Source organism: Streptomyces sp. NPDC001599, assembly GCF_042893535.1.
In the GTDB taxonomy this organism is placed as follows: Bacteria; Actinomycetota; Actinomycetes; order Streptomycetales; family Streptomycetaceae; genus Streptomyces.
In genome coordinates this window covers 1-111,764 of the sequence record NZ_JBIAVA010000008.1, presented here as the reverse complement: position 1 = coordinate 111,764, position 111,764 = coordinate 1, and the positions used below count along the sequence as shown (strand labels likewise).

General features: G+C 72.6%; 102 protein-coding genes and 1 pseudogene (1 of these 103 running past the window's edge). 52 read left to right on the top strand and 51 right to left on the bottom strand.

What is annotated here, in order from left to right; genetic code table 11:
- On the bottom strand, positions 1–41 hold the 5' end (the start) of the coding sequence (locus ACFYZ3_RS21290; protein ID WP_388519886.1) for an ABC transporter substrate-binding protein. Its footprint begins 1,270 nt before the window's first position; 41 of the gene's 1,311 nt are visible here — the first part of the coding sequence; its start codon is at positions 39–41; its stop codon lies off the left edge, out of view.
- 337 nt (positions 42–378) lie between these two features.
- Here ACFYZ3_RS21290 and ACFYZ3_RS21285 point away from each other — a divergent pair, with 337 nt between their 5' ends.
- The gene (locus ACFYZ3_RS21285) at positions 379–1,392 is read left to right on the top strand and encodes a LacI family DNA-binding transcriptional regulator (protein WP_115745854.1); all 1,014 of its coding nucleotides are present in this window, start codon (positions 379–381) and stop codon (positions 1,390–1,392) included.
- Between the two features lie 352 nt (positions 1,393–1,744).
- On the top strand, positions 1,745–2,593 hold the full coding sequence (locus tag ACFYZ3_RS21280; RefSeq protein WP_388519882.1) for a class I SAM-dependent methyltransferase: 849 nt from the start codon (positions 1,745–1,747) through the stop codon (positions 2,591–2,593).
- Positions 2,594–2,623: 30 nt separating this feature from the next.
- On the opposite strand, the gene ACFYZ3_RS21275 is transcribed toward ACFYZ3_RS21280, so the two are convergent.
- A complete protein-coding gene (locus ACFYZ3_RS21275) occupies positions 2,624–3,586 on the bottom strand; it encodes a zinc-binding dehydrogenase (RefSeq protein WP_388519879.1) in 963 nt (320 codons plus the stop codon).
- Positions 3,587–3,687: 101 nt separating this feature from the next.
- On the opposite strand from ACFYZ3_RS21275, the gene ACFYZ3_RS21270 reads away from it, so the two are divergent.
- From ACFYZ3_RS21270 to ACFYZ3_RS21255, 4 genes are all read left to right on the top strand, one after another.
- Entirely contained in the window at positions 3,688–4,305 is a 618-nt protein-coding gene (locus tag ACFYZ3_RS21270) for a TetR/AcrR family transcriptional regulator (RefSeq protein WP_388519876.1), read from the top strand.
- 65 nt (positions 4,306–4,370) lie between these two features.
- Positions 4,371–4,574, top strand: coding sequence for a hypothetical protein (locus tag ACFYZ3_RS21265; protein WP_115745852.1), 204 nt, complete (start codon positions 4,371–4,373; stop codon positions 4,572–4,574).
- 205 nt (positions 4,575–4,779) lie between these two features.
- Positions 4,780–5,598 carry a glycerophosphodiester phosphodiesterase gene (locus ACFYZ3_RS21260; RefSeq protein ID WP_388519873.1) on the top strand — a complete coding sequence of 273 codons (819 nt, stop codon included), beginning with the start codon at positions 4,780–4,782 and terminating at the stop codon, positions 5,596–5,598.
- A gap of 125 nt (positions 5,599–5,723) precedes the next feature.
- Positions 5,724–6,068, top strand: coding sequence for a hypothetical protein (locus ACFYZ3_RS21255; protein ID WP_388519870.1), 345 nt, complete (start codon positions 5,724–5,726; stop codon positions 6,066–6,068).
- Here ACFYZ3_RS21255 and ACFYZ3_RS21250 read toward each other — a convergent pair.
- From ACFYZ3_RS21250 to ACFYZ3_RS21225, 6 genes are all read right to left on the bottom strand, one after another.
- Positions 6,043–7,032 carry a formylglycine-generating enzyme family protein gene (locus ACFYZ3_RS21250; RefSeq protein ID WP_388519867.1) on the bottom strand — a complete coding sequence of 330 codons (990 nt, stop codon included), beginning with the start codon at positions 7,030–7,032 and terminating at the stop codon, positions 6,043–6,045. The genes ACFYZ3_RS21255 and ACFYZ3_RS21250 overlap by 26 nt on opposite strands.
- 32 nt (positions 7,033–7,064) lie before the next feature.
- Positions 7,065–8,543, bottom strand: coding sequence for a sulfatase-like hydrolase/transferase (locus ACFYZ3_RS21245; RefSeq protein WP_388520563.1), 1,479 nt, complete (start codon positions 8,541–8,543; stop codon positions 7,065–7,067).
- A 71-nt stretch (positions 8,544–8,614) separates the two neighbouring features.
- Positions 8,615–9,616: an aliphatic sulfonate ABC transporter substrate-binding protein gene (locus tag ACFYZ3_RS21240; protein WP_388519864.1), complete on the bottom strand. Its 1,002-nt coding sequence runs from the start codon at positions 9,614–9,616 to the stop codon at positions 8,615–8,617.
- A gap of 20 nt (positions 9,617–9,636) precedes the next feature.
- A complete protein-coding gene (locus ACFYZ3_RS21235) occupies positions 9,637–10,449 on the bottom strand; it encodes an ABC transporter ATP-binding protein (protein ID WP_388519861.1) in 813 nt (270 codons plus the stop codon).
- Positions 10,446–11,357 carry an ABC transporter permease gene (locus ACFYZ3_RS21230; protein ID WP_388519859.1) on the bottom strand — a complete coding sequence of 304 codons (912 nt, stop codon included), beginning with the start codon at positions 11,355–11,357 and terminating at the stop codon, positions 10,446–10,448. Before ACFYZ3_RS21230 ends, ACFYZ3_RS21235 begins: the two co-directional genes overlap by 4 nt.
- Positions 11,344–12,609 carry an ROK family transcriptional regulator gene (locus ACFYZ3_RS21225; RefSeq protein ID WP_388519857.1) on the bottom strand — a complete coding sequence of 422 codons (1,266 nt, stop codon included), beginning with the start codon at positions 12,607–12,609 and terminating at the stop codon, positions 11,344–11,346. Before ACFYZ3_RS21225 ends, ACFYZ3_RS21230 begins: the two co-directional genes overlap by 14 nt.
- Before the next feature lie 236 nt (positions 12,610–12,845).
- Between ACFYZ3_RS21225 and ACFYZ3_RS21220 the strand changes: the two genes are divergently transcribed.
- The 4 genes from ACFYZ3_RS21220 to ACFYZ3_RS21205 all read left to right on the top strand — a co-directional run bounded on the left by ACFYZ3_RS21220 (position 12,846) and on the right by ACFYZ3_RS21205 (position 18,048).
- Entirely contained in the window at positions 12,846–14,204 is a 1,359-nt protein-coding gene (locus tag ACFYZ3_RS21220; protein WP_388519855.1) for a family 43 glycosylhydrolase, read from the top strand.
- Positions 14,205–14,334: 130 nt separating this feature from the next.
- Positions 14,335–16,494, top strand: coding sequence for a SpoIIE family protein phosphatase (locus ACFYZ3_RS21215; RefSeq protein ID WP_388519853.1), 2,160 nt, complete (start codon positions 14,335–14,337; stop codon positions 16,492–16,494).
- Positions 16,494–17,165 (top strand): CBS domain-containing protein, encoded by a 672-nt coding sequence (locus ACFYZ3_RS21210; RefSeq protein WP_388519852.1) that lies wholly within the window; start codon positions 16,494–16,496, stop codon positions 17,163–17,165. Before ACFYZ3_RS21215 ends, ACFYZ3_RS21210 begins: the two co-directional genes overlap by 1 nt.
- Before the next feature lie 148 nt (positions 17,166–17,313).
- Positions 17,314–18,048: a TetR/AcrR family transcriptional regulator gene (locus tag ACFYZ3_RS21205; RefSeq protein WP_388519850.1), complete on the top strand. Its 735-nt coding sequence runs from the start codon at positions 17,314–17,316 to the stop codon at positions 18,046–18,048.
- Between the two features lie 13 nt (positions 18,049–18,061).
- On the opposite strand, the gene ACFYZ3_RS21200 is transcribed toward ACFYZ3_RS21205, so the two are convergent.
- Positions 18,062–19,009 (bottom strand): LysR family transcriptional regulator, encoded by a 948-nt coding sequence (locus tag ACFYZ3_RS21200; protein WP_388519848.1) that lies wholly within the window; start codon positions 19,007–19,009, stop codon positions 18,062–18,064.
- A gap of 108 nt (positions 19,010–19,117) precedes the next feature.
- Between ACFYZ3_RS21200 and ACFYZ3_RS21195 the strand changes: the two genes are divergently transcribed.
- The gene (locus tag ACFYZ3_RS21195) at positions 19,118–20,431 is read left to right on the top strand and encodes an aspartate aminotransferase family protein (protein ID WP_388519846.1); all 1,314 of its coding nucleotides are present in this window, start codon (positions 19,118–19,120) and stop codon (positions 20,429–20,431) included.
- Between the two features lie 56 nt (positions 20,432–20,487).
- On the opposite strand, the gene ACFYZ3_RS21190 is transcribed toward ACFYZ3_RS21195, so the two are convergent.
- The 4 genes from ACFYZ3_RS21190 to ACFYZ3_RS21175 form a co-directional block, all read right to left on the bottom strand.
- Entirely contained in the window at positions 20,488–22,707 is a 2,220-nt protein-coding gene (locus ACFYZ3_RS21190) for an MMPL family transporter (protein WP_388519844.1), read from the bottom strand.
- Between the two features lie 240 nt (positions 22,708–22,947).
- Positions 22,948–23,511, bottom strand: coding sequence for a hypothetical protein (locus ACFYZ3_RS21185; RefSeq protein WP_388519841.1), 564 nt, complete (start codon positions 23,509–23,511; stop codon positions 22,948–22,950).
- Positions 23,508–25,016 carry a sensor histidine kinase gene (locus ACFYZ3_RS21180; RefSeq protein ID WP_388519838.1) on the bottom strand — a complete coding sequence of 503 codons (1,509 nt, stop codon included), beginning with the start codon at positions 25,014–25,016 and terminating at the stop codon, positions 23,508–23,510. The genes ACFYZ3_RS21185 and ACFYZ3_RS21180 overlap by 4 nt, the downstream gene beginning before the upstream one ends.
- Entirely contained in the window at positions 25,013–25,714 is a 702-nt protein-coding gene (locus ACFYZ3_RS21175) for a response regulator (RefSeq protein ID WP_388519836.1), read from the bottom strand. Before ACFYZ3_RS21175 ends, ACFYZ3_RS21180 begins: the two co-directional genes overlap by 4 nt.
- 161 nt (positions 25,715–25,875) lie before the next feature.
- On the opposite strand from ACFYZ3_RS21175, the gene ACFYZ3_RS21170 reads away from it, so the two are divergent.
- The 3 genes from ACFYZ3_RS21170 (at position 25,876) to ACFYZ3_RS21160 (ending at position 29,224) form a co-directional block, all read left to right on the top strand.
- Positions 25,876–26,715, top strand: a complete 840-nt coding sequence (locus ACFYZ3_RS21170) for an SGNH/GDSL hydrolase family protein (protein WP_388519831.1) — start codon at positions 25,876–25,878, stop codon at positions 26,713–26,715.
- Between the two features lie 88 nt (positions 26,716–26,803).
- Positions 26,804–28,060, top strand: a complete 1,257-nt coding sequence (locus tag ACFYZ3_RS21165; RefSeq protein WP_388519828.1) for an acyltransferase family protein — start codon at positions 26,804–26,806, stop codon at positions 28,058–28,060.
- Between the two features lie 87 nt (positions 28,061–28,147).
- Positions 28,148–29,224, top strand: coding sequence for a MerR family transcriptional regulator (locus ACFYZ3_RS21160; protein WP_388520560.1), 1,077 nt, complete (start codon positions 28,148–28,150; stop codon positions 29,222–29,224).
- Positions 29,225–29,263: 39 nt separating this feature from the next.
- Here the strand turns inward: ACFYZ3_RS21160 and ACFYZ3_RS21155 are convergent.
- Both ACFYZ3_RS21155 and ACFYZ3_RS21150 read right to left on the bottom strand, forming a co-directional pair.
- Positions 29,264–30,364, bottom strand: a pseudogene (locus ACFYZ3_RS21155) (winged helix DNA-binding domain-containing protein).
- Positions 30,361–30,783 carry a VOC family protein gene (locus tag ACFYZ3_RS21150; protein WP_388519825.1) on the bottom strand — a complete coding sequence of 141 codons (423 nt, stop codon included), beginning with the start codon at positions 30,781–30,783 and terminating at the stop codon, positions 30,361–30,363. Before ACFYZ3_RS21150 ends, ACFYZ3_RS21155 begins: the two are co-directional and overlap by 4 nt.
- Before the next feature lie 110 nt (positions 30,784–30,893).
- On the opposite strand from ACFYZ3_RS21150, the gene ACFYZ3_RS21145 reads away from it, so the two are divergent.
- Positions 30,894–31,895 (top strand): helix-turn-helix transcriptional regulator, encoded by a 1,002-nt coding sequence (locus tag ACFYZ3_RS21145; RefSeq protein WP_388519822.1) that lies wholly within the window; start codon positions 30,894–30,896, stop codon positions 31,893–31,895.
- A gap of 16 nt (positions 31,896–31,911) precedes the next feature.
- On the opposite strand, the gene ACFYZ3_RS21140 is transcribed toward ACFYZ3_RS21145, so the two are convergent.
- The 4 genes from ACFYZ3_RS21140 to ACFYZ3_RS21125 form a co-directional block, all read right to left on the bottom strand.
- Positions 31,912–33,123 carry a Cmx/CmrA family chloramphenicol efflux MFS transporter gene (locus tag ACFYZ3_RS21140; protein ID WP_388520557.1) on the bottom strand — a complete coding sequence of 404 codons (1,212 nt, stop codon included), beginning with the start codon at positions 33,121–33,123 and terminating at the stop codon, positions 31,912–31,914.
- Positions 33,124–33,222: 99 nt separating this feature from the next.
- Positions 33,223–35,517, bottom strand: a complete 2,295-nt coding sequence (locus ACFYZ3_RS21135) for an FdhF/YdeP family oxidoreductase (RefSeq protein ID WP_388519819.1) — start codon at positions 35,515–35,517, stop codon at positions 33,223–33,225.
- A gap of 42 nt (positions 35,518–35,559) precedes the next feature.
- Positions 35,560–36,078, bottom strand: coding sequence for an SRPBCC family protein (locus ACFYZ3_RS21130; protein WP_388519817.1), 519 nt, complete (start codon positions 36,076–36,078; stop codon positions 35,560–35,562).
- Positions 36,075–38,588, bottom strand: coding sequence for an ATP-dependent Clp protease ATP-binding subunit (locus ACFYZ3_RS21125; RefSeq protein ID WP_388519814.1), 2,514 nt, complete (start codon positions 38,586–38,588; stop codon positions 36,075–36,077). Before ACFYZ3_RS21125 ends, ACFYZ3_RS21130 begins: the two co-directional genes overlap by 4 nt.
- Positions 38,589–38,712: 124 nt before the next feature.
- On the opposite strand from ACFYZ3_RS21125, the gene ligA reads away from it, so the two are divergent.
- From ligA to ACFYZ3_RS21100, 5 genes are all read left to right on the top strand, one after another.
- Positions 38,713–40,803: an NAD-dependent DNA ligase LigA gene (ligA, locus tag ACFYZ3_RS21120; protein ID WP_388519811.1), complete on the top strand. Its 2,091-nt coding sequence runs from the start codon at positions 38,713–38,715 to the stop codon at positions 40,801–40,803.
- A 164-nt stretch (positions 40,804–40,967) separates the two neighbouring features.
- The gene (locus ACFYZ3_RS21115; RefSeq protein WP_388519808.1) at positions 40,968–42,083 is read left to right on the top strand and encodes a serine hydrolase domain-containing protein; all 1,116 of its coding nucleotides are present in this window, start codon (positions 40,968–40,970) and stop codon (positions 42,081–42,083) included.
- A gap of 67 nt (positions 42,084–42,150) precedes the next feature.
- On the top strand, positions 42,151–43,365 hold the full coding sequence (locus tag ACFYZ3_RS21110; RefSeq protein WP_388519805.1) for an MFS transporter: 1,215 nt from the start codon (positions 42,151–42,153) through the stop codon (positions 43,363–43,365).
- Positions 43,366–43,446: 81 nt separating this feature from the next.
- The gene (locus ACFYZ3_RS21105) at positions 43,447–44,028 is read left to right on the top strand and encodes a sugar O-acetyltransferase (RefSeq protein ID WP_388519802.1); all 582 of its coding nucleotides are present in this window, start codon (positions 43,447–43,449) and stop codon (positions 44,026–44,028) included.
- 10 nt (positions 44,029–44,038) lie between these two features.
- A complete protein-coding gene (locus ACFYZ3_RS21100) occupies positions 44,039–44,614 on the top strand; it encodes a TetR/AcrR family transcriptional regulator (protein ID WP_388519799.1) in 576 nt (191 codons plus the stop codon).
- Between the two features lie 49 nt (positions 44,615–44,663).
- On the opposite strand, the gene ACFYZ3_RS21095 is transcribed toward ACFYZ3_RS21100, so the two are convergent.
- Positions 44,664–45,956 (bottom strand): YeeE/YedE family protein, encoded by a 1,293-nt coding sequence (locus tag ACFYZ3_RS21095; protein ID WP_388519796.1) that lies wholly within the window; start codon positions 45,954–45,956, stop codon positions 44,664–44,666.
- Positions 45,957–46,291: 335 nt separating this feature from the next.
- Positions 46,292–48,199 (bottom strand): molecular chaperone HtpG, encoded by a 1,908-nt coding sequence (gene htpG / locus ACFYZ3_RS21090; protein WP_388519793.1) that lies wholly within the window; start codon positions 48,197–48,199, stop codon positions 46,292–46,294.
- Positions 48,200–48,392: 193 nt separating this feature from the next.
- Between htpG and ACFYZ3_RS21085 the strand changes: the two genes are divergently transcribed.
- The 7 genes from ACFYZ3_RS21085 to ACFYZ3_RS21055 all read left to right on the top strand — a co-directional run bounded on the left by ACFYZ3_RS21085 (position 48,393) and on the right by ACFYZ3_RS21055 (position 55,673).
- Positions 48,393–49,268, top strand: a complete 876-nt coding sequence (locus tag ACFYZ3_RS21085; RefSeq protein ID WP_388519790.1) for an SGNH/GDSL hydrolase family protein — start codon at positions 48,393–48,395, stop codon at positions 49,266–49,268.
- 31 nt (positions 49,269–49,299) lie between these two features.
- Positions 49,300–50,256 carry a GlxA family transcriptional regulator gene (locus tag ACFYZ3_RS21080; protein ID WP_388519788.1) on the top strand — a complete coding sequence of 319 codons (957 nt, stop codon included), beginning with the start codon at positions 49,300–49,302 and terminating at the stop codon, positions 50,254–50,256.
- 134 nt (positions 50,257–50,390) lie between these two features.
- On the top strand, positions 50,391–51,389 hold the full coding sequence (gene gap, locus ACFYZ3_RS21075; RefSeq protein WP_388519785.1) for a type I glyceraldehyde-3-phosphate dehydrogenase: 999 nt from the start codon (positions 50,391–50,393) through the stop codon (positions 51,387–51,389).
- Positions 51,390–51,438: 49 nt separating this feature from the next.
- Complete coding sequence (locus ACFYZ3_RS21070) at positions 51,439–51,936, top strand: peptidylprolyl isomerase (RefSeq protein WP_123621002.1); 498 nt, start codon at positions 51,439–51,441, stop codon at positions 51,934–51,936.
- 149 nt (positions 51,937–52,085) lie between these two features.
- Positions 52,086–53,564, top strand: coding sequence for a glutamate-cysteine ligase family protein (locus ACFYZ3_RS21065; RefSeq protein WP_388519782.1), 1,479 nt, complete (start codon positions 52,086–52,088; stop codon positions 53,562–53,564).
- A gap of 40 nt (positions 53,565–53,604) precedes the next feature.
- Positions 53,605–54,438, top strand: a complete 834-nt coding sequence (locus tag ACFYZ3_RS21060) for a class II glutamine amidotransferase (RefSeq protein ID WP_388519779.1) — start codon at positions 53,605–53,607, stop codon at positions 54,436–54,438.
- A gap of 296 nt (positions 54,439–54,734) precedes the next feature.
- Entirely contained in the window at positions 54,735–55,673 is a 939-nt protein-coding gene (locus ACFYZ3_RS21055; protein WP_388519776.1) for a TauD/TfdA dioxygenase family protein, read from the top strand.
- 52 nt (positions 55,674–55,725) lie between these two features.
- Here ACFYZ3_RS21055 and ACFYZ3_RS21050 read toward each other — a convergent pair whose 3' ends face one another.
- From ACFYZ3_RS21050 to ACFYZ3_RS21035, 4 genes are all read right to left on the bottom strand, one after another.
- Positions 55,726–57,546 (bottom strand): glycoside hydrolase family 2 protein, encoded by a 1,821-nt coding sequence (locus ACFYZ3_RS21050; protein ID WP_388519773.1) that lies wholly within the window; start codon positions 57,544–57,546, stop codon positions 55,726–55,728.
- A gap of 66 nt (positions 57,547–57,612) precedes the next feature.
- Positions 57,613–58,512 carry a carbohydrate ABC transporter permease gene (locus tag ACFYZ3_RS21045; protein WP_388519770.1) on the bottom strand — a complete coding sequence of 300 codons (900 nt, stop codon included), beginning with the start codon at positions 58,510–58,512 and terminating at the stop codon, positions 57,613–57,615.
- A 2-nt stretch (positions 58,513–58,514) separates the two neighbouring features.
- Entirely contained in the window at positions 58,515–59,456 is a 942-nt protein-coding gene (locus tag ACFYZ3_RS21040; protein ID WP_162833472.1) for a carbohydrate ABC transporter permease, read from the bottom strand.
- A gap of 21 nt (positions 59,457–59,477) precedes the next feature.
- Positions 59,478–60,851, bottom strand: coding sequence for an extracellular solute-binding protein (locus tag ACFYZ3_RS21035; RefSeq protein ID WP_388519767.1), 1,374 nt, complete (start codon positions 60,849–60,851; stop codon positions 59,478–59,480).
- Positions 60,852–61,005: 154 nt separating this feature from the next.
- On the opposite strand from ACFYZ3_RS21035, the gene ACFYZ3_RS21030 reads away from it, so the two are divergent.
- Positions 61,006–62,046 carry a LacI family DNA-binding transcriptional regulator gene (locus ACFYZ3_RS21030; RefSeq protein WP_388519764.1) on the top strand — a complete coding sequence of 347 codons (1,041 nt, stop codon included), beginning with the start codon at positions 61,006–61,008 and terminating at the stop codon, positions 62,044–62,046.
- Positions 62,047–62,049: 3 nt separating this feature from the next.
- Here ACFYZ3_RS21030 and ACFYZ3_RS21025 read toward each other — a convergent pair whose 3' ends face one another.
- Entirely contained in the window at positions 62,050–63,528 is a 1,479-nt protein-coding gene (locus ACFYZ3_RS21025; protein WP_388519761.1) for a family 43 glycosylhydrolase, read from the bottom strand.
- 216 nt (positions 63,529–63,744) lie between these two features.
- Between ACFYZ3_RS21025 and ACFYZ3_RS21020 the strand changes: the two genes are divergently transcribed.
- The 3 genes from ACFYZ3_RS21020 to ACFYZ3_RS21010 all read left to right on the top strand — a co-directional run bounded on the left by ACFYZ3_RS21020 (position 63,745) and on the right by ACFYZ3_RS21010 (position 66,829).
- Entirely contained in the window at positions 63,745–65,232 is a 1,488-nt protein-coding gene (locus ACFYZ3_RS21020; protein WP_388519758.1) for an NCS1 family nucleobase:cation symporter-1, read from the top strand.
- Between the two features lie 60 nt (positions 65,233–65,292).
- Positions 65,293–66,018 carry an aspartate/glutamate racemase family protein gene (locus ACFYZ3_RS21015; RefSeq protein WP_388519755.1) on the top strand — a complete coding sequence of 242 codons (726 nt, stop codon included), beginning with the start codon at positions 65,293–65,295 and terminating at the stop codon, positions 66,016–66,018.
- A gap of 160 nt (positions 66,019–66,178) precedes the next feature.
- A complete protein-coding gene (locus ACFYZ3_RS21010) occupies positions 66,179–66,829 on the top strand; it encodes a GntR family transcriptional regulator (protein ID WP_361008922.1) in 651 nt (216 codons plus the stop codon).
- Here the strand turns inward: ACFYZ3_RS21010 and ACFYZ3_RS21005 are convergent.
- Positions 66,826–67,614: an AraC family transcriptional regulator gene (locus ACFYZ3_RS21005; protein WP_388519752.1), complete on the bottom strand. Its 789-nt coding sequence runs from the start codon at positions 67,612–67,614 to the stop codon at positions 66,826–66,828. The genes ACFYZ3_RS21010 and ACFYZ3_RS21005 overlap by 4 nt on opposite strands.
- Positions 67,615–67,707: 93 nt before the next feature.
- Here ACFYZ3_RS21005 and ACFYZ3_RS21000 point away from each other — a divergent pair, with 93 nt between their 5' ends.
- Both ACFYZ3_RS21000 and ACFYZ3_RS20995 read left to right on the top strand, forming a co-directional pair.
- On the top strand, positions 67,708–68,505 hold the full coding sequence (locus ACFYZ3_RS21000) for a sulfite exporter TauE/SafE family protein (protein WP_388519749.1): 798 nt from the start codon (positions 67,708–67,710) through the stop codon (positions 68,503–68,505).
- A 128-nt stretch (positions 68,506–68,633) separates the two neighbouring features.
- Positions 68,634–69,074 (top strand): hypothetical protein, encoded by a 441-nt coding sequence (locus tag ACFYZ3_RS20995; protein ID WP_388519746.1) that lies wholly within the window; start codon positions 68,634–68,636, stop codon positions 69,072–69,074.
- Between the two features lie 5 nt (positions 69,075–69,079).
- Here ACFYZ3_RS20995 and ACFYZ3_RS20990 read toward each other — a convergent pair whose 3' ends face one another.
- The 4 genes from ACFYZ3_RS20990 to ACFYZ3_RS20975 are packed head-to-tail and all read right to left on the bottom strand — an operon-like array spanning position 69,080 to position 74,254.
- The gene (locus ACFYZ3_RS20990; RefSeq protein ID WP_388519743.1) at positions 69,080–71,023 is read right to left on the bottom strand and encodes a glycogen debranching N-terminal domain-containing protein; all 1,944 of its coding nucleotides are present in this window, start codon (positions 71,021–71,023) and stop codon (positions 69,080–69,082) included.
- On the bottom strand, positions 71,020–72,384 hold the full coding sequence (locus ACFYZ3_RS20985) for a trehalase family glycosidase (RefSeq protein ID WP_388519740.1): 1,365 nt from the start codon (positions 72,382–72,384) through the stop codon (positions 71,020–71,022). The genes ACFYZ3_RS20990 and ACFYZ3_RS20985 overlap by 4 nt, the downstream gene beginning before the upstream one ends.
- On the bottom strand, positions 72,381–73,181 hold the full coding sequence (locus ACFYZ3_RS20980; RefSeq protein ID WP_388519737.1) for a sugar phosphate isomerase/epimerase family protein: 801 nt from the start codon (positions 73,179–73,181) through the stop codon (positions 72,381–72,383). The genes ACFYZ3_RS20985 and ACFYZ3_RS20980 overlap by 4 nt, the downstream gene beginning before the upstream one ends.
- A 26-nt stretch (positions 73,182–73,207) precedes the next feature.
- Positions 73,208–74,254, bottom strand: coding sequence for a zinc-binding alcohol dehydrogenase (locus ACFYZ3_RS20975; protein ID WP_388520554.1), 1,047 nt, complete (start codon positions 74,252–74,254; stop codon positions 73,208–73,210).
- Positions 74,255–74,451: 197 nt separating this feature from the next.
- On the opposite strand from ACFYZ3_RS20975, the gene ACFYZ3_RS20970 reads away from it, so the two are divergent.
- From ACFYZ3_RS20970 to ACFYZ3_RS20950, 5 genes are read left to right on the top strand one after another with little or no spacing between them, the layout of a single operon-like run.
- The gene (locus ACFYZ3_RS20970) at positions 74,452–75,855 is read left to right on the top strand and encodes an ABC transporter substrate-binding protein (protein WP_388519735.1); all 1,404 of its coding nucleotides are present in this window, start codon (positions 74,452–74,454) and stop codon (positions 75,853–75,855) included.
- A gap of 33 nt (positions 75,856–75,888) precedes the next feature.
- Positions 75,889–76,920 carry a carbohydrate ABC transporter permease gene (locus tag ACFYZ3_RS20965; RefSeq protein WP_388519732.1) on the top strand — a complete coding sequence of 344 codons (1,032 nt, stop codon included), beginning with the start codon at positions 75,889–75,891 and terminating at the stop codon, positions 76,918–76,920.
- Entirely contained in the window at positions 76,917–77,801 is an 885-nt protein-coding gene (locus ACFYZ3_RS20960) for a carbohydrate ABC transporter permease (RefSeq protein WP_388519729.1), read from the top strand. Before ACFYZ3_RS20965 ends, ACFYZ3_RS20960 begins: the two co-directional genes overlap by 4 nt.
- A gap of 18 nt (positions 77,802–77,819) precedes the next feature.
- Positions 77,820–79,022, top strand: coding sequence for an ROK family protein (locus tag ACFYZ3_RS20955; protein ID WP_388520551.1), 1,203 nt, complete (start codon positions 77,820–77,822; stop codon positions 79,020–79,022).
- Positions 79,023–79,077: 55 nt separating this feature from the next.
- Entirely contained in the window at positions 79,078–79,971 is an 894-nt protein-coding gene (locus ACFYZ3_RS20950; RefSeq protein WP_388519726.1) for a Gfo/Idh/MocA family protein, read from the top strand.
- Here ACFYZ3_RS20950 and ACFYZ3_RS20945 read toward each other — a convergent pair.
- Together ACFYZ3_RS20945 and ACFYZ3_RS20940 are read right to left on the bottom strand one after the other, a co-directional pair.
- A complete protein-coding gene (locus ACFYZ3_RS20945; RefSeq protein ID WP_388519723.1) occupies positions 79,968–80,384 on the bottom strand; it encodes a RidA family protein in 417 nt (138 codons plus the stop codon). The genes ACFYZ3_RS20950 and ACFYZ3_RS20945 overlap by 4 nt on opposite strands.
- Before the next feature lie 142 nt (positions 80,385–80,526).
- Positions 80,527–80,940 carry a GtrA family protein gene (locus ACFYZ3_RS20940; RefSeq protein ID WP_388519720.1) on the bottom strand — a complete coding sequence of 138 codons (414 nt, stop codon included), beginning with the start codon at positions 80,938–80,940 and terminating at the stop codon, positions 80,527–80,529.
- Positions 80,941–81,119: 179 nt separating this feature from the next.
- Here ACFYZ3_RS20940 and ACFYZ3_RS20935 point away from each other — a divergent pair, with 179 nt between their 5' ends.
- Entirely contained in the window at positions 81,120–81,695 is a 576-nt protein-coding gene (locus ACFYZ3_RS20935; protein WP_361008896.1) for a TerB family tellurite resistance protein, read from the top strand.
- On the opposite strand, the gene ACFYZ3_RS20930 is transcribed toward ACFYZ3_RS20935, so the two are convergent.
- Positions 81,696–82,307: a CGNR zinc finger domain-containing protein gene (locus tag ACFYZ3_RS20930; protein ID WP_388519717.1), complete on the bottom strand. Its 612-nt coding sequence runs from the start codon at positions 82,305–82,307 to the stop codon at positions 81,696–81,698.
- A gap of 38 nt (positions 82,308–82,345) precedes the next feature.
- Here ACFYZ3_RS20930 and ACFYZ3_RS20925 point away from each other — a divergent pair, with 38 nt between their 5' ends.
- Together ACFYZ3_RS20925 and ACFYZ3_RS20920 are read left to right on the top strand one after the other, a co-directional pair.
- Complete coding sequence (locus ACFYZ3_RS20925; protein ID WP_388519715.1) at positions 82,346–83,536, top strand: MFS transporter; 1,191 nt, start codon at positions 82,346–82,348, stop codon at positions 83,534–83,536.
- A gap of 5 nt (positions 83,537–83,541) precedes the next feature.
- The gene (locus ACFYZ3_RS20920) at positions 83,542–84,450 is read left to right on the top strand and encodes an aminoglycoside phosphotransferase family protein (protein ID WP_388519712.1); all 909 of its coding nucleotides are present in this window, start codon (positions 83,542–83,544) and stop codon (positions 84,448–84,450) included.
- A gap of 39 nt (positions 84,451–84,489) precedes the next feature.
- On the opposite strand, the gene ACFYZ3_RS20915 is transcribed toward ACFYZ3_RS20920, so the two are convergent.
- On the bottom strand, positions 84,490–85,983 hold the full coding sequence (locus ACFYZ3_RS20915) for a DUF6351 family protein (RefSeq protein ID WP_388519709.1): 1,494 nt from the start codon (positions 85,981–85,983) through the stop codon (positions 84,490–84,492).
- 253 nt (positions 85,984–86,236) lie between these two features.
- Between ACFYZ3_RS20915 and ACFYZ3_RS20910 the strand changes: the two genes are divergently transcribed.
- On the top strand, positions 86,237–87,451 hold the full coding sequence (locus ACFYZ3_RS20910) for an alginate lyase family protein (protein WP_388519707.1): 1,215 nt from the start codon (positions 86,237–86,239) through the stop codon (positions 87,449–87,451).
- Positions 87,452–87,473: 22 nt separating this feature from the next.
- On the opposite strand, the gene paaE is transcribed toward ACFYZ3_RS20910, so the two are convergent.
- The 5 genes from paaE to paaA are packed head-to-tail and all read right to left on the bottom strand — an operon-like array spanning position 87,474 to position 91,217.
- Positions 87,474–88,580, bottom strand: coding sequence for a 1,2-phenylacetyl-CoA epoxidase subunit PaaE (gene paaE, locus ACFYZ3_RS20905; RefSeq protein ID WP_388519704.1), 1,107 nt, complete (start codon positions 88,578–88,580; stop codon positions 87,474–87,476).
- Positions 88,580–89,095, bottom strand: coding sequence for a 1,2-phenylacetyl-CoA epoxidase subunit PaaD (gene paaD / locus ACFYZ3_RS20900; RefSeq protein WP_361008882.1), 516 nt, complete (start codon positions 89,093–89,095; stop codon positions 88,580–88,582). The genes paaE and paaD overlap by 1 nt, the downstream gene beginning before the upstream one ends.
- Complete coding sequence (gene paaC, locus ACFYZ3_RS20895) at positions 89,089–89,916, bottom strand: 1,2-phenylacetyl-CoA epoxidase subunit PaaC (RefSeq protein ID WP_388519700.1); 828 nt, start codon at positions 89,914–89,916, stop codon at positions 89,089–89,091. Before paaC ends, paaD begins: the two co-directional genes overlap by 7 nt.
- Before the next feature lie 9 nt (positions 89,917–89,925).
- Positions 89,926–90,237 (bottom strand): 1,2-phenylacetyl-CoA epoxidase subunit PaaB, encoded by a 312-nt coding sequence (paaB, locus tag ACFYZ3_RS20890; protein WP_164386002.1) that lies wholly within the window; start codon positions 90,235–90,237, stop codon positions 89,926–89,928.
- Positions 90,234–91,217, bottom strand: a complete 984-nt coding sequence (gene paaA / locus ACFYZ3_RS20885; RefSeq protein ID WP_388519697.1) for a 1,2-phenylacetyl-CoA epoxidase subunit PaaA — start codon at positions 91,215–91,217, stop codon at positions 90,234–90,236. The genes paaB and paaA overlap by 4 nt, the downstream gene beginning before the upstream one ends.
- Before the next feature lie 164 nt (positions 91,218–91,381).
- Between paaA and paaI the strand changes: the two genes are divergently transcribed.
- From paaI to ACFYZ3_RS20870, 3 genes are all read left to right on the top strand, one after another.
- The gene (gene paaI, locus ACFYZ3_RS20880; RefSeq protein ID WP_388519694.1) at positions 91,382–91,897 is read left to right on the top strand and encodes a hydroxyphenylacetyl-CoA thioesterase PaaI; all 516 of its coding nucleotides are present in this window, start codon (positions 91,382–91,384) and stop codon (positions 91,895–91,897) included.
- Positions 91,894–93,240 (top strand): phenylacetate--CoA ligase PaaK, encoded by a 1,347-nt coding sequence (gene paaK / locus ACFYZ3_RS20875; RefSeq protein WP_388519691.1) that lies wholly within the window; start codon positions 91,894–91,896, stop codon positions 93,238–93,240. Before paaI ends, paaK begins: the two co-directional genes overlap by 4 nt.
- Positions 93,241–93,351: 111 nt before the next feature.
- The gene (locus tag ACFYZ3_RS20870; RefSeq protein WP_388519688.1) at positions 93,352–94,650 is read left to right on the top strand and encodes a flavin-containing monooxygenase; all 1,299 of its coding nucleotides are present in this window, start codon (positions 93,352–93,354) and stop codon (positions 94,648–94,650) included.
- 123 nt (positions 94,651–94,773) lie between these two features.
- Here the strand turns inward: ACFYZ3_RS20870 and ACFYZ3_RS20865 are convergent, their stop codons facing one another.
- The 6 genes from ACFYZ3_RS20865 to ACFYZ3_RS20840 form a co-directional block, all read right to left on the bottom strand.
- A complete protein-coding gene (locus tag ACFYZ3_RS20865; RefSeq protein WP_388519685.1) occupies positions 94,774–95,901 on the bottom strand; it encodes a tryptophan dimethylallyltransferase family protein in 1,128 nt (375 codons plus the stop codon).
- Positions 95,902–96,108: 207 nt separating this feature from the next.
- On the bottom strand, positions 96,109–97,455 hold the full coding sequence (locus ACFYZ3_RS20860) for a cytochrome P450 (RefSeq protein ID WP_388519682.1): 1,347 nt from the start codon (positions 97,453–97,455) through the stop codon (positions 96,109–96,111).
- Positions 97,456–97,470: 15 nt separating this feature from the next.
- Positions 97,471–98,064, bottom strand: a complete 594-nt coding sequence (locus tag ACFYZ3_RS20855) for an ATP/GTP-binding protein (protein ID WP_115745775.1) — start codon at positions 98,062–98,064, stop codon at positions 97,471–97,473.
- On the bottom strand, positions 98,039–98,416 hold the full coding sequence (locus ACFYZ3_RS20850; RefSeq protein ID WP_388519678.1) for a DUF742 domain-containing protein: 378 nt from the start codon (positions 98,414–98,416) through the stop codon (positions 98,039–98,041). The genes ACFYZ3_RS20855 and ACFYZ3_RS20850 overlap by 26 nt, the downstream gene beginning before the upstream one ends.
- Positions 98,413–98,814, bottom strand: a complete 402-nt coding sequence (locus tag ACFYZ3_RS20845; RefSeq protein ID WP_003971678.1) for a roadblock/LC7 domain-containing protein — start codon at positions 98,812–98,814, stop codon at positions 98,413–98,415. The genes ACFYZ3_RS20850 and ACFYZ3_RS20845 overlap by 4 nt, the downstream gene beginning before the upstream one ends.
- Entirely contained in the window at positions 98,811–100,001 is a 1,191-nt protein-coding gene (locus ACFYZ3_RS20840) for a sensor histidine kinase (RefSeq protein ID WP_388519676.1), read from the bottom strand. The genes ACFYZ3_RS20845 and ACFYZ3_RS20840 overlap by 4 nt, the downstream gene beginning before the upstream one ends.
- Before the next feature lie 332 nt (positions 100,002–100,333).
- Here ACFYZ3_RS20840 and ACFYZ3_RS20835 point away from each other — a divergent pair, with 332 nt between their 5' ends.
- Both ACFYZ3_RS20835 and ACFYZ3_RS20830 read left to right on the top strand, forming a co-directional pair.
- Positions 100,334–101,086: a sulfite exporter TauE/SafE family protein gene (locus ACFYZ3_RS20835; protein WP_388519673.1), complete on the top strand. Its 753-nt coding sequence runs from the start codon at positions 100,334–100,336 to the stop codon at positions 101,084–101,086.
- Positions 101,087–101,222: 136 nt separating this feature from the next.
- A complete protein-coding gene (locus ACFYZ3_RS20830; protein ID WP_388519670.1) occupies positions 101,223–101,951 on the top strand; it encodes a S1 family peptidase in 729 nt (242 codons plus the stop codon).
- 40 nt (positions 101,952–101,991) lie between these two features.
- On the opposite strand, the gene ACFYZ3_RS20825 is transcribed toward ACFYZ3_RS20830, so the two are convergent.
- Positions 101,992–103,062, bottom strand: a complete 1,071-nt coding sequence (locus ACFYZ3_RS20825; RefSeq protein WP_388519667.1) for an SCO7460 family lipoprotein — start codon at positions 103,060–103,062, stop codon at positions 101,992–101,994.
- 208 nt (positions 103,063–103,270) lie between these two features.
- Between ACFYZ3_RS20825 and ACFYZ3_RS20820 the strand changes: the two genes are divergently transcribed.
- Positions 103,271–104,110 (top strand): ABC transporter ATP-binding protein, encoded by an 840-nt coding sequence (locus tag ACFYZ3_RS20820; RefSeq protein ID WP_388519664.1) that lies wholly within the window; start codon positions 103,271–103,273, stop codon positions 104,108–104,110.
- A 194-nt stretch (positions 104,111–104,304) separates the two neighbouring features.
- Here ACFYZ3_RS20820 and rpfE read toward each other — a convergent pair whose 3' ends face one another.
- From rpfE to ACFYZ3_RS20805, 3 genes are all read right to left on the bottom strand, one after another.
- The gene (gene rpfE, locus ACFYZ3_RS20815; protein WP_388519661.1) at positions 104,305–104,670 is read right to left on the bottom strand and encodes a resuscitation-promoting factor protein RpfE; all 366 of its coding nucleotides are present in this window, start codon (positions 104,668–104,670) and stop codon (positions 104,305–104,307) included.
- 95 nt (positions 104,671–104,765) lie between these two features.
- A complete protein-coding gene (locus tag ACFYZ3_RS20810) occupies positions 104,766–106,238 on the bottom strand; it encodes a sialate:H+ symport family MFS transporter (RefSeq protein WP_388519658.1) in 1,473 nt (490 codons plus the stop codon).
- Positions 106,239–106,363: 125 nt separating this feature from the next.
- Complete coding sequence (locus tag ACFYZ3_RS20805) at positions 106,364–107,293, bottom strand: dihydrodipicolinate synthase family protein (protein WP_388519656.1); 930 nt, start codon at positions 107,291–107,293, stop codon at positions 106,364–106,366.
- 153 nt (positions 107,294–107,446) lie between these two features.
- Here ACFYZ3_RS20805 and ACFYZ3_RS20800 point away from each other — a divergent pair, with 153 nt between their 5' ends.
- The gene (locus tag ACFYZ3_RS20800) at positions 107,447–108,136 is read left to right on the top strand and encodes a FadR/GntR family transcriptional regulator (protein WP_388519654.1); all 690 of its coding nucleotides are present in this window, start codon (positions 107,447–107,449) and stop codon (positions 108,134–108,136) included.
- A 119-nt stretch (positions 108,137–108,255) separates the two neighbouring features.
- The gene (locus tag ACFYZ3_RS20795; RefSeq protein WP_388519652.1) at positions 108,256–108,747 is read left to right on the top strand and encodes a DUF5949 family protein; all 492 of its coding nucleotides are present in this window, start codon (positions 108,256–108,258) and stop codon (positions 108,745–108,747) included.
- Between the two features lie 42 nt (positions 108,748–108,789).
- Here ACFYZ3_RS20795 and ACFYZ3_RS20790 read toward each other — a convergent pair whose 3' ends face one another.
- Positions 108,790–109,326 carry an isochorismatase family cysteine hydrolase gene (locus tag ACFYZ3_RS20790; RefSeq protein ID WP_361008847.1) on the bottom strand — a complete coding sequence of 179 codons (537 nt, stop codon included), beginning with the start codon at positions 109,324–109,326 and terminating at the stop codon, positions 108,790–108,792.
- 105 nt (positions 109,327–109,431) lie between these two features.
- On the opposite strand from ACFYZ3_RS20790, the gene ACFYZ3_RS20785 reads away from it, so the two are divergent.
- Complete coding sequence (locus ACFYZ3_RS20785) at positions 109,432–110,502, top strand: nitrous oxide reductase family maturation protein NosD (RefSeq protein WP_388519649.1); 1,071 nt, start codon at positions 109,432–109,434, stop codon at positions 110,500–110,502.
- A 64-nt stretch (positions 110,503–110,566) separates the two neighbouring features.
- On the top strand, positions 110,567–111,595 hold the full coding sequence (locus ACFYZ3_RS20780; protein WP_388519646.1) for a methyltransferase: 1,029 nt from the start codon (positions 110,567–110,569) through the stop codon (positions 111,593–111,595).
- Positions 111,596–111,764: the final 169 nt, after the last annotated feature.

Below are 111,764 nucleotides of genomic sequence, written 5' to 3'. Positions count from 1 at the left end.
GTCGCCACCGCCTTTCTGCGCAACGAACCGAGAGTGCCCATGGATCTCCTCCTAGCGACGGCGCTGACACATCGGAGTGACGAGTTCTGCGATGACTACTGCGATGGCTACAGCGGCTACAGCGATGAAAGACAGCGGCTCGAACACGGGATGGGAACGTGCCCAATTTTGGTGGGCACGTTCCCACCGGCGCATCGAAGACTCGTGGGAGCAGGGCCTGTCTGTCAATAACTTGAAAGCAACTTGTCGCAACCGGTTCCGCGTCGCGTTCGCCTCCCGGAGGCCGGGGGGTGCTCCGCCGACCGTGGCGTCTGTCAGAATTGCCGCAGGTCACCTCCGCGGCAGGCAGCGCCGCCGCGGCCGCCGAGGGGGGAGTGCATGACCGGCAACCGCCGTCCAACGATCAAAACGGTCGCCGCCCGGGCCGGCGTGGGCCGCACCACGGTCTCCCGTGTCGTCAACGGCTCGGAGCTGGTCAGCGCCGATGCCCGGGAGAGGGTGCTTGCGGCGATCAAAGAACTGAACTACGTTCCCAACTCGGTCGCCCGCGGCCTGGTCACCAACCGCACCAACGCCGTGGCCCTGGTGATCCCGGAGTCGGAGAGCCGGCTCGGCTCGGAGCCGTTCTTCGCCGCGCTCATCCGCGGGGTCAGCGGCGCCCTGGCCGAGAGCCGCACCCAGTTGCAGCTGATGCTCGTCCGCGACCAGGCGGAGCGGGACCAGTTGACCGCGTCGGTCGCGACCCGCCGGGTGGACGGTGTGCTGCTGGTCTCGGTGCACTCCGAGGACCGACTGCCCGGCATGCTCGAGGAGATGGGCCTGCCCACGGTGCTCGCCGGCCGCCGCGACGCGGGCGAGCGACTGAGTTACGTCAACTCCGACAACGCCGGCGGGGCCGCCGCCGCGGTGCGGCATCTGCTGGGCGGCGGACGGCGCAGGGTCGCCACCATCACCGGGCCGCTGGACATGGACGTCGGCCGCAGCAGGCTCGCCGGCTGGCGCGCCGCGCACCTGGAGGCGGAGGTGCCCGCGGAGGAACTCCTCGTCGAGGCGGGTGACTTCACCGAGGAGGGCGGCGCGAGCGCCATGCGTTTGCTTCTTGAACGCGTCCCGGACCTGGACGCCGTCTTCGCCGCGTCCGACCTCATGGCGGTCGGCGCCCTGGCCGAACTGCGCCGGCAGAAGCGGCAGGTGCCCGGGGACGTCGCCGTCGTCGGCTTCGAGGACTCAGTGCTGGCCCGCCACACCAACCCGCCGCTGACGACGGTGCGTCAACCGGTGGAGGAGCTGGGGCGCACCATGGCCCGCATCCTCACCGACATCACGCAGCACGGTGCGCCGCGGCAGCAGATGACGCTGCCGACGGAGCTGGTGGTGCGCGAGTCGTCGTAGGCACGGGCACCCACCGCGGGACCGCGCCGGGGCCGCCGGGCGGCCGCGGAACGGGGGTGCCGGGCGGCCGCGGAACGGGGGTGCCGGGCGGCCGCGGAACGGGGGTGCCGCCGGCGACACTCACCAGTGGTGGCCGGCGCGCTCGGCGTAGACGCGCGCCTCCCCCCGGATCGGCTCGCCGCCCGGCAGACCGGTCCACCGGGACCGATGCCGCCCATGGTGTCGGCCGGCACTGACCGCCGACCGGCGTCGAGCGACCGGCCCGCGGCCGTTCGTCCGGGCCGCCGTTCCAGCCCTGCGCGGTGGGACCACGGGTGCCGGGCGGACACGTGCGGGACCGAGGAGGTGGCGGGTGGTCACGGGGGCCGGACGGGAGTGGGACGAGACGCTGTTCTCCGGTACCGCCGCTTTCTGCCGGCGCGGGAGACTCCCGTACGCCCCCGGCCTGGCGGGCCTGCTCACCGGGGTGCTGGACCTGGACGGGCGTGGCCGGCTGATCGATGTGGGGTGCGGTCCGGGGACGGTCGCCCTGCGTCTGGCCGGCCTCTTCGACGAGGTGGTCGGGGTGGACCCGGACGCGGAGATGCTCGCCGAGGCGGCGCGTGAGGCCGCGGAGCGGGAGGTGACCGGGAAGGTGCGGTGGGTGCGGGCGCGGGCCGAGGAACTGCCCGCGGGTCTCGGTGAGTTCACCGTCGCGACCTTTGCCCAGTCGTTCCACTGGATGGACCGCGAACGGGTGGCGGCGGCCGTCCGGGGCATGCTCCGGCCGGGTGGCGCGCTGGTGCATGTCTCGGACCTCGAGGGAGAGAGCCGGGCCACCGACGGACTGCCCCACCCCCCGGTCCCGCACGCGGCGATCGACGCGCTCGTCAGGCGGTATCTGGGACCGGTCCGCCGGGCCGGCCGGGGACTGCTGCCGCACGGGACGCCGGCCGGTGAGGCCGCGGTGCCGGCCGGGGCGGGGTTCGTCGGCCCCCACCGGCACGTCGTGCCCGGTGGACAGGCGATGGTGCGCACGGGGGACGACGTCGTCGCAGGGGTGTTCTCCATGTCGTTCTCGGCCCCGCACCTGTTCGGCGCCCGGCTCGCCGAATTCGAGGCGGATCTGCGCCGACTGCTGAGGGAGGTCTCGCCGTCGGGGCGCTTCTCCGTGCGCCTGCCCGGCACCGAGGTGTTCGTGTGGCCGCGCGGGGCGGACTGAGTGAGCCTGCCGGGCGCGGCCTGCGGGGGACTACGGGGTCAGCACGATGCGCCCGAAGACCTCGCCCGCGTCCATCTTCCGGTGCGCCGAGGCCGCCTGGTCCAGGGGCAGCACCTCGTGCACGACGGTCTCGATCTCCCCCCGGCTCGCGGCGGCGAACTGATCGGCCCGCACGGCCCGCAGGCCGGCTTCCGGGACGGTGGCGGCACTGAAGGTGGCGAACGACATCGACTTCTGGAAGGACGCCATCAGATGCGTGCCGAAATCCGCGGGCGGCTGCCCCGCGACGGCGCCGACGACCACCATCCTGCCGTTCGGCGCGAGCCTGGTGAAGAAGGCGGGCAGGCCGGGTCCGGCGACGATGTCCACGATGACGTCGAAGGCTCGGGGAACGTCCGCGCCGCCCTCGCCCAAGCGGTCCAGGACATGGGTCGCGCCCAGCCCGCGCAGCCGCTCGCCGCGGGCGGCCGACGACGTGGTGACCGCCACCGCGGCGGCACCGGCGCGTGCCGCGAGCTGGACCGTCATGATGCCGATGCTGCCGGCCGCGCCGCGCACCAGCACGCTCTCGCCGGCGGTGAAGCGGGCGTGGGCGAGCCCGAAGTGCGCCACCACGCCGGCACTGCCGAGCGTCACCGCGTCCGGTGCGGACAACCCCGCGGGGAGGGGAAGGAGGTCGTCGGCCGGGGCGGTCGCCTGCTCGGCGTAGCCTCCTCCCACGCCGGTCTGCGCCCACACGCGCCGGCCGGTCCAGGCGGCGTCGACGCCCGCGCCGACCGCCGTCACGGTGCCCACCACCTCGCCTCCGGGCACATGGCCCTCCTGGAATCCGTAGGCGGCGAGCGCGCCGCTGCGGATGGCGACGTCGGCACCGCTCACGCCGATCGCCTCGGTCGCGACCAGTACCTGTCCCGCGGCGGGCGCGGGGGCGGGCAGGTCGACGACCTCCAGCCCTTCGGGGCCGCCGAACGTCCGGATCGCCACTGCCTTCATTTTCGCCACTCCCTGCTCGCCGAGGCCGTGCCCCTACGCACTGAGGCCCTGCGTGTCGGACGTTAACGGACGCCGCCGTCCACTTCGCTAAAGTGAGAGTGGTGACCGATCATTTGCCTCACCCGCTGCGCTCGGACGCCCGGGACAACCGCGAGCGCATCCTCGACGCGGCCCGCGCGCTGTTCGCCGCCGAGGGACTGCAGGTGCCGATGCGGGAGGTCGCCCGGCGGGCCGGCGTCGGGCCCGCCACCCTGTACCGGCGCTTCCCCACCAAGCAGGAGCTGGTCACCGAGGCGTTCACGGAGCAGCTGCGGGCGTGCCGCACGATCGTCGACGAGGGCCTGGCCCACCCGGACCCCTGGGCCGGCTTCTGCCTCGTCGTCGAGAAGACCTGCGAGCTGCACGCGCGGCACCTCGGCTTCACCGAGGCGTTCATGGCGGCCTACCCGGAGGCAATGGACTTCGCCGCCGCCCGCGCGTACTCGCTGAGGTCCGCCGGTGAACTGGCCCGTCGGGCCAAGGAGGCCGGCGGTCTGCGCCCCGATTTCGTCCTGGACGACCTGATGCTGATGATCATGGCGAACCGGGGCATCCACGCCCTGTCGACGGCCGCCCGCGTCGCGGCCTCCCGGCGCTTCGCCGCGCTGGTGATCCAGGCGTTCCGCGCCTCTCCCGAGCACGATCCGCTGCCGCCGGTGCCGCGGTTGGCGCCCGTGTGAACCCGACTGGCCCAGTTCGCGGCCGGCGAGCGTTTCCCCCCGGGCCTCCGTTCGTTGGGACGGACATGATCAAGAAGCTCGCCTGTGTCTCCGTCATGGCCACCGCTCTGCTGGTCTCCGCTCCGCTCGCCGAGGCGGCCCCCGTGCCCGGCCCGTCCGCCGGTGTCCCGGGTGGTCCGCTCCTGGACGGTCTCCTCGGTTCGCTGGAGGTGGGGCATCCGGCCACCTCTCCGCAGTCGCTCCTCCCCCAGGGCATCCTCGGCAGGTGAAACGCACGGGGCGGGAGGGGGCGGTTGCGTACTATCGCCCCCTCCGCCTCCGATGACCGGTTCGGCGCTCCGCTCCACCGGCCCCTTCCGGGCCCGCCAGACCGCGGCAGGCTTCCCGTAACCGGCGTCCGGGAGTCTCCAGGCAGTCAATCGAACGCGGGAGGCTCCAGTGAAGTGTGCGAGCAAGAGGCGTGCCGGTGCGGTCGTGGCCGTGCTCAGTGGTCTGGCACTGGCGGCGACCTCGACGACCGCCCAGGCCGCGACCGGCCCCGACGTCATCGCCCACCGCGGCTCCTCGGGCATGGCGCCCGAGAACACCGCGGCCGCCGTCGATCTCGCCGTGCGCCAGCGCGCCGACTTCGTCGAGATCGACGTCCAGCGCACCAAGGACGGCAGACTCGTCAACTTCCACGACTGCACCATGGAACGCACCACCGACGTCGAGGACCTCTACCCCGACCGTCCCCGCTACCGCGTCTCCGACTTCACCTGGAACGAACTGAGCCGTCTCGACGCCGGCTCCTGGTTCGACGACGACTACGCGGGCGAGCGGCTCATCACCGTCGACGAGGTCGTCCGGCACATCCAGCACACCCGCACCGGGCTGCTCGCCGAGATCAGCCCCTGCGACCAGTACGGCACCACCGTCGCCACCGACCTGGCCGACGCGCTGCGCGGCAGGACCGGCTACGTCCGCAAGGCCCTCGCCCGCCACCGACTCGCCGTCCAGTCCTTCCAGACCGACGACGCCCGCGCCTTCCACACCGTCCTGCCCCACGTCCCCATCGGCATCCTCGACGCCGACCGCCCCACCGACACCGAACTGACCGAACTCAGCCAGTGGGCCGACCAGATCAATCCCCAGCACACCGTCACCGACCAGGCCCTCGTCGACCGCGTCCACCGGCTCGGCATGGACATCAACGTCTGGACCGTCGACGAGCCCGGCGCCATCCGCACCATGGCCGCCCTCGGCGTCGACGGCATCATCACCGACTACCCCCAGACCCTCACCCGGCGGTAGCGGGGCACGGGAAACCGGCGCTTTGACACCCATCGCCATCGGGCGTTGACTGTCGGTACGGCGCAGCGCCATGCCGCTCCGGGGAATCCGGTGATCCAAGCAACCCAGGAAAGCGGCATACGACGATGTACGACCAGACACGCGCACAACAGCCCTCGGACCAGGACCAGCGCCGCAGCGAGCGCCGTCCGGCGGCACCGGAGGCGCTCCTGCCGCCGGCGGAACGGGACGCGGTCCTGGACCGTCTCCGCAAGGCCATCAACACCTTCGCCGACGCCCCGCACGAGGCGCTGGAGGAGGCGGAGGGCGCCTTCGACGACGCCGCGGCCCATCTCGCGAGCGCCCTCGCTGAGCGGCGTCGTGCGCTGCGCGAGAGGTGGCGGGAGCAGGACCCCGAGGCGCATGCCGAGGAACTCCGGCTCGCCCTGCGGCAGTACCGGGAGATCACGCAGCGGTTGATCCGCGCCTGACGTCCGCGTCGTTGGCGCAGCGGAAGCCGAGGTTGCCGGACGAGGAGTCCGGGGTGTTGGCGGAGCGGGCGGCGACCCGGTAGCGGTTGCAGTAGGAGTCGTGGCACAGGTAGGAGCCGCCGCGCAGGACCCGTGCCGTCCCGGCTCCGGGGCCGTGCGGGTCCGCGGCGGGCGAGTCGGCGTAGTAGGTGGGCGAGAACCAGTCGGAGCACCATTCCCACACGTTGCCCGCGGTGTTCCACAGGCCGTGGCCGTTGGGCCGGTAGGACTTGACCGGCGCGGTGGTCAGGTGACCGTCCTCGGCGGTGTTGACGTGGGGGAACCGGCCCTGCCAGATGTTGCAGCGCCACCGGCCGCCCGGGGTCAGCTCGTCGCCCCAGGCGTAGCGGCGGCCGGCCAGTCCCCCGCGGGCTGCGTACTCCCATTCGGCCTCGGTGGGCAGTCGCTTGCCGGCCCACCGTGCGTAGGCGGCGGCGTCGTTCCAGGAGACGTGGACGACCGGATGGTTCGGCCGGCCGGTGATGTCGGAGCGGGCCCCCTCGGGGCGGCGCCAGTGCGCGCCCCGCACGTTGATCCACCAGGGGGCGCCGGCGGCGTTGCCGAGAACGTCGGCGTCCGGGGCGGCGACGACCAGGTGGAAGACCGCCGAGGAGCCGAAGCGTTCGGCGTCGGTCACGTGGCCGGTGGCCTTGACGAAGGCGGCGAACCGGGCGTTGGTGACGGCCGTCTCGTCGATGTGGAAGGGCCGCAGGAGCACCGTGTGCACGGGTGTCTCGCCGTCGGCCGGATATCCCTCCCCGAAGGCGTCCCCCATCGCGAACTCACCGCCCGGCAGGCGCACCTGCCCGCGGGTCGAGCGCGGGCGGGCGGCGTGCCCCGGCTCCGCGGTGACCGCGGGGGACGGGGCGGCCACGGCGACGGGGGCCGTCGCGGGGGCGCAGCACGGGCGGTCAGTACGGGTCATGGGTCCTCGAATCGATCGCGTGCGTGCGCCTGCTAGGCCTTGTACGTGGACTCGTCGAGCCCGCTCAGGGTCGGGTCGTGGCCCACCTCGCCGACGTCGTACATCGATGTCATCCAGTGGTAGAAGTTGTCACCGCGTTCGCGCAGGACGTCGTAGAGCCGGCGCATCATGCGGCCGCGGACCTCCGCCTGCTCCGGGTGGGCGTAGACGTTCTGCAGCTCGTCCGGGTCGGTGTGCAGGTCGTACAGCTCGTTGACGGAGTCGGGGTTGACGACGAGCTTGTACCGGTCCTCGCGCAGCATGCGCTGCGGGTAGGGGAAGTGGTGGCCGTGGAACTCGCAGACGATGTCCTCGTCCCACTCCACCGTCTCGCCCCGCACCAGGGGCAGCAGGCTGCGCGAGTCGACGGCGGGTTTCGGGTCGAGGCCCGCCAGTTCGAGGATGGTGGCGGTGCAGTCGAGGAGGCTGACGAACTCGTCGCGCACCTGGCCGCCGGGTGCGCCCGGGACGCGGAGCAGGCCGGGTGTGCGGTAGATGTCCTCGTACATCGCGGGGCCCTTGTCGTGCAGCCGGTGCGAGCCGGTGAACTCCCCGTGGTCGCAGGTGAAGAACACCGCCGTGTCGTCCACGAGGCCGAGCCGTTCCATGGCCGCCATGACGCGGCCGATCTGCCGGTCGATGAGGGCCACGTAGCCCCAGTAGACGGCGATGAGCTTGCGGGTGGTCTCGATGGGCATCGTGTCGAAGGTCCAGTGCGCGCTGTAGTTGCGCTGGACCGGCGGTTTGCCCTCGAAGGTCTCGGACACCGACCGGGGCAGTTCCACGTCCGCCGGGTCGACCAGGTCGAAGTACTCGTCCGGGAGGATGTAGGGCAGGTGCGGTCCGAAGAAGTGCAGGGCCAGGAAGAAGGGCCGGTCGCGGTCGTGGGCGTCGGCGGCGTAGCGTTCCAGCCGCTCGATGGCGCGGGTGGCCAGGTAGTGCTCGAAGGTGGCCTCGACCGGCTGGTGCAGCCGGGCGGCGAGCAGGTTCCCTGGGCCGCCGTTCGGGAGGGTGCCGCGGACCCGGTCGCTGATCTCGTACGGCGGCAGTCCGCGTTCGTCGAGGTAGGCGAGGTAGTCCGGGTGGTCGACGGGATTGTGCCAGCCGGGCAGTTCGGGGCCGTCGAAGCCGTAGTCGGCCGCGGTGCGGCGGTTTCCGGCGTGCCACTTGCCGAACAGGCCGCAGTTGTAGCCGTGTTCGCGCAGCGCCCGGGAGAAGGCGAACTGGTCCTCGGCGAGGTCCTCGAGGTAGCCGACGTTGCGTTCGTGGTTGGCGAGGAGCTTGTGCCGGAAGGGTGCCTGGCCGGTCAGCAGGCTGGCGCGGGCCGGGGTGCAGATGGCGGTGGGGGTGTACCAGCGGTCGAAGCGGGTTCCGGTGGCGGCCAGATCGTCGAGGGCGGGGGTGTGGGCCAGCGGGTTGCCGTAGGCGCCGAGGGTGTCGGTGCGGTGCTGGTCGGTCATGAGGAAGAGGATGTTCTTCCGGGACGCCCCGGACTGCGCCCCGGACTGCGCGCCGGTCCCCGCGCCGGGCTCGTTCGCTCGCGTCACTTGCCCGCTCCCGTGAAGAGGTCGCCGGTGTAGTACGTCTTCGGGTCGACGGGCTTCTTGAGTTTGCCGGCGTTGACGAAGTAGTCGTTCATGCCCTCGAGCCACTTGACGACGGTGCCGTCCCGGGTCAGCTTGTCCAGCTCCTCCACGCTGAGCACCTTGTTGTTCGCGGCGTCCGCCTTCACCTGGTCGACGGGGATCTTCAGCTTGTCGGCGGTCAGCTCGATCGCCTCGTCGGTGTGCTCGGAGCGGAAGGTCATGGCCTCCCGCAGTACGGCGAGGACCTTCTTGGTCTTCTCCGGCTGGTCGGCCACCACCTTGTTGCCCGCGACGAACGCCGTGGGGAAGGAGACGTCCTTCTCGAAGTCGCCGTTCTTGGCGAGTTCGACCAGGTCGGGGACCTGCTTCTTGATCGTCGCCGCGGCCGGGTACCAGAAGCCGGCGCCGTCGACCTGGTGGGAGGAGAAGGCGGAGACGATGGTGGACGGGTCCATGGGGACGACCTTGAGGTCGTCCTTGGTCATCCCGGCCTTCTCCAGGGCGAGGGAGAGGATCATGTCACCGGAGGTGCCCTCGGGCACGGCGACGGTCTTGCCCTTGAGCTGCTGCATCGAGGTGATGCCCGGCTGGGCGAGGACCCGGTCGGAGTTGCCGAGGGTGTTGACGGCGACGACCTTGGCCTGCCCGGAGGCGGGGAGCCACATGGCGCCGGGGCCTATGTAGCCGAAGTCGAGGTTGTCGGTGCCCAGGGCCTGGATCTGGAGCGGCCCGTTGGTGAAGACCTTGGCGTCGGCCGACAGCCCGTGCTTCTTCCACAGGCCCTTGGCCTCGGCGATGGCGATCAGGCTGGCGCCGTTGAAGTCGTTGATGTAGCCGAAGCGCACGGTGTCCGACGAGCCGCCGGAGGACGAGCCGCCGCCGCACGCGGCGAGCAGCGCCATGGCGGCCGCGCCGGCGAGGGTGGTGGTGAGGCTTTGGCGGGTGAGGACGGGTGACATGGCGGGGAGCACCTTCCGGGTCATGACGTCGGGGAGTGGGAACCGGAAAGGGCGGCGGTGCGGCCTTCCTGGTGGTAGACGGAGTGCCAGACTCGGTTGCGCAGCGCGGCGAACTCGGGGCTGAGCCGGAAGGCCTCGTCGCGCTCGATGGCGGGGTCGACGTCGACGACGTCGTAGACGCGCCCGGGACGGGCGGCCATCACGACGACGCGGTTGGCCAGGAACACGGCCTCGTCGACGTCGTGGGTGATGAACAGGACCGTGCGCTTGTCCTGGCTCCAGGTCTTCAGGAGCTGTTCCTGGAGCTTGACCCGGGTGAGCGCGTCGAGAGCGCCGAAGGGTTCGTCCATCAGCAGGATCGAGGGGTCGACGGCGTAGGCGCGGGCGATGGCGCAGCGCTGGCGCATGCCGCCCGAGAGGGTCTTGGGGAGCGCGTCGGCGAAGCGTTCCAGGCCGACCAGTTCGATGAAGTGGTCGGCCCTGGCGCGGCGTTCACGCTTGGGCACGCCCGTGGTCCGGAGGCCGAACTCGACGTTCTGGCGTACGGTCAGCCAGGGGAAGAGGGCGTACTGCTGGAAGATGACGCCGCGCTCGGGTCCGGGCCCCGAGACGGGTGCTCCGTCCACCAGGGCTCGGCCGGAGGTGGGTGTCTCCAGCCCGGCGAGGATGTTCATCAGGGTGCTCTTGCCGCAGCCCGAGGGGCCGACGACGGTGACGAACTCGTGGTTCGCGATGTCGAGGCTTACGTCGTCCAGGGCGGTGAAGGCCTCCCGGCCCAGAGAGAAGGTCTTGGTGACGTGCTGGACGGAGATCTTGGCGGGGGTGCTGGTCATCGGCGTTCCTGCCATCGGGTGAGCCGGCGTTCGGCGAGAAGGAGGACGCGGTCCATGAGGAGACCGAGGATCCCGATCGAGATGAGCCCGACGAAGATGGTCGGGAGGTCGTAGTAGAGCTGGGCGTTCTGCATGCGGTAGCCGAGGCCCTCCTGGGCGGCGATCAGCTCCGCGGCGACCAGGGTGGCCCAGGCCGAGCCGAGGCCGACCCGCATGCCGACGAGGATGAAGGGCGTGGACGCCGGCACCACCACGCGGGCGAAGATCGTGGCGTCGCCCGCGCCGAGGACCCGGGCGGCGTTGATCAGGGTGCGGTCGACGTTCACCACGCCCTGGAAGGTGGAGATCACGCAGGCCAGGAACGCGGCGAGGAAGATGACGAAGATCTTCGGCGTCTCGTCGATGCCCATGGCGACGACGGCCAGCGGGATGATCGCCAGCGGCGGGATGGTGCGGAAGAACTGGATCCAGGGCTCGATCAGTCCGCGCAGGATGCCGTACCAGCCCATCAGGAAGCCCACCGGGACGGCCACGGCCGTGCCCAGGGCGAAGCCGATGAGGACCCGGGTCAGGCTGGCGAGGGCGTCGTCGGCGAGCGTCCCGTCGCTGATCAGGGTGGCGGCTCGGTCGACCACCTCCGGCGGTGTCGGCAGCTTGAATCCGGCGGACGCGAGGGCCCACCAGAGGGCGATGCCGAGTGCGACGGACACGGCGTTCAGAACGAGGGGCAGCCCGCGCCCGCCGGAACGGGAGCGCTCCGGCGCGGGCTTGGCTGCTTCCGCCGTGGTGTCGGGCGCCGCGGCGCCTCCCGCCGTGGTGTCGCCCGCTTCGGCCTCGGGCGAGGGCCCGGGCCCCTTCTCGGGCCGCGGGTGCCGCTGGTCGGCACTCCGCTTGTCAAGGACGGACATGGGCGGCTCCTTCGGTGGCGGAGTGGGGTGCATCGGAACGGCCCTTCACGTCGGCGGTTTCGGGATACCTCGCCAGGAGGGGTGAGCTGTGGAAGACCGCGGCGAGCGCGCCGATGGCGCCGTCGTCGTCGGAGAGGCGGGCCGCGGCGACGGCGGGTCCCGCCGACGCGGTCGGGAAGATCTCGGCGGCGAGGGTGGCGGCGACCTGTTCCACGAGGACGGGCGCCAGCCGGGTGATCTCGCCGCCGATGACCACCTTCGCCGGGTTCAGCATCATGGTCGCGGCGCCGACCACCCGGCCCAGCGCCCCCGCGGCCTCCCGCAGTACCCGGTCCACGACGGGGTGGGCGCGGCGCACGGCGGCGGCGAGGTCGTCGAGGTTCTCCAGGCGCAGGCCGAACTCCCAGCAGGCGGCGAGGATTCCGGGCACCGAGGCCACGGTCTCCAGACAGCCCCGCTTGCCGCAGCGACAGGGGCGGCCCGCCGGTTCCACGGTCACGTGCCCCAGCTCGCCTGCCAGCCCGGACGAACCCGTCACCAGCTGGCCCCCGACGACGAGTCCGCCGCCGACGCCGTCCGACAGGCGTACGTACACCAGGTCGGCGACGCTGTCGGCGCCGCTGATCGCCTCGGCGAGGGCGGCCAGCCGGGTGTTGTTGTCGACGATGACCGGTGCGTCGAAGCGTTCGGCGAAGGCCACGTCGACGCCCTCGGGTGCCGGGCGCAGCACGGTGGTGCCCGCGGTGGCACGCGGCCAGGCCGCCCCCTCCGGGGCCGGGTAGGGACCGGGTACGCCGATGCCGATGCCCTGAAGCGCCCCGTAGTGGACCCCCGCCTCGCCGCTGAGCCGGTCGACCAGTTCCAGGGCCAGTTCCGTGCGGGTCGCCCAGGTCGCGGTGTCCTCGTACCGGACGGAGCCGGAGACCATGATCTCGTGCGAGGCGTCGGCGACGACGACGTGGACGCGCCGGTGTCCGAAGTCGACGCCCATGAACTGCGCCGACGCCGGGTCGAGCGCCAGGCGTTCGGCGGGCCGCCCGCTGCCCTCGCGGCGGGAGGCGTCGGTGTCGACGACGACGATGGCACCGCGTTGCAGGAGGTTGCCGGTGATCTCGGACAGGGTGGTGCGGGACAGGCCCACGACCCGGGCGATCTCGCCGCGGCTCATGGCGCCGTTCTCCTGCAGCGCACGCATGACGCGCTCTTCGTGGGTCCGCCTGACCAGTGCGTGCACTCCGCTGGGCATCTGCATGCCGGTCAAGGTAGGGAGGCTCGATTATTCCGTCAACACTCCGACAGAAAGACGCAATGAAGTGTTCACAATGCCAGGTGGGCAGCGCCCCGCGCCCACGGGCCCGAGTGGATTATTCGTCCGCCCTGTTGACGTAAATGTGCGGGCGTTCGCATGCTGTGCGCCATGCCCCCGTCATGCGGCCGGTGTGCCGCGCCTCGGTTCCCGGACGGGGACGACGAAGGAGAACCCGACTGATGACCGATGCCGAGCACGGACTCCCCCGACGATCCCTGCTGGCCGGCGCCGCCGGTGCGGGAGCGGCCTTCGCCCTGCCCGCGAGCGCCGCACAGGCGGCCCCCGCGGCGGCGCCCACGGCCTCCCCGCGGGCCGGGGCGGAGCGGCGGTACCCGCGCAACTGGCCGGACCCCGAGCCGTACGGGGCCGCGGACACCCGGGCCGACCTGTGGCCGCGCGGGGACAACTCGTTCGTCCTCCCGCTTCAGCTGCGCCCTCGCGACGAGGAGCGCGGCACCGTCTGGATGCGCGACACCTACGTCAACTGCTTCGTGGTCGACGGCCGCCCGCTGTACGTCGCCACGGGCACCACCCGGGTGCCCGGGCTCGAAGCCGCCGGCCCCTGGAACGACGGCATCTTCGTGTGGCTGGCCCCCTCCCTCAAGGGCCCGTGGCGGCTGGCCGACACCACCGGCATCCGGCCCGGAGCCGAGCGCGGCAAGGTGTGGTCGCCCGAGTTCGCCGGGGAGAACCGCCCCGGCCGCACGGTCGTCGCGCCCTGGCAGGAGTACTGGCACGACGAGCAGTTCGGCAAGCGCGGCCAGGCCTGGGCGCCGGAGCTGCACTACTTCCGTGACACCTGGTACCTCGTCGCGTGCATGGGCGACCACTCCCGCAAGGTCGGCTCGTTCATGCTGGTGAGCGAGGGCGGCGTCGAGGGCCCGTACCGGCTGATCGAGGGCAACCTGGACAAGCCCTTCGGCGACTCGTTCATCGGGGGTCCGAAGTTCATCGAGCCCGGCGCCTACCACCACATCGACGGCGGCCTCTTCTCCGAGGGCGACGACGCGTGGCTCGTGCTGCACAACGACCTGTACGCGAGGTTCCGGGACGACATGGAGGACATCGTCACGACGACGGACCTGCCCCGGTTCCAGCAGACGCCCTACTCCCCCGAGCCGTACCTCGAAGGCGCCTACGTGTTCAAGTACCGGGGCAGGTACCACCTCGTCCACGCTGCCTGGGACCGTACGTCCGTCAACGCCGACGGCACCGTCCGCCAGGCCTACGACGTGCCCGCAGCGGGGCGCGTGCAGTACCAGTACGACGCGATCGTCGCCGTGGCCGACCGGTTCGAGGGGCCGTACTCGAAGCGGTACACCGCGGGTGTCGGCGCCGGTCACAACAACTTCTTCGTCGATCACCGGGGCGGCCTGTGGGCGACGTACTTCCTGAACCCGGCCGCCGGCTACTGGTCGGGGGCCTCGCGCGTCGCCAAGTCCGCGGTGCCCGGTGTCGTACGGCTGGAGTGGACCGGTCCGGCGGACGGCCGGCTGTACGTGAAGCGGGGGTCCGAGGGACACGGCGCCGGGCACTGAGCGGCGGTCCCCGTCCCCTCACTCCCTCGCATGCCTTCGCGGCGGGACGGGCGTAGTGTCCAGATATGGGTGATGTGCGGGGCGGCCGGCGTCGGGCGGCCCTGTCGGCGCGGACGCGGGCGGTCGGCTGATGGACTCCGCGATGGCGGCCGTCGTGCGGGCGAGCGGTGCGTTCGGAGGGATCCTCTACGCACTGCCGCCGGGCGAGGACGCCGTGTGGCAGGTCCTGGTCACGGGGGTCCCCCAGGAGATGGCCGCACCGTGGCGGCGGGTCGGGCTGAAGGATCCGATGCCCGTGGCGGACGCCGTCCGCGAGCACCGTCTGGTGTGGGCGGGCGGCCGGGAGGAGATGGCACGCGAGTATCCGCGGCTGGCGCTCGTCCTGCCGTACGACTTCGGACTGGCGGCCGCACCGGTCGTCTCGGGCACCGCCCTCAGGGGCGGGCTGGTGCTGCTGTGGCCCGGGAACCACCCGGCGCGGTTGAGCGCCGGGGAACAGGACGTCATCCGGGCGGGCTGCCGCCGCCTGGGTGACAGCCTGCAGCGGGCCATCGACCGCGGCGAACCGCTGCGGCCGCCGGAGCGGCCCCGCACCCTGCCGCCGGCCGCCCCGCGCACCCCCTCCCCCGCCGAGGCGACCGCGCTGTCCGCCTTCGTGGACCGGCTGCCCGGCGGCTCCTGCGCGCTGGACCTGGAGGGGCATCTGACCTTCGTCACCCCGGGGGCGGCCGAACTGCTCGGTGTCGACCGGTCCCTGCTGGTGGGCGCCCTGCCGTGGGAGGCGCTGCCCTGGATGGACGTGCCGCACGTCGAGGACCGCTACCGGGCCGCGCTGGTCAGCCGCAGGCCGCAGCGCTTCACGGTCCTGCGCCCGCCGAAGACGTGGCTGTCCTTCGAGCTGTACCCGGACGCCACCGGACTGAGCGTGCGCATCACCCCCGGCAGTCCGGACGCGGAGATGCCCCCGTCCCGGTCGGTACAGGCCTCGGGCCCCAGCCGTGCCACCGTGCTGTACCACCTGATGCACCTGGCCTCCACCCTCACCGAGGCCGTCAGCGTGCAGGACGTGGTCGAGCAGACCGCCGACCAGCTGATGCCCGCGCTCGGAGCTCAGGCCATGGTGGTGATGGCCCCGGCGGACGGCCGACTGAAGATCGTCGGCCAGCGCGGCTACCGCCCGGAGCTCCTGAGGCGCTTCGACGGGGCGCCGCTCACCACGGCCATCCCCGGGGCCGATGTCATGGCCACGGGTGTGCCGGGGTTCTGGACCACCTTCGAGGAGCTGCACGGGGCCTACCCCGCCATGACGCACGAGGACGGGATGGCCGCCTGGGCCCTGCTGCCGCTGATCGCCTCCGGCCGCCCCATCGGCTCGCTGCTGCTCTCCTACCGGCGGCCGCACGTCTTCCCGCCCGGCGAACGGGCCGCCCTCACGTCGCTGGCCGGTCTGGTCGGGCAGGCCCTGGACCGCGCCCGCCTCTACGACGCCAAGCACCACCTGGCCCACCGCCTGCAGTCCGCCCTGCTGCCCCACACCCTCCCCGACGTGCCCGGACTGAACGTGGCCGCCCGCTACCTCCCGGCCGCCCGGGGCCTGGGCATCGGCGGCGACTTCTACGACGTCATCCGCCTCGACGAGCACACCGCGAGCGTCACCATCGGCGACGTGCAGGGACACAACGTGGACGCCGCGGCGCTCATGGGGCAGGTCCGCACCGCGGTGCACGCCCACGCCACCGTGGGGGCGCCCCCGGGCGACGTGCTGGCCCGCACCAACCGTCTGCTCACCGACCTGGACCCCGGCCTGTTCACCAGCTGCGCCTACGTCCACCTGGACCTGGCCACGCACCGCGCCTGTGTGGCGCTCGCCGGGCACCCGCCTCCTCTGGTGCGCCACGCCGACGGGCGCGTGGAGACGCTGCGGGTGCCGCCGGGACTGCTGCTGGGCATCGAACCGGACACCGTGTACCCCTCGCTGGAGTTCCCGCTGCCGCCGGGCAGCGTGCTCGCCCTGTACACCGACGGACTGGTCGAGGCGCCCGGGGTCGACCTGGACGACGCGATCGCGGCCCTCGCCGGCCTCCTGGAACACGGCGACCCCGGCGACCTCGACGCCATGGCCGACACCCTCATCCGGCACGCGCCCACCCCGGGCGACGACATCGCCCTGGTCCTCGTCGGTCCCCGCGCGTCGGCGCCGGGGCACTCCCCGGGCCGATCGATCGTTTTCAGGGACAAGAAGGACGAACGCCGGTCGACGCGGGCCGGCAGCGGAGGAGAAGACCCTTAATGAAACACCAGAGGGTGCGCGATCTGATGAGCGACGCCGTGGTCCGCGTGCAGCGGGGCACACCGTTCAAGGAGATCGCCCACCTGCTGCTGGAATACGACATCACGGCGGTGCCGGTCGTCGACGAGGAGAACCGCCCCGTGGGGGTGGTGTCGGAGGCCGACCTCCTGCAGAAGATGTGGGGCGGGGAGCCCGACGGTGCCCCCGAGCACGCCGAGTGGCCCCGGGCCTCGGCGGGCAAGGCGGACGCGACGGACGCGGCCGGGCTCATGACCTCACCCCCGCTGTGCGCCCTGGAGAGCTGGAGCGTCGTGGACGCCGCCCGGGTGATGGCACGGCACCGCATCAAACGGCTGCTGGTCGTCGACGGGGACGGGCGGCTGGCCGGGGTCGTCAGCAGAAGCGACCTGCTGCGGGTCTTCCTGCGCACGGACCGCGCGATCCGCACCGAGATCATCGAGGAGGCCCTGGTCAAGGCGCTGGGCCTGGCTCCCTCGTCGGTGCAGGTGGACGTGGCGCACGGGCATGTCGTGCTCAGTGGCCGGCTCCCGGCCCATGTGTCCGCCCCGCTGCTGGAAGAGCACTGCCGGAGCGTGGACGGCGTCGTCGCCGTGGAGTTCAGACCGGCCGGCGAGGCCGACGCCGAGGGCCCCGCGGCCGTCGGCTCCTGAGACCCGGCCGGTCGGCGGACACCGCCCGTGCCCGCTTCCCCGGGGGAGGGGAGGCGGACGCGGGCGACGCGCCTGACAGCATGAGATCTGCCTAACAGTGTTCGACTTCTTGATGGACCATCAGTCCGTGGCGCCCTAGGCTCGCCGCATGCCCACAGAGCGACACACCACCACGGCTCCCGTCTCCCTCCGCGAGCGGCGCCGGACCGCCGCGGCGCAGGAGATACTCGACGCCGCCGAGCAGCACATCGGCGAACACGGTCCCGCCGCCCTGTCGCTGCGCGCGGTCGCCCGCGGTCTCGGCATGACCGTGCAGGCGCTCTACCACTACTTCCCGAACCGCGACGCCCTCGTCACCGCCCTCATCACCAAGGCGTACGGCGAGCTGTCCGACGCGTTGCAGGCCGCGGCCGACGGTGTGCGCACGGCCCCCTCGGCACCCGGTCTGGTCGCGGTGGCCGAGGCCTACCGCGACTGGGGCGTCGCCCGTCCGGAGCACTTCCAGCTCCTCTACGGGACGCCGCTGCGCTACTACGCGGCACCCGCCGAGGGCCCGACCACGCAGGCGGTCCGCCGGATGGGCGCGATCTTCCAGCGCGAGCTGTTCGCCGGCTTCACCCCGGCGCAGCTCGCCGCGGCCGAGGTCCCCGCGCTCTCGCCGCCGTACCGGGAGCATCTGGAAGGGCTCCCGCTGCACGCCCAGGGCGATCTCCCGCCCGCCGCGGTCTCCCTCTTCCTGAGCGCGTGGGGGCACGTGCACGGCCTGGTCGTCCTGGAGGTGTTCGGGCACACCGCGTTCCTGGGCGACCATCAGGCGGAGGTCTTCCGCACGTCGGTCCGGATGATGCTGGAGGACATCCACCGCCGGATCCCCGCCGCCTGAGCGGGCGCGGCTCTCAGGGGCGCGGGGCTGCCTGCCGGCCCTCGCGCGAGGGGTCGGGGGCGGACAGGGCCTCGATCTCGGGGTGGTCGCGCAGGGCGGCGATGACCGCGTTCACCGCGGCGCGCTGCGGGGCGCCGCGCCGCACCACGACGGCGACGTTGCGATGCACCGGCGGGCTCAGCCGCCGGGTGACGACGGCGTGGTCCGCCGTGACCGCGAGGGCGGGCAGCAGGGCGATCGAACCGGTCGTCTCGACGTGCCGCAGCAGCATCAGGTAGTTGCTGAACCGGCAGGCCACCCGGGGTTCGAACCCGGACTCGCGGCACAGCCGCACGGTCAGGTCCGCCATGTACGACTGCGGCCGGTCGCAGGCCCAGGTCTCCTCCTTGCACGCCGCGAGGTCCACCGCGGCGCGGGCGGCCAGCGGATGGCCGTCCGGCAGCACCAGGAGGACCGGGTCGCTGCCCAGCGACACGACGTCGAGGTCCGCGCCCCACGTCAGGCCGGAGTAGTCGGTGGTGGTGACGATGACGTCGGCCTCGCCGGAGCGCAGGGCGGGGCCGCTCTCGTGCGGTTCCATCTCGACGAGTTCCAGGCGCAGGTGCGGATGGGTGGTGGCCAGCCGGTTCGCCGCCGGGACGGCGAGGCTGTAGATCGCGCTCTGGAACACGGCGAGCCGGACGGTGCCGATGGGCTCGTCGTTCAGGGCGCGCAGTTCGGCCTCGACGTCGGCCATCCGGTCGAGGATCTCCCGGGCCCGGCGGGCCAGCAGGAGTCCGGCCGGGGTCAGCCGCACCCGCCGCCCGGTCCGCTCGATGAGCCGGCACCGGGTCTCGGTCTCCAGCACCGCCAGTTGCTGGGAGACCGTCGACGCGCTCAGGTGCAGCGAGTCGGCGACCGCGCGGACGGTACCGAGCGTGTCGAGCCGGCTGAGCAGGTGCAGTCGTTGGGAGTTGAGCACGGAGCCGATGGTACGGCGCACCTCGGCCCGTCTGTACGGTTCTGCCCTACAGCACCATCGAATCCGTGCGATGGACACGCGCAGCGGTCCGTCCCTACCGTCGGTCGCATGCCTTCCGAGACTTCCGGCGCCGACCTGGGGCGCCACCTGATCCGCTACTCCGGCCACGCACCCTTCTCGCCGGAGGTCGTCGTACGCGCCGCGGGCACCTCCGTCTTCACGGAGAGCGGTCGTGAACTGCTGGACTTCACGTCCGGTCAGATGAGTGCCATCCTCGGGCACTCCCATCCGGCGATCGTCTCGACGGTGCGCGAACAGGTCGCGCACCTCGACCACCTGCACAGCGGCATGCTCAGCCGCCCGGTCGTCGAGCTGGCCCGCCGGCTCGCCGGGACCCTGCCGGAGCCGCTGGAGAAGGCGCTGCTGCTGACCACCGGGGCGGAGGCGAACGAGGCCGCGGTGCGGATGGCGAAGCTCGTCACCGGGCGCCACGAGATCATCTCCTTCGCCCGGTCCTGGCACGGCATGACCCAGGCCGCCGCGAACGCCACCTACAGCGCCGGACGCAAGGGCTACGGCCCCGCCGCGCCGGGCAACTTCGCACTGCCGGTGCCGGACCGCTACCGCCCCTCCGTCCTCGGCGCGGACGGCGAGCTGGACTGGCGCCGCCAGCTGGACCTGGGTTTCGAGATGATCGACGCCCAGTCGGTCGGCAGTCTGGCCGCGTGCCTGGTCGAGCCGATCCTCTCCTCGGGCGGCGTCGTCGAGCTTCCGCCGGGCTATCTCGCCGCCCTGGCGGACAAGTGCCGTGAGCGCGGCATGCTGCTGATCCTGGACGAGGCCCAGACGGGACTGTGCCGGACCGGCGACTGGTACGCCTTCGAGCACGAGGGGGTCGTCCCGGACATCCTCACGCTGTCCAAGACGCTGGGCGCGGGGCTGCCGCTGGCCGCCGTGCTGACCAGCCCCGAGATCGAGCAGCGGGCGCACGAGCGCGGGTTCCTGTTCTTCACCACCCACGTCAACGACCCGCTGCCCGCAGCGGTGGGCAACACCGTCCTCGACGTCCTGGTCCGCGACCGGCTGGACGAGCGGGCCCGCAGGCTCGGCGCGGCGCTGCGGGAGGGCCTCGACAAGCTCGCCGCCCGCCACGAGGTGGTCGGCGACGTCCGGGGCCGGGGGCTGCTGCTGGGCATGGAACTCGTCGGCGACCAGGTGCTGGGCGAGGGCGGCGCGGACCGTCTGGGCGCCGCCGTCACCCGGCGCTGCTTCGAGCTGGGGCTGCACATGAACATCGTCCAGCTCCCGGGGATGGGCGGAATCTTCCGTATCGCTCCCCCGCTGACCGCGAGCGACGACGAGATCGCCCGCGGCGTGGCCGTCCTGGACCAGGCACTCGCCGACGCCGCCGGAGCCCTGTAGCCCGAAGGCCCCGGTGTCCTCGGGGTACGAGGACACCGGGGCCGTGGGCGCGTGGGTCAGACTCCGGCCGTCTCCGGTTCGCGGGCGGGCTCCGTGGGAGCGGCGGTGTCGCCGAGCTCCCGGTGCAGCTTCTCGCCCTCGACGTCGACGTTCGGCAGGACGCGGTCCAGCCACTTGGGCAGCCACCACGCCTTGGTGCCGAGCAGGGCGAGCACCGCGGGCACGATGGCCATGCGCACCACGAAGGCGTCGAAGAGCACCGCGATAGCGAGGCCGAAGCCCATCATCTTGATCATGGCGTCGTTCTCCAGGATGAAACCGGAGAAGACGCTGATCATGATGATCGCGGCGGCCGCGACCACCCGGCCGCCGTGGGTGAAGCCCGTGGTGACGGACTCGGCGGCGGACTGTCCGTGGACGTACGCCTCGCGCATGCGGGTGACGAGGAAGACCTCGTAGTCCATGGCGAGGCCGAAGACCACGCCGATCATGAAGATGGGCATCATCGACATGATCGGGCCCGGCTGGTCCACGCCGAACACGGCGGCGAGCCAGCCCCACTGGAAGACCGCGACCACCGCGCCGAGCGCCGCGGCCACCGAGAGCAGGAAGCCCAGGGCCGCCTTCAGCGGGACGAGGACCGAGCGGAACACCAGCATCAGGAGCAGGAAGGCGAGCCCGACGACCAGCGCCAGGTAGGGGATCAGCGCGTCGTCCAGGGTCTGCGAGAAGTCGATCGTCATCGCGGTCGCACCGGTGACCAGCATGGTCGCGCCGGTGTCGGCCCTGATGTCGCCGGACAGCGAGCGGATGTCGTGCACCAGCGACTCGGTGGCGACGTCGCTGGGGCCGGTCTTGGGCATCACGGTGAGGACGGCGGTGTCGCCCTCCTCGTTGAAGTTGGCGGGGGTGACGGCCGCGGCCTCGCCCAGTCCGGTGATCTTCTCGCCCACGGTGTCCGCGGCGGCCTTCGGGTCGTCCGCGCCGCGTGCGTCGACGGTGACCATCAGCGGGCCGTTGAACCCGGCCCCGAAGGACTCGGACAGCATGTCGTAGGCCTTGCGCTGGGTGGTGTCGGGGGCCGAGCTGCCCTCGTCGGGCAGGCCCAGCTCCATGCCGGCGGCCGGTACGGCGATCACGCCGAGGCCGAGGACCGCGGTCAGCAGGACGGTGACCGGGCGCCGCTGTACGAAGCGGGCCCACCGGGTGCCGAGCTTCGGCTTGCCGGAGGCGGCCCGCGCCCCGGCGGGAGCCTTGCGGTCCTTGCGGCTGAGCGCCTTCTTGCCGGCGAAGCCGAGCAGTGCCGGGGTGAGGGTGAGGGCGATCAGCACGGCGATGCCGACGGTGCCCGCGGCGGCCAGGCCCATCTTGGTGAGGATCGGGATGTTGACGATCGCGAGACCGGCCAGGGCCACGACGACGGTCAGTCCGGCGAAGACGACCGCGGAGCCCGCGGTGCCGACCGCGCGTCCGGCCGCCTCCTCGGGAGCGCGGCCCTCGGCTATCTCGGCCCGGTAGCGCGAGACGATGAACAGGGCGTAGTCGATGGCGACCGCGAGGCCGATCATCATGGCGAGGGTGGAGGTCGTGGCGGACAGCTCCAGCGTGCTGCCGAGCGCGCCGATGGCGGAGATGCCGATGCCGACACCGATGATCGCCGAGAGCAGCGGCATGCCCGCCGCGACCAGTGAGCCGAAGGTCAGCAGGAGCACGATCGCGGCGACGCCGATGCCGATCAGCTCGGCGGTGCCGCCCATCTCCTGCTCGGCCACGACCGCGTCGCCGCCGGTCTCGACCGTGTACCCGCCCTGGCGCGCGCCGTCGGTGGCGGCCGTGAGCGAGTCGCGGGCCTCGTCGGTCAGCTCCATCGCGTTGACCTTGTAGGTCACGGAGGCGTAGGCGGTGGTGCCGTCCTTGCTGACGGCGTTCGCCTCGAACGGGTCGTCCACCGAGGAGACCTGCGGGCCGGCCTCGAGGTCGGCGACCAGGTCCTTCACCCGGTCCTTGCCGGCCGCGTCGGATATCTTCGCGCCCTCGGGGGCACGGATCACGACGCGGGCCGTGGCGCCCTCGGCACTGGCGGCCGGGAACTGCTCGTCGAGCAGGTCGAACGCCTTCTGGGACTCGGTGCCCGGCATGGAGAAGGAGTCTTCGGGCGGGGCCGGCGCGGCGGACGAGGCGACGCCGGCGCCCACGAGTATGGCCACCCACAACAGGGCGACCAGGCCGCGGCGCCGGAACGCCCTCCGGCCGAGTCGATAGAGAAACGTAGCCACCTTTTGGACCAATCCGTCGGGTTACGGGCAGGACGAAGACCCGGCACATGGGGGGAAGGCGGAGGCGCTGACCGGGGTACACATCCATGCTCGCCCGGGGTTCTCGGCGTTTGATCCGACCCTGGGTCTGGACTGGCGTACTGCGTCGGGTGTAGTGGGGTCCCGCGCTCCTCTCCCCTCGGTGTAGATCACGAAGATGGGTGTACTCCGCATTTCGTTGCCGCGGGCAGCCGAAGGCGCTCAGCCGGTGAAGGGCACGGCGTTGCCGCCCGCACCGCAGCGCAGGGTCCAGGGGCGGGCGGACCGGGTGCCGCTCTCGTGGATCCGGACGTCGACCTCGTCGGCGGACAGGCCGCCCGGGACGTCGGCGTGGGCCGCGGTGCAGACCAGCTGGCTGACCGCGGTCACGTCGAGTTCGCCGGCGCTGACCCGGAGGGGGACGACGACGTCGACGGCGCCTTCGCTCGTGGTCGCGGTGAGCCGTCCGGCCGCTCTCGACTCGACGTGGGTGGTCAGGCCGCGCTCGCGCTCGGCCGGGGTGGGACCGTCCAGGAGCAGGTCGAGGGTCTGCTGGGGGGCGAGGGGGGCGTCCGTCCGCCGGGTGACGGGGCGGGTGCCGTAGGGGCCGGCGAAGTACAGGCGCACGGTGCTCGCCCCGTCGCCGGGCCGCTGGACGCCGGAGGCGGGTGCGCCGGCCTGCACCGGGCCGGTGGTGCCGATGCCGCAGCCGGTGGCCCCGGCGGCGAGCAGCACGGTGAGGGCGAGGGCGGCCCGATTCGGGTGCGGGAAGTGGCGGGATGTCATGTCGTTCCCGGGGAGGAGGCGGCCGACGGCAGGGTGAGGGTGAACACGGCACCGCCGTCGGGGTGGTTGGCGGCGGTGAGGGTGCCGCCGTGCAGGGCGGCGTTCTCCCGGGCGATGGCGAGTCCGAGGCCGCTGCCCCCGGAACGGGGGCGGGCCGCGTCGGCCTTGTAGAAGCGGTCGAAGACGTGCGGGAGCGCGTCGTCCGGGATGCCGGGCCCCCGGTCGGTGACGGTGACCCGGACCCGGTCGCCGCCCGCGCGGACGGCGACCGTCACGGGCGGGCGTCCGTGGTGCAGCGCGTTGGCGACCAGGTTGCCGAGGACGACGTCGATCCGGCGGGGGTCGACGCGTACGGGCGCCGGTTCGGGCAGGTCGGCCCGGACCCGCTCGTCGTGGGCCCAGCCGCGCAGTTGCAGGGTCTTGGTCACGAGGCTGCGCAGGTCGACGTCCTCCCGGTGGACGGGGGCGGCCTTGGCGTCGAAGCGGGAGACCTCCATGAGGTCCTCCACCATGCGGGCCAGGGTGCGCACCTCCTCGCTGATCAGCCGGACGGCGTCCTCCGTGTCGGCGGGCAGTACACCCGAGGCGGCGTCCTCGTCGAGGACCTCGGTGACCGCGGCCATGGCGGCCAGCGGGGTGCGCAGTTCGTGGGCGACGTCGGCGGCGAAGCGGCGGGCGCCCGCCTCGAGCCGGCGCAGTTCGGCGGCGTCCCGCTCCAGGGTCTCGGCCATGGTGTTGAACGAGCGGGTCAGGTCGGCGAGTTCGTCGTGGCCCTCGGTGTCCAGGCGCGTGTCCAGCTCCCCGGCCGCGATGCGTTCGGCGCCGTGGCGCAGCCGTCGGACGGGCCGCAGGACGCTGCGCGCCGCGAAGAGGGCCGGGACGAGGGCGAGGGCGAGCGCGGGGACGGCTCCGGCCTGGGCGGCGGTGACCAGGGCGTCGATGTCGGCGCGGTCGTCGTCGAGGGGGAAGACGGCGTACACGGTCAGGCCGGAGAGCGTGTCCGGGTCCCCGTTCCCGGCTTCGTCGGGGGCGTAGGCGACGGGCACGCCGAGGGCCAGCCACGGGCGGCCGTCGTGTTCGGTCCGCTGGTGGACGGCCCGCCCGGTGTCCTGGACGGTCTCCCGCAGTCCGTCGGGGACGGGCGGCGCGCCCGGGGAGGCCGAGACCGGTTCGCCGCCCCGGTAGGAGGCGGACGCGTGCCAGGCCCGGGCGCCGCCGGCCTGGTCGATCTGCCCGGTGAGCCCGCGCAGGTCCTCGTCGGTGGGCGGCAGGGCCAGGTCGGGAGCGAGGGAGTCGAGCTGGGTGCGCAGATCGGCGACGGCGGTCTCCGCGGCGCGGTCGAGGATGGCCGCGCGGGCCCGGTGGAAGGTGAAGCCGGCGGTGAGCAGGGCGCCGAAGGCGGCGGCCAGGAGGAAGGCCACCACCAGCCGGGTCCGCAGCCCGCGGGGCGGGTACGGCCGGAGCCTGCTCACAGCGAGCCGGAGCGGTGGCCGCAGCCGGCTCACAGCGGGCCGAACCGGTAGCCGAAGCCGCGCACGGTCTGCACGTACACCGGTCTGCGCGGGTCGTCCTCGATACGGGCGCGCAGCCGCATCACGCAGGCGTCGACGAGGCGGACGTCGCCGTAGAAGGAGTGTTCCCAGACCTGCTCAAGCAGTTGCTGGCGCGAGTACACCTGCCCGGGGGTGGCGGTGAGGAACAGCAGGAGTTTCAGTTCCGAGGGCGCCAGGGGCAGCTCGGTGCCGTGCTTGGCCACGACCAGGGTGGTGCGGTCCACCGTGAGGTCCGCGTGCCGCTCCGGGCCGGCGGCGGCCGGATTCGGCGTGCCGCCGTCCTGGGCGGGCGCGACCCGGCGCAGAACGGCCCGGATCCGCGCCTCCAGCAGCTCGGCGCCCGCCGGTTTGACGACGTAGTCGTCGGCGCCCGCCTCCAGGCCGACGACCATGTCGATCTCGTCGCCCCGCGCGGAGAGGATGATGATCGGGATCCGTTTGCTCTCCCGGATCCGGCGGCACACCTCCAGGCCGCTCATGTTCGGCAGCATCAGGTCGAGGAGCACCAGATCGGGCCGGTGCCGCTCCAGGGTCAGCAGGCCGGTCTCCCCGCTGCCCGCGACGGCCACCTCGTGCCCCCGGCGTTTCAGCGCGAGGGAGACGCCTCTCTGTACGGCGGGGTCGTCTTCGATGAGCAGGACTCGTGCCATGGGGGTGCGCTCTTCTCCGGTTTCCTCGGCTCGGCTTCCTCGGCTCGGCGGCGGCCGTCTTCTGCCAGCGTGCTCGAAGCGTATGACGCCGGGTTCCGCGTCATGTGAGGAAACGATGACAGCCCTCCCCGGGCCGGGCGCGGGTGGCCTGTGCTGGAGGCATGGACAACGAGATCAACTCAAGCGGGCGGTCGCTGCCCGCCCGCCACGCCGCCGGGTACGCCCTCGTGGCCGCGGCCGTGGCACTGGCCCTGACCGGCTGTCAGGGCTCCGGCACCGGCGTCGAGGTCTCCGCGAGCGACAGCGCGGCGGCCGGCACCCCGGACGGCGGGAAGGACTCCTCCGACGGAAAGCGGGACGACAGGCCGCGACGCCTGCTGTGGATGGGCGACTCCATCGGTGAGGCCCAGGCGCCCGCCCTCGACGCGGCCATGGAGGCCGGGGGCGTCGCCTTCAAGTCGGTGGCCGCCGCCGGCGGCGGCGGTGTCGTCGGCGAGATCGCGGCGCCCACCTGGGACCGCCTGCCGAAGACGCTGAAGTCCTTCGCGCCGGACGTCGTCGCCTACCAGGTCACCACCTACGACTGGGGCACTCCGGCCGAACAGCGCGCGGCCTACGAACGCCTGGTGAAGACGGTGAACGAGGCGGGGGCCGACCTCCTCCTCGTCTCCGCCCCGCCCTTCAAGATCGACGACTTCTACCAGCCGCACGAGGCGGAGATCGCATCCGCTCCGCGCTCCGCGAAGAGCGTGGCCGAGGAGCACCCGGACACGGCCGGCTTCCTCGACGCCGCCGACCTGTGGGGCGACGACAGCGGTTCCGAGCAGGCGCAGCGCAGCGAGGACGGCATCCACTCCTGCCAGCAGGGCTCGGCGGCGTTCGCCGTCTGGTTCGGCGAGCAGCTGGAGAAGCGGTACGGCTTCGACCCGGCCGCCGCCGACACGTGGGCCACCGGTGCGTGGACCGGCGAGAAGGTCTACAGCCGGCTCGGCTGCGCGTAGCCCCATGGCGGAACCCGGCCCGCCCACCCGCCCCCGGCGAGGCCGTCGCGGGCCGGGGACGCCTCGCCCCTTCCACGGAGAGCAACCCATGCCCCTGCCGGCCACACCCTCCCCCGCCCACCGCCGTGCCCGCGCCGCCCCCTCCCCCGAGCCGCGGCCCACGCGGCGGCACATCGCTCCGCTCGACGGCCTGCGCGGCCTCGCCGTCCTGGGCGTGCTGTTCTTCCACGCCGGTCACTTCGACGGCGGGTTCCTGGGCGTCGACCTCTTCTTCGTCCTGTCCGGCTTCCTCATCACGGGCCTGCTGCTCAAGGAGGCGCGGGCCCGTGGCGGCCGGATCGACCTGCTCGCCTTCTGGGGCCGGCGCGCACGGCGGCTGCTGCCCGCGCTCGCGGTCGTACTCGCCGCAACCCTGCTCCTGGTGTGGGCCCTCGGCCCGCCGAACCTGCTCCGGTACGCCCTCGACGACGGACCGTGGGTGGCCGCGAACCTCGCCAACTGGCACTTCGTGGCCGACCGGGTCGGCTACTGGGACTCGGCCGGGACCAGGGTCTTCAGCCATCTGTGGAGCATCGCGGTCGAGGAGCAGTTCTACGTGGTGTGGCCGCTGGTGCTCTGTCTGGTGGCCCGCGGCCGGGGCGCCGGACGGCGGGTGGCCGCGGTGGCCGCGGCCGGTGCCGTCGCGTCCCTGGTCCTGATGGTCGTCCTGACCGCTCCGGCCGACACCACCCGGGTCTACGAGGGCACCGACACCCGCGCCTTCTCGCTCCTCCTCGGGGCGCTGGCGGCCACCGAGCCCGCCACGCGACTGGTCTCCCGCCTCGGCGAACGCGCGGCGGGCCGGTGGAGCCTCGCCCTGGCGGCGGGCATCGGGGCGTACTGGGTCGTGGCCGACGGCCAGAACTCCCCGTCCCTCTTCCGGGGCGGGCTGTTCCTCCACGCCCTGGCCGCCGCCCTGCTCATCGCGTGCCTCGCCCGGGCTCCGCGCACACCGGCCGGGCGCTTCCTCGCCGCCGCGCCGCTGCGCCGGCTCGGCGTGGTCTCGTACAGCCTGTATCTCTGGCACTGGCCCGTGTACCTGCTGCTCAGCGAGGAACGGCTCGGTCTCGACGGGGCTCCCCGTACGGCGGTGCTGCTCGCCGTGTCGGTGGCGCTCGCCCACCTCTCCAAGGTCCTGGTGGAGGACCCGGTCCGGTTCCGGGCCCGCTGGGCGAAGGGCCGCACCGGTGCGCTCGCCCTCGTCGCCGTCTTCGCGGCGCTGGCCGCACTGTGGGCGGCGGTCCCCCAGCCGCGAACCGGGGAGGGCTCGGTCGACGTCACACGTCTCGGGTCGGTCGGCGGTTGACCGCGGTTGACCTTCACCTTGGGGCAGGCCGCAGCATCGGTGTCACCGGGCGAAGCGCCCGGTACGAGGAGGGGTGGGTACGTGGGCGTGGAGCTGCTGACCATAGGGGCGTTCGCGAAGGCGACCCGGCTGTCGCCGAAGGCGCTGCGTCTCTACGACGAGCTGGGCCTGCTGCCGCCCGCCCGCGTCGACCCGGTCACCGGCTACCGCCGCTACGCCCCGGAACAGGTGGAACGGGCCCGGCTCGTGGCCTGGCTGCGCCGCCTGGGGATGCCGTTGGTCCGCATCCGGCACGTGTGCTCGCTGGACGCGGGAGCGGCGGCCGGGGAGGTCCGCGCCTTCTGGGCACGGACCGAGGCCGAGACCGCCGCCCGACGGGACCTGGCCGCCTTCCTCGTCGACCACCTGACCCGGAAGGATCCCGCCATGTCTCCCACCACTCCTGCCCTGAGCATGCGCTACGCCGCCGCCTCCGACACCGGCCTGGTCCGCGAGCGCAACCAGGACACCGCCTACGCCGGTTCCCACCTGCTGGCCGTCGCCGACGGCTTCGGCGACGAGGGGGCTCCGGCGAGCGCCGCCGCCGTCGAGTCGCTGCGGCGGCTGGAGAGCGGCGGGGTCCCGGCGGACGGCCTCCTCAACGTGCTCGCGGACGCGGTGGCGGAGGCCGAGCGGGCCGTGCACGGCGCCGTGGGTTCCGGTTCGGCGCCGCAGCAGGCCGGTACGACCCTCACCGCGATGCTCTGGACGGGGTCGCAGCTGGGTCTCGTCCACATCGGCGACTCGCGCGTGTACCTGCTGCGCGACGGGGAGCTGTTCCAGATCACGCACGACCACACCGTGGTGCAGTCGATGATCGACGAGGGCCGCATCACGCCGCAGGAGGCCGTGTCCCACCCCCAGCGGTCGCTGCTGGTGCGGGCCCTGGGCCGGGGAGCCGACGCCACCGCCGAGATGCGCCTCCAGGACGTCCGGCCCGGGGACCGCTACCTGCTCTGCTCCGACGGCCTGTCGACGGTGGTGCCGGGCGACGAGATCCGCCGGGTGCTGGCCGCCCCGGGGGAGCCCGGGGCAGCCGTCCGGGAACTGGTGGCCCTCGCCAACGGGTCCGGCGGTCCCGACAACGTCAGCTGCGTCGTCGCCGACGTCGTGCCCGCGGCGTGACACCGCCGGGCGCCGAGCCCCGTCCGGGTCGGCCGCCCCTCACGGCGGTGCCGCCCCGACCGTGACGCGGTCGCTGTCGCCGTCGGAGAGGAAGGACGCGAGGGCCTGCCCCTCCTCGGCGACCCCGGCGCGCTCGGGCCGGGTGAGCCGGCGCAGCGGGGTGACGGTCACCGTGCCGTCCTCGACGGTCCAGGTCGCCGACACCCTCCCGTCGACGAGGACGAAGCGGGCGCCGGTGACCGACAGGCCGCGGTGCGGGTCGTCGATGATCCGGCCGCGGTCCTGGTAGCCGAGGACCGCGTTGTCGAAGGCGGGCAGGAAGCGCACCGGCGCCGGGGTGCCGGGGTCGGGCCGCGGGGCGTCGGGCAGGTCCAGCAGTTCCCGGCCCCGCTAGTCGCGGAAGGAGACCAGTTGTCCGCGCACCGCCGCGACCGCGGCCGGCAGCCCCGCGAGCCCGCACCAGGCACGCAGGTCCGCCGAGGCGGCCGGCCCGAACGCGGCCAGGTAGCGCCGTACCAGCTCCTCCCCGACCGGATCGGTGCCCGGCGGGGCGGGCGGGTCCACCTCGCGGCCCAGCCAGTGGGCCACCGGGGCGTTGCGCACCCCGGCCCTGGTGCGCCACAGCCCCCGCGGCGGCAACTGCACCGTCGGGATCAGCGCGGCTACCAGCAGCTCCCCCAGTGGCCGAGTTCCCGCGTCCGGCCACCGCGCGGCCACGGCGCGGGCGAGGTCGCCCATCGAGCGGGGCTCGCCGTCGGCCAGGACCGCGCGGCCCGCCGCCGCGAGCTCGTCGAGGTCGACCCCGGCGAGCTCGCGGCGGTAGGTGCCGAGGACGCGTCCGCGCAGCATGGCGTCGTGGCGCGATCGCCAGGCCAGTGCGTCCTCGGCGGTGACGAGATGGACGGTGCGGCGCATCAGGTGGGTCCGCACCACTCGACGCCCGGTCAGCAGGTCGTCGAGCGCCCGCGGGGCGAAGTCGCTCAGCCGCGACCACAGCCCGACGAACGGTTCCTGCGGCTCCTGTGCCTGCATGCCGCCGAGGTGCGCGACGGCGTCGGGCACCGGGCGGTCCGCGCGGTCGAGCAGCAGCTGCCGGGCGAGGGCCGCCCGGTTCAGCGACCGGGCGTCGAGCACGCTCACGCGTTGTACTCGCTCACGACGTCCAGGACCCAGGTGACGCCGAACCGGTCCCGCAGCATGCCGTAGAGGGGCGCCCACTGGGCGGTGCCCAGGGGCCGCAGGACGGTCGAGCCCTCGGCGAGCCTCTCCCAGTACGCGGTGATCTCCTCGGTGCCCTCGCCGCGAACCGAGACGAAGAAAGCGTTCTCGCCCTGGTGGTACGGCAGGTCGGACGGCACGTCGTAGGCCATCACGGCCAGGCCGTCGGCGGTGGACACCTGGCCGAACATCACCTGGTCGGCCGCGGCGGGATCCTGGACGCTGCCGGCGTCCTTGTACGTCACCACGGTCAGGTCCCCGCCGAACGCGGCCTGGTAGAAGGTGAGGGCTTCGCGGGCGTCACCACGGAAGTTGAGGTGGGTCACGGCTTTGGCGGTCATGTCGGGCTCCTTGCCTCGGAGGGAAAGCTGGGCCGGTCCGGCCCCGCGGTGCCCACTCTGCTTCAGGTAGCGGTCAGGTTGTGGCCGCTATGTGCGGCAGCATGGTGGCCATGCAGAAGACCTCCGCCCGGCTGCTGTCCCTGCTCTCGCTGCTCCAGGCCCGCCGGGACTGGCCCGGTGCGGTGCTGGCGGAGCGGCTGGACGTCAGTGCGCGCACGCTGCGCCGCGACGTCGACCGGCTCCGGGAGCTGGGCTACCCCGTCCGGTCGGTGAAGGGCCCCGACGGCGGCTACCGCCTGGACGCCGGGACGCGGTTGCCCCCGCTGCTCTTCGACGACGAGCAGGCGGTCGCCCTCGCGGTCGCGCTGCGGACGGCCGCGGCCACCGGCGCCGGGATCGAGGACGGGGCCGAGCGCGCCCTGACCACCCTGCGCCAGGTCATGCCCGCCCGGCTGCGGCACCGGATCGACGCCCTCCAGGTCACCCCCGTCGCACGGTCGGCGCCCCGGCCGCCGCTCCAGGCCGACACCGGCGTCCTGATGGCGCTCAGCGCCGCCGTCCAGGCACGCGAGGTGCTGCGCTTCGACCATGCCCCGGGCCACCGGGCGGGCACCGGGGCCGGGGAGGCGCCGCCCCCGCGCCGGGTGGAGCCGCACCATCTCGTCACCCGGGGCGGGCGCTGGTACCTGGTCGCGTGGGACCTGGACCGCGCGGACTGGCGGGTCTTCCGGGCCGACCGGATCACCCCGCGCACGCCCACCGGCCCGCGCTTCACGCCCCGGGACCTGCCCGGCGGGGACGTGGCCGCCTTCCTCACCGGCAGGTTCCGCGGCTCGGACGGTTCCCCGGACTGGCCCTGCCGCGGCACGGCCGTACTCCACCTGCCCGCCTCCGCGGTGTCCCCGCACGCCGCCGACGGGACCGTCGAGGAGCTGGGTCCCGACCGCTGCCGGCTCACGACGGGCTCCTGGTCGTGGCCCTCCCTCGCGGCCGCGTTCTGCCTCTACGACACCGACATCGAGGTGGTGGGCCCGCCCGCGCTCGAGGAGGCGTTCGCCGGGCTGGCCGACCGCTGTGCCAGGGCCGTCGCGGAGCGGCCCCGGCGACGGTGAGCGCCGGGGTCCGGTGTCACACCCGCTGGGCCCGCTCCAGGCTCGCGGTCCCGATGGCCGGGCCGCCGCCCGCCACGACGCGCGACCGGGTGTGCAGCCGCAGGGAGACGGCGACGAAGGCGATCGCGACCAGGGTCATCGCCCCGCCCGCCCAGGCGGTGGCCTCGTAGCCGAGGTCCGCGTCGATCACCGTGCCGCCGAGCCAGGGCCCGCCGGTGTTGCCCAGGTTGAACGCGGCGGTCGTCGTCGCGCCCGCGAGGGTGGGCGCGGCACCGGCGACGTTGAACATGCGCGCGTTGAGCGCGGGCGCCGTGTAGAACGCGGAGACGCCGAGCAGCAGCGACAGGACGATCACGACGGCGGGGCTGGAGGCGAACAGCGCGAGGGCGGCCAGCAGCACCGTCGAGGCGGTGATGCCGGAGAGCAGTACGCCGAACAGGTGGGCGTCGGCGACCCGGCCGCCGATCGTCGTGCCGATGAGCGCGCCGACGCCGAACAGCGCCAGCACGGTCGGCACCCACCCGTCCGCGAGCCCGGCGACGTCGGTGAGCAGCGGGGCGAGGTAGGAGAAGGCGCAGAAGACGCCGCCGGCGGCGAGCGCGGTCACCACGATGGACAGCCAGACCTGGCGGTCCCGGTAGATCGCCAGCTCGCCCCGCAGCCGGGGCCGCCGCTCGGGCAGCGGGATTCGGGGGATCAGGGTCACCACGCCGACGAGCGCGACGGCGGACGCGCCGCCCACGGCCCAGAACGCGGACCGCCAGCCCAGGTGCTCGCCGAGGAAGGCGCCCGCCGGAACGCCGAGGACGTTGGCGATGGACAGTCCGCCGATCATCACGGCCATCGCGCGGGCCCGCGCGGTCACCGGCACCATCGCGATGGCCACGGCCGCGCCCACCGCCCAGAATCCGGCGCAGGCGAGGGCGCTGACGACCCGCGAGACGAACAGGACCTCGTAGCCCGTCGCGAGCGCGCCCGCGACCTGGCCGACGCCGAACACGGAGATCAGCGCGACGAGCGTGGTCTTGCGGGGCAGGCGCAGGGTCGCGACGGCCAGCAGCGGCGCGCCGACCACCATGCCGATCGCGAACGCCGATATCAGCAGCCCGGCTCGCGGGATCGACACGTCCATGTCGTCGGCGATGGGCGGCAGCAGTCCGGAGAGCATGAACTCGCTGGTGCCGAGGGCGAAGACGGACAGGCCGAGGATGTAGACGGCGAGCGGCATGCGTCCGGCCGTGGGCCGTGGGGAAGAGTCGGGCATGACAGGTGTCAACGGGGCCCCGCTTCCCGCCATTCCCGCGGCGGGGCCCGTCTCACGATGCGGCTACGGTGTCGTGCGCTCCAGCCGGACGACGATGCCCTTCGAGGTGGGCTGGTTGCTGATGTCGGCGACGCTGTCCAGCGGGACCAGGACCTGGGTCTCGGGGTAGTACGCGGCGGCGGACCCGCGGGCGGTGGGGTACGGGACCACCTCGAAGCCCTCGGCGCGCCGCTCGGTGTCGTCGTGCCAGACGCCGACGACGTCGACGCGGTCTCCCTCGGCCAGGGACAGGGCGCTCAGGTCGTCCGGGTTGACCATGACCACCCGGCGGCTGCCGTGGATGCCCCGGTAGCGGTCGTTCAGGGAGTAGGGGATGGTGTTCCACTGGTCGTGGGAGCGCAGGGTCTGCAACAGCAGGTGGCCCTCGGGCACGTCGGGCGTGCGCCAGGTGTTGCGGGTGAACACGGCCTTGCCGGTGGCGGTGCGGTAGACGCCCTCGTTGACGGGGTTGGGCAGCCGGATGCCGCCGGGGCGTGCCACGCGCCGGTTGAAGTCGTGCAGGCCCGGCACGATCCGGGAGATCCGGTCGCGGATCGCGCTGTAGTCGGCCTCGAACTCCTCCCAGGGCACGTTCCCGGGGCCGGTGCCGAGGGTGCGGCGGGCGAGCCGGCACAGGATGGCGACCTCGCTGAGCAGCAGGGGTGAGGCGGGCTTGAGCCGTCCGCGGGAGGTGTGCACCTCGCTCATGGAGTTCTCCACCGTGACGAACTGCTCGCCGCCCGCCTGCTGGTCGCGTTCGGTGCGGCCGAGGGTGGGCAGGATCAGCGCGGTCCGCCCGCAGACGGTGTGGGACCCGTTGAGCTTGGTGGAGACGTGGGCGGTCAGGCGGCAGCTCCGCACGGCCTCCTCGGTGACCGCGCTGTCGGGGGCCGCCCGGACGAAGTTGCCCGCGACACCGAGGAAGACCTTGATCCGGCCCTCTCGCATCGCCTTGATCGAGTCGACCGAGTCGAGGCCGTGGGCGCGCGGCGGGTCGAAGCCGAACTCGTCGCGCAGGGCGTCCAGGAAGGAGTCCGGCATCTGCTCCCAGATGCCCATGGTGCGGTCGCCCTGGACGTTGCTGTGGCCGCGTACGGGGCAGGCGCCGGCTCCGGCCCGGCCGAGGTTGCCGCGCAGCAGCAGGAAGTTGACGATCTCACGGATGGTGGGCACGCCGTGTTTGTGCTGGGTGATGCCCATCGCCCAGCAGACGATGACCCGCTTGCTGCGCAGTACCTCGTCGCGGACCTGCTCGATCTCGTGGCGGGTCAGACCGGTGGTGGTGACCACGTCGTCCCAGGAGGCCTGCCGGGCGTGCTCGGCGAACTCCTCGAAGCCGCTGGTGCTGTCGCGGATGAACGCGTGGTCCAGGACCGTGCCGGGCCGGGCGTCCTCGGCCTCCAGGAGCAGCCGGTTCAGTGCCTGGAACAGGGCGAGGTCGCCGCCGGGGCGGATGTGCAGGAACCGGTCGGCGATCCGGACGCCCTGGCCGATGATCCCGCGTGCGTTCTGCGGGTTCTTGAACCTGAGCAGCCCCGCCTCCGGGAGCGGGTTGACGGCGACGATGCGGGCGCCGTTGCGCTTGGCCTGCTCCAGCGCGGACAGCTGACGCGGGTGGTTGGTGCCCGGGTTCTGCCCCACCAGGAAGATCAGGTCGGCGTGGTGGAGGTCGTCGAGGCTGACCGTGCCCTTGCCGGTGCCGAGGGTCTCGTGCAGGGCGAAGCCGCTCGACTCGTGGCACATGTTGCTGCAGTCGGGCAGGTTGTTGGTGCCGTACGCCCGGGCGAAGAGTTGCAGGACGAAGGCGGCTTCGTTGCTGACCCGGCCCGAGGTGTAGAAGACCGCCTCGTCGGGGCTGTCCAGCGCCTTCAGTTCCCCGGCGAGCAGGTCGAGGGCGTCGCGCCAGCTGATCGGCTCGTAGTGGTCGCAGCCGGGCCGCTTCACCATCGGCTCGGTGAGCCGTCCCTGCTGGTTCAGCCACAGGTCGGAGCGCTGGGCCAGGTCGGAGACGGAGTGCTCGCGGAAGAAGTCGGCGGTGATCCGCCGGGTGGTCGCCTCGTCGTTGATGTGCTTGGCGCCGTTCTCGCAGTACTCGTTGCGGTGCCGGTGGCCGGGCGCGGGGTCCGCCCAGGCGCAGCCCGGGCAGTCGATCCCGTCGACCTGGTTCATGGTCAGCAGGTCCACCGCGGTTTCCCTGGGGGACGTCTGCGCCAGGGAGTACTCCAGTGCGTGCACCACCGCGGGCACACCGGCGGCCCAGGTCTTGGGCGGGGTGACGGTCAGGTCGTCCCGGGGTTCGTCCCTGGGCGGCTTCTTCATCGGGGGATCGCCTCTCGTTCGCTGTGTTCCCGTACGGGCCTGTCAGCCCACGGGCCAGACCGCCACCCGGCTGCGCGGCGGCTCCGGCTCCTGAGGCCGCACCTGGCCGTCCCGGATGGTCCCCCGCCAGGCGCCGCTCGCCTCCCCGTGTCCTTCGATGTACGCCTTGAAGTGCGCGAGTTCCCGCCGCACGACGCGGCCGGCCGCCCCGGGGACCAGGACGAGTACGCCCGTGAGTCCGCGCGGCTCGGCCGTCATCCGCACGGTCACCGAGGTGCGCTCCCCCTCGGCGGGCCGGAACGTCACCTCGCCCCGGTGGCCGTGGCGTTGCCCGAGGCTGCGCCAGGTCAGGTGCGAGTCGGGCACCTGGTCCACGATCTCGGTCGCGAACTCCCGGCGCAGGGGGCCGAGTCCGACGACCCACAGGGTGACGGCGGGCCTGACCTGTTCGACCCGCTTGACGGTGGTCATGAACCGCGGGAAGCACTCGAACTGGGTCCACTGGTCGTACGCGGTGCGTACCGGTACGGCGATCTCGATCGTCTCCTCGACGGTGTTCATGTGCCGCTCGCCTCCGCGGGTCGTGGGGTGCCGGACTTGTCGACCGTGCAGTGCAGGGAGTCGTCGACCACGTCGGCGACGATCGTGTCGCCGGGGTCGGCCTCGCCGCCGAGGAGCAGGTCGGCGACGCGGTTGTCGAGTTCCGCCTGGATCGTGCGCCGTAGCGGACGGGCGCCGAACTCCGGCTGGTGGCCGTGGGCGATCAGCAGTCTCCTGGCCGCCTCGGTGACCTTCAGCGTCATGCCCTGGGCGTGCACCCGCCGTTCGCTCCGGGCCAGCAGGTGGTCCACGATGCGCGAGAGGTCGTCCTCGGTGAGGCCGTGGAAGACGATGATCTCGTCGATGCGGTTGAGGAACTCCGGCAGGAACCGGCTCCGCAGCTCCTGCATCAGTTCGTCCTTGAGGTCGGACACGTCGCCCTTGTGGTCGAGGATGCGGTGGGCGCCGATGTTGGACGTCATGATGACCACGCAGTGCCGGAAGTCGACGGTGCGTCCCTGTCCGTCGGTGAGGCGGCCGTCGTCGAGGATCTGCAGCAGCGTGTTGAAGACGTCCGGGTGGGCCTTCTCCACCTCGTCGAACAGGACCACGCTGTAGGGCTGCCGTCGGACCTTCTCGGTGAGCTGGCCGGCCTCCTCGTAACCGACGTATCCCGGGGGCGCGCCGACCAGCCGGGCGACCGTGTGCTTCTCCTGGAACTCGCTCATGTCGAAGCGGATCATGCGCTTCTCGTCGCCGAACAGCAGCTCGGCGAGGGTCTTGGCCAGCTCGGTCTTGCCGACACCGGTGGGGCCCAGGAAGAGGAAGGAGCCCACGGGGCGGTCGGGGTCGCCCATGCCGGCCCGGTTGCGGCGCACGGCCCGCGAGACGGCGGTGACCGCCTCGTCCTGGCCGACGATCCGGGCGTGCATCTCCTCCTCCAGCCTGAGCAGCCGCTCCTTCTCCCCCGCCGTCAGCTGGGAGACCGGGATGCCGGTGCGGCGGGAGATCACGTCCGCGATGTCGTCGGCGGTGACGGAGACGACGCCCTCGCGGCGCTCCTCGATGCCCGCGAGTTCCCCCTCCGCCTCCGCGATCTCGCGTTTCAGCTCGCCCGCGCGGGCGTAGTCCTCGGCGGCGACGGCCTGCTCCTGTTCCCGGCGCAGCTTCGCGATGCGGTCCTCGCGGCCGACGACCTCGGTGGAACGGCTCGCGTTGCGCAGCCGTACCCGGGCGCCCGCCTGGTCCATGACGTCGATCGCCTTGTCGGGCAGGAAGCGGTCGCCGACGTAGCGGTCGGACAGTTCCGCCGCCGCGGTCAGCGCTCCGTCCGCGAAGCGGACCTGGTGGTGCGCCTCGTAGGCGTCGCGCAGGCCCTCCAGGATCTGCACCGTCTCCTCGACGGAGGGCTCGGGGACCATCACGGGCTGGAAGCGGCGTTCGAGGGCGGCGTCCTTCTCGACGTATTTGCGGTACTCGTCGATGGTGGTCGCGCCCACCACGTGCAGTTCGCCGCGGGCGAGGGCGGGCTTGAGCATGTTGCCGGCGTCCATGGAGCTCTCGCCGCTCGCCCCGGCGCCGACGACGGTGTGCAGTTCGTCGATGAACAGGATGATGTCGCCGCGGGCCTGCTGGACGTCCTCGATGACCTTCTTGAGCCGCTCCTCGAACTGGCCACGGTACTGCGCGCCCGCCACCATGGCGGACAGGTCGAGGGTGACCACCCTCTTGTCCTTCAGCGTGTTCGGCACCTCGCCGGCCACGATGCGCTGGGCCAGTCCCTCCACGATGGCGGTCTTGCCGACGCCGGGCTCGCCGATCAGCACCGGGTTGTTCTTGGAGCGCCGGGAGAGGATCTCGACGGTCTGCTCGATCTCCTCGGCACGGCCGACGACGGGGTCCAGCTTCCCGGCCTTCGCCTCGTCGGTCAGGTCCCGCCCGTACTCGTCCAGTGTCGTGGCCGGTTTCCCACCGTCGTCGCCCGGGGTCCCGCCCGAACGGGCGGCCTGCTCGGTGAGCCCCTCCAGCTTGCCGATGTCCTGCCCCTGTGCGCCCAGCAGCCGGGCCGCGCCCGTGTCGCCGTCCGCCAGCAGGGCGCCCAGGATGTGCTCGGGGCCGATGTAGGAGACGCCGGACGCCCGGGAGCGGGCGTACGCGGTGGCGAGGGTGCGCTTCGCGGCCGGGGTGAGGCCCGGTTCGGCGGACGGCTCGCCCGCCTCGCGGGGAAGGACCTCGGCGATCCGGGAGGCGAGCGCGTCGGGGTCGGCGCCCGCCCGGGCGAGCAGTCCCCGCGCGGGCTCGACCTTCGTGGCCGCCCACAGCAGGTGTTCGGTGTCCAGGTCGGACGTCCCGTCCTCCAGGGACCGCCGTGCCGCCAGATTGAGGAGCTCCTGCGAGGACTCGGTCAGCAGCCGGCCGATCGGCACCCGCTGCACCGCCGGGGGCGAGGAGGCGGGCGACGTTCCGAAGAACCGGTTGAACAGATCACTGAACGGATCGGACGCACCGAATCCGAACGACGGCATCGACATGACAGCTCCCGGGGCGGTGGCGAGTCGGTTCCACCGAAACCCCATGTCGGCGGCTCCGCAAGCGGAGCGGCAGCCGCGCGGCGGCGCGGACCCGTTGTCAGTGGTGGGCGGCATGATCTGGGCCATGACTACTCCTGCAGCAGTGATCGTCGACGCCACCGCCTACGCCCAGGCCGTCGAGGACGCCGCCCGCGCGGCCGCCGCCTACTACGCGGGCGGCTCCTCCCCGCTGGACGACGACGCCTACGACCGGCTGGCGAGAGGGATCGCCGCGTGGGAGGCCGAGCACCCGGGCGAGGTGCTGCCCGACTCCCCCACCGGCAAGGTCGCCGGCGGCGCGGCCGAGGGGGACGTGCCGCACACGGTGCCGATGCTCAGCCTGGACAACGTGTTCTCGCCGAAGGAGTTCACCGCGTGGACGGCGTCCCTGGCCCGGCGCGTCGACCGCGAGGTCACGCGGTTCAGTGTGGGCCCCAAGCTGGACGGCCTCGCCGTCGCCGCCCGCTACCGGGAGGGCCGCCTCACCCGGCTGATCACCCGGGGCGACGGCACGGCCGGTGAGGACGTCTCGCACGCGATCGGCACCGTGGAGGGGCTGCCCGAGGCACTGACCGAGCCGGTGACCGTCGAGGTGCGCGGCGAGATCCTGATGACGACGGCCCAGTTCGAGCACGCCAACGAGGTGCGCATCCGGCACGGTGGGCAGCCCTTCGCCAATCCGCGCAACGCGGCCGCGGGCACCCTGCGGGCGAAGGAGCGCGCCTACACGGTGCCGATGACGTTCTTCGGGTACGGCCTGCTGGCCCTGCCCGGCACCGACGCGGCGCTCGCGGGCCGGCTGGAGGAGCTGCCGTACAGCGGGTTGATGGAGACGGCGGCCGGGCTCGGCGTGCACACCAGCGCCGGTACCGCGGTGCCGGACGTGGTCGTCGAGACGCCCGAGCAGGTGGTGGCCCGGGTCCAGGAGATCGCCGCGCTCCGTGCCGAGCTGCCGTTCGGCATCGACGGCATCGTCGTCAAGGCGGACCTCGCCGCGGATCAGCGGGCCGCCGGGTCGGGCTCGCGGGCGCCGCGGTGGGCGATCGCGTACAAGCTCCCGGCCGTCGAGAAGATCACCCGGCTGCTGGAGGTGGAGTGGAACGTCGGCCGTACGGGCATCATCGCCCCGCGCGGCGTCCTGGAACCGGTGGTCATCGAGGGCTCCACGATCACGTACGCCACGCTGCACAATCCGGCCGACATCACCCGGCGCGGCCTTCGGCTGGGCGACCACGTCATGGTGCACCGCGCCGGTGACGTCATCCCGCGCATCGAGGCGCCGGTCGCACATCTGCGGACGGGCGAGGAACAGCCCATCGTCTTCCCCGAGGCGTGTCCGCGCTGCGGCTCGGACATCGACACGAGCGAGGAGCGCTGGCGGTGCGCGCAGGGCCGCAACTGCCACCTGGTCGCCTCCCTCGCCTACGCCGCCGGGCGGGACCAGCTCGACATCGAGGGGCTCGGCACCACCCGGGTCGTCCAGCTCGTCGAGGCGGGGCTCGTCGCCGACCTGGCCGACCTGTTCCTGCTCCGGCGCGAGCAGTTGCTCGCCCTGGAGCGGATGGGCGAGACCAGCACCGACAACCTGCTCGCCGCGCTCGCCCGCGCCAAGGAGCAGCCGCTGTCCCGGGTGCTGTGCGCGCTGGGGGTCCGGGGCACCGGCCGGTCCATGTCCCGGCGCATCGCCCGGTACTTCGCCACCATGGACCGCATACGCGCCGCCGACGCCGAGGCCATGCAGCGGGTCGACGGCATCGGGGTGGAGAAGGCCCCCTCCGTGGTCGCGGAGATCGCCGAACTCGCCCCGCTCATCGACAAGCTCGCCGCCGCCGGCGTCAACATGACCGAGCCCGGCGCGACCCCGCCCCCGCCCGCCGACGCGGACGACGAGGACGGGGCCACGCCCGCCGCGGCGGCGGACGGCGGCCCGCTGGCGGGCATGAAGGTGGTCGTCACCGGCGCGATGACCGGACATCTGGAGCGGCTCAGCCGCAACGAGATGAACGAACTCATCGAGCGGGCCGGCGGGCGCTCCTCCTCCAGCGTCTCCAAGAACACGACGCTCGTCGTCGCGGGCGAGGGGGCGGGTTCGAAGCGGGCCAAGGCGGAGCAGCTCGGTGTCCGGCTGGCCACCCCGGAGGAGTTCGCCGTGCTCGTCGCCGACCTGCTCGGCTGAGGCCGGGCGCGCCTGCCGAGGGGTGTTGGCAGGGGGGGTGTTGGTGACACCCCCGGGCCGGGGGCCAGTCCCACTGATCTTCCTTCCCGGCCCTGAGAGGGTCGTCGGTGAAGGGACACCGTCCGCCCGCCGTGGTCGGGCGGCCACGAACAGGGGGAAGACACATGCACCGCAAGCGCCTCGCCGCCGCAGTCCTGCTCGCCGCCGCACTCACCGGGGCGCTCGCGCCCGCGGCGGCGGCCCACCCGGGCCGCCCCGGCCACCCCGACGCCGTGCAGCGTCAACTGGACCTGCTCACCGCACGCGACGGCGTACCCGGCGCGCTCGCGTACGACGGCAGGACGACCCGCACCTCCGGCGTCGCCGACCTGGACTCGGGCCGGCCCATGACCGACGAGCGGGGCCGGTTCCGGCTCGCCAGCGACACCAAGGCGTTCACCGCGACCGCGGTGATGCGGCTGGTGGTGGACGGCCGACTGCGCCTCGGCGACCGCGCGGGCTCCTACGTGCCCCAACTGGCCGACAGCCCCATCACCGTACGGCAGTTGCTGAAGCAGACCAGCGGGCTTGCGGAGTACTCGGCGCTGGTGGACTGGACCCGGCCGGGGACGCCCGAGGAGTACCTGGCGCTGGCGCTCGACGCGGAGCCCGTCTTCGAGCCCGGCACGGACTGGGGCTACTCCAACACCAACTACCTGGTCCTCGGCATGGTGATCGACGAGGTGTCCGGGGTCGGTTTCCGCACGTACGTGGAGCGCACGATCCTGCGCCCGCTGCACCTGGACGACACCTACTGGCCCGCACCCGGCGAGCTGGACCTGCGCGGCCCGCACGCCCGGAACTACGGCGTCCACCCGGCACACCCGCAGGACGGCAGGGTGGACGTGACCGAGCTGCCCGGGTACGAGTTCGGCGCGTCCGGCGGCCTGGTGTCCACCCCCGTGGATCTCAACGCCTTCTGGGACGGTCTGTTCGGCGGCCGCCTCCTGCCGGGCTGGGCGGTGCGCCTGATGACGCGGGACACCACCGACATCGGCGGCCGCGACGTCTACCCGGCGGGCAGCCGCTACGGGTACGGCCTCGCCTCGATCCCGCTCAGCTGCGGCGGCGTCTACTGGGGCCACGGCGGCGACCTGCCCGGCGGTTCGGTGGGCGGCGGCCGGGCCACGGGCGGCCGGGGCACCGTCACCGTCTACACCACGACGTGGGCGGCCGAGGGCGACAGCCTGCGTCATCTCCAGGGCGCCGTGGACGCGGCCCTGTGCGCCAAGAGGCACTGACAGGTCCCCTCCGGCCGGGGACGGCCGGGAGTGTACGTTCGTACGCCCCGGCGGTAGGCTCCCGCGCATGACTGTTGACGTACTGCGCCGGCCCGCCCTGGCCGATCGGCGGGCTCGCGTGGCCGTCGCCGTGCTGTTCTTCACCAACGGGGCCCTGTTCGCCAACCTGCTGCCGCGCTATCCGCAGATCAAGGCGGACCTCGGTATCGGGAACGCCGCCTACGGACTGGCCGTGGCGGCGTTCCCGGCGGGCGCCATCACGGCCGGGCTCGCGGCCGGGATCCTGGTGCGCCGGTTCGGCTCGGCGCGGGTCGCGGTCGGCGGCACGCTGCTGACCGGGGTGGGCATCCTCGCCGCGGGCCTGGCCGACTCGGTGGTGGTGTTCGCGGGGGCGCTGTTCCTGGCGGGGGCGATGGACGCCTTCACCGACGTCGCGCAGAACGCCCACGGTCTGCGGGTGCAGCGCCGGTACGGACGTTCCATCATCAACTCCTTCCACGCCATCTGGTCCATCGGCGCCGTCACCGGCGGGTCCATGGCCGCCGCCGCCATCGCGCTCGGTGTCTCGCGGGGCCCGCACCTGCTCTTCTCCGCCGTGGTGTTCGCGCTCGCGGCCTGCGTCGCCCTGCGCTACTGCCTGCCGGGCCCCGAGACCGAGGCCGAACCGACCGCGGAGTCCGGCGCCGAGGACCCCGCGCCGTCGGCGATCCGGGCCCCGGCGGCCGGCTTGCGCACCGGCTGGGTGCTGGCCGCCCTCGTCCTCATCGCCACGGCCGGGACCCTCGTCGAGGACGCGGGCATGTCCTGGGCCACCCTCTATCTCTCCGACTCGCTGCACGCGACGGCGGCGCTGGCCGCGTCCGGGTATGTCGCCCTGGTCGGCGCGCAGTTCGTCGGCCGGATCGTCGGCGACCGGCTCGTGGACCGCTTCGGCCAGCGCGCGGTGGCCCGCTCCGGCGCCCTGATCGCCGCGGTCGGCATGGGCCTGGCGCTGGCCGTGCCGACGGTGCCGGGCACGGTCCTCGGGTTCGCCGCGGCCGGGTTCGGGGTGGCGACGCTGGTCCCGGCGGCCATGCACGAGGCCGACCAACTGCCCGGCCTCAAGCCCGGCTCCGGCCTGACCCTCGTCTCGTGGCTGATGCGGCTCGGCTTCCTGCTCTCGCCGCCGGTCGTGGGACTGGTGGCCGACGCGACGAGCCTGCGGGTGGGCCTGCTGGTGGTGCCGCTCGCGGGGCTCCTCGTGCTGCTGTGCGCCGGAGTGCTCCGGCCCCGGCGCGGCTGAGCCGTACCGCCGGGCGACACCGCCGGGCGACGCGGCAGCGGGAGTGTACGTTCGTACGCTTTCGGGGGTACCATCGCACGCATGCCGACGGACCACTTCGCGGGCGACTCCCGCACCAACCTCGAACGCATGCAGGCGGGCGACCTCTACATCGCCGACGATCCGGAGATCGCCCGCAGGCAGCAGCAGGCGGTGCGGCTGGCCGCCCGCTACCAGGCCGCCTACGCGGAGGACGCGGAGGCGGCGCGGCCGCTCCTCGCGGAGCTGCTCGGCTCCCTGGGCGCCGAGGCCCATGTGCGGCCGCCGCTGTACGTCGACTACGGCAGCAACATCACCGTCGGGGCACGCACCTTCGTCAACTACAACCTGACGGCGCTGGACGTCGCGGCGATCACCATCGGCGAGGACTGCCAGATCGGGCCGAACGTCCAGCTGCTGACCCCGACGCACCCGCTGGAGCCCGGACCCCGGCGGGACAAGCTGGAGGCCGCCCGCCCGATCGTCATCGGCGACAACGTCTGGCTGGGCGGCGGCGCGATCGTGCTGCCGGGCGTGACCATCGGGGACAACGCGGTGATCGGCGCGGGCGCGGTCGTCACGAAGGACGTACCGGCGAACGTCGTGGCCGTCGGCAACCCTGCCCGGCCGGTGCGGAACGTGTAAGTCTGCTCCCATGGCAACCGGACACACGGATCCGCAGCGGCGGGAGCGCATCCTCGCGGCCACCCTCGACCTGATCGCCGAGGAGGGCATCGCCCGCGTCTCCCACCGCAGGATCGCCCAGCGCGCGGGGGTACCGCTCGGCTCGATGACGTACCACTTCAGCGGCATCGAGCAGCTGCTGCGGGAGGCGTTCGGCCGGTTCACCGACCACATCGTCGCGGTGTTCGACGAACACCTCGGCGCCGCCGCCGACCGCGACGAGGCCCGGGCGGCGGTGGCCGACCTCGTGCACGAGCTGTCCGAGGACAGCCAGCGGGACCTGGTGCTCACGCAGGAGCTGTACACGCTCGCCGCGCGGCAACCGGCCTACCGGGAGCTGACCCACGAGTGGATGCGCCGCAGCCGCGTCCACCTGGAGAAGCACTTCGACCCGGACACGGCCCGCCAGCTCGACGCCCTCATCGAGGGCCTGACGCTGCACCGCGCCCTGGCCAGGGAGCCGCACGGGCGCGCCCTCACCGTGGAGGCCATCGCCCGGGTCACCACCACGGACCGGGGTACGCCCCGGGCCGACGACATCCCCTAGCTGCCCGTGCGGCGCGGGCCTGACCCCCGCGCCGCACGGGCGTCCCCCGTCAGCAGACGCCGTCGCCCGGCTTGGGGTTGCCCAGGCCGAACAGGGGCCGCAGCTTGAGGCCGGCCCAGGTGCCGGCCAGTGCGAAGGCGCCCCACAGCCAGCCGCTGAGGCTGCCCGAGGCGATGCCCGCCAGGTAGGCGCCGATGTTGCAGCCGCCGGCCAGCCGGGCGCCGATACCCATCAGCACACCGCCGAGCACCGCCGCGACGGCGGTACGCCACGGGATGCCCCGGTGCAGCGCCCAGGTGCCGCCGAGCGAGGCGGCGACGGCCGCGCCGATCATGATGCCGATGTCGGTGAGGCTGGTCTTGTCGGCGAGCACCGGACCGGCCAGCATCTCGGCGTTGCCGGGCCGCTGCCACCAGGTCCAGTGCTCCGGGTGGCCGCCGACCGCGCCGACCAGTTCCGAGCCCCACAGGCTGAAGGCGCTGGTGACACCCCAGGCGCCGCCGGAGACCAGCAGGACGCCCGCGCCGAGCACGGCCAGCGCCAGGGCGCCGACGGCCAGCGGCCAGGAACCGCGGAGGGCGCGGACGGCCGCCCGGCGCGCCGAGGGCACGGCGCCCAGCGGGGGCGGGTTGCGGCGGGCCTGGACGCGGCGGCTGACCAGCACCACGACGAGCAGTGCGGCGACGGTCACGGCCCAGGAGCCGAACCAGCCGATGTGGTCGGACAGCACGACGGGCTCCCAGGCCGGAAGGTCCTTCCACAGGTCGAACTGCCAGGCGGCCAGCGTGGCGCCCGCGACGAAGCCGCCCAGGGTCAGCACGATCGACGTCTGCCCCGAGCCGACCGCGAACAGGGTGCCCGAGGCGCAGGCGCCGCCGAGCTGCATGCCGATCGCGAAGAGCGCCGAACCGGCGAACAGCCCGACGCCGATCGGCCCGGCGGACGGCGCGGGCTGGGAGCCGAACAGCCCGGTCTCCGTACCGATGACGAGCGCGAACAGGGTGGCCGTGGTGCCCAGCAGCAGCGCGTGCGCCCGCAGCCCGGTCCCGTTGCCGACGGCGACCAGCTGCCGCCAGGCGGAGGTGAAGCCGAACCGGGAGTGGAAGAGGGCGACGCCCAGGCCGAGGCCGAGCAGGAGCAGCACGCCGGGCTTGGCGCCGTGCGCGGACCACACGTACGCGGTCAGGGCGGTGGCGAGCAGCCCGGACACGGCGAGCGGCGTCCGCCGCACCGGCGGCAGGGGCGGCGCGTCGGGCCGCGCCGAGGAGGTGGGCGAGGGGGTGAACAGGGCGGTGGGCGCGCGCGGCGGCGCGGCCGGGGCGGCCGGGGGTGCGGTGGTCACGGAAGAATCTCCGGGGTGGTGTGCACGGGGACGGCGGACGCGGGCGGACCGGCGGCGCGGGGAGCGCGGCCGGTCCGGAGGGTCAGCGGCGACAGAGGCCGTCGTCGACGCACCACGCCGAGCACGCGAAGAGCGCGAGGCACAGCAGCGGAGCCGATGCATACATGCGTACGAAGATACGGAGGAGTGTGCTCCGGATGCCACGCCGTCTCGCCATGCGGATGGCGGGACGGCGTGGCGCCCGTGTTCTTCGGGGTCTTGCCCGGTCTTCCGGGTCTTGCCCGGTCTTCCGGGTCTTGCCCGGTCTTCCGGGTCCTGCGCAGTCTTCCGGCCGGTTACAGCGTGCGCTCCAGGCGGTCCGCCATCAGCTGCACGAACCGGGCGGGCTCCTTGGGGCGGCCACCCTCGGCGAGCACCGCGAGGGCGTGCAGCAGTTCGGCGGTCTCGGTCAGCTCCGCGCGGTCCCGCTGGTCGGTCCAGGCCCGGTTCAGGGACTTCACCAGCTGGTGCTCGGGGTTGAGTTCGAGGATCCGCTTGGCGCCGGGCACCTCCTGGCCCATCGCCCGGTACATGTTCTCCAGGGCGGGCGTCAGCTCACCCGTGTCGGAGACGACGCACGCCGGGGAGACGGTGAGGCGGGAGGAGAGCCGGACCTCCTTGACCTCCTCGCCCAGGTGCTCCGTCATCCAACCGAGCAGCCCGGCGTACTCCTCGCCCTGCTTCTCCTTCTCGGCGTCGCTCTTGTCCGCCTCGGTGCCGGAGAGGTCGATCTCGCCCTTGGCCACCGAGCGCAGCGTCCTGCCCTCGTACTCCCCGACCGCGTCGACCCAGACCTCGTCGACGGCGTCGGTGAGCAGGAGGACCTCCACACCCTTGGCCCGGAACGCCTCCATGTGCGGGGAGTTCTCGATGGCCTGACGGGACTCGCCCGTCATGTAGTAGATGTCCTCCTGTCCGTCCTTCATCCGCTCCACGTAGTCCTTGAGCGCGGTGGGCTCGTCGGCGTCGTGGGTGGAGGCGAACGAACAGGCGGCCAGGATCGCGTCCCGGTTCTCGGAGTCGGTGACCAGGCCTTCCTTGAGCACCGGGCCGAACTCGCGCCAGAACGTGGCGTACCGGTCCGGCGCCGAGGTCCTGAGGTCCTTGACCGTCGCGAGGACCTTCTTCGTCAACCGGCGCTGGATCATGCGGATGTGGCGGTCCTGCTGGAGGATCTCGCGGGAGACGTTGAGCGAGAGGTCCTGCGCGTCGACGACGCCCTTGACGAAGCGGAGGTGGGACGGCAGCAGTTCCTCGCAGTCGTCCATGATGAAGACGCGCTTCACGTACAGCTGGACGCCGCGCCGGTAGCCCTGGGTGAACAGGTCGTGCGGGGCGTGCGAGGGCACGAAGAGCAGGGCCTGGTACTCGAAGGTGCCCTCCGCCTGGAGCCGGATCGTCTCCAGCGGGTCGCGCCAGTCGTGGGCGATGTGCTTGTACAGCTCGTGGTACTCGTCGTCGGACACCTCGTCGCGCGGACGCGCCCACAGGGCCTTCATCGAGTTGAGCGTCTCGGCCTCGCGGGCCTCGGCGGCGTCACCGTCGGCGCCCGGCTCCGGCAGCAGGCGGACCGGCCAGGTGATGAAGTCCGAGTACCGCTTGACGATCTCCTTGATCTTCCACGCGGCGGTGTAGTCGTGCAGTTGGTTCTCGGCGTCGGCCGGCTTGAGGTGCAGCGTGACCGCGGTGCCCTGCGGGGCCTCGCCGATCCGTTCCAGGGTGTAGGTGCCCTCGCCGCGGGAGGTCCACCGGGTGCCCTCGGTCTCTCCGGCGTGCCGGGTGACCAGGGTGACCTCGTCCGCCACCATGAAGCCCGAGTAGAAGCCGACGCCGAACTGGCCGATGAGACCGTCGGCCCCGGCCGCGTCCTTGGCCTCCCGCAGTTCCTCGAGGAACTTGGCGGTGCCCGAGTTGGCGATCGTGCCGATCAGCCGCGTGACCTCGTCGTACGACATGCCGATGCCGTTGTCCCGCACGGTCAGGGTGCGGGCGTCCTTGTCGACCTCCAACTCGATGTGCAGGTCGCTCACGTCGGCGCCGGGGACGTCGTCGCGCAGGGCGGCGAGGCGCAGCTTGTCCAGCGCGTCGGACGCGTTGGAGACGAGCTCGCGCAGGAAGACATCCTTGTTCGAGTAGACGGAGTGAATCATCAGCTGGAGCAGCTGACGCGCCTCTACCTGGAACTCAAACGTTTCGGTCGTCATGGCTGGTCAGTACCTCACAGGTCCACGGAATCGTCTGGACGGGCGAGGGCAACTCTAGAACAGCGCGCCGGTGCGCGGCTCTGCAAGAAGCTGTGTCAACAACGTTGACTTCGAGTCAACCGCCCTGCACATTACTTAAAAGTAGAACCGCTCGGTAACCCTCGCTGCCGCCCTCCCGAAGAAGAGAGAGCACATGCCGAAGCATGCCCTTCGCCGTGTCATGACCGCGACAGCAACTGCCGTCGCCGCACTGGCCCTCGGCCTCACGGACGCCACCGCCCACGCCACACCCGACACGCTGGACTACGTCGCCCTCGGCGACAGCTACAGCGCCGGCTCCGGCGTCCTGCCCGTCGACCTCACCAACCTGCTGTGCCTGCGCTCGACGGCCAACTACCCCCACGTCGTCGCGGACGCGACGGGCGCCCGCCTCAAGGACGTCACCTGCGGCGCCGCGCAGACCGCCGACTTCACCGAGGCCCAGTACCCGGGCGTCGCACCCCAGTTGGACGCGCTCCGCACCGACACGGACCTGGTCACGCTCACCATCGGCGGCAACGACAACAGCACGTTCATCAACGCCATCACGGCCTGCGGCACCGCGGGGGTCCTCAGCGGCGGCAAGGGCAGCCCCTGCAAGGACAAGCACGGCACCTCCTTCGACGACGAGATCGAGGCCAACACGTACCCCGCGCTCAAGGAAGCGCTGCTCGGCGTCCGCGCCAGGGCTCCGCACGCCAGGGTGGCGGCCCTCGGCTACCCGTGGATCACCCCCGCCGCCGCCGACCCGTCCTGCTTCCTGAAGCTGCCCGTCGCCGCCGGTGACGTGCCCTACCTGCGGGCCATCCAAGCGCACCTCAACGACGCGGTCCGGCGTGCCGCCGAGGAGACCGGAGCCACCTACGTGGACTTCTCCGGGGTGTCCGACGGCCACGACGCCTGCGAGGCCCCCGGCACCCGCTGGATCGAACCGCTGCTGTTCGGGCACAACCTCGTTCCCGTCCACCCCAACGCCCTCGGCGAGCGGCGCATGGCCGAGCACACGATGAACGTCCTCGGCCTGGACTGACCTCCGGTCACTGCCCGCGTACGCTCTTGTCGTGCCGTCCTCCCGCCTGCGCCGCGTCGCCGTCCTCGTCCTGGAGGGCGCGAAACCCCTCGACGTCGGCATTCCGGCGCAGGTCTTCACGACGCGCGCGAGCATGCCGTACGAGGTACGGGTGTGCGGCGCGTCCCCCGGCCTGGTGACCGGCGGTGACGGCCTGTCGTACCACGTCGCCCACGGCCTCGACGCCCTGGCGTGGGCCGACGTGGTCTTCCTCCCCGGTTACCGCTCCCCCGACGTGGAAGACCCGCCGCGGACCGTCATCGACGCGCTGACGGCGGCCCACGACCGGGGAGCGCGGCTCGCCGCCATCTCCACCGGCGCGTTCGCGCTCGCCGCCACGGGCCTGCTCGACGGCAGGCGGGCCACCACTCACTGGCACTACACCCGGGCGCTCGCGGCGAAGCACCCGGGCGTGCTGGTCGACGAGAACGTGCTGTTCGTCGACGAGGGCAGCGTCCTGACGTCCGCGGGCGCCGCCTCCGGCATCGACCTGTGCCTGCACATCCTGCGCGGCGACCTCGGGGTGGCCGCGTCCAACCACGCGGCCCGGCGTCTGGTGGCGGCCCCCTACCGCAGCGGCGGTCAGGCCCAGTACGTGCCGCGCAGTGTGCCGGAGCCGCTCGGCGAGCGGTTCGCCGCCACCCGCGAGTGGGCACTGCGCCGGCTCGGTGAGCCGCTCACCCTGGAGGCGCTGGCCCGGCACGCGGCGGTGTCGGCGCGCACCCTCTCCCGGCGCTTCGTCGAGGACACCGGGTACACCCCGATGCAGTGGGTCATGCGTGCTCGTCTCGACATGGCCCGTGAGCTGCTCGAACGCTCCGAGCGCGGTGTCGAGCAGATCGCCGCGGACGTCGGGCTCGGCACCGGCGCGAACCTGCGGCTGCACTTCCAGCGCATCCTCGGCACCACACCCAGCGAGTACCGGCGCACCTTCGCCCGGGGCGAATAGCCGGGCCGCGCGCCGTCACCCTCTCCTGGCGTGATCCTTTCGAACCGTGGCACTCACGCCGCTGCCACCCGCCCCCGGCGTGCGCGAGCCTGGTGGCGAAGGACCTGGTGGCGAAACGAAGGGACACACCACTCATGACTCGCATCGGCATCAACGGATTCGGCCGCATCGGGCGCAACGTGCTGCGCGCACTGCTCGAACGCGACACGAAGCTCGAGGTCGTCGCCGTCAACGACCTCACGGAGCCCGCCACCCTGGCCCGACTGCTCGCCTTCGACTCGACGGCCGGCCGGCTCGGCCGCCCGGTGTCCGTCGACGGGGACACCCTGGTCGTCGACGGGCACCGCATCAAGGTGCTGGCCGAGCGCGAGCCCGCCCGGCTGCCCTGGGCGGAGCTGGGCGTCGACATCGTGCTGGAGTCGACCGGCCGCTTCACCTCGGCCGACGCCGCCCGCGCCCACCTCACCGCGGGCGCCCGGAAGGTCCTGGTCAGCGCCCCGTCGAGCGGCGCCGACGTGACGCTCGCGTACGGCGTGAACACCGACGCCTACGACCCGGCCGCGCACACGATCGTCTCCAACGCCTCCTGCACCACCAACGCCCTCGCGCCGCTCGCCGCGGTGCTGGACGAGCTGGCCGGCATCGAGCACGGCTTCATGACGACGGTGCACGCCTACACGCAGGAGCAGAACCTCCAGGACGGCCCGCACCGCGACGCGCGCCGCGCCCGCGCCGCCGGGGTGAACATCGTGCCGACCACGACGGGCGCGGCCAAGGCCATCGGCCTGGTGCTGCCGGGCCTGGACGGCAAGCTGTCGGGCGACTCGATCCGCGTGCCGGTCCCGGTCGGCTCGATCGTCGAGCTGAACACGACGGTCGCCCGCGACGTGACGCGCGAGGACGTCCTGGCGGCCTACCGCGCCGCCGCCGAGGGGCCGCTCGCCGGTGTGCTGGAGTACTCGGAGGACCCGCTGGTCTCCTCCGACATCACGGGCAACCCGGCCTCGTCGATCTTCGACTCGGCGCTGACGCGCGTGGAGGGCCGTCACATCAAGGTGGTCGCCTGGTACGACAACGAGTGGGGCTTCTCCAACCGCGTGATCGACACCCTCGGCCTGCTCGCCACACGCTGAACGGGCAGCCGGTTCGGCATCACCGGGGGTCACAGGTCACAATGGTGCGATGAGCAATTCCAAGGTTTACTTCGACATCGACATCGACGGCCAGGATGCGGGCCGCATCGTCTTCGAACTCTTCGAGGACGTGACCCCCAAGACGGCCAAGAACTTCCTGGAGCTGGCCACCGGCGAGCACGGCTTCGGTTACGCGGGTTCCCCGTTCCACCGCGTGATCCCGCAGTTCATGCTCCAGGGCGGTGACTTCACCGCGGGCAACGGCACCGGGGGCAAGAGCATCTACGGCGAGAAGTTCGCGGACGAGAACTTCCAGCTCAAGCACACCGAGCCGTACCTGCTCTCGATGGCGAACGCGGGCCCGAACACCAACGGCTCGCAGTTCTTCGTCACCACCGTGCCCACCCCGTGGCTGGACGGCAAGCACGTCGTCTTCGGCAAGGTCGTCGAGGGCACGGACGTGGTGGACAAGATCGAGGGCTACGGCTCCTCGCCCGCGGGCAAGACCTCCAAGGAGATCAAGGTCCGCGCGTCCGGCAAGCTGTAAGGCCGATCGGCCCTACCAGGACCTGAACCGACGGGGGTCCATCGCACACGGTGCGGTGGGCCCCCGCTCCGTCTCGTCTGGTGGGGTGCGCCGGGTGGTGCGACGCTGGGGTGGAGGAGCGTCCGAGGAAGGCAACCCCGGGAGGACCGATGGGACGGGACGTCCCGGCGCTGGTCTTCACCCGCGAGGACCGCCGCCGCTACCGCGTCAAGATGCAGGAGTGCCTGGAGGCCTTCGCGCAGATGCTGCGCGAGTCCCGGTTCGAGACCGAGCGGCCCCAGGTCGGCCTGGAGATCGAGCTGAACCTGGTCGACGACGACGCCGAACCGGCGATGTGCAACAGCGACGCCCTCGAAGCGATCGCGGACCCGGCCTGGTCCACCGAGCTGGGCCGGTTCAACCTGGAGATCAACATCCCGCCCCGGCAGCTGACGGCGGGCGGCCCCGACGCCTGGGAGAGCGAGATCCGCGCCGCTCTCAACCACGCCGAGGACCGCGCCGCGTCGGTCGGCGCCCATCTGATCATGGTCGGCACCCTGCCCACGCTGCGCCAGTCGGACGTGGGCGAGGCGGCCCTGTCGGAGAACCCGCGCTACCGGCTGCTCAACGACCAGGTGTTCGCCGCCCGGGGCGAGGACCTGCACATCGAGGTGGACGGCGTCGACCGGCTGCGGACCTACGCGGACACGATCACGCCCGAGGCCGCCTGCACCAGCACCCAGTTCCACCTCCAGGTCGCCCCGGAGGAGTTCCCCGACTACTGGAACGCGGCCCAGGCCATCGCCGGTGTCCAGGTCGCCCTCGCGGCCAACTCGCCCTTCCTGCTCGGCAAGGAGCTGTGGCACGAGAGCCGCATCCCCCTGTTCGAACAGGCCACCGACACCCGGCCGCAGGAGATCAAGGCGCAGGGGGTCAGGCCGCGGGTGTGGTTCGGGGAGCGCTGGATCAACAGCGTCTTCGACCTGTTCGAGGAGAACCTCCGCTACTTCCCGGCGCTGCTGCCGCTGTGCGACGAGCAGGACCCCGCCGAGACCCTCGACCGCGGCGACATCCCCGAACTGGGCGAGCTCACCCTCCACAACGGCACGATCTACCGCTGGAACCGGCCCGTCTACGCCGTCGCGCACGACAAGCCGCACGTCCGCGTCGAGAACCGCGTCCTGCCGGCCGGCCCGACCGTCGCCGACACCCTCGCCAACGGCGCCTTCTACTACGGGCTCACCCGCGCCCTGGTGGAGGAGGAGCGGCCGGTGTGGTCGCGGATGTCCTTCTCGGTCGCCGAGGACAACCTGCACACCGCCGCCCGGCACGGCATCGAGGCGCACCTGTACTGGCCCGGCGTGGGCGAGGTGACGGTGCCCGAACTGGTCCTGCGCCGCCTGCTGCCGCTGGCGCACCGGGGGCTGGAGCTGTCGGGCATGGACTCCGCCTGGCGGGAGCCGCTGCTCGGCATCATCGAGCAGCGGTGTGTCACCGGCCGCAACGGCGCGGTGTGGCAGAAGGAGATGTTCCACCACATCGACGCCGGCGCCCGGCCCGGCCGGCACGAGGCGCTGCGCCGGATGACCCAGCAGTACATGGACTACATGCACCTCAACGCCCCGGTCCACACCTGGCCGGTCGACTGACGTCCGGGGCGCCCCGGCCCACTAGGGAGGCGACGGAGCGATGTGCCGATGGCTCGCCTACTCGGGGACACCCGTCCTCCTGGAGTCCCTGCTGTACCAGCCCGAGCACTCGCTCATCGACCAGAGCCTGCACGCCCGCATGGGCGTCGAGACGACCAACGGGGACGGGTTCGGCGTCGGCTGGTTCGGGCCGGAGATGCACACACCCGCCATCGTCCGGGAGGTCGGGCCGGCCTGGAGCAACCGCAACCTGCGGGAGATCGCGAGCCATGTCCGCTCGCCCCTGTTCTTCGCGCACATCCGGGCGTCGACGGGCAGCCCGGTGCAGCAGACCAACTGCCATCCGTTCCGCCACGGCCGGTGGATGTGGATGCACAACGGCGCGATCGCCGAGTTCCACCGGCTGCGCCGGGACCTCGCGCTGGCCGTCGACCCGCGGCTCTTCCTCGACATCGAGGGGTCGACGGACTCGGAGATGATGTTCTATCTGGCGCTCACGCTCGGTCTGGAGGACGATCCTCCCGCTGCCGTGGCCCGGATGGCGGGGCTGGTGGAGGAGATCGGTCACGAACACGGCGTGGAGTTCCCGCTGCAGATGACGGTCGCCGTGACCGACGGGCACCGCCTGTGGGCCTTCCGCTACTCCAGCCAGGCCCAGTCGCGGTCGCTCTACTACAGCAGCCGGGTGGAGAGCCTGCGCGCGCTGCATCCCGGACTGCCCTTCCTCAGGGAGGCGTCCGACAGCACCCGGCTGATCGTGTCGGAACCCCTGGGCGACCTGCCCGGCGTGTGGAACAAGGTGCCCGAGAGCAGCTACGGCGTCGTCCAGCCCGAGGGGGACGACCTCCTTCCGTTCGCTCCCCTCCCCGCGTGAGCCCATTGACACGGGCGAGGAAAGATCACACAATCGGTGCCATGACCACATACCGGTTCGGCACCACGGCGGAGTGTCCCCGCGTGCCCGAGCGGACCGGCTGTGAGCGTTCCGGCCTTTAACGGCCTTCTCCGCACCGACCGTCCGACGCCCCTCGCGTCGTAGCCCGTCGGCATTCCCTCTGGTCCACGGCCCGGAGCACCCGTAGCACCCTCGTTTCCCCGGCCGTTCGGCGTGGCCTCGTGCCACCCCGGGCCGGATCTCACGCGTACCGTCATACCAAGGGGAGGACTCCCATGTCCGTCACGTCCGTCGGTCCGAGCACCGTCCTGCGCGAAGCACGCATTCCGGGCGACGGAATGTACGAGGGCCGGCGCATTCTGCGCCGACTGCCCGAGGGCTGGGAGGAACGGCCCTACGAACTCTTCGAGGTCGTCCCGCAGGCTCGCACCATCGGCGCGGAGATCCGCGGAGCCGACCTCTCCCGCCCGCTCACGCCCGCGCTGCGCGAGGAGCTGAACCGTGCCCTGCTGGAGTGGAAGGTGCTGTTCTTCCGCGGCGCCCACCTCACCTCCGACCAGCAGCGCGACTTCGCCGGCAACTGGGGGGCGCTGGAGACCAACCCCCTGCTCGCCGCCGGTTCCAGCGACGACGTCGTCCGGTTCGACAAGGGCGACGGGGCCGTGCCGACGTACGAGAACGTGTGGCACACGGACGTCACCTTCCGCGAACGGCCCGCGCTCGGCGCGGTGCTGCAACTGCGCGAGGTGCCGCCGTTCGGCGGCGACACCATGTGGGCGGACATGGCCGCGGCCTACGACAACCTGCCCCGAGCGGTGCAGGAGCGCGTCGACGGCGCCCTGGCCGTCCACGACTTCATCCCCGGCTTCGCGCGGTTCTACGGAGCCGAGCGGCTGCTGCCGCACCAGGACCTCCTCCCGCCCGTGGAGCACCCCGTCGTGCGCACCCACCCCGAGACGGGGCGGCGCATGCTCTTCGTCAACGCCTCGTTCACCACCCGTATCACCGGCATGGACCGCGACGAGAGCGACCAGCTGCTGCGGTTCCTCTTCCAGCAGGCGCACGTGCCCGAGTACCAGGTGCGCTGGCGCTGGCAGCCCGGCGACGTCGCCTTCTGGGACAACCGCGCCACCCAGCACTACGCGGTGGGTGACTACGGGTCCGAGCGGCGGGTCGCCGAACGCGTGGCGATCGAGGGCGACCGGCCGTTCTGATCCGCGCGCACGGGGGCCGGAGGCGGCGCTTCGCCTCCGGCCCCCGTGCGGGCTACGCCTCCGGCTCCTCGATGGCCGCCGGACGCAGCTGGGCGGCGCGGACCCGGGCGATGTCGAGCTTCTCGCCCCGGTCGAAGCGGTAGATGCCGTTCTGCTCCTGGAAGACGTCGGTCAACTGGGTGTAGCAGTAGCCGAACATGTCACGGTCGCCGAGCAGGACCCCGGTGAGGCCGCCGAACCGCTCGTGGAACTCGTCCTCGCCCCGGACGCGTTCCCCGTAGCCCCAGGAGAGGGTGCGGTCCTCGCCGGACTGTGCGGCTGCCGCCTCGGGGTCCCACCAGATGCCGCCGAACTCGCTGACGAAGTACGGCTGGCCCCGGTAGGGCTGGGAGTAGGCGGCACCGCTCTCGTGGGCGTTGACGAAGGGCGCGTCCTTGGCCAGGCCGGACATCAGCTCCCGGAAGGCGGCGGGGTCCTGCTCGTAGTTGTGGGAGTCGTAGATGTCGGTCTCGGCGACCCGGTGGGCGTAGCCGGACGCGTCGACGACGGGGCGGGTGGTGTCCATGGCCTTGGTGGCCAGGAACATCGCCCGGGTCACGTCGTCGAGCTGGGTGATCCGGTCGTGCAGCTTCTGGTAGGTCTCGTTGAGCGGGCACCAGCCGATGATCGAGGGGTGCGAGTAGTCGCGCTCCAGGGCTTCCAGCCACTGGGCGACGTAGGAGGCGTCGGGCTTCTGGTTGTCGCCGGAGGAACCTCCCGTCTCGCAGCCCCAGTCGCCGAACTCGCCCCAGACCAGGTATCCGAGGCGGTCGGCGTGGTGGAGGAAGCGCTCCTCGAAGACCTTCTGGTGCAGCCGGGCCCCGTTGAAGCCGGCCGCCATGGCCAGCTCGATGTCCCGCACCAGGGCCTCGTCGGTGGGGGCGGTCATCAGCCCGTCCGGGTACCAGCCCTGGTCGAGGACGAGGCGCTGGAAGACGGGGCGGCCGTTGAGCAGGACGGCCTTGCCGCGCAGTCCCACCGCGCGCAGTCCGGCGTAGCTCTCGGCGCTGTCGACCACCTGCCCGGCGGCGTCGAGGAGTTCGAGGCGCAGGTCGTACAGGTGCGGGTCCTCGGGTCCCCACTCGCGCCGCCGGTCGTCCGGCACCGGCAGGTGCAGGCGCGGGGCGAGGTCGAGGTCGGCGCGCGCCTCGGCGCGGCTCACCTCTCCGTCGGCGTCGCTGAGGACGGCGCGCACCCGGTGCCCCGGCCGGTTGCCGGACAGGGGCAGTTCGAGGTGGAAGGCGGAGCCGGCCAGGTCGGGGGTGATGCGGGGGCGGCGCAGATGGGTGACGGGGACGGGTTCCAGCCAGACGGTCTGCCAGATACCGGTCACGCGGGTGTAGTTGCAGTCGTGGTTGGCGTACTTGATCGCCTGCTTGCCGCGCGCCTGCGGCCCGGACTTGGGGTCGCGGGCCCGCACGGTGATCACGACCTCCTCCCCCGCCCCGGCGACGTCGCCGAGGTCGGCGGTGAAGGGCGTGAAGCCGCCGCGGTGCCGGGCGACCTCCTTGCCGTCGGCCCACACGGTGGTGTCGTGGTCGACGGCGCCGAAGTGCAGCAGCACGTGGCGTCCGGCCCAGGCGGCCGGGAGAGTGAGGGTCCGCCGGTACCAGACGGCCTCCAGGAAGTCCGTGTCGCCGATGCCGGACAGCTCGGACTCGGGCGGGAAGGGGACGAGGATCTCCTCGCGCAGCTCGCGGTCGAGCAGACCGCGTTCGAGGCCGCTGTCCCCCCGGTCGGTCTCGAACTGCCAGGCGCCGTTCAGGTTGAGCCAGTCGCGGCGCACGAACTGCGGTCGCGGGTACTCCGGGCGCGGTACGGAGTGAGTGGGCACACATGCTCCAGTCGATCGGTGGGCCGGGCGCGCGAACGCCGAGCCCGTGGGTACAGCTGTGAGGGTTCAGGAACCGCCGAGGCCGGTGGTGGCGACGGAGTTGACGATGCGGCGCTGGAAGAGGAGGAACACCACGATCAGCGGCAGCGCGGCCAGCAGGGCGGAGGCCATGGACTGCGCGTACTGGATGCCGTAGGCGTCCTTCACGGTGGCCAGGCCCACCGGGAGGGTCATCAGGTCGGGGTCGTTGGTGACGATGAACGGCCACATGAAGTTGTTCCAGGCGCCGATGAAGACGAAGATCGCCACCGCGGCCACGATCGGCCGGGAGAGCGGCAGCACGATCGACCGGAAGACCCGGAACTCGGAGGCGCCGTCGATGCGGGCCGCCTCCTCCAGCTCCCTGGGGACGGCGTCGAAGAACCGCTTGAGGATGAAGACCATCATCGGTGCGACGACCTGGGGCAGGATGACCGCCGCATAGGTGTCCACCAGGTTGAACAGGGTCATCTGGTCGAACAGCGGCACGACGAGCAGCTGCGGCGGGACCATGATGGCGGCGACGGTGACGCCGAGCAGCCCCCGGCGGCCGCGGAAGGTGCCGCGGGAGAAGCCGTACGCGGCGAGGGTGGAGACCGCGACGGTGATCATGGTGACCAGGGAGGAGATCAGGAAGCTGTTGAAGGCCCAGACGGTGACGTTGCCGCGTTCCAGTATCTGCTGGTAGGCGTCCAGGGTGAAGGCGCCCTTGAACGGGGACAGCCCGGTGGTGTTGATGTCCTCCTCGCTCTGCACCGAGGTGATGACCGCCCAGACGAACGGCAGCAGCCAGACGACGGCGAGGACGACGAGCGCGGTCCCGGCCAGGACGCGGGGCAGCCTGCCGTGGCCGAGGAGCAGGGGCGAGCCGGCCGCTTCGCGGGGTGGACGGCGCCGGGTACGGAGGGTGGTGGCGGTTGCGGACACGATCAGTCCTCCCGGCGGAAGAGGCGGAGCTGCACGAGCGAGACGAGGACGATCAGGGCGAAGAAGAGGTACGAGACGGCGGAGGCGTAGCCCAGGCGGTAGCCGGTGAAGCCGACGTCGTAGACGTACTCCAGGACCGGCCTGGTCGACCCGTTGGGCCCGCCCTTGGTGAGGATGTAGATCTGGTCGAACACCTTGAGGGAGGCCAGCACCTGGAGCATGGCCACCAGGCCGGTGGTCCTGCGCAGTTGGGGCAGGGTGATCGACCACAGGCGGCGCCAGGCGCCAGCCCCGTCGAGTGCCGCCGCCTCGTCGAAGGTGGTGGGCAGGGACTGGAGCGCCGCGAGGTAGAGCAGGAAGTTGAAGCCGACCGTCCACCAGACGGTGAGCGCCGCCACCGACCACATCGCGACGGACTCGTCGGACAGCCAGCCGACCGGCGCCATGCCGAGCGTGTCCAGGAGCTGGTTGGCCATGCCCAGTTCGGGCTGGTAGAGCCAGGTCCAGATCATGGTCACGACGGTCACGGGCAGCAGGTAGGGCGCGAAGAACGACAGGCGCCACGCCCACTGCCCGGCGAGTCCGCTGTGCACCAGCAGGGCCATCGCCAGCGCGACCAGCACCAGCGGGACGCTGGAGACGACGGTGAAGAAGACGGTGTTGCCGAGGCTGCTCCACACGTCCGGATCGCCGAACGCCTCGGTGTAGTTGTCGAAGCCTACGAAGCTCGTGTCGCGCAGGGCGAGCGAGCTGTCGGTGAAGCTCATCCAGAGCCCCTGCACGATCGGCCACACCATGAAGAGGCCGAACACGAGCAGGAACGGCAGGACGAACACGAGCCCGTTGCCGGTGCGTATGCGGCCGAGGACGGAGCGGCGGCCGCCCGGGGGAACGGCGGGCGGGGCGGTCCGCTCCTCGGCGCCGAGGGGTGCGGTGGTGGTCACGTCGGTCACTCCTTTCGCTGGTCAGGCCACCGGATTGGGCTGCCGCAGCAGGGTGTCCGCCTCGCGGACCATCTGCCGCACCGCCTTCTCGGGGGTGGTGTCGCCCAGCAGCGCCGACTGGAGCGGCTGGCACATCCGGTTCTGGAAGTTGGAACCGGCGCCCGCGAACCAGTTGGGCGGGTCGAGCACCGCCACCCGGGCGGCGTCGGCGTAGGAGGACTGGGGGTCGAGTGCCGCGTACTCGGGCTCCGCGAGGACGGGCTGGTAGGCGGGGATGTGTCCGGCGCTCGCCCAGGTGAGGCTCTGCTTGAGTATCTGCGCGACGTACCGGTGGGCCTCGCGGCGCCGGGCCGGGTCGGGGCTGTCCTGGTGCGGGAGGACGAAGCTGTGGCTGTCGGTGTAGACGGCCGGCTTCTCGAAGACCTGCGGGAACGGCGCGGCGCCCAGCTCCATGCCGGACTTCTTCAGCGTCGGCAGCTCCCACTCGCCGAGCATCGCCATGCCGCCGCGTCCGCTGCTGAAGGCGGCCAGCGCGCCGTTGTAGTCCAGGTTGTTGGGGTTGGTCTTCCCGTCGAAGAGCCGCGTCATGAGGGTGACGACGCGTACGGCGGCGTCGACGTCGATCTTCGGGGGACCGCCGTCCGGCAGGTCGAAGGCGGCGCCGGTCTGGGCGTAGAGGCCGGCGAACAGGCGCCAGTTCTGTGCCGTGTCGGTGACGTGGCCGAACAGGATGCCCGACTCGCCGGTCGCCTCGGCGAGGGCCTTGCCCGCCTCCAGCAGGGCCTCGGGCGAGCCCATGGATGCCAGCTCGCCGGAGGTGTCCAGGAGTCCGGCCTTCTCGGCGGCCTTCTTGTCGTAGAACACGATGAAGGGGTGGACATCCAGCGGGATCGCGTAGACGGTCCCCTCGTGCCGGGTGCGCGACCACACGGCCGGGGTGAAGTCCTTCTCCGTGACGCCGTACTCGGCGAGCAGGTCCAGGTCGAAGGCGTCCACCAGGCCGCCGGGGGCGTAGCCCGCCAGCCGGGACAGGTGCATGGCGGCCACGTCGGAGGCCCGGCCGCCGGCCGCGGACATGGCGAGCTTGGTGTAGTACGACGGGCCCCAGTCCAGGATCGTCCGGTCGATCTCGAAGCCCTCAGCTCCCCCGGCCCCCTTGGACACGGCCTCGATCATGTCGTCCATGAGCATGCCGTCACCGCCCTGGAAGAGGTCCCAGACGCTCAGCGCGGACGCCCCGGAGGCCGAGGCCGGTGAGGCGCAGCCGGACAGCGGGCCCGCGGCGAGCAGGGCTCCCGCACCGGCCATGGCGTGACGCAGTATCCGGCGGCGGCTGGGGCGGCGGACCGGGTCGGACACGGTCGGCACCCCCTGGGCAGGCAAACGGGAACTCATCGCGGACCTTTCGACGGCCGGAGCTCATGCGGTGGCTAGTTTTTACATCGATGTACATTGGCTGTAAAGAGCTGGGGGAAAGTGGGCCTGCACCGAAGCCCTCCCCGCACCGGGACATACACTCGGGCAGCGCGAAAGAGGCAGGGAGGTCTCGGTGGCACGGCCCAGGATCAAGGACGTCGCACGTCATGCGGGCGTTTCGGAGAAGACGGTGTCCAATGTCATCAACGACTACGCCCATGTCTCCGACCGGACCAGGCAGGTGGTGCGCGAGGCGATCGAACACCTCGGCTACCGGGTCAACCTGGCCGGCCGTCACCTGCGCAAGGGCAGAACCGGCATCATCGCGCTCGTCGTCCCGGAACTGGACATACCGTACTTCGCGGAGCTGGCCCGGCATGTCATCCGCGAGGCCGAGGAGCGGTCCCTGACGGTGCTGATCCACCAGTCCGGGGCGGACCGCGACCACGAGCTGGCGGCGCTGGCCGGGTTCGGCTCCACCTTCGTGGACGGGATCATCCTCAGCCCGCTGGCGCTGACCGCCGACGACCTGCGGGACCGTACGGGCCTCCCGCCCACGGTGCTGCTCGGGGAGCTGCTGGAGGAGGGCGCCGACCACGTGGCCATCGACAACGAGAGTGCCGCACGCGAGGCGACCCGCCACCTGATCGGGCTCGGGCGCCGCACCATCCTCGCCGTCGGGGGGCGCGACGACTCGGGCCTGGGGACGGCGCAGGCCCGCACCCGGGGCTACCGTGCCGCCCTGGCGGAGGCGGGCCTCGCCTACGATCCGGCCGCCCTGCTGCCGGTCGACTCCTTCCGGATGCCCGACGGCGCCCGGGCCGTGGCGCGGGCGCTCGCACGGGGCGCCCGGCCCGACGCGCTGCTCTGCCTCAACGACCAGTTGGCCCTGGGTGCGCTGCGCGCCCTGCACGAGCACGGGCTCTCGGTGCCCGGGGACGTCGCCGTGATCGGCTTCGACGACGTGGAGGGCGGTCGGTTCAGCGTCCCGACGCTGAGCACGGTGGCGCCGGACAAGGCGGCGGTGGCCAAGGTCGCCGTGCAACTGCTCCAGCACCGCATCGAGGAGGCGACGGCGCCGGACGGTGCCGGGTCGGGGGTACAGGCACAGGACCGCATCGTGGCCCACCGGCTCGTCCTGAGGGAGAGCACGCAGGGCCACGAGCGGCGCTGACGCTCAGTCCGTGTAGACCTCGGCCCGGTCGACGCTCACGAAGGACGCCCCGGACTGGGGGTCGTGCTCTCCCGTCACCCGGATCCGCAGGGTGTGGCCGCCGTTCGCGAGCCGTGGGCTGACGTACTGCACCGCCTCGCCCACGCGGATCGAGTGATGGAAGTCCACCCGCTGCTCGGGACCGCCGTCGATGCTGACGGCCGCGTAGCCGTTGCCGGTGTCCTTGACCGAGAGCAGGGCGATGCGGGTGCCCGTGAAGGAGAAGGTGGCCGTGGCACCGGCCCGGTCGCTCCAGTGGTCGTCGCTCCAGAAGCACTGCGTGGCGCAGCCGGTGCCGGAGTTCCAGGCTCCGGTGTAGGTGACGCTCCCGGTGCCGCTGGAGCGGCCGTCGTCGTTGATCCAGTGGTTGCCCGAGCCGGGATCGCCGGAGGGCAGGTCCTGGGTGGCGCCCATGGCCAGCGGACGGCCGAAGTCGGGGGTGCCGTCGGCCCGCCAGGTGAACCTCTGCGCCCGGGTGGTGCGGTTGGTGTAGGTGTTCACCGACGTGGTCTTGGCGTGGTAGACGATCCAGTCCTCGGTCCCGTCGGGCGACGTGAAGAAGGCGTGGTGGCCCGGCCCGAAGACGCCCCGGTCGTCGGCCCGGGAGAACACCGGGCCCTGGTGCTGGTGCCAGTTGCCCGGCACCAGCGGGTCGGCGTCCAGCGGCATCGACATCATCCAGACCTGGTAGTCCGGCTTGCCCGTGTCGCAGGTGGAGTACGTCATCCAGACCCGGCCGCCCCGGTAGAGGAACTCGGGTCCCTCCCGCACCTCGGGGCAGCCGCCCGCCGCGTTGATCGCGACCGCGTTCCCGGAGACGGTGTACGGGTTGGCCATCGGGGCGAGGTTGATCCCGTTGTGCTGGTACTGGTTGATGCCGCTGTAGGCGAGGTAGAGCCGGCCGCCGAGCCGGAGGATGCCCGCGTCGATGGCGAAGTCGTTCGCGTGGTTGGGCGGGGCGAGCTTGCCCTTGAAGTGGTAGGGGCCGGCGGGGTCGTCGCGGTCCGACTCCAGGACGTACAGCCGGTGGTGGTCGTCCACGCCGTCGTCGGCCGTGTAGTAGAGGTACCAGCGGTCGCCGAACCGGTAGAACTCCGGGGCCCAGATGTTGCGGTTGCGGGACGGGTCGGTGTCGGTCCACACCGTGACCGGGTCCGCGGCCGGCAGGGTGCCCAGGGAGGGGGAGCGCCACATCCTGATGCTGTTGCCCTGGGTGGTGGTGAGGTAGTAGTCGCCCTTCCAGTGCGTCATGAAGGGGTCGGGCCCGCTGTTGAGCGGGTTGCGGAAGGTGCCGGCCGCCAAGGCGTGGGCGCGGGGTTGGGCTGCTGCCGCCGCCGCGGGGGGTCCGGTGAGTCCGGGCAGCAGGCCCACGACCAGCCCGAGAAGGGCGGCGAGGAGCGGGCCGAGGCGGGCGCGGGGACGGTGTGAGGGGCTGGGAAGCACGTGGGGGTCCTCTCCCGAGGCCTTTACATCGATGTAATGACGGGGCGTCAGGGTAGAGACGGCTCACAGGACTGTCAACAGGACCAAAAATGGTATTCCATTTGCCGCAGACCTCTTGACGGTGCGGTTTGGCGAAAACTACGTTCTGTGCACCGGAAAGCCACTTCCGCTTTGTGGAACCCTCCAACTCCCCGCACCTGATCCCAGGAGTCCCGTATGACTGCCCTGGAAGACCGCCGCTCGTCCGCCGGGACCGGCGACACCGCCACCAGTTCAGGCCTCTACACCTACGACCTCGCCCCGACGAAGCGGGAGGGCCGCCGCTGGGGCGCCTACAACGTCTTCACCCTCTGGGCCAACGACGTGCACAGCCTGGGCAACTACGCCTTCGCCATCGGCCTGTTCGCCCTGGGGCTGAACGTGTGGGGCATCCTCGCCGCCTTCGCACTCGCCTCGGTCCTGCTCTTCCTCCTGCTCACGCTCTCCGGGTTCATGGGTCACAAGACGGGCGTCCCGTTCCCCGTCATGAGCCGCATCGCCTTCGGTATCCGGGGAGCGAAGATTCCGGCCGTCGTGCGCGGAGCCGTGGCCATCGCCTGGTTTGGTATCCAGACCTATCTCGCGTCCGTCGTGCTGAGCGCCCTCCTGGTGGCCATGTTCCCCTCCCTGGCCTCCCTGGACACGAACTCCCTGCTCGGCCAGTCGACGCTCGGCTGGATCACCTTCCTCGTGCTGTGGGCCCTCCAGGTGCTCATCGTCAGCTACGGGATGCAGATGATCCGCCGCTACATGGCCTTCGCCGCGCCGACCACCCTGCTGACGATGTGCGCCCTCGCGGTGTGGATGTTCGTCCGGGCCGACGGATCGGTCTCCGTGTCCATCGACGATCCGCTCACCGGCGGCGCGATGTGGCTCCAGGTGCTCCAGGCCGCCGCCCTCTGGGTGGTGATCTACGGGACCTTCGTACTGAACTTCTGCGACTTCACCCGGTCCGCGCGCAGCCGCGGATCCATCGTCCGGGGCAACGTGATCGGCATCCCGGTGAACATGCTCTTCTTCGCGGTCATCGTGGCGGTGCTCAGCGGAGCCCAGTTCACCCTCGACGGGCACGTGATCACCAGTCCGACGGACATCGTCAGGACCATCCCCAACATGTTCCTGCTGGCCGTCGCCTCGCTGTGTCTGATCGCCCTCACGGTGGCGGTGAACCTGCTGGCCAACTTCGTCGCGCCGATCTACGCCCTGGTCAACCTCTTCCCGCACCGGCTGGACTTCCGCCGCGCGGGTCTGGTCAGCGCGGTCCTGGGCCTGGTGATCACGCCCTGGAACCTCTACAACAGCCCGGTCGTCGTGAACTACTTCCTCGGCGGGCTCGGCGCGCTGCTCGGCCCCCTGTTCGGGGTGATCATGGCGGACTACTGGCTGCTGCGGAAGTCCCGCGTGAACGTGCCGGCCCTCTACACCGAGGACGCGGGCGCCGAGTACCACTACCGGCGCGGCTACAACCCGCGGGCGGTCGCCGCCTTCGTCCCCGCCGCCGCGATCGCCGTCATCGCCGCGCTCGTCCCCTTCTTCCACGCAGCGGCCGGGTTCTCCTGGTTCGTGGGCGCCGTCATCGCCGCGGTGCTGTACGCGCTCGTCGCCGACCGTGCCACGCCGATCCGCGACGTGGACGGCGAGGCCATCGCCGTCGCCGCCGAATAGTCCCGCGCGCCCGTCGCCGTCGCCCCCTTCCCCGTCCGAGCAGAAGGCCCAGGCCCACCCATGCGCATCCTCGTGGTCAACGTCAACACCACGCAGTCCATCACCGACGCGATCGGCAAGCAGGCGGCCGGCGCGGCGTCCCCCGGCACCGAGATCGTGCCGCTGACACCGGCCTTCGGCGCGGAGTCCGTGGAGGGCAACTACGAGAGCTACCTCGCCGCCGTCGCCGTGATGGAGGCCGTGCGCGCCCACCCGGAGCCCTTCGACGCGGTGATCCAGGCCGGGTACGGCGAACACGGCCGGGAGGGGCTCCAGGAACTGCTCGACGTACCCGTCGTCGACATCACCGAGGCGGCCGCCAGCACCGCCCAGTACCTGGGCCGCCGCTACTCCGTCGTCACCACCCTCGACCGCACGGTCCCCCTGATCGAGGAGCGGCTGGAGGTGGCCGGACTGAGCGCCAGATGCGCCTCGGTGCGGGCCAGCGGGCTCGCCGTACTGGAACTGGAGCGGGACGAGCAGGCCGCCGTGGACGCCATCACCGAGCAGGCCGCCCGCGCGGTGGAGGAGGACCGGGCCGAGGTGATCTGCCTGGGCTGCGGAGGCATGGCGGGCCTCGCCGAACGCGTGGTGGAACGCACCGGTGTCCCCGTGGTCGACGGGGTCGCCGCCGCCGTGACGGTCGCCGAGTCGCTGGTCCGGCTCGGTCTGTCCACGTCCAAGGTGCGCACCTACGCCCGCCCGCGTCCCAAGCGGATCGTCAACTGGCCCCCGCGGGCGGGCTGACGCCTCCTCGCTCCGTCCGGCCCGGGCGCCCGCGGGCCCGGGGGCATTCCGGCCCGGGCGCCCGCGGGCCCCGGGGTATTCTGACGGGCCGCCCGACCGCCGCTCCGCACGGCGCGGTCGGCGGGCCGGGACGGGACGGGATGACAGACGAAGGACGGCGATGGCTGCGTCAGTGGGCTTCACGCCCGAGTCCGAGCGGGTCACGCGGCGGTTGCGCGACGAGATCATCGACGGTGTGCGGGCCCCGGGCAGCCGCCTCGTCGAGCGGGAGCTGGCCGAGTCGCTCGGGGTGAGCCGGCTGCCCGTCCGCGAGGCCCTCAGGACGCTGGTGTCGGAGGGGCTGGTGACCCCGAGGCCGCGGAGCTGGGCGGTGGTGCGGGAGTTCACCACGAGCGACATCGCCGACCTGGACGAGGTCCGCTCGGGACTGGAGACCCTGGGTTTCCGGCTCGCCGCCCAACGGCACACCCGGGAGGGGCTGGAGCGGCTGCGCGCGACGGTGGACGCCGAACTCGACGCGGCCCGTGCGGACGACGCGGTGCGGGCCCGCCGGGCGGCCGCCGACTTCCACGAGACCGTCGTCTCCCTGGCCGCCAACGAACTGCTCAACGAGCTCGAACGGGTGCTGCGCAGCCGGCTGCGCTGGCTCCTGGGCCAGCACGACGACCTGCTGGCCGTCGCCCTCGAGCACGACGCCCTCTACCGGGCCATCGCGGCCCGGGACGTGGAGCGTGTCCAGGAGCTGGTCCTGCACCATCTGGCGACGAGCCGCAGCGCCGCCCTGGGGCACCACGCGCAGGAGAGGTCCTAGCGTCCTCGGCCGGGCCGCCCCTGGTGGCCCCCCGCGAAACGGGACGGCGAAATGCCGAAGGTACGGGTGAAGGCGGCGGTGAACGCGGCGGGAGAGGCGTAGCCGAGCCGGCCGGCGACCTCGCTGACCGACCCGGTCCGCAGCAGCGGCACGGCCGCGAGCAGGCGCGCACGGCCCCGCCAGACGGCGGGGCTGTCGCCCGTCTGCGCGCGAAAGCGCCGGGTGAAGGCCCGTTCGCTCATGTTCGTCCGCGCCGCCCATGCGGCATTGGAGACCCCGGCGTCCGGGGCGGCCAGGTACGCCCGGCACAGCGTCGCCAGGTCGGCGGCCGCCGGGATGCGGACGTGGAACGGGAGCGGGGCGCGTGCCGCGATCTCGTGCAGAAGGAGGTCGGCGACGCTGCCCGCACGCCCCGACAGGCTGTAGTCCGCCTCGAACTCGACGGCCGCCAGGAGCAGTTCGCGAAGGAGCGGCGGAACGTCCACGACCGTGCAGGTACCCGGCCACCACGGTACGGCCTCCGGCTCGATGTACAGGCTGCGGGTGCTCACGCCCAGCATCCGCACCCGGTGCCGGGTGGCGGCCGGGATCAGGACCGCGCGCTCGGGCGGTACGGTCCAGGTGCCGTCGCCGGTGTCGACGACCATGACCCCGGTGGCGCCGTACAGGAACTGCGCGCGCCGGTGCTCGTGCCAGTCCAGGACGTGTCCGGGCGGGTAGTCGGTGCCGATCGGCAGCACGGCCCGGTCCACGTGGTCGACGTCGGCGAGGGGGACGTTCTTCACCGGGCCACTCTACGGCGGGTGTGGCCGGGTCGCGAAGAAATGGGGCCGGGCATCGAATGCGGGCAGCCCCGCCCGGCTGGTGGAGTGGCCTGCGTGGACTTTGTGGCTCTGCTCGGAATCGGGCTCCTCACCGGTGTGACCACCGTTCTGTTCGGCTTCGGCGGCGGATTCGTCGCCGTGCCCGTCGTGGTGTGGGCGGACTCCGCCCTGGGCGCGGACGCGATGCGGGTGGCGACGGCCACCTCGGCCCTGGTCATGGTGGTGAACGCGGCCTTCGCCACCGCGGTCACGCCGCGCCGGGTGCTGGCCGCCCTCCGCGGCGGCGCCCCGCTGCTCGTCCTGCTGGGCGTCGGTGCCTCGGCCGGGGCGCTCGCCGCGCGCCATGCCCCGGCCGGGCTGATCCGCTGGGCGTTCGTCGCGTACGTCGCCCTCACCGTCGTGGACCTGCTGCTGCGCCCCGGCTTCCTGCGCCCGCGCGCCCCGGCCGCGGTGGCCCCGGGCGCGCCGCGTCCGCTGCCGGCCGTCGTCGGTGCGCCCGTCGGCGCGGTGGCCGCCTTCCTCGGTGTGGGCGGCAGCGTCATGACCGTCCCCGCGATGCGGCGGGCGGGGCACACGATGCACGTGGCGACCGCGCTGGCCAACCCGCTGACCCTGGCGATCGCGCTCCCGGCCGCCGCCGTCTTCCTGGGCGGCTCCGAGGACCCCGCCGGTGCCCACGCGCACGTGACCCTGGTGGGGCTCGTCGACCTCCGCGCGGCCGGAGCACTGCTCCTGGGCGCCCTGCCGGTGATCGCGGTGCTGCGCCGGCGCCCGCCGCACATCCCCGACCGCCTCTACGCCTGGACGTACGTCGCGCTGCTCGGGGCGGTGGCCCTCGCGATGGTGGTGTGAGACGCCGTCAGCCGAGCACGGCCTCCCGGGTGTCCACCGCCGGAGGCGACAGAATGACGTACGACGGCGAACCGGGGGCATACGAATGTCCGAAGGCCTTCTCCCCCGCCGACCCACGGGAGTTCCCTGTGACGCCGAGCCTGCGCACCGCCCGCGCGTGCCGTGCCGCCGCCGCGCTCCTTGTCGCCGCCGCCGCGTACGCGGCCACCCGCCACTCCTGGCTCGCCCTGCCCGGCCTGTACGTCGCCGCGGTCTTTGCCTGGTGCGCCGCCCGGGAGGGCGCGGAGCACCGGCGCCGGGCCCTCCTGGCCGAGCGGGCCGAACTGCTGGCCCGGCCCCGGCTGCGGGATCCGTTCGCGCACGGGCTCGAGCCGTGCTGCGCGTTCTGGCGGCACTCCGACGGCGTCGTGCACGGCTCGGAGTGCACCCGTCCCGCCGCCGCCCGCGTCTCCCTCCCCGACGACTGCTGCGAGCGGTGGTGGACCTCGCTCGGCGCGCGGCACGACGCGGGCTGCCGTCGTCACACCGGTGCCCCGGACCAGGGCCGCGCCCGGCCGGCCCCGCAGTAGCGGGGTCAGGGGCCGAGGGGCCCCCTCCCCAGCGCCGTCCGCAGGGCCAGTGGGGTGGCGGCGGCCCAGGCCTGCGGCGAGCAGGAATGCGGGTAGGGAACGGGCGCGGCGGTTGCCGAGCGGTCGTATCCCGCGAGGACCTCGGGCAGCCGGTGGCCGTGGTGGACCGCCGCCGCGACGAGTCCCTCCGCGACGGTGCGCACCTCCGCCGCCAGGCCCTGCCGGGCCAGGCCCAGGACGACGACCGCGTTGTCGTGCGGCCAGGCGCTGCCCCGGTGGTACGACAGCGGGTGGTACGGCCGCTGGCCGGCGGCGAGGGTCCGGATCGCCCAGCCGGAGAAGAAGTCCGGCTCCAGCAGTCGCCGGCCCACCCGGCGGGAGCGTTCCGGGTCGAGGATCCCGGACCACAGCAGGTGCCCGGCGTCCGAGGCCAGCGCGTCGACCTGGCGGCCGTCGCCGTCCAGCGCCAGGGCGGGGAAGTCCGCGTCCGGCATCCAGAAGTCCGCCGTGAAGCGGTCCCGCAGCCGGGCGGCGCTGACGCGGAGCCGGCGGGCGTAGGCCTCGTCCCGCCAGATGCCGTCGGCGAGTTCGGCGGTGCGCAGGAGCGCGTCGTAGGCGTAGCCCTGCGCCTCGCAGACGGCGACGGGCCCCTCGGCCTGGGTTCCGTCGCGGAAGCAGACGGCGCCCGCGGAGTCCTTCCAGTTCTGGTTGACCAGTCCGCCCGGGTCGGGGTCGTACACGAGGTATCCGTGCTTCTCCAGGCCGCCGTCGGTGAGCATCCAGTCCACGGCCCGGCGGGCGTGCCGTTCCAGGCGCTTGGCCAGGCTCGGGTCGCCGGTCGTCTCGTGGTGGGCGTGGAGCAGGACGAGGAAGAGCGGGGTGGCGTCGACGGCGCCGTAGTACCGGCCGTACGGGACCTGCCGGAAGTGGGCGAGTTCGCCGTGCCGGGTCTCGTGGACGATGCGTCCGGGCTGTTCGCCGCTGAACGGGTCGTGCCGTCGGCCCTGGGTGGCGGCGAGCGCGCTGAGGACGGCGGCGGCCGTCGCGGGCCGGTACGGCAGCAGGAAGTAGGCGGTCAGCAGTGAGTCGCGGCCGAACAGGGTGAGGAACCACGGGATGCCGGCGGCCGGGACGCGCACGTCCTCGCCGTCGACGCCGGGTACCGGGATGGTCAGCAGGTCGATGTCGGCGAGACCGCGTTCGCAGGTGCGCGTGAGGTCGTCCGTCGCGCTGTCTGCCCCGTCAGGGCGTCGTACGACGGTGGGGGCGGGAGCGGGGACGGGGACGGGCGGCAGGGTGCGTCCGTGCGGGTGTGCGCGGACGGTCAGCCGCAGGTCGGCCCGTCCGTGCGGGCCGAGGGGCAGGTGCCAGGTGAGGGTCCGGGCGGTGTCGCTCTGCCGGGCCGGTGCGGGGGCCACCGCGTCCGGGGCGGGATCACTGGTGATGTCCGTCCGGGCGTGCCAGTCGGCTCGTCGGTAGCCGAAGAGCACTCCGTCGGCGGTGTCGTGGCTCTCGTACTCCGCGCCGGGCTTGGCGTAGTGGCGGTCGTCGGCGCGGAGTTCGAAGAGGTCGGCGAAGTCCGCGTCGACGGTGAGGTCGAGGCGGGCCGTCACGGCGTCGGGGCGGTTGCTGACCAGGCTCAGGTGTTCGGTGAACGTGCCGGCGGTGACGCTCTGCCGTCGGAAGACGGTGTACGCGGGCGGGTTGTCCCGGGTGCCCTCGGGGGTCAGCACACCGGCGGCCGTGTCGTCGGTGTCCGCCGTGGCGGGCACGAGGGCGAGGGGAGCGGTGCCGTCCACGGCGAGGCGCCAGCGGCTGAGGTGCCGGGCGTCCTGGACGAACAGCCCGTCGGGCGCCGCTCCGCGGTCGCCGCTGATCTCCCCGTCCCCGTGGAGGCGGACGAAGGTGGCGTCGCGCACCAGTTGGACGCGGGGGTCGGCCGCGGTCATGGTCCGGCCTCCTTCGGGTCGGTGCTCAGCAGGTCGAGGGCGAGGGCTGCGGTCCAGGAGAAGTGCCGGGTGCCGCAGGCCGTGCCGGTGGCGGGGTCGACGTACTCGGCGAACCCGGAGCGTCCCGCCTCCCCGAGGAAGCCGGTGCGCAGGCGCTCGGCGTCCCGCTGGAAGCCGTGGGTGCGCAGGCCCCGTTCGATCAGCCAGGCGGTGTTGAACCAGGCCGGTCCGCGCCAGTACCGGGTGGGGTCGAAGGCGTGGCCGGTCAGGTCGTAGCTCGGGACCAGGCGCGTGGCCGGGGCGCTGAAGCCCGGTCCGGTGAGCGTGGTGTGCAGGCGCCGGACGATGTCCTCGGGCAACTGCGGGACCAGGAGCGGGATCAGACCGCTGACGGTCCGCTCGTCGACCGGTGCGCCGGTGTGCAGGTCGCGCACCCGGAACAGCCCGGCCTCCTCGTCCCACAGCCGGTCCACCAGCGCCCGGGTCAGCCCGGCGGCCCGCTCGGTGTGCCGCCGCCCGGGCAGGCCCAGTTCCCGTGCCATGGCGGCCAGGGCCAGCTCGCTCACGATCAGCAGCGCGTTGAACGCCGGGTCCTCGACCGCGAACCGGTGCCGTACGACGCGGTCGTCGTAGCCCGCTTCCCGGTACTCGGTGGCCAGCCGGACGTAGCGGCCGTAGTCGAGGTCGGTGGGCCGGTCGGCGGGGTGGCCGTGGTCGAGGTCGGCGCGCCGGAAGGTGTCGGGCGGGCTGGGTTCGACCCGCTTCAGGGCCCGGTCCCAGCTGGGGCTGTTGTCCATGCCGGGTTCCCACGGGTGGACGACGGCCGCGAGGCCGCCCCCGCCCAGGTCGCGGCGGCCGAGCAGGTAGTCGTGCCAGGCGGCGAGCCTCGGCCGGACGCGGGCGAGGAAGCCTCGGCGCCGGGACTCGGCCGGGTCGGCCCGGTGGACGAGCCAGGCGGCCAGGGCGTGCACGGGCGGCTGGACGATGCCGGAGGTCTCGACGGACGAGGGGGCGCCGGCCGTCCGGCCCGCGGTGGAGGACCGCCAGAAGTCGGGGCTCGGGAAGTAGGCGTCGTGCGGCAGGGCGGGGTTGAAGACGATGTGGGGCACGCGTCCGTCGGCCCACTGGGCGGCCAGCAGGGACTCCAGTTCCCGCTGGGCGCGGCGCACCGAGAGGTGGCGCAGTCCGACGGCGACGAAGGCGGAGTCCCAGCTCCACTGGTGCGGGTAGAGGGTGCGGGAGGGGACGGTGGAGGCGCCGGTCCAGTTGTCGATGAGGACCCGCGCCGCACCGCGCCGCAGGGTCAGGTCCGCGGGCGCGGTGGGCGCGGGCCGGTCCAGGAGGTCCAGGGGGGAGTTCACGCGCCCGACCTCTTGAGGAAGGCGGGGACGGACCGCACGGCCTGGACGGGATCGCCGGTCAGCCGGCATTCGAGGGCGAGGTGGCCGTCGTAGCCGACGGTGTGCAGGGCGCCGAGCCAGGCGGGCCAGTCGAGGTGTCCGGCGCCGGGCTGGAAGCGGTTGGAGTCGGAGACCTGGGCGTGGCCGATGACGTCGGCGTGGGCGACGATCGCGGCCGCCGGGTCGGTCTCCTCGATGTTCATGTGGTAGCTGTCGATGCCGATCCGGACCGAGTCGAGGCCGACGGCGCGGATCAGGTCGGCGGCCTGGTCGAGCCGGTTGACCATGTGGTCCTCGTAGCGGTTGAGCGGCTCCAGGAAGAGCGTGACGCCCTCCTTGCCGGCGTGTTCGCCGAGTTCGGTGAGCCCGGCGAGGAGCACCTCGCGGTCCTCCTCCTCGGTGCGCGGCGGTTCGAAGGGCGGCAGGCGCCGGGAGAACATGCCGTACGAGGCGGGGGTCTGGGCGCCCACGCCGCCGATCTCGGCGATCACGGTGAGCTGGGACTTCATCTGGGCGACGGCGTCGCGGCGCAGCTCCTCGTCGAAGGCGCCGAGGAAGTGCAGCATGTCGACGCAGACGGTCGGCATGACGACGCCGTCCTTGTGGGCCTGCCGCAGTTCCTCGCGCCGGGAGGCGAAGTGGAAGTCGCCCTTGCCGCGCAGTTCGATCGCGTCGTAGCCGGCCTGCTGGGCGAAGTCCCACTTGGCCTGGAGGGTGCCTTGGGGCAGGAGTTGTTCCTGGACGGCGGTCTTGAGCATGGGGGTGCCTCTGCCTTTCGGGGCTCTCAGAATTCCAGGACGACCTGCAGCGCCTCGGCGGGCCGCTCGTCCAGCAGTACGTAGGCGTCGGCGGCGTCCGCGACCGGGACGACGTGGCTCACCAGGGAGTCGACGTCGACCTGGCCCTCGGCGACCAGGCGCAGGAAGGTCTGCTGGAGGCGTTCGACACTCCAGCGGTTGGACAGCTGGGGCGGGACGCCGCCGATCTGGGAGCAGATCAGCTGGACCCGGTTGTGGTGGAACTCGTCGCCGAGGCGCAGGCCGATGCCGTCGCCCTGGTAGAAGCCGGAGGCCACCACCCGGCCCCCGGCCGCGACCGCGCGCAGTGCCTCGTGCAGGGCCGGGTAGGCGCCGCTGATCTCGATGGCGAGGTCGGCGCCGAGGCCGCCGGTGGCCTCGCGGACGCGTTCGGCGACGGCGTCGGTGCGGGCGTTGAGGGTGTGCTGGGCGCCGTAGTGCTTCGCGGTCTCCAGACGGCCGTCGAGGGCGTCGACGGCGGTGACGCGGGCGCCGCTGAGCCGGGCGAGCCGGGTGGTGAGCAGGCCGATGACGCCCTGCCCGAACACGGCGACGTCCTCGCCGAGGTGGATGTCACCGGCCAGGACGGCGTTGTACGCGATGGCGCCGACCCGGGCGAAGGCACCGGCCAGCGGTTCGAGGCCGGCCGGCAGGGTGTGGCCGACCATGCGCTCGGCGGGGACGATGCCCTCGCTGCGGTGGCCCCAGATGCCCCACACCAGGTCGCCGGGGACCGGCAGGCCCGGGGTGCCGGCCAGCTCCGGGGAGACCTCGACGACCTCGCCGACCTCGGAGTAGCCCCAGCCTGCCACCGGGTACTCGATGCCGGGCGCACCGTCGCGGAAGAGGCGCGCCTCGGGGTCCCAGGTCCGGGTCAGGTACGGGTTGGTGCCGCGGTAGGCGGTCAGCTCGGTGCCGGCCGAGATGCCCGAGTAGCGGGTGCGGACCCGCAGGTGGCCGGGGGGCAGGTCGGCCCGGGAGTGCTCGGCCACCTCCACCTGGCGGGGCCCGGTGAACTGGACGACGCGCTCCACGGACGACGCGGACGACTCGGACGGCACGGATGACACCGACGGTACGGGCGGCACGGGCGGCACGGATGACACGGACGGCTCCGGAAGGGTTGCTGATGCGGTTGCGTCGACAATATCCGCAACTTATGTCTTGTCAACAAGCAAAAGTGATGCTGTGATGCGTGGCGAGCAGACGTAAGCCGGAACGAGGACACTCAATGCGCATCAGGACCCTGCGGTCGAGGACGATCGCGGTCGGCGTCACGGCAGCCTTGGGAATCGGGTTGCTCTCGGGCTGCGCCAGCAGCACCGGGCCCGGCAGGCCGGACCGTGAGATCACGGTCTGGTCGCAGGAGAACCTGCCCGACCGCGTCGCCGCGACGCAGAAGGTCATCGACGGGTTCGAGAAGAAGAGCGGCGTCAAGGTGAAGCTCGTCGGGGTCGACGAGAAGCAGATGCCGCAGCTCATCATGTCGGCGGCGGCCTCGGGCACCCTGCCCGACGTCATCGGCGCCGCCCCCATGGGCCAGGTCTGGCAGATGTACAGCAACGGCCTGCTGAACACCGACATCCCGAAGCGGATCGTCGACGGGCTGGGGCGCGACACCTTCAACGCCAACGCGCTGGAGCTGACCTCCGACGGCGCCACCAGCCTGGGCGTACCCTCCGACGCCTGGCTCCAGCTGCTGGTCTACCGCAAGGACCAGTTCGGCCAGAAGGGCCTGCCCGCTCCGGACACGTACGCGAAGGCGCTGGCCGCCGCCAAGGCGCTCACCACCGAGGGCCACGACGGCATCTCGGCGGCCACCGACCCCAGCGACGCCTTCACCTCCCAGAGCTTCGAGAGCCTCGCCCTGGCCAACGACTGCCAACTGGTCGACGGCCGGCACGAGGTCGCCCTCGAGTCGCCGCGCTGCCAGGAGGCCTTCCGCACCTACGACCAGCTGGCCCGCGCCTACGGCGCCCCGGGCACCCAGACCGTGGACTCCACCCGCGCCACCTACTTCGCGGGCCGGTCCTCCATGGTCATCTGGTCCTCGTTCCTGCTCGACGAACTCGCCGGGCTGCGCAAGGACGCCCTGCCCAGCTGCCCCCAGTGCGCGAAGGACCCTCGGTACCTGTCGGACAACAGCGGCATCGTCACCGCCATGAAGGGCCCCGACGCCAAGGAGGCGGCCCAGTTCGGCGAGATCACCTCGTGGGTGACGACCAGGACGGCCGAGACGGCGGCGTCCCGCGAGTTCATCGAGTACATGATGGGCACCGGCTACGAGTCCTGGTTCGGCATGGCACCCGAGGGCAAGATCCCGGTGCGCAAGGGCACGGCCGCCGCGCCCGAGCGCTACCTGGACGCCTGGCGGCACAGTGACATCGGCGTGGACACCCGCAAGCCCCTGGACGAGGTCTTCCCCACGTCCCTGCTGGACCAGCTCGCCGACGGGGTCAGCAACATGCGCCGCTGGGGCATCACCCAGGGCGAGGGGGCGCTCGTCGGCGCCACCAACGGCGAACTGCCCGTTCCGAAGGCCATCGGCGCCATGACCAGTGGTCAGAGCTCACCGTCCGAGGCGGCGCGCGACGCCGACGAAGAGGTCGCCGCACTCAAGAAGTCCCTTCAGTAGCCGCCCGCCGCCTGCACATCACGAAGGTCTCTCATGCCCACAGCCCCAGCCGGCGCGCCGCAGCGCCGGGACACCAGCCGCCGGTCCACGGACCCGTCCGGGGGCCGGTCCCCCTCCCCGGGCCGGCGCCCGCTCACCGCGAGCCGGCGCGCCAACCGCGCGGGACTCGCGTTCGTCTCCCCCACCTTCCTCGTCGTCCTCGTGGTGGTCGTGCTGCCCATCGCCTGGACCGTACTGCTGGCCTTCCAGAAGGCCAGGCTCGTCGACATCCAGGGCATGGGCCTGTTCGGCAACTGGTCCCTGGACAACTTCGCGCAGGTCTTCGACTCGGCCGGCTTCTGGTCCAGCCTCGGCACCACCCTGCTGTACACGGCGGGCGCCACGCTCGGCTCCGTCGTCCTCGGCCTGGTCGCCGCGCTCGCCCTGCGCAAGCCGTTCAAGGGGCGCGGGCTGCTGCGCGCGGCCATGCTGCTGCCGTACGTGGCACCGGTCGTCGCCGTGGCCTTCGTCTGGGAGGTCGCACTCAGCCCGCAGTACGGCGTGGTCAACGACTGGGGCCGGCGGCTGTTCGGCTGGGACGACCCGATCGCCTTCCTGTCGACCCGCCAGTACGAGGTCGACCTGCTGGGCCTGCACTTCGACATCCCGCTGGCGCTGCTGACCGTCATCGTCTTCGAGTGCTGGCGGTACTTCCCCTTCGCCTTCCTGTTCATCCTGGCGCGGTTGCAGGCGGTGCCCGACACCCTGGAGGAGGCCGCGCTGGTCGACGGCGCCACGCCGACCCAGCGCTTTAGGCACGTGCTGCTGCCCCAGCTGATGCCGGTGATCGCGCTGCTGTGCGTGCTGCGCTTCATCATGACGTTCAACAAGTTCGACGACGTCTACCTGCTCACCGGCGGCGGCGCCGGCACCGACGTGGCCGCCGTGCGCGTCTACGACTTCCTCACCGCCCGCTACGACGTGGGAGCGGCGGCCGCGCAGGCACTCGTCCTGGCCCTCTCGCTGATGATCCTGCTGGGCCTCTACTTCAAGTTCTTCGGCAACAAGGTCCAGGAGGAAGCGTGAGTGGCAAGACGGCCCTGACCCGGGCCCGGTTCGAGGAGAGGTTCTTCGGCGTCGCGCGCTGGATCGTCATCGCGTTCCTCGCCGTGATCACCCTCCTGCCGTTCTACTACATGGTGCTGCTGTCGCTGAAGCCCATCGACGCGCTCCTGCTCGACCCGGGCTCGCTGTGGATCTCGGCCAAGGACTTCACCCTCTCCACCTACCAGGACGTGCTGCGCTCCACCGACGACGGCGGCCAGGGCTTCCTGAAGTTCCTGCGCAACTCCGCCCTGGTCTCGCTCGGCACGGTGGCGCTGACCCTCGTGGCCGCCGTGCCCGGCGCCTACGCGGTGAGCCGGCTGAAGTTCTTCGGCCACCGCCAGGTCAGCGCCCTCTTCCTGGCCGTCTACATGTTCCCGGCGACGCTGCTGGCCGTGCCGCTCTTCGTCATCTTCGCGAAGATCGGTCTCTCCTCCAGCCTGGTCGGTCTCGCCGTCGTGTACGTCGCGCAGACCGTGCCGGTGTCGATCTACATGCTGAAGAACTACCTCGTCACCATCCCCGCCTCCATCGAGGAGGCGGCCGCGCTCGACGGCTGCTCCCGCCTGCAGACCGTCCGCAAGGTGATCCTGCCGCTGGCCCTGCCCTCCCTGATGGCGACGGGCCTGTACGTCTTCATGATCGCCTGGAACGAGTTCCTCTTCGCGCTGCTGTTCCTGGCCGCCGACCCCGGCCAGTGGACCGTGTCGCTGGGCCTGGCCCAGCTCTCCAACGGCATCGAGGTGCCCAAGACCGTCCTCATGGCCGGTTCCGTGGTGCTCACGATCCCCGTGGTACTTCTGTTCTTCGCCGCCGAACGCCTGCTCACCGAGGGGCTGACCAGCGGCGCCGACAAGAGTTGAGCCGTGAGGGACACCATGATGACGTCAAGTCAGGCCAGCGCCGGCGAACTGCTGCACCTGATCCGCAGCGGCCGCGCCAACACGCGGGCCGACCTCCAGCAGGCGACCGGCCTGTCCCGCTCCACCGTCGGACAGCGCCTCGACCTGCTCAACCGCGCCGGGTGGCTGCGCCACAGCACGGGCAGCTCCACCGGCGGACGCCCCTCGCACCGGATCGCCTTCGACCCCGGCCACGCCTCGGTCATCGCCTTCGACCTGGAGACCCGGCACGCCCGCGCCGCGGTGCTCGACCTGGCCGGCAACATCCTGGCCGAGCACACCGGCCCGATGGACGTCGGCGCGGGCCCCGACCGCGTCCTGGAGGGGCTGGCCGACTGGTTCCCCGACCTGATCGCCGCGGCCGGTGTCCCGGCGTCCCACGTGGCGGGCATCGGCCTGTCCGTGCCCGGTCCGGTCGACTGGGAGTCCGGGCAGGTGATCGAGCCGCCCATCATGCCCGGCTGGGACCGCTACCCCATCCGGGAGCGGCTCCAGGAGGCGTACGCGGCCCGGCTGGACCTGGACCCGGCGGCCGCCGAGGCCGTGCCGGTCCTGGTGGACAACGACGCCAACCTCATGGCCCTGGCCGAACACCAGGCCAACCACCGCGACTGCGCCTCCTTCGTGCTCCTGAAGGTGTCCACCGGCATCGGCGCGGGGGTCGTCATCGGGGACCGGCTCTACCGGGGCATCGACGGCGGGGCGGGCGACATCGGGCACATCCGCCTGCACGACCGGTCCGACGCGCTGTGCATGTGCGGCTCCCACGGCTGTCTCGCGGCCGTGGCCAGTGGCCGGGCGATCGCCGGGGAACTGGCCGCCCTCGGCCAGGACACCACTTCCGGACGGGATGTCAGGCGGCTGCTCAACGAGGGGCACCCGGACGCGGTCCGGCTGGCCCGCGAGGCGGGACGGCGGGTGGGCGAGGTCCTGGTGACCGTCGTGACCCTGCTCAATCCCGGGGTCCTCATGATCGCCGGGGAGCTGGCCGGGGTGCCCTTCCTCACCGGTGTGCGCGAGTTGGTCTACCAGCGGGCGATGCCCCGCGCGACCGCCAACCTCCAGGTCGTCACCTCCCGGCTCGGCGACCACGCGGGCCTCGTCGGAGCCGCCGCCATGGTCGTCGAACACCTCTACTCCCCCGCCGGCGCCGACGCCCGGCTGGAACGCCTCGCCTCGTGACCGCCGCCCGTCGTCCCCGGCCGGTCGCCGGGAGACCTTCGCAGACAGGAACGCCGTGACCGCTGACCCCGCCCCCTGGACCGACCGGCCCGTCGAGGTCGGGCTCGTGGGTGCCGGCCCCTGGGCCCGCGCCATGCACGCCCGGGTGCTCGCCGCCGGACCGGAGACCCGGCTCGCCGCGGTCTGGGCCCGCCGCACGGAGGCCGCCCGCGAGACCGCCGCCCCCTACGGCGCTCAGGTCGCCGCCGGCTTCGAGGAGTTGCTGGACCACTGCGAGGCCGTGGCGTTCGCGGTGCCGCCCGCGATCCAGGCCGAGCTGGCGCCGCTGGCGGCGAAGCGGGGCAAGGACCTGCTGCTGGAGAAGCCGCTCGGTCCCGATCTGGCCGCGGCCCGCCGGGTGGCCGACGCGGTCGCCGAGTCCGGGGTCGTCTCCCAGCTCGTGCTGACCAAGCGCTACCACCCGGCCACCCGGGCCTTCCTCGAAGCCGCCCGCTCCTTCGAGGCGGCCGGGGCGCGCTCCTGCTACCTCCACGGCGCCTTCCTGGGAGGGGAGTTCGCCACCGGCTGGCGTCTGGAGCACGGCGCCCTGCTCGACCTCGGCCCCCATCTGCTCGACCTGCTGGACGCCGCGGTCGGCCCGGTCACCGCAGTCCGCGCCGCGGGCGACCCGCGCCGCTGGGTGGAACTGACCTGCGAGCACGAGAACGGCGCCGTGAGCCAGGCCTCGCTGTCCGGTTCCGTGGCCGTCCCCCGCGCGCTGACCCGCGTCGAACTCTTCGGTCCGGCCGAGCCCCTGGTCTACGACACGGCCGGCCTCGACCACGAGGAGTGCTGGCCCGTCCTGCGCCGCGACTTCGCGACGGCCGTCCGCACCCGTACGCCGACGCCGGTCGACGCCGGACGCGGCCTGTACCTGCAGAGCCTGCTGGACCGGGTCGTGTACGGCTAGGAGGGTCGGCCGAGGACGGCGGTGGCCTCGACCTCGATCAGATGCTCGGGCACGTCCAGTGCCGCGACGCCCAGCAGGGTGGCCGGTGCGGCCGGGGTCACCCCCAGCCGGGCGGCCGCCCGTTCGATGCCCGCCAGCAGCAGCGGCATCTTGTCGGGCGTCCAGTCGACGACGTGGACGTTCAGCTTGGCGACGTCCGCGAAGGAGGCACCGGCCGCCGCCAGTGCGGTGGCGACGTTGAGGTAGCACTGCTCGGCCTGCGCGGCCAGGTCTCCCTCGCCCACCGTGACGCCGTCGGCGTCCCAGGCGACCTGCCCGGCGACGAAGACCAGCTTCGATCCGGTCGCGATCGACACCTGTCGGTAGACGTCGATCTCGGGCAGCCCGCCGGGGTTCACCAGGGTGATGGCCATGACTTCTTTCTCCTTGCCCATGTGCTCTCTTGTGGTTACCCGGGAACCGTAGGAGAGTGACCGCTGACATGGAAGAACGCACTTTTCAGTGACCGGGGCACCTGAAGGTGACCGAACAGTTCAGCGGGTCGCGCGGCATGGATCAGGCGCGTCGGCGGTGGGGGCCGCGGAAGACGGCCAGGCGCAGGACGACGAAGCGTACGACGGTGACGGCGACGGACGTGGCGGCGAGGACCGCGGTCTCGGCGGCGGGCGAGGCGTCGGGCCGCCGGTGCGTGAACCACAGCACGGCACCGGAGGTGACCAGGTAGCCGAGCAGGAAGAGGCCGCCCGCTCCGAGGTGCGCGCGGGCCGGTCCCGTGGCGGCGTGCCGGAACGTCAGCCGCCGGTTCGCCTCGGTGTTCAGCACCGTCAGGACGAGGAGCGAGACCAGGTTGGCGACCGCCGGGGGCGACCACGGGCGCAGTCCCCAGTAGAGGAGCGCCTGGCCCGCGGTCGACGCGACACCGATCGCGACGAACCAGCCGACCTCCCGCGACCACATCGCGCGTCCCACCGATCCGATCCGTCGACGAACTCCCCGGTGGCGCAGCGTACTACGACACCACCAGGCGCTTTGCCTTTTCTTTGCCCATCGGGAACCCTGTGGTTCCCGGCCGCGTTCATCGTGGTGACCGCGGGAAATCGCGGCCGAGGACAGACCGATGCACAGCGACAGAAGCCGAGGTGGCACGAGTGGCGATGTGGGACAAGATCAAGGACCAGGCCAAGACCTTCCAGCAGTCCCAGGGCACTCGGGGAGCGAGCGGATCCGGGCAGGGATCGCACGGACCCTCGACGGGCGGCAGGCCGGGCTCGTCCTCCGGCGGTTCCAAGGCCCAGCTGATCGGGATGTTCAAGTCCCAGCTCGCCTCGGCCAAGAACGAGCTCAAGAGCGGCGCCTACCGGGACGCCAGCATGGCCATGTGCGCTCTGGTCGCCGCCGCCGACGGCCGGGTGGAGCCGGCGGAGCGGCAGCGCGTGGAGGAGCTGATCGTCTCCAACGAGGTGCTGCAGAACTTCCCCGCGGACCAGCTCCGCCAGCGGTTCAACCAGCACGTGGACCGGCTCCTCGCCAACTTCGAGCAGGGCAGGACCGAGGCCCTCCAGGTGATCGCCAAGGCCGCGAAGAAGCCCGCCGAGGCCCGTGCGGTGGTCCAGACCGGCATGGTGGTCGCCGGGGCGGACGGGAGCTTCGAGCCGTCCGAGCAGTACGCCATCCGCGAGGCCTGCACCGCGCTGAACATCCCGCCCTCGGAGTTCGGCGTCTGATCACCCGTCGCCCCGGCGCCGGTGCTGCGCGACTCGCTCCCGGGTCGCGCAGCGGCGTGAGCAGTAGCGGCGCTCCGGACCGCTGCCCCCGGCGATGAAGACGTTCCGGCAGCTGCCGGAGACGCAGGTCCTGCCGGGCGGGCGCTGACGGTCCCAGACCAGGACCGTCAGCGCCATGCAGGACGAGGCGAGGAACCATTCGGGCCAGGGCGCGTCGTCGTCACCGTCGAGGTGCGGGTGCCAGGGGGCTCCGCCCCCGTGGGACGTCAGGCGCAGGCGTCCGGTGTGTGCGCCCAGGAGGCGGTTCAGGACGTGCGCGGCGGCGTCGGCGGACTCCGCCGCGAAGACCTCCCGCAGCAGGACGGCGGCCTCGCGCATCCCCTCCACGTCACGGGCGGTGAGGTCGAAGGGCTCCTTCTCGCCGTAGGCGCGCAGCACCTCCGCGACCGCGTCGGGGCCGGGAGCCGGACCGTCGCCGGGAGGTACCGCCGAGAGCACGTTGACGAGAGCGGCGGTGCGCCGCGCCGTGGACAGGACGGAGTGCCTCGTGGACCAGTCGTCGTCGAAAGCGTGGGCGTCGCGAGGAGTGGACACGGGCCGAATGTAACGCATATTGCGGAGTTTTGAGTTACCTCCGTAACGTCTTCCCGGTGCTGAAGGGTTACTCGATACGCTTCTACCTCGCCGGGGCGACGGCGGCGCGCGCCGGGGACGAGATGTCCGGACCGGCGCTGCTGCTGGCGGGCCTCGCCGTCACCGGTTCGACGGCCAACGCGTCGACACTGCTCGCGGGCATCACGGTCTCCGCCGCGGTCGGCGGGCCACTGCTCGGGGCGCTCCTGGACCGGGCGGGACGACCGGGTCGCCTGCTGGCGGGCGCGCTCGCGCTGTACGCGACGGGGCTGATGGTGATCCTCGCGGGACTCGGCCGCCTCCCCCTGGCCTGCACCCTCCCGCTCGCGGTGCTCACGGGGCTGCTGGGCCCTGCGTTGTCGGGCGGCTGGACCGCGCAACTCCCCCGCGTGGCGGCGGCCGCGCGGCTGCCCCGGGCCAACGCGCTGGACGCGATGACCTTCGGCGTGGCGAGCCTGGCAGGTCCGGCCCTGGCCGGTGGCGTGGCCGAGCTGCTGGGAGCCTCCACGGCGCTCGCGCTCGCCGCGGCGCTGATCACGGCGGCCGTGCCCGCCGCGTGGCGGTTGCCCGCACGCGGCGCCCCCGGCCGGGACACCCGGCCGGTCCCGGTGACCGGCGCCCTCGCCGCCGGGTTCCGGGTCGTCCTGCGGCGCCCGCTCCTGGCCCGGGCCACCTTCACGTCGGTCGCCTCCTGCACCGCCCAGGGGATGCTGGCGGCCTGCGTCCCGCTCCTCGGCGCACAACTGCTCGGTGCGGCCGGGCGCGGTGTCCTGCTGTTCTCCGGCGCGGCGGTGTCCGCCCTGGTGGCCAACGCCGTCCTCGCCCGGCGCCCGCTCGCCGTCGCCCCCGACACGGTCGTCCGGGCGGGCGCCCTGGTCCAGGCGGTCGCGCTGGCGCTGGCGGCGACGGGCCGGCCGGTGGCGCTGGTGGTCGCCGTGCTCGTCCTGGGCGTCGGCGAGGGCCCTCAGCTCACCGCGCTCTTCGCGGTACGCCACCGGGAGGCCCCCGAGCACCTGCGGGGCCAGGTCTTCACCACCGGGGCGAGCCTCAAGATCACCGCGTTCGCCCTGGGCGTGGCCGTCGCCGGCCCGCTCGCCGCGTGGTCGCTGCCGGGCACGCTGACGTTGGCGGCGGGGACGGCGGCGGGCGGGGCACTGGCCCTCGGCCGGAAAGCGTTTGACGGCCGTCCACGTCGAAAGGTCGGATGAGAGCCATGAGTTCAGGGCAGACGCATCCGGACCGGTGCCGTGTCGACGACCGTCTGGTACGGCGCCTGGTCGACGGCCAGTTCCCGCGGTGGTCGGGGCTGTCGGTCGAGCGCTTCCCCTCCGGCGGCACGGTCAACGCGATGTACCGGCTGGGCGAGGACATGGTCGTACGGCTGCCGCTGATCGAGGGCGGCGTGGCGGACGTGGCGAGGGAGCGGGCGTGGCTGCCGCGGCTGTCGCCCCTGCTGCCCACCGCGGTGCCCGAGGTGCTCGGGGAAGGGGTGCCGGGCGACGGGTACCCGTGGCCCTGGTCCGTCTACCGGTGGCTGCCCGGGCAGATCCCCGAGGCAGGAGCGCTGACCGACCCCGTGCGGCTGGCGGAGGATCTGGCCGCCTTCGTGGTGGCGATGCGCGGCGTCTCCCTGCCCGACGCGCCGAAGGCGTACCGCGGTGGGCCGCTCGCCGCGCTCGACGCGCCGACGCGGGCCGCGCTCGACGAGCTGCGCGACCTTCCCGAAGAGGACGTCGACTGCGACGCGCTGGCCGGCGTGTGGCAGGACGCGCTGGGCGCCCCCGGCGGGGAGGGGCCGCCCTGCTGGCTGCACGCGGACCTGATGCCGGGCAACCTGCTGGTGGACGGCGGCAGGCTGTCCGCCGTGATCGACTTCGGGTGCATGGGTGTGGGCGACCCGGCCTGCGACCTGTTCCCGGCGTGGAATCTGCTGCCGCCCGGCGCGAGGGAGGTCTTCCGCGAGGCACTCGGCGTGGACGACGCGACCTGGCGGCGCGGCCGGGGCCGCACCCTCTCCCAGGCGCTGATCGCCCTGCCGTACTACCGGAAGACCAACCCCGCGATGGCCGGCAACGCCCGCCACGTGATCCGGGCGGTGCTGACGGAGACGGAGGGCCGATAGGGCAGCGGCCGCCCTCCGGCCTCCGCCGGGTTCCACGGCCTACGGCGCGATCCCCACGCCCTCGATCCTGCTCCATGCCCGCTCCTGCGCGGCCGTCATGGCGGGCCAGGCGAGACCGCCCGGCCGGGGCCGCACCCGGGCGGCGTACGGCGCGGGGTGGAAGCCGGGGTCGTAGAAGCAGCCCTCGCCGTACTCGGCGTCGAAGGCGGCACAGGACGCGGCGATCGAACGCGGGCTCGGCCGGTGGCCGGTGCGCACCCAGGAGTCCAGCGCGGAGAGCGAGCCCGCGTATTCGGAGTCGCTCAGCGAGCTGTGCTCGTGTTCCCGCGTGAAGGTCTGGACGAGGTTGCGGTCCCGGCCGGCGCCCCGGAGCGTGGCGCGGTAGGCCGCCTCGTGCTCCACGAACGCCGTCGGGTCGTCGATGGCGTGCAGGGTGAGCACGGGGAGGGAGACCCGGCCGGTGAGGTCGCTGTCCCAGGACAGGTCGCGGCGTGCGGTGGGGTCGGCCGAGAAGCGCTCGACGCCCGCGTTGAGGGCCTTGTCGTCGTGCGAGCCCGAGTAGCGCACTCCGCGGTTGCTCCAGGGGTTCCGCCCGCCGAGCCGGTTGGTCACGATGTCCCGGAACGTGAAGGTGGCGAACCGCAGATGGGATTCCAGGGTGCGCTCGGGGATGCCGGTGACGGCGAGGATGTCGTCGAGGTTGCGCTGCTGCGGCGCGGTGCGGTCCGCCGGGTCCAGGGCGTAGCCCGTGCACTCCTGGAGGCGGGCGCGCAGGCCCGCGGTGGTCATGGTGGAGCCGGGGCGCAGGCCCTGCCACAGCGGGTACTGGGGCTCGGTGGGGCGCGGGTGGTTGTGGCAGTAGTACTGGTACACCACCCGCAAATCCACGCGGTAGTCGTAGCCGCGCGAACCGCCGCCGAGCACGCCGTTGGTCAGCAGCACCCCGTCGTAGGCGCCGGGGCGCCGGCCGTAGGTCTCGGCGACCTTGGCGGCGACGTTCCCGCCCCAGGACTGGCCGTGCAGGTAGGTGTGTTCGGGCCGGCCGAACCGGTCGGTGAACAGGCGGCGCACGTTCTCGGTGTCGGCGGCCGCCATGCGGGCCCCGTAGCCGCCGCGCCGGTAGGAGGAGGCGGCCCAGGCGTATCCCTGGTCGACCATCACCGCCCAGCGCTCCAGGTCCTCGGTACTGCGGGCCGGGTCCGAGGCGTCGCCCAGGTCGGGGCCGCCGTGGGCGTGCACGACGAGGGAGCCGTTCCAGCGGTGGGGCACGGCCATCGCGTAGTAGGCGCCGTTGGCGTCCCGGCCGGTGTAGCAGGTGGCCTTCCCGGCGAGGGCGGGCGGGCAGTCGGCGGCCGACGGCTGTCCGGCCGCCGTCTGTCCGGCAGGCGGCTGTCCGGCCGCCCGTGCGGGGGCGGCGGAGACGTTGCCGAGCGTGCCGAGGAAGACGGCGGCGAGCGCGGCGGCCACGACTGCCGGGCGGCTTCTGCGGTGGGTGGGCCGGGTGTCGTGCCTGGGAGCGGGGGGTGTGGTCAAGGTGCGGCTCCTGTACGTGCTGCGGACCGGCGCGAAGTTGCGCTGCGAGCGGGGATGTTAGGAATCCCCCGGATCCGGAGCCACCCCTTCGGCCGTTGCGTTCATAGTGTTCGCCGAGCCCCGCCCGCCCGGACCTGTGCGCGTTCCTGCGTGGCCTCTTGACGCCCCATTGGTCTCTACCTATCGTCACCGCCCAGTCGAACGTTCAGAACAGCACTCAACGTTCACATACTCGAACGGATGGACCCCCCACATGTCCTCTGCTCCCACGCGCCGTCACCGCAGATCCCGCGCCGTCCTCCTCGCCACCCTCACCGCCGCACTCGTCGGCAGCCTGCTCGCCGGACCCGGCTCGGCCACCCGCGCGGACGCCGCACCGGCCGCGTTCACGCACCCCGGAGTCACCGTCTCCCAGGGGCAACTGGACTTCGCCCGCGCCAAGGTCGACGCCGGGGCCCAGCCCTGGAAGGGCGCCTTCGACCAGATGATGGCGAGCCGCTACGCGGACCTGAACCGCGTCCCGAAGCCCCGCGCGGTGGTCGAGTGCGGCTCCTACTCCAACCCCAACTACGGCTGCACCGACGAGCGCGAGGACGCCATCGCGGCCTACACCAACGCGCTGGCCTGGTACTTCACCCGCGACGAGCGCTACGCCCGCAAGTCCATCGAGCTGATGGACGCCTGGTCCGCCGTGCTCCGGGACCACACCAACAGCAACGCGCCGCTGCAGACCGGGTGGGCGGGCTCGTCCTGGCCCAAGGCCGCCGAGATCATCAAGTACACGTACGGCGGCTCCTGGGCGAACTCCGGCCGCTTCGCCGGCATGCTCCGCGACGTCTACCTGCCCGAGATCGTCAACGGCTCCAACTCCAACGGCAACTGGGAGCTGACCATGACGGAGGCCGCCGTCGGCATCTCCGTCTTCCTGGAGGACCGGGCCTCCTACGACAGGGCGATGGCCAGGTTCCGGACCCGCACGGCCGCGTACGTGTACCTGGACTCCGACGGAGCCCTGCCGAAGACCGTCCCGAGCCAGCACCTCGACACCCGGGACAAGATCGTCAAGTACTGGCAGGGGCAGTCCACCTTCGTCACCGGGCTCACCCAGGAGACCTGCCGGGACTTCACCCACACCGGATACGGCATCTCGTCCATCTCGCACGTCGCCGAGACCAGCCGGATCCAGGGCCAGGACCTGTACGGCACCGACGTCGGCGAGCGGCTGCGGCACGCGCTCGGCTTCCAGGCCAGGTACCAGCAGGGCGCGGCCGTCCCGAGCTGGCTGTGCGGGGGCGAGGTCGACCTCGGCCTGGGCCCGGTGACCGAGGTCGGCTACAACGCCCTGCACAACCGCCTCGGTTTCGCCATGGACAGCACCGAGGCGCTCACCGAACGCACTCGTCCCTCCGGCACGAACAACCTGTTCGTCGCCTGGGAGACCCTCACCCACGGCGACAACCCCGCCTGAGCGGAGCAGGGGTGATGTGCCCTCAGCTGTCGTAGTCGACGGTCAGCTTCTCGGAGACCGGGTACGACTGACAGGTCAGGACGTAGCCGGCGTCGACCTCCGCGGCCTCCAGCGCGTAGTTGCGGCGCATGTCGACACTGCCGTCGGTGACGAGGGCCCGGCAGGTTCCGCAGACCCCGCCCTTGCAGGCGAAGGGCAGGTCGGGGCGGGTCTGCTGGGCCCCGTCGAGCACCGACCGCTCCCGGGAGAGCGAGGAGGTCGTCGAGCGGCCGTCCAGGGTGATGGTGACCTCGCTGACGGGGCCCACGGGACCGCTCTCCTCGTGGCGCACCTCCCGCACGGGCTCGTCGTCGGCGTAGAACAGCTCCCGGTGGACGCGCCCGGCCGGGACACCGAGGCCGGTCAGGACCTGCTGGGCGTCGGCGACCATGCCCTGCGGTCCGCACAGCCACCAGTGGTCCGCGCTCTCCACGTCCACCAGGGAGCCGATGAGCGCCGCGAGCCGTCCGGCGTCCAGACGGCCGGAGAGCACCTCGGCCTCGCGGGGCTCGCGGGAGAGCACGTGGGCGAGGTGGAAGCGGGTCGGGTGGAGGTCCTTCAGGTCGGCCAGCTCGTCGGCGAACATCACGGTGTCCGTGCGGCGGTTGCCGTAGAAGAGGGTGACGGTGGAGCGGTCGTCGGCGGCGAGCACCGACTCGGCGATGGACACCATCGGCGTGATGCCCGAACCGGCCGCGATCAGGACGTGGTGCCCAGGGGTGGTCAGGTCGGGCGTGAAGAGGCCGGTGGGCGCCATCACCTCCACGGTGTCGCCCGGCCGCACCTCGCCGACCAGCCACGCCGAGAACAGTCCGCCCGGCACCACGCGGACCCCGATGCGCGGCGCCGAACCGGCCGGTGCGCAGATCGAGTACGAGCGGCGCTCGTCCCGGCCGTCCACCTCGCGCCGCAGGGTGAGCGACTGACCGGGCGCGAAGACGAACTCCCCGGCAAGCTCGTCGGGGATCTCGAAGCTCACGGCCGCCGCGTCCGCGCACAGCCGCTCGACGGCCGCGACGCGCAGACGGTGGAAGGCGGGCCGGCGGCGGGTGCGCACCGGGGCCGCCGGGACGGGGGCGGTCGGGGCCATCAGATCTCCTTGACGTACTCGAACGGCTCGCGGCAGGCCCGGCAGCGCCACAGCGCCTTGCAGGACGTGGCGGCGAAGCGGGAGGTCTCCTCGGTGTCCGCCGAGCCGCAGCGGGGGCAGGGCACCGCGGGCCGGGTGGGCGACAGCACCAGGGAGACCGGGCCGCGGGGCGCGGCGCCGGGCGGCGCGATCCCGTGCTCGGCGAGCTTGCCGCGGCCCGACTCGGTGATCCAGTCGCTGGTCCACGGCGGGTCCAGGACGGTGCGGATCTCCACCTTCGGGTATCCCGCCGCGCGCAGCCGCGCGGCGACGTCCGCCCGCATCTCGGCCATGGCCGGGCAGCCCGAGTAGGTGGGGGTCAGGCTCGCGACCACGGTGCCGTCCCCGGCCACCTCGACGTCGCGCAGGACACCGAGGTCGGCGAGGGTCAGCATGGGCAGCTCGGGGTCGGGCACCTGCTCGGCGACGCGCCGGGCGCGACGGGCGTCCAGCAGTGCGGGGGTTCCGGTCACCATGTCGCCTCCGGGTGGGCGCGGGCGATGCCCTGCAGCTCGGTGAGGAGCGGCGCCAGGTGTTCGGTGTGCTCGCCGGCACGGCCCGACCCCGGCAGCGGCCGGTGGACCGGCAGGGTCAGTCCGGCGGCCTCCGTGACCTGGCGCAGGTCGTCGGCCACCTCGCCCTGCACGTCGTACGCCGTGTGCAGCTCGCCGAGGTAGGGGGCGACCTCGTCCAGTGCGGCGCGCGTCCTGCGGTGCGACTCGTCCGTGCCGTCGCCCAGGCGCACGCACCACTCGGCGGCGTACTGCCGGTGGTAGGTCAGCTCCTTGACGCCCTTGGCGGCGACCGCCGCGAGCACCGGATCGGGGTGTGTCTCCAGCCGCCGGAAGTGGGCCAGGCGCCAGCTGGAGAGGACCAGCAGCCGCACCACGGCGAACGCGAAGTCGCCGCCCGGGAGTTCGGCCAGGCGGACGTTGCGGAAGTCGTCGGCGTCCCGGAAGTAGGCGTAGGCGTCCTCGCCGCGCCCGGTGCCGTCGGCCTGGCCGGCGCGGGAGTAGAGCAGCCGGGCCTGGCCGAGGAGGTCGAGCCCGATGTTCGCCAGCGCCACCTCCTCCTCCAGCTCGGGCGCGCGGGTGACCCACTCGGCGAGCCGCTGGGCGCTGACCAGCGCGTCGTCGGCGAGCGCCACGCACTCCGCGGCCAGCGCCGCGGCGTCGACGCCCTCGGGGACGGTGGTGTCGACGCCGTGCAGCGGGTCCTCGAAGCCGGTGCCGTAGGCCCAGCGGGTGTCGTCCTCGTGCCCCTCGGCCAGGGTGAGGTAGACGTGGTCGTCACTCATGCCCTGCTCCTAGATGTGCGGGACGTCGTCGGGGATGTCGTAGAACGTCGGGTGCCGGTAGACCTTGTCGGCGCTGGGGGCGAAGAAGGGGTCCTTCTCGTCGCGGGTGGAGGCGGCGATGTGCTCGGAGCGCACCACCCAGATGCTCACGCCCTCGTTGCGCCGGGTGTAGAGGTCGCGGGCGTGGGTGAGGGCCATGGCGTCGTCGGCGGCGTGCAGCGAGCCGACGTGGACGTGGTTGAGGCCGCGCTTGCCGCGCACGAACACCTCGTACAGCGGCCAGCCCCGCTTGTCGGGCTGCTGGGCCTTCTCGGGGGTCATGCCGCCGCTCCCTTCTCCGCGCGGGCGGCCTGCTTGGCGGCGTGGGCGGTGGCCGCCTCGCGCACCCAGGCGCCCTCCTCGTGGGCGGTGCGCCGCCGCTCCATCCGCCGGTCGTTGCAGGGGCCGTCGCCCTTGATGACCCGCATCAGCTCGTCCCAGTCGGGGGTGCCGAAGTCGTGGTGCCCGGCCTCCTCGTTCCAGCGCAGCTCCGGGTCGGGGAGGGTGACGCCGAGCTTCTCGGCCTGCGGGACGGTCATGTCGACGAAACGCCGGCGCAGCTCGTCGTTGCTGTGCCGCTTGATCTTCCAGGCCATGGACCGCGCCGAGTTGGGCGAGGCGTCGTCGGGCGGGCCGAACATCATCAGGGACGGCCACCACCAGCGGTTCACCGCGTCCTGGACCATCTCGCGCTGGGCGTCGGTGCCGCGCATCATCGTCATCAGCAGCTCGTAGCCCTGCCGCTGGTGGAAGGACTCCTCCTTGCAGATGCGCACCATCGCGCGCGCGTAGGGCCCGTAGGAGCTGCGGCACAGCGGCACCTGGTTGCAGATCGCGGCGCCGTCCACGAACCAGCCGATCACTCCGACGTCGGCGAAGCTCAGGGTCGGGTAGTTGAAGATCGACGAGTACTTCTGGCGTCCCTCGATCAGCCGCTCGGTGAGGTCGTCGCGGTCCGCGCCGAGCGTCTCGGCCGCCGAGTACAGATACAGCCCGTGCCCGGCCTCGTCCTGGACCTTGGCGAACAGGATCGCCTTGCGACGCAGCGACGGGGCCCGGGTGATCCACTCGCCCTCGGGCTGCATGCCGATGATCTCCGAGTGCGCGTGCTGGGCGATCTGCCGGACCAGCGTCTTGCGGTAGCCGTCGGGCATCCAGTCCCGCGGCTCGATGCGCTGGTCGCGCGCGATCGTCGCGTCGAAGTGCTCCTGGAGCCCGTCCGCGTCCGGGGGCGGCGCCTCGGCGGCGTGTGTCGTGGTCATCGTCACCAGCTTCCCAACCGACCATTCGTTCGGTATCAGTGTGACGTGTTTCCGTGCGCCGGGCAAGAGCCGGACCTCGCCGGTCACACTCTTGACAGCGCCGCAGCGTGGCTGGATTACTTGGCCCTGCCGCGTGCTAACCGAATGGTCGGTCGGGAGACAAGGTGGTGGATACGGTGTCGCAGGCCGCTGAGCAGACGCCCACGGAGGCGATGTTCTCCGCGGACGAGGCCTCCCGGGGGCTCGGGATCGAGCTGGTGGAGCACGGCGAGGGGACCGCACTGGTCCGCATGACCGTGACCCCGGCGATGGTGAACGGACACCGGATCGCCCACGGCGGATTCCTGTTCCTGCTGGCCGACACCGCCTTCGCCTGCGCCTGCAACAGCCACGGTCCGGTGACCGTGGCGGCCGGCGCCGACATCGTCTTCGTCGCCCCGGCGCGCGAGGGCGACGTGCTCGAGGCCCGCGCCGAGGAGCGGGCCCGGTACGGACGCAGCGGGATCTACGACGTGAGCGTGCGGCGCGGCGACGAGGTGGTCGCGGAGTTCCGGGGGCGCAGCCGCAGCGTGCGGGGCGACGGGCGCGACCGGAGTGCGCGGGACGACGGAGGCAGCCGCGACGCGCGGCAGGACACGGCGCGCGAGACGCCGGGGACGACGACGAAGGAGTCGCGATGAGCAGCGAGCCGACGACCGGGGCGGCCCCGGCACCCCGACCGGGCGAGCCCCTCCCCCACGACCTGCTGGACGACGCCGAGCGCCTGTCCCGCGAGCAGCTCCGCGAGCTCCAGCTCGACCGCCTGCGCGCGACCCTGCGGCACGCCTACGACAACGTGGAGCTGTACCGCAAGAAGTTCGACGCCGCCGGAGTGACTCCCGACGACTGCCGCAGCCTGGCCGACCTGTCCCGGTTCCCCTTCACCACCAAGGCGGACCTGCGGGACACCTACCCCTTCGGCATGTTCGCCGTCCCGATGTCCGACGTGCGGCGCGTGCACGCCTCCAGCGGCACCACCGGCCGCGCCACCGTCGTCGGGTACACGGAGAACGACCTGTCCATGTGGGCGGACGTGACAGCCCGTTCGATCCGCGCCGCGGGCGGCCGTCCCGGCCACAAGGTCCACATCTCCTACGGCTACGGCCTGTTCACCGGCGGTCTCGGCGCCCACTACGGCGCCGAACGCGCCGGCTGCACGGTGATCCCCGCCTCCGGCGGCATGACGGCACGTCAGGTGCAGATCATCCAGGACTTCCGGCCCGAGATCATCATGGTCACCCCGTCCTACATGCTCACCCTGCTCGACGAGTTCGAGCGCCAGGGCGTCGATCCGCGCACCAGCTCCCTCAAGGTCGGCATCTTCGGCGCCGAGCCGTGGACCGAGGAGATGCGGCGCGAGATCGAGGAGCGCATGGACATCCACGCCGTCGACATCTACGGCCTGTCCGAGGTGATCGGCCCCGGCGTGGCACAGGAGTGCGTCGAGACCAAGGACGGGCTGCACATCTGGGAGGACCACTTCTACCCCGAAGTGGTGGACCCGCTCACGGACGCCGTGCTGCCCGAGGGCGAGGAGGGCGAGATCGTCTTCACCTCCCTCACCAAGGAGGCGCTCCCGGTGATCCGCTACCGCACGCGCGACCTGACCCGTCTGCTGCCGGGCACCGCACGCCCCGCCTTCCGCCGGATGCAGAAGGTCACCGGCCGCTGCGACGACATGATCATCCTGCGCGGGGTGAACGTCTTCCCCACCCAGGTCGAGGAGATCGTGCTGCGCACGCCCGGCGTCGCCCCGCACTTCCAGATCCGGCTCACCGAACGCGGCCGCATGGACCACATGACGGTGCGGGTGGAGGCCCGGCCCGACGCGGCTCCCGAGCAGCGCGAGGCCGCCGCGAGGGCGATCGCCCAGGGCGTCAAGGACGGTGTGGGCGTGACCGTGGAGGTGGAGGTCGTCGAGCCGGAGACCCTGGAGCGCTCGCTCGGCAAGATCCGCCGGGTGTGGGACCTGCGGGGCGCCTGAAACGTGAGCACGGACACGTCCGTTCGCCGGTCGTGCTGGTGTGCGGGAAGAAACGGATGGGCAGTAAAGGCATGATCGGGGGAGGTTGAGTACATCCTGGGGGGACATCCCGTGCGTGTGTGTGTGATCGGTGCAGGCCTGTCGGGGCTGGCGGTGGGCCATGCCCTGAAGGAGCGCGGTATTTCCTTCGTCTGCCTGGAGAAGGCACCCGACGTCGGCGGGATCTGGCGTCAGCCGGGGGCCGGTGAGCGGGGTCCGGGCTATCAGTCCCTGCACCTGAACACCGCCAAGCAGCTGACCGGTTACGCGGACTTCCCGATGCCGTCCTCGTACCCGCTCTACCCCTCGCACGGTCAGGTCGCCGCCTATCTGCGGTCCTTCGCCGAGTGGGCGGGTCTGCTCGGCCACGTCGAGCTGCGGACCGAGGTGGTGTCCGTCCGCCAGGACGCGGACGGCATGTGGACCGTCGTCAGCATGGCCGCGGACGGCGTGCGGAGCTCCCGCCGGTTCGAGCAGGTGGTCGTCGCCTCCGGACACCACACCGACCCGGCCCTGCCCGACCCCCTTCCGAGCGGCGCGGAGTCCTTCGCCGGAACGATTCTTCACTCCCTCGACTACCGCGACGGCGCCGACTTCGCCGGCCGCCGCGTCGTCGTGGTGGGCCTCGGCGCCTCCGCGGTGGACATCGCCGCGGACCTCTCGCGGCACGCGGAGCGGACCCTGCTGTCGGTGCGCCGGGGCCTGCACATCGTGCCCAAGCAGCTCTTCGGCATGTCGGTCGACGAGATCGCCGAGGCCCCCTGGTGGAACGAGATGTCCTTCGCCGAGCGGCGCCAGTGGGTGGAGCAGGCCCTGCTGGTGGCGCGCGGCCGTCTGTCGGACTACGGCCTGCCCGAGCCCGACCACCCGGTCTTCTCCTCCGCGACGACCCTCTCGGACGAGATCCTCAGCCGGATCCGGCACGGGGCGGTGACCCCCAAGCCCGCGATCGCCTCCTTCGCGGGCGACCGGGTCGTGTTCGCGGACGGCAGCTCCGAGACCGCCGACGCGGTCGTCTACTGCACCGGTTTCCACATGACCTTCCCCTTCCTGCCCCCCGGCTGCCCGGTGGCCGCCGACGGCTCCGTCGAGCTGTACCGACGGGTCGCCCCGGCGGACCGGCCCGGCCTGTACTTCGTCGGACTGGTGCGGCCCGTGGGCGCCATCACCCGGCTGGTGGAGGCCCAGGCGGAGTGGGTGGCCCGCCTGGTCGACGGCGCCGCCGCACTGCCCGCCGCCGAGGAGATGCGCGAGGAGATCGGCACGTACCTCACCGGCATCGTCCAGCGCTACGGCCGCACCGAGGGCGCCTCGATCCAGGTCGACGTGGGCCCGTACCTGGCCGAGTTCCGGGAGTCGCTGCCCGTGTGAGTGTTCCGGGCGCCGCCGCACGGTCCGCGACGGTGCCCGGCCCCGCCCGTGGCAGGCGCCCGTCCATGACAGGGACTCCCGGTGAGTCGCGCCGGGAGCCCTGTCGTGTGCGGACGGGGCCGGTCAGGACACCGGCACCGGTCGGCGGACCGTCTCCACGACCGGCGGCCGCACCGCGTACGCCTCCGAGGAGAGGTACGCCGTCACCCGAGGCGGCTGGTCCCGCTGGTGGGCCAGCGCCAGGTAGGCGATCAGACCCCGCCCGTCCTCGGGCCGCCGCTCGGTGAGGGCGGCCAGGGCCCGGTCGAGGACGGAGGCGTCCATGCCGTGGTGGCCCAGCACTCTCGATGCCCGGGCCAGGGCCTCCCCGTCGTGCCGGACGTAGTCCCTGACCGGGATGTGCAGGGTGAATCCGCTCGGCCGCACGGTGCCCGTGTCGGTGAAGGAGTGGCAGGACAGGCCAGGCCGCCTGCCGAGCACCCTCGCGTCGGGGCCGAGGCCCGCGGCCGTGCGGAAGAAGCCCTCGACCGCCGCGGGTCCGGGGCCCGCGTCCATCCGGGACAGGCGCCCGGCCTGCCCGGCCGTGAGATTGTCGTGCCGCACGTAGACCTTCACCCGGGGTTGAGCCCAGTCGCCGAGGTCCAGGGCGAGGAACGGGTAGCCGCTGCCCTGCGGCAGGCTGTCGAAGGCCTGCCGGTGGCCGAGCCGGTGCAGGGCCTCGCGCACCGTTGTGGCGGAACGTTCCTCCCCGCCCGCCGCCGGGTTCAGATAGACCTTGACCTTGGGTACCCCGCCGGGCCTCAGCTCCAGCGCGCACCACAGGGCGAGGGGGCCCCGCGGGACGGGCGGCAGGAAGAGGTCCCGGAGCTCGTCGAGGACGTCGGTGGCGAAGCCCCAGCGCCGAGCCATGGCCCGGATCGCCTCGAGCCCCTTGCGGCCGTTGCGAACCAGGCTGTCTGCGCCGCAGCCCGGTTCCACGAGGAGCCGCAGGGAGGGTTTTGCGTCCGGCTGGAAGGAGAGTGAGAACTCCACCGGGGTGTGGTCGTCGGACAGGAAGGTCCGGGTGGGCGGTGCCAGGCTCAGGGGCCGCTCGGCCACCGGGCCCAGGGCGTCGGTCAGGACCCCCGCGTAGGTGTCGACGTCGGCCCGGGACAGGCCCGCCACCGCGCCCAGTCTTCGCAACTGGCCGCCGGTGAGGGAGCCGAGCGTGGGTGTGCCCCGCGGGTCCGGGCCCGTCGGTGCGGCGGTCACCGTCCCGTCCCCGGCCGGAGCCGCACAGAGCGATACCCGCCTCGGGAGGCGGGTATCAGGGGGTCCGGCGCCGGGAAAGCGGCGTTCGTGGATATGTGGTCCACGACACCTCCTTTGACTCGTAAGCAACTTGAGTACCGCGTTGCTCACTACCCGTGCCGTTCGATCTTCATGCGAATGGTGCGGGTTGTGGAGGTGTTGCGCAGATCACCGTGTGAGCCAGTTGAGGAACTGGCTCCACATGCCGCCGCGTTCGGCCGGACGGGCCTGGTTCGCCGCCGGTTCCCGCTCGCCCGCGGCGGCCGCTGCCGGCTCGGCCCGCCGTGCGGGGCGCACCGGGGTGAAGCGCGCCGGAAGCGTGGCCAGGGCGCGGTTGAAGGGACCCGGACGCCACGTCAGGCTGTCCTCGGGAACGGCGAGTTCGACGTCCGGCAGCTCGTTGAGCAGGTGCTCGACGGCCGTGACCGTGATGTGCCGGGCCGGCTCCTTGGACGGGCAGGCGTGCGGGCCCGCGCTCCAGGCGAGGTGGGCGCGGTTGCTGCCCGCCTGGCGGGAGGCCTTGAGGGCCGGGCCGGTGTTGGCCGCGGCGAAGCTGACCAGCACGAGGTCGCCCGCCTGAAGCTGCTGACCGGCCAGTTCGGTGTCGGCGGCCGGGTAGTGCGGGGCGTAGTTGGCCATGGGCGGGTTCTCCCACAGCGTGTCGTCGAGCGCCTCGTCGATCAGACCGCCCTCACGGGCGTACCGCTCGTGGGTGAGGAGCCGGTGCAGGGTGTTGCCGAGGAGGTTGCGCAGGGGTTCGGCGCCCGCGCCGAGGAGCAGGGCGAGCTGGTGGACCATCTCCTCGTCGTCGAGCCGGGCCTCGTGCTGCATCAGCCAGGAGGTGACGTCGTCCCCGGGCTTGCGCCGCTTGAGCGCGACGAGTTCGCCCACCGCCTGGAAGAGCACCGCGGTGGCCTTCTCGGCGTTGACGCCGTCGAACATGCCGGTGATGCCGAACAGCACCCGGTCGCCGATGTCCGCCGGGCAGCCGAAGAGTTCGTTGAAGACGAACAGCGGCAACTGCTTGGCGTAGTCCCCGAGCAGGTCGGCCGAACCGCGGGCGCCGAACTGGGAGACGAGGTAGCCGGAGATCTGCTCGGTGCTGCGGCTCAGGCGCCGGGTGTCCACCCGCGCCATGCTGTCGGTGACCGCCTGGCGCAGCCTGAGGTGGTCGGCTCCGTCGGCGAACATGCAGTTGGGCCGGTAGGCCAGCAGGGGCGCGACCGGGCTGTCCGGGCTGATCCTGCCCTCGTTGAAGGCCCGCCAGCGGCGCGCGTCCTTGCGGAAGGTGCCGGAGTCCTGCAGCAGTTGGAGCGCCGCCGCGTAGTCCGTGACCAGGGTCGCCTCGACGCCCGGGGCCAGCTCGACGGGGGCCGCGGCTCCGTAGTGGCGCAGGTACTCGTAGTACGCCTGCGGGTCGGCGGCGAACTCCGGCCCGTGCAGCGGCACCCGGGCGCCGGAGCCGTGGGCCGGGCAGCCGGGCGGCGGCACCGGGGCGGTGTCGTGGGCGTTCATGTCTGCTCCCAGCTCCTAGCGGGTGCGGTCCAGCAAGTAGCGGACGAGGGTGGTCAGTGCGGCGGCCGAGGACTTCTCGTCGCGGGCGTCGCAGGTGACGACGGGGGTGTCGTCGAGCAGGTCGAGCGCCTCGCGCAGCGCCCGTTCGTCGCGAAGCGGCGCGCCGTCGAAGTGGTTGACGGCGATCGCGTAGTCGAGTCCGTAGTGCTCGATGAGGTCGATCACGGGGAAGGAGTCCGCCAGCCGCTCCGGGTCGACCAGCACCAGGGCGCCGAGCGCGCCGCGCGCCATGTCCTCCCACATCTGCACGAAGCGCTGCTGGCCGGGGGTGCCGAAGAGGTACAGCACGACGCGGTCGCTGATGGTCAGACGCCCGAAGTCCATGGCGACCGTGGTGGTGGTCTTGCCCTGGACTCCCTTGAGGTCGTCGACCGACTCGGCGGCCTGCGTCATCGTCTCCTCGGTGGACAGCGGCTCGATCTCGGAGATGGAGCCGATGAGGGTGGTCTTGCCCACCGCGAAGTGCCCGACGACGAGGATCTTGACCGCCGTCTGGGTCGCTCCCTCGCGGACGTAGTCCCGCTCATCCAAACTTGGCGCGGAGCCCATTGAGCACCTCCTCCAGTATCTCCTTGTCCGCGAGGCGGGCGCGGGCCACCGGCGGGCGGGTCATGAGATGTCCGCCCTCCATCAGGGAGGCCAGCAGGATCCGTACGACGCCCAGCGGGAAGTGGGTGTGTCCGGCGATCTCGGCGACCGAGAGGTAGCCGGCGGAGCAGAGGTCGAGCAGGCTCTGCTCCTCGGGGGACAGCCGGGCCGGCCGCTGCGGCTGAGCGGCGGAGGCGGTGACCAGGGTGATGAGGGAGAGGTCGTCCTCGTCGGGCAGGCCGCGGCCCTTGGTGATGACGTACGGCCGCACTAATTCGGGCGCCTCGGGCTGCCAGCCGTCGTGGCCGGTCATGAGCGGGCGCCCAGGTTCTCGCGCGGCGGTGTCGTCAGCCGCTTGCCGAGCTGGGCGACGAGCTGCTGCATCCGGAAGGTGATGTCCGCCATGTCGACCTCCGGGGAGGCGGACACGCCGAGGTAGGCGCCCTCGCCCGCGGAGATCAGGAAGACCCAGCCGCCGTCGAACTCGACCAGGGTCTGCCGCCAGGTCTGGCTGGGGTCCTCACAGAAGAAGGCCAGGGTGCGGCTGAGCGACTGCACACCGCTCATGGCGGCCGCGACCCGGTCGGCGTCGTCCTTGTCGAAGTCCTGCGTCCGGGCCATCAAGAGGCCGTCGGCGGATATCAGGACCGCGTGCAGGGCGCCCGGAATCTCCAGGGCGCTGTCGAGCATCCATGACAGATCGTCGTTCACGGGACCTCATGTCCTTCGCTGCTTGCACCAGGTGTGTCGCTCGTCCGGCCGGCGTCGTCCGGGCTGTCCGGTCCGGTGACCCGGCCGGACTGCGTTCCGCGCTGGAACGCGCCCATGACCTGTGCCTGCTCGGAGTCGGAGCGGCCTGCGGCACGGGGGGTGGACGCGCTGCCGGGCACGATGGCCATCGGCCGCTTGCGGCGGCGCCGGGGCAGGCCGTCGCCGGTCTGGGAGGAGGAGAGCGCGGCCTCCGGTCCGCCGTCCGGGACCGGCCGCGCCGCGCCGCGGGCCGCGGGGGCGGCGGGGGCGGGTGCCTTCTTCTCCGGCATGGCGGTGAGCAGTTCGTGCGGCAGCAGGACCACCGCCCGTACACCTCCGTAGGGAGAGGAGGAGTCCACCGACACCTCGAAACCGAATCGTTCGCACAGCAGGCCGATGACGGCGAAGCCGAACTGCGGCGGGTTGCCGAGCCCCGCCACGCCCGAGGCGCGCTCGGTGGCGAGCAGCTTGTCGGCGCGGGCCCGCTCCTCGTCGCTCATGCCGACACCGGCGTCGTCGACCACGATGCAGATGCCCTTGGGCACGGTCCGGATGTTGATCTCGACGACGGTGTCCGGGCTGGAGTAGCTGGTGGCGTTGTCGAGCAGCTCGGCCAGGGCCAGGGCGACGGGTTCGACGGCCCGGCTGGTGATGCCGAAGTCGACCTGGGAGAGGATGTCCACCCGGCGGAAGTGGCGGATGCGCCCCTGGGCGCTGCGCACCACGTCGTAGACCGAGGCGGTGTCGCGCCGCCCGCCGAGCCAGCCGTCGCAGAGTACGGCGATGGACTGCGCCCGCCGACCGAACTGCGAGTTGGTGTGGTCGATCTCCAGCAGGTCCTGGAGGAGGGCCGAGTCGCCGTACTTGGTCTGCAGCCGGGAGAGCACCAGCTGCTGTTCGGCCGCGAGGCCCTGAAGCGTCCGCATCGCGGACTTCAGCACGGTCTTCGTCTCGTCCTCGGCCCGCTCCTGGGCGGCCTGTACGGACTTCCCGTAATCGTTCTCCAGCTCGGTGTAGTGGTCCCTGAGCCCTTGGACCTGCTGCCGCAACGCCCGTGCCGCCTTGCGCTGGCGGCTGATGAGCACGGCGGCGGCGACGAGGGCGACGAGGGCGACCCAGAGCAAGGGGTTCCCTGTGTATTCCGTCATAAGACTCTCTTCAGGCGACTGACAGCCGGCTTGCTGAATTCCCGTCCGTGCGGGCGGCCCGGTGGAGTGCCCGCGCCGGGGGTAGCTGCCCGGGCTGCCCCTCATGTCGGGGATGCCGTCTTTCACCCATCCGCCCGCTCCGCAAACGCGGTGATCGTATCACCGCATGATCAGGTGAATTAACGTCAAGAAGTGCCCAGGCAAGACCGGTTGAGACCGGGAAACACGCGGTCCGGAGCGATGGGTACAGTCGGCCCCGTGAAAGATGCACAAGACACCTTCCGGGCGAGTACGGGTCCGGCTCGGGGCGGCACGGGGTGACTCCGGAGGCCATGGCCGCGGTGTTCGCGGCCGGCGTCGGGGCCGGCGCCATCAACAGCGTCGTCGGCTCCGGAACGCTCATCACCTTTCCCGTGCTGCTGGCCACGGGGCTGCCGCCGGTGACCGCCACCGTCTCCAACGCGCTCGGCCTGATCCCCGGCTCCATCAGCGGGGCCATCGGCTACCGCGAGGAACTGCGCGGGCAGCGCAGGCGCGTCCTGAAGTTCGGCTCCGGAGCGCTCCTTGGCGGCCTCGCGGGCGCCACCCTCCTGCTGACGCTGCCCGCCGACGCCTTCGAGACGATCGTGCCGGTCCTGGTCGGCCTCGCGCTGCTGCTCGTGGCGTTCCAGCCGCAGATCGTCAGGCTGGTCCAGCGCCGCCGGGCCCGCACCGGCACCTCCCCCCGCCGGGACGGCGGTCCGCTGCTCTTCACCGGCCTGACGCTGGCCAGCGTGTACGGCGGCTACTTCACCGCGGCCCAGGGGATCATCTACCTGTCCCTGATGGGCATGCTCCTGGACGAACCCCTGCAACGGCTCAACGGCGTCAAGAACGTCCTCTCCGCCGTCGTCAACACCGTGGCCGCGCTCTTCTTCCTCTTCGCCGCCGACTTCGAGTGGACCGCCGTCGGGCTCCTCGCGGTCGGCTCCGGTCTCGGCGGCTGGGTCGGCGCCAAGGTGGGCCGCCGCTTCAGCCCCACGGTCCTGCGGATACTGGTCGTGACGGTCGGCACGGTCGCCCTCGTACAACTGCTGCTCCGCTAGGGCCCGTCCGGCCCTCAGGCATAACACGGCGTTATGCGAAGCCGGGATTGTTCGGCCGGTGGCGAGGCCCGACATGCTGTGGGCGCCCCCACACATCAGCACGCGCCCACGCGCGTGTCGTCGGAATCGAGGAGCCTTGCGAACAACGAGACTCGTCCCCACCCTGCTGGCCGCCCTCGTGGCCGCGCTGCTGTCCGCCCTCACGCTCGCGCCGTCCGCCTCGGCGGTGGAGCCCCGGCCCGGTGACGGCGGCCCCCAGCCGATCATCGGCGGCGGCTACGCGCAGAACGCGCCCTGGGCGGCCAGGCTGTTCTCCAACGGACAGCAGACCTGCACCTCGACCATCATCTCCCCCACCTGGATCCTCACCGCCAAGCACTGCGTCAGCGGCGGCAACCTGTCCTTCCGGATCGGCAGCCTCGACCAGGGCTCCGGCGGCACGGTGGCGAACGGCGTCCAGACCGTCACCAGCCCCTCGGCGGACCTCGCGCTGGTCCGGCTCGACCGCTCCGTCTCGGCCTCCTACGCACGGCTCGGGCAGCCGGGTACGGTGCGGGTCGGCCAGACCGTGCAGGTCTACGGCTGGGGAGCGACCTCCCGGTGCGGCTCGGAGATCAACTGCCAGTCCCAGTACCTCAAGGTCGCCAACCTGAGCGTGACGCGCGGGTGCTACGACGCCTACTACGGCCAGGCGATATGCGCCCGGCCCGGCGACGGCATCACCGCGGGCGGCGACTCCGGCGGTCCGATGACGGCCGGCGGCGTGCAGGTGGGCGTCGCCTCGACCAGCGACCGGCAGACCACCACCGCGTACACCAACGTGACCGCCTACCGTTCCTGGATCCAGTCGGTGGCGGGCGTCTGACTCCTGCCGCCCTCCGGCGCCGGTCCTGCGCCCGTCTCCGTCACCGCGGAGGCAGGCGCAGGACCCCGTGCTCGTCGCGGATGTCCGTGAGGATGTCGACCACCTCGGCGTCCCGGCCCTCCGGGTCCGAGGTCACCAGCGCCGCCAGGTCCCCGAGGCAGCGTTTGCCGTCCGCGGGCGGCCGCTCGCAGAACAGCACGTACCCGCGCATACGGCGGACGGTCCCCGGCTCCAGCCGCCACACCCCCGTCCCCGCCCCGCCGCTGGTCACCGCATCCGGGTACGTCGCGCGCAGTGCGGGCAGGACCGACGCGTCGATCCGCCGGGAGAAGGCCTGCCGCTCCTCGAAGGGCGAGACGATGCGCAGGCCGGCCGAGGCGGCGTCGACGGTGCGGTCCGCGTCCCGGCCGACCGGGTAGGCGGCCACGTAGTACGGATCGCGCGCCAGGGCGGCGAGCCGGGGACCATGGGTGAACCGCAGGACGGCGGGCAACGTGCGCTTCGCCGCCGGGAGGCCCTCCGCCGCACCCGGGGCCGCGAGGTTGACGGTGACCCACTTCGGCGCCGCACCGGGATCCCGCTCCGCGCGAGCGGTGACCCAGCGCTGCACACAGACGCCGACGCGGGCCAGCACGTCGTGCACCGTCCGATCGGTCAACCGTGCCTCGATCCAGGGGGCCGTCAGCTTCTCGTCCGTGGCCAGGAGCGGCTGCCCGCAGCCGTCGAAGGCGGTGCGCACGGCGCGCAGGTCTCCGGCCTCCCGCCGGGCCCGGTCCACCGCCTTGCGGAGGGCGTCCGTGCAGTCCCGGCCGCCGTCGCAGCGGTCCTTGTCCGCGTCCACCCGGAACCTGACGGCCGCGTCCGGGTCGTCCTCGACCGACAGGGTGACCTCCGAGCCGGTGGTCTCCGGGAACAGGATCCGGGCGTCGACGACTTCGAGCTGCCCGGGGTACAACTCCTCGGCCAGTTCCCGGGCCCGCCGCACGTCGTCCTCCGTGTCGAACGCCGCGCAGCCGGTGGCGAGCAGCCCCACCAGCAGGGCCAGGAGGCCACCACCGACGCGCCCCGTCCGTCGCCGTCCGCTCCCCCGCGCAGTGCCCCGACGCCCCATGACTCCCCCTCCGTGTCCCACCGACGGCGCCACGATAGGAGCTCGGCCCGGCACCACGGATGAGTACGAGGACTCATCCGTGCCCTGAGTGCCGCCGCGCCTGCCGCGGCCCACCGTCCAGGAAGCGGACGGCCGGGGCAGGCGCGTGGTGAGTACATCTAGTGTTCGCGGTGACCGAGAGGTGCCCCGCGCGTGAAGGAGTCACGGCATGACCGCCCAGACAGCCCGCTCCCAGGCCGACGAGGACGAGGCGGCCGTGCTCCGGCTCCGGGACGTGGGGGTGCGCCGCTTCACCACGGATCAGCTGATCCTCGACGGCATCGACTGGACGGTCCGGCCGGGCGAGCACTGGGCGCTGCTGGGTGCCAACGGCGCCGGGAAGACCACCCTGCTGCGGCTGCTCGGCGCGCTCATGCACCCCACCACGGGCACGGTCGAGGTGCTCGGCAGCCGGCTCGGCCGGGTGGACGTCCGTGAGCTGCGGGCGCGCATCGGCCACGTCAACTCCGCCCAGCGGGTGCCGCAGGACCTGACCGCCCACGGGGTCGTGCTCACCGGCCACAGCGGCACCGTGCAACCCCTGTGGCGGACGTACGACGAGGAGGTCCGGCTGCGGGCCCGCGACCTGCTGACCGAACTCGGCGTCAAGGAGCTGGCCGACCGGCCGTACGGGGTCTGCTCGGGCGGGCAGCGGGCGCGGGTCCTGATCGCCCGGGCGCTGATGGCCGACCCGGCCCTGCTGCTCCTGGACGAGCCGTTCAACGCTCTGGACCTGCCCTCCCGCGAGGACCTGGTCGAGGCCATGCACCAACTGGCCGAGGGCAGGCCGCGGCTGGCCACCGTCACGGTCACGCACCATCTGGAGGAGCTGTCCCCGGCCGTCAGCCACGCCCTGCTGCTGCGCGAGGGCCGGGTCCTGTCCCGGGGTGCGCTGGACGAGGTCCTGACCGACTCCCTGCTGACGTCCTGCTTCGGCCGGGACATCACGGTGGCCCGGCGCGAGGGCCGTTGGTCGGCCTACTCGGGCCGCCGCGTCTCCGGCAGCTGACACGACCGTGACGGGGCGAGGGCGGCCCCGGGCGTATCGGCGTACGCGACGTCCGGGGCCGCCGCTCGGCTCCCCCGCCGGGGACTGCCCGTACACGGCTCGGGGGAAACGGGACGCGGCGGTGACCGGCGGCACGTGCACACGCACGGGTTACGCCGGTCAACCCGGCGCGGGCGGGGGGCCGGAGGCCGCCGTCAGGCGCAGCCCCAGGCGGACATCCCCTGCAGACGGGCGAGGCGTTCCGCCACGGCGATCTGCTCGGCGCGGGTGGCGAGGTCCGCGCGCGGGGCGTACTCGAGGCCGCCGGCGGCGATCCAGCTGGACCGTGCGAACTGCAGGCCGCCGTAGTAGCCGTTGCCGGTGTTCGCCTGCCAGTTGCCGCTGGACTCGCACGCGGCGATGGCGTCCCAGTCGGTGCGCAGGGGCGCCGAGGGCGCGGCCACCGCTTCGCCGGTCGCCCCGAGTGCGGTCGCGGCGACCAGGGTCACCGCGGCGGTGCGGATCCTGAGGCCACGCGAACCGCGCACGTCGCTCTGACGATCATTTCGTCTACAGATCATAAGAAGACTGTTACACCAGGTGACCGCCGGTCGCCGCACCGGCAGGCGCGCCTTGGGCCAGTCGGAGCACGCGCCCTCCCCCGCCCGTCACCGCCTCACGGCGCCGACCGTATGCGCCCCGCGCCGTCCGGCACCGCCGCCTCGGCGGCGAGGTAGTCGGGGACCGCCTCCTTGTCGACGAGCCGGTTGAGCCGGCTCGGGACGTCGAAGCCGATGAGCACGATCACCACGAGGGTCAGCGAGAAGGTGAGCACGGCGAGCGACTGGCCCAGCGACATGGTCGACGCGAGCCTGGCACCGAGCACCGGGGCGACCGCGCCGCCCAGCGCGCCGACGTTGTAGGTGAAGCCCAGGGAGGCGGCCCGGGTCTCGGTCGGGAAGTGCCCGGCGATGAACTTGGGCAGCAGCCCGGAGATGCCCTGCATGCAGGCCAGCATCAGGAACAGCAGGATGCCCAGCTGGAGTTGGCTGTCGCGGATGGCGAAGACGGGGAAGACGAAGGCGATGCCCACCACCAGGGTGCAGGCGTACGCCCTGCGGGTGCCGAACCGGTCGCCGACGAAGCCGGTGACGATGCAGCCGGCCATCGTGCCGAACCCGGCGTAGTAGAGCGCGTCGCTCACCTGTGCCGGGCTGAAGCCCAGCTCGGTCTTGAGGTAGGTGGGCAGCAGTGCCTGGACCGGCCAGCTGTAGAGGAAGGCGCAGAAGACGGTGACGCAGAGCGCCAGGAACAGCACCCACCGCTTGCGGCCGCCCAGTTGTACCGCGAAGGCGACGAGGCAGGCCGTCGCCAGGACGGACAGGAGGGGCACCGCACCGGCGCCGAGCGGGGTGAACACCGCGAAGAGCGAGCCCGTGGCGACGACGGCGAGCACCGTGTTGACCGTCGCCCGGCGGCGGCCGGCGAACAGCGGCCGGAAGGGATTGGGCCGTTCGCCCCTCGCCCCGACCCGCGCCTCCCAGTCGTCGGCCTCCGGCAGCGCCCGGCGTACCCACAGGGCGACGACGACGGGGAACAGTCCGATGTAGAACAGCCAGCGCCAGCCGTGCCCGGGCACCACGTGCTCGTAGACCTCGGCCGCCAGGACGCCGCCCAGCGAGAAGCCGGAGATGAGGAAGCCGGAGGCGCGGTTGCGCAGCCGGGCGGGCCAGCTCTCCAGGACGTAGGTCGCGCTGGCGCTGTACTCGCCCGCCATGCCCATGCCGATGAGCAGACGGGCCGTGAACAGGCTGGTGTAGTCCCAGGCGAAGCCGCAGGCGAAGGTGCCGACCGAGTACAGCAGGATGCTGGCCACCATGGCGCTCTTGCGGCCGAAGCGGTCACCGAGGGCGCCGAGTACGGCGCCGCCGAGCCAGCGGGTGATGAAGGCTCCGGAGACGAGGCTGGCGGACTCGACGGTCGACAGCCCGAAGTCGTCGGCGATCTCGGTCAGGACGAGGGTGATGAGGACGAAGTCGAAGCCGTCGAGGAGGTAGCCGATCCAGGCGGCGAAGAAGGCCTTCCACTTCTCCCGGGTGATCTCGCGGTACCAGGGCGGGGAGGTCGGGGTGGTGCGCGCAGATGACATGGCGATCCTATGCGGGTGGGAAGACGCGCGTCGGGGACGAGGGCGGTCGGGGACGAGAGCGGGGGCCGGGGCGGGAGACGGGGCGGGCGGGGCCGGGTCCGGCGGTCACCGGCCCGGCCCGGGGGTCACAGGAGTCCGGCCTCGGCGAGCCGGGCACGGACCCGGGCGACGGCCGGCGCGTCGAGCGGCACCTGTGGTGCGGCGGTGGCCGGGCAGTCGATGAGGCCCAGCAGGTGCGCGGCGGCCTTGAAGGCGCCGAGCGCGCTGGAGCTGCCGCCCATCAGGGCGGGGTCGCCCGCGTCGGTGAGGGCGAACAGGGCGGCGAGCCGGTCCTGTTCGGCCCGGGCCGCAGCCCAGTCACCGGCCCGGGCGGCCTCGTAGAGGCGTACGTAGCCGTGGGCGTCGACGTTGCCGAGCCCGGGCACGACGCCGTCCACGCCGGCCAGCAGCGCGCCGTCGACGGTGAGCTCGGAGCCGGTGAGGACGGTGAAGCGGGGGGTGCGGCGGCGCAGTGCGGCCAGCAGGCGGCGCAGGGAGCCCTCGTCGCCGCTGGAGTCCTTGAGCCCGGCGAGGGTACCGTCCCCGGCCAGTTCGAGGACGACCTCGCGGGGCAGCTTGGTGTGCACGGCGACCGGGATGTCGTAGGCGAACAGCGGCAGTCCGGCGCCCTCGCGCACGCGCCGGAAGTGGTCGGCGATCTCCACGGGGTGGGTGCGGGTGTAGAAGGGCGCCGTGGCCACGAGCGCGTCGGCGCCCGCCCGGACCGCGTCGGCAGCCCGGTCCAGGACCCGGGCCGTGGTGGTGTCGATGATCCCGGCGAGGACGGGGACCCGGCCCGCGGCGGCGTCGACGGCGGCCTCCAGGGCGGTCAGCCGCTGGGCGTCGGTGAGGTAGGCGGTCTCGCCGCTGGACCCCAGCAGGAACAGGCCGTGCACACCGGCCGTGACCAGGTGCTCGGTGAGCCGCCGCACGGAGGCGGTGTCCACCTCCCCCGCCGGGGTGAGGGGGGTGATGACCGGGGGGACGACGCCGCTCAGCGGCGTGGGGATGGGCATGCGGTACTCCAGGTCGTGCTGTTCTCGCCGCCGGGACGGCGGCGCGCAGCAGCGTGCCGAGGCCCTGGTGACGGGGGACGTAGGATGTCCCACGTCCTGTTAGAGTGACACATGGCAGAGCAGGGGATGTCAAGGGTCGAGAGGGGACGTCACATGCGCTCGGTCGCCGCCGACGCCGAGGAGAAGGTCAAGGAGCTGATCGTCGAACAGGGCCTCGGCCCCGGCGACCCGCTGCCCACCGAGACGGAGCTGATGGAGCGTTTCGGCGTCAGCCGGAACTCGCTGCGCGAGGCACTCAAGTCCCTCCAGGCCATGCACATCGTCGAGATCCGGCGGGGCTTCGGGACCTACGTCGGGTCCATGTCGCTGGAGCCGATGACCGAGGCCATGGCCTTCCGCACGGTGGTCGGGCACCGGCGGGGGCAGGGCAGCCTGCTCGAACTGCTCCAGCTGCGCGAGGCGCTGGAGGCGGGGCTCATGCACCAGCTGGCCGGCCGGCTGCCCGCCGCGGACCTGGCCGAGCTGGACGCGCTGGTGGAGACGATGCACACCGAGGTGCGCGAGGCGGGCGAGATCGCGGCGCGCACCGACCGGGCCTTTCACCGGGCGCTGCACCGCTCGCTGGACAACGACCTGCTCAGCGAGTTGCTCGACGCCTTCTGGAGCGCCTTCCACCGGGTGCGCACACAGGCGCAGGGGATCGGCGCGGCGGCCGACGGCGAGGAACTGGCCCGGATGCACGCCAGGATCGTCGAGGCCGTGCGCGCGGGTGACGCGAAGGCGGCGGAGACGGCCGTGCACCGGCACTTCGACGACATCCGCGGACGGCTGTCCCAGCACTGACGGGCGAGACACCCGCGGCCCCTCGTTCGTGTGAAGATTCGTATGAAGAAGGGCCAGGGTTTCGCCCGGTCGGGTGACAGCCGGGCGGGCGCGTCGCCGTGCGCGCATACGGTTTCGCGGTGACCTCGATCTCCACTGACCCGCGCCCCCTGCGAACCGCCGACCTCGGCACCCTCGTCATCATGTCCTGGAGCCGTGAGACGCCCGACGGCGACGTCCCCTTCCTCCTCGCCTGTTCGCTCGGCGACGGGGAGGGCGGCCCGGAGGCGGCCCCGGCCGCCGTCGAAGGGCTGCTGAGCCGCTCCGGACTCGCGGTGGGCGGCGACACCGTCCTCGACGCCACCGTCCTGCCCGGCCTGCCGGTCGGCCTGCTCGTCGTACCGGGTGCGGCGGCCCTCACCATGCCGGGGGTGAACGCCCAGTTCGTGCCCACCCCGCAGTGGCGGGCGGCGGTCGACCGGCGGGGGTACGCCTGCCTCATCTTCGCCACCCGCCCCTGGTCCGGGGGCGAGCCCGGCGACGGCGAGGCGGTCGCCGCCTTCGCCAACCACGCGGACACGCTCTCCTCCGCGGCGCAGGTCGTCCTGCCGGTACGGAGCCTGCGCGGCTGAGGCCGGGCACGCGACCCGCCGCCGGCCCGGCGGCGGGTCGTCTCACGTCCACAACTCGCCGCTGTCGCACACCCGGGCGCCCATGTTCCGCTCCATCATGCGCAGCGCCGCGTCCGCCAGATCGGCGTGGATGTGGGCGACCGCGTCACGCGGAACGATGACCTTCAGATGGCGGATGTGGGCGTCCAGCGCCGAGTAGAGCACGCACTGCTCGGTCACCTGCCCGCACAGCACGAGCCGGTCGATCCCCTGCTGGTGGAGCAGATAGGTGAGCGGGGTCTCGAAGAACACCGAGTGGCGTGCCTTGACCACGAAGAGGGAGGACTCGTCGGGCTTCAGCGGCTCGACGAGACGGGAGTGCGGCCCGGAGAGGGCCTTGTCGAGGATCTCGCCGTGGTGCGAGCGCCACTCCCCGAAGTTGTCGTTGACGTAGATCACGGGGACGCCCTGCCGCCGCGCCCGGTCCAGCAGGCCGGTCACGTTCGGCAGCACGGATTCCACGGCGGGGATCAGGGACTCGGCGTCCTGGTGGTCGTAGGTGTTGATCATGTCGATGACGATCAGCGCGGTCTTGCCCATGCCGCCCAGGTTGCCACCGGACGACGGTTCGGCGGCCGTTCATGACACGCCGTCGGATGGCTCATCCCGCCCATGGTCCAATAATTCCGGCATAACGTGCGCAATATGAAGAAATGCCATGTCGTGTACCTGGTGTGCACCGCAGCCATGATCGGGACGGGGCTCGGCGCGGCCCCGGCGTCCTCCGTCCCCGTGACCCATCTGGTCCACCCCGGGGAGTCGATCCAGAAGGCGGTGGACGCCGCCAAGGCGGGCGACACCGTCCTCGTCACCACCGGCACCTACCGCGAGAGCGTCAAGGTGAGCACCCCCGGGCTCACCCTGCGGGGCATGGGCCGCTCCACGGTCATCAGGCCCAGCACCCGGAAGGCCGCCGACAACACCTGTGCCGAGGGCGGCAACGGCATCTGCGTGATCGGCACCAAGGACGAGAACGTCAAGGGCATCACCGTCTCCGACCTGACGGTGACCGGGTTCACCCGCACCGGTGTGTTCTCCATGGCCACCGACGGGCTGACGGTCCGGAACGTGAACGCGGTGAAGAACGGCGTCTGGGGCATCGCCCAGGAGCGGTCGGTCCACGGCATCATCCGCCACAACACCGCCCGCGACAACGGCGACGCGGGCATCTTCCTCGCCAACAACATCAAGGCCGAGGAAGGCGCCGCCGACACCGAGGGCACCCTCGTCGCGCACAACCGGCTCGAGGGCAACCGGATCGGCGTCACCGTCCGGCGCCTGCGCAACCTCGCCGTCGCGGGCAACCACATCACCGGCAACTGCGCGGGCGTCTTCGTCGTCGGCGACGAGAACACGCCCAAGGCCGGTGACCTGGTCGTGCGGGACAACCGCGTGCTGCGCAACAACAAGTCCTGCCCGAAGACCGACCGGCTGGAGGCGCTCCAGGGCTCCGGCATCGTCCTGACCGGCGTCGAGAAGGTCCTGGTCGCCGACAACACGGTCGAGGGCAACTCGGGCAAGTCCTCGATGTCGGGCGGCATCGTCCTGGCCTCCAGCATGGTGGGCACCGCCAACTCGAAGAACGAGGTCAACGGCAACCGGCTGAGCCAGAACTCCCCCGCCGACCTGGTCAACGCCGGGACCGGCGACACCGGCAAGAGCAACACCTTCACCGGCAACACCTGCGGCGCCTCGAAGCCCGCGGGCCTGTGCTGAGCCGGCCGTAACCACCCGTGGACCGAACAAGGCCCATGGACCGAAGAAGGAAGGAAAGCGGCACATGACGACCGCACAGACTGCCCCACCCCCGCCCATGCGGCTGAGGGAGCTCGTGTTCGGGGCGGCATGTGCCGCCGCCCTCCGCGCGGCCGCACGGCTCGGCGTCGCCGACGCGCTCGGCGACGACCCCATGGCCGTGGAGGACCTCGCGGCCGCGGTGAAGACCGAACCCAGGCCGCTGCGCCGGCTGCTGCGCGCCCTGACCTGCTACGGCGTCTTCACCGAGCACAAGAACGGGACGTTCGCGCACACCGACATGTCCCGCCTGCTGCGCGAGGACGACCCGCACAGCCTGCGCAACATCACCCTGTGGTGCACCGAACCGTGGACCTGGGACGCCTGGCCGCTGCTCGACGAGGCGGTGCGCACCGGCTCGAACGTCGTCGAGGGCCTGTACGGCAAGGAGTTCTTCACCTACCTCAACGAGGACGCGCCCCAGTCGGCCGAGGTCTTCAACCGCGCCATGACGACGTCCAGCCGGCAGTCGGCCCAGGACGTCGCAGCCCTCCTCGACCTGTCGGCGAGCACCTCGGTCGCCGACATCGGCGGCGGCCAGGGCCATGTCGTGGCGAGCCTGCTGGAGAAGTACCCGGCCATGCGGGGCACCCTGCTCGACCTGCCGCGGGTGGTGGAGAACGCCGACCCCCGGCTGCGCGAGGGCGGTGCGCTCGCGGACCGGGTCAGCATCGTGCCGGGCGACTGCCGCGAGGCCATCCCGGTGCGGGCCGACGTCTACGTCATCAAGAACATCCTGGAGTGGGACGACGACAGCACCGCCCGCGCCCTGCGCAACGTCATGGCGGCCGGCGGTCCGGGCGCCCGGGTCGTCGTCATCGAGAACCTCGTCGACGACACCCCGTCGATGCGGTTCAGCACCGCCATGGACCTGCTGCTGCTCCTCAACGTCGGCGGTGCCAAGCACACCACCGACAGCATGGTCGGCCGGCTGACCGACGCGGGCCTCGTCATCGACGACATCCGCCCGGTCAACCCGTACCTGCACGCCTTCGACTGCACGGTGCCGAAGTGAGCTGACCCGGGGGCCCGCACGCGCGTCGGGGGGCCCCCCCCCCCCCGGGGGGGGGGGCGCCCCCCCCCGGGGGGGGCCCCCGGGGCCCCCACAAAGGGACCCGGGCCGAGGAAGGCGGGCGGGTACGGGTGGACCGCCCGGGGTTCTTGAATGACGAGGCCCCCTCAGG

What these genes read in the sequence shown, in the direction of transcription:
- ACFYZ3_RS21285 (WP_115745854.1), top strand. Translation starts at nt 379, where the DNA reads ATGACCGGCAACCGCCGTCCAACGATCAAAACGGTCGCCGCCCGGGCC.
- ACFYZ3_RS21275 (WP_388519879.1), bottom strand. Translation starts at nt 3,586, where the DNA reads ATGAAGGCAGTGGCGATCCGGACGTTCGGCGGCCCCGAAGGGCTGGAG.
- ACFYZ3_RS21265 (WP_115745852.1), top strand. Translation starts at nt 4,371, where the DNA reads ATGATCAAGAAGCTCGCCTGTGTCTCCGTCATGGCCACCGCTCTGCTG.
- ACFYZ3_RS21255 (WP_388519870.1), top strand. Translation starts at nt 5,724, where the DNA reads ATGTACGACCAGACACGCGCACAACAGCCCTCGGACCAGGACCAGCGC.
- ACFYZ3_RS21250 (WP_388519867.1), bottom strand. Translation starts at nt 7,032, where the DNA reads ATGACCCGTACTGACCGCCCGTGCTGCGCCCCCGCGACGGCCCCCGTC.
- ACFYZ3_RS21240 (WP_388519864.1), bottom strand. Translation starts at nt 9,616, where the DNA reads ATGTCACCCGTCCTCACCCGCCAAAGCCTCACCACCACCCTCGCCGGC.
- ACFYZ3_RS21235 (WP_388519861.1), bottom strand. Translation starts at nt 10,449, where the DNA reads ATGACCAGCACCCCCGCCAAGATCTCCGTCCAGCACGTCACCAAGACC.
- ACFYZ3_RS21230 (WP_388519859.1), bottom strand. Translation starts at nt 11,357, where the DNA reads ATGTCCGTCCTTGACAAGCGGAGTGCCGACCAGCGGCACCCGCGGCCC.
- ACFYZ3_RS21225 (WP_388519857.1), bottom strand. Translation starts at nt 12,609, where the DNA reads ATGCAGATGCCCAGCGGAGTGCACGCACTGGTCAGGCGGACCCACGAA.
- ACFYZ3_RS21220 (WP_388519855.1), top strand. Translation starts at nt 12,846, where the DNA reads ATGACCGATGCCGAGCACGGACTCCCCCGACGATCCCTGCTGGCCGGC.
- ACFYZ3_RS21215 (WP_388519853.1), top strand. Translation starts at nt 14,335, where the DNA reads ATGGACTCCGCGATGGCGGCCGTCGTGCGGGCGAGCGGTGCGTTCGGA.
- ACFYZ3_RS21210 (WP_388519852.1), top strand. Translation starts at nt 16,494, where the DNA reads ATGAAACACCAGAGGGTGCGCGATCTGATGAGCGACGCCGTGGTCCGC.
- ACFYZ3_RS21205 (WP_388519850.1), top strand. Translation starts at nt 17,314, where the DNA reads ATGCCCACAGAGCGACACACCACCACGGCTCCCGTCTCCCTCCGCGAG.
- ACFYZ3_RS21195 (WP_388519846.1), top strand. Translation starts at nt 19,118, where the DNA reads ATGCCTTCCGAGACTTCCGGCGCCGACCTGGGGCGCCACCTGATCCGC.
- ACFYZ3_RS21185 (WP_388519841.1), bottom strand. Translation starts at nt 23,511, where the DNA reads ATGACATCCCGCCACTTCCCGCACCCGAATCGGGCCGCCCTCGCCCTC.
- ACFYZ3_RS21175 (WP_388519836.1), bottom strand. Translation starts at nt 25,714, where the DNA reads ATGGCACGAGTCCTGCTCATCGAAGACGACCCCGCCGTACAGAGAGGC.
- ACFYZ3_RS21170 (WP_388519831.1), top strand. Translation starts at nt 25,876, where the DNA reads ATGGACAACGAGATCAACTCAAGCGGGCGGTCGCTGCCCGCCCGCCAC.
- ACFYZ3_RS21165 (WP_388519828.1), top strand. Translation starts at nt 26,804, where the DNA reads ATGCCCCTGCCGGCCACACCCTCCCCCGCCCACCGCCGTGCCCGCGCC.
- ACFYZ3_RS21150 (WP_388519825.1), bottom strand. Translation starts at nt 30,783, where the DNA reads ATGACCGCCAAAGCCGTGACCCACCTCAACTTCCGTGGTGACGCCCGC.
- ACFYZ3_RS21145 (WP_388519822.1), top strand. Translation starts at nt 30,894, where the DNA reads ATGCAGAAGACCTCCGCCCGGCTGCTGTCCCTGCTCTCGCTGCTCCAG.
- ACFYZ3_RS21140 (WP_388520557.1), bottom strand. Translation starts at nt 33,123, where the DNA reads ATGCCGCTCGCCGTCTACATCCTCGGCCTGTCCGTCTTCGCCCTCGGC.
- ACFYZ3_RS21135 (WP_388519819.1), bottom strand. Translation starts at nt 35,517, where the DNA reads ATGAAGAAGCCGCCCAGGGACGAACCCCGGGACGACCTGACCGTCACC.
- ACFYZ3_RS21130 (WP_388519817.1), bottom strand. Translation starts at nt 36,078, where the DNA reads ATGAACACCGTCGAGGAGACGATCGAGATCGCCGTACCGGTACGCACC.
- ACFYZ3_RS21125 (WP_388519814.1), bottom strand. Translation starts at nt 38,588, where the DNA reads ATGTCGATGCCGTCGTTCGGATTCGGTGCGTCCGATCCGTTCAGTGAT.
- ligA (WP_388519811.1), top strand. Translation starts at nt 38,713, where the DNA reads ATGACTACTCCTGCAGCAGTGATCGTCGACGCCACCGCCTACGCCCAG.
- ACFYZ3_RS21115 (WP_388519808.1), top strand. Translation starts at nt 40,968, where the DNA reads ATGCACCGCAAGCGCCTCGCCGCCGCAGTCCTGCTCGCCGCCGCACTC.
- ACFYZ3_RS21110 (WP_388519805.1), top strand. Translation starts at nt 42,151, where the DNA reads ATGACTGTTGACGTACTGCGCCGGCCCGCCCTGGCCGATCGGCGGGCT.
- ACFYZ3_RS21105 (WP_388519802.1), top strand. Translation starts at nt 43,447, where the DNA reads ATGCCGACGGACCACTTCGCGGGCGACTCCCGCACCAACCTCGAACGC.
- ACFYZ3_RS21100 (WP_388519799.1), top strand. Translation starts at nt 44,039, where the DNA reads ATGGCAACCGGACACACGGATCCGCAGCGGCGGGAGCGCATCCTCGCG.
- htpG (WP_388519793.1), bottom strand. Translation starts at nt 48,199, where the DNA reads ATGACGACCGAAACGTTTGAGTTCCAGGTAGAGGCGCGTCAGCTGCTC.
- ACFYZ3_RS21085 (WP_388519790.1), top strand. Translation starts at nt 48,393, where the DNA reads ATGCCGAAGCATGCCCTTCGCCGTGTCATGACCGCGACAGCAACTGCC.
- gap (WP_388519785.1), top strand. Translation starts at nt 50,391, where the DNA reads ATGACTCGCATCGGCATCAACGGATTCGGCCGCATCGGGCGCAACGTG.
- ACFYZ3_RS21070 (WP_123621002.1), top strand. Translation starts at nt 51,439, where the DNA reads ATGAGCAATTCCAAGGTTTACTTCGACATCGACATCGACGGCCAGGAT.
- ACFYZ3_RS21065 (WP_388519782.1), top strand. Translation starts at nt 52,086, where the DNA reads ATGGGACGGGACGTCCCGGCGCTGGTCTTCACCCGCGAGGACCGCCGC.
- ACFYZ3_RS21060 (WP_388519779.1), top strand. Translation starts at nt 53,605, where the DNA reads ATGTGCCGATGGCTCGCCTACTCGGGGACACCCGTCCTCCTGGAGTCC.
- ACFYZ3_RS21055 (WP_388519776.1), top strand. Translation starts at nt 54,735, where the DNA reads ATGTCCGTCACGTCCGTCGGTCCGAGCACCGTCCTGCGCGAAGCACGC.
- ACFYZ3_RS21035 (WP_388519767.1), bottom strand. Translation starts at nt 60,851, where the DNA reads ATGAGTTCCCGTTTGCCTGCCCAGGGGGTGCCGACCGTGTCCGACCCG.
- ACFYZ3_RS21020 (WP_388519758.1), top strand. Translation starts at nt 63,745, where the DNA reads ATGACTGCCCTGGAAGACCGCCGCTCGTCCGCCGGGACCGGCGACACC.
- ACFYZ3_RS21015 (WP_388519755.1), top strand. Translation starts at nt 65,293, where the DNA reads ATGCGCATCCTCGTGGTCAACGTCAACACCACGCAGTCCATCACCGAC.
- ACFYZ3_RS21010 (WP_361008922.1), top strand. Translation starts at nt 66,179, where the DNA reads ATGGCTGCGTCAGTGGGCTTCACGCCCGAGTCCGAGCGGGTCACGCGG.
- ACFYZ3_RS20990 (WP_388519743.1), bottom strand. Translation starts at nt 71,023, where the DNA reads ATGACCGCGGCCGACCCCCGCGTCCAACTGGTGCGCGACGCCACCTTC.
- ACFYZ3_RS20980 (WP_388519737.1), bottom strand. Translation starts at nt 73,181, where the DNA reads ATGCTCAAGACCGCCGTCCAGGAACAACTCCTGCCCCAAGGCACCCTC.
- ACFYZ3_RS20970 (WP_388519735.1), top strand. Translation starts at nt 74,452, where the DNA reads ATGCGCATCAGGACCCTGCGGTCGAGGACGATCGCGGTCGGCGTCACG.
- ACFYZ3_RS20965 (WP_388519732.1), top strand. Translation starts at nt 75,889, where the DNA reads ATGCCCACAGCCCCAGCCGGCGCGCCGCAGCGCCGGGACACCAGCCGC.
- ACFYZ3_RS20955 (WP_388520551.1), top strand. Translation starts at nt 77,820, where the DNA reads ATGACGTCAAGTCAGGCCAGCGCCGGCGAACTGCTGCACCTGATCCGC.
- ACFYZ3_RS20945 (WP_388519723.1), bottom strand. Translation starts at nt 80,384, where the DNA reads ATGGCCATCACCCTGGTGAACCCCGGCGGGCTGCCCGAGATCGACGTC.
- ACFYZ3_RS20930 (WP_388519717.1), bottom strand. Translation starts at nt 82,307, where the DNA reads ATGCGTTACATTCGGCCCGTGTCCACTCCTCGCGACGCCCACGCTTTC.
- ACFYZ3_RS20920 (WP_388519712.1), top strand. Translation starts at nt 83,542, where the DNA reads ATGAGTTCAGGGCAGACGCATCCGGACCGGTGCCGTGTCGACGACCGT.
- ACFYZ3_RS20910 (WP_388519707.1), top strand. Translation starts at nt 86,237, where the DNA reads ATGTCCTCTGCTCCCACGCGCCGTCACCGCAGATCCCGCGCCGTCCTC.
- paaE (WP_388519704.1), bottom strand. Translation starts at nt 88,580, where the DNA reads ATGGCCCCGACCGCCCCCGTCCCGGCGGCCCCGGTGCGCACCCGCCGC.
- paaD (WP_361008882.1), bottom strand. Translation starts at nt 89,095, where the DNA reads ATGGTGACCGGAACCCCCGCACTGCTGGACGCCCGTCGCGCCCGGCGC.
- paaC (WP_388519700.1), bottom strand. Translation starts at nt 89,916, where the DNA reads ATGAGTGACGACCACGTCTACCTCACCCTGGCCGAGGGGCACGAGGAC.
- paaB (WP_164386002.1), bottom strand. Translation starts at nt 90,237, where the DNA reads ATGACCCCCGAGAAGGCCCAGCAGCCCGACAAGCGGGGCTGGCCGCTG.
- paaA (WP_388519697.1), bottom strand. Translation starts at nt 91,217, where the DNA reads ATGACCACGACACACGCCGCCGAGGCGCCGCCCCCGGACGCGGACGGG.
- paaK (WP_388519691.1), top strand. Translation starts at nt 91,894, where the DNA reads ATGAGCAGCGAGCCGACGACCGGGGCGGCCCCGGCACCCCGACCGGGC.
- ACFYZ3_RS20860 (WP_388519682.1), bottom strand. Translation starts at nt 97,455, where the DNA reads ATGAACGCCCACGACACCGCCCCGGTGCCGCCGCCCGGCTGCCCGGCC.
- ACFYZ3_RS20855 (WP_115745775.1), bottom strand. Translation starts at nt 98,064, where the DNA reads ATGGGCTCCGCGCCAAGTTTGGATGAGCGGGACTACGTCCGCGAGGGA.
- ACFYZ3_RS20850 (WP_388519678.1), bottom strand. Translation starts at nt 98,416, where the DNA reads ATGACCGGCCACGACGGCTGGCAGCCCGAGGCGCCCGAATTAGTGCGG.
- ACFYZ3_RS20840 (WP_388519676.1), bottom strand. Translation starts at nt 100,001, where the DNA reads ATGACGGAATACACAGGGAACCCCTTGCTCTGGGTCGCCCTCGTCGCC.
- ACFYZ3_RS20835 (WP_388519673.1), top strand. Translation starts at nt 100,334, where the DNA reads ATGGCCGCGGTGTTCGCGGCCGGCGTCGGGGCCGGCGCCATCAACAGC.
- ACFYZ3_RS20825 (WP_388519667.1), bottom strand. Translation starts at nt 103,062, where the DNA reads ATGGGGCGTCGGGGCACTGCGCGGGGGAGCGGACGGCGACGGACGGGG.
- ACFYZ3_RS20820 (WP_388519664.1), top strand. Translation starts at nt 103,271, where the DNA reads ATGACCGCCCAGACAGCCCGCTCCCAGGCCGACGAGGACGAGGCGGCC.
- rpfE (WP_388519661.1), bottom strand. Translation starts at nt 104,670, where the DNA reads ATGATCTGTAGACGAAATGATCGTCAGAGCGACGTGCGCGGTTCGCGT.
- ACFYZ3_RS20810 (WP_388519658.1), bottom strand. Translation starts at nt 106,238, where the DNA reads ATGTCATCTGCGCGCACCACCCCGACCTCCCCGCCCTGGTACCGCGAG.
- ACFYZ3_RS20805 (WP_388519656.1), bottom strand. Translation starts at nt 107,293, where the DNA reads ATGCCCATCCCCACGCCGCTGAGCGGCGTCGTCCCCCCGGTCATCACC.
- ACFYZ3_RS20800 (WP_388519654.1), top strand. Translation starts at nt 107,447, where the DNA reads ATGCGCTCGGTCGCCGCCGACGCCGAGGAGAAGGTCAAGGAGCTGATC.
- ACFYZ3_RS20790 (WP_361008847.1), bottom strand. Translation starts at nt 109,326, where the DNA reads ATGGGCAAGACCGCGCTGATCGTCATCGACATGATCAACACCTACGAC.
- ACFYZ3_RS20785 (WP_388519649.1), top strand. Translation starts at nt 109,432, where the DNA reads ATGAAGAAATGCCATGTCGTGTACCTGGTGTGCACCGCAGCCATGATC.
- ACFYZ3_RS20780 (WP_388519646.1), top strand. Translation starts at nt 110,567, where the DNA reads ATGACGACCGCACAGACTGCCCCACCCCCGCCCATGCGGCTGAGGGAG.